Below are 115,343 nucleotides of genomic sequence, written 5' to 3' on the forward strand. Positions count from 1 at the left end.
TCGATGGCGTTCCGCGTGGTCGACGCCAAGCAGGCCTACGAGCGGGCGCTCTCGCTCGGCGCGGAGCCGGCTGATGTTTCGTCTGCTCAGAAGACGCTCGACGTCCCCGCCATCAAGGGCATCGGCGGCAGCCTGCTCTATTTCACCGATCGTTACGGCGCCAAGGGATCGGCCTATGATCTCGAGTTCGAATGGCTAGGCGCGCACGATCCTCGGCCCGCCGGCGCCGGGCTCTATTACATCGATCACCTCACCCACAACGTCCATCGCGGCCGCATGGACGTCTGGACCGGCTTCTACGAAAAACTGTTCAACTTCCGCCAGATTCGCTTCTTCGACATCGAGGGCCGCGCGTCCGGCCTGTTCTCGCGTGCGCTGACCAGCCCGGACGGCAAGATCCGGATCCCGATCAACGAGGATGCCGGCGACTCCGGACAGATCGAGGAATATCTCAACATCTATCGCGGCGAAGGCATCCAGCACATCGCCTGCGGCGCGCGGGACATTTACCGCACCGTCGAGACGCTGCGCGAGGCCGGATTACCGTTCATGCCGTCACCGCCGGATACCTATTTCGAGAAGATCGACACACGCCTGCCGCAGCACGGTGAGGACGTCGGACGCCTGCAGCGCGACGGCATTCTCATCGACGGTGAGGGCGTGGTCGATGGTGGCCACCAAGGTGCTCTTACAGATTTTCTCTGCGAACGCGATCGGACCGATTTTCTTCGAGTTCATCCAGCGCAAGGGCGATGACGGCTTTGGTGAGGGCAACTTCAAGGCGCTGTTCGAGTCGATCGAGGAGGATCAGATCCGGCGAGGCGTGTTGAAGGTGGGGAATGCGGCGTAAGCTATCGTCGTCCCGGCCTTGAGCCGGGACCCATACGCCGTGTCGCTTGTGTTGAGAGCCGCTGTTCGACGGCTCTCGCCCAACAACCAAATCCTGTGGTTATGGGTCCCGCGTGCGCGGGGACGACGAAGGAGAGTTTATCTTCCCGCCTTCCACGCATCAGTCAGTTCAGCGATATCGGCCTTCTCCGCATCCCGGATCGCCGACGGCGTGCGCGAGAAGCGTGGCGCGGGCGCCGGCTGCGTCACGCCGTGACGCTCGACGAAAATCTTTCGCGCCGCCATGTGGGGATGCTTTGGCGCTTCCGCCATGGTCAGGATTGGCGCGAAGCAGATGTCGGTGCCTTCCATAATCTTGCACCAGTCCTCGCGCGTCTTGCTCTTGAAGACCTTGGTGAGCTTTTCCTTCAGTGCCGGCCAGGCCTTGCGGTCCATCTGGGCGTCGAAATCGGCGTCGGTGAGGCCGGCATGCTGGCGCAGCAGCGCGTAGAACTGGGGTTCGATCGAGCCGATCGAAATGAAGTTGCCGCAGGAACATTCATAGATGCCGTAGAAATGCGCGCCGCCGTCGAGAAAATTCTGCTCGCGCCCTTCCACCCAGCGGCCGATCGCGGTCATGTCGAAGAACATCGACATCAGCGACGCCGCGCCGTCGCACATCGCTGCATCCACCACCTGGCCCTTGCCGGACTTCGACGCTTCCAATAGCGCCGCCAGCACGCCGACCACGAGATAGAGCGCGCCGCCGCCGAAATCGCCGACCAGGTTGAGCGGCGGCACCGGCTTCTCTTTGGTGCCGATCGCCGCAAGCGCGCCGGTGACCGAGATGTAGTTGATGTCATGGCCGGCCGCGTGCGCCAGCGGGCCTTCCTGGCCCCAGCCGGTCATCCGGCCGAACACCAGCCGCGGGTTGCGCGCCATCACCACATCGGGTCCGAGGCCCAGCCGCTCCATCACGCCGGGGCGAAAGCCTTCGATCAGCGCGTCGGCATGGCTAAGCAGATCGAGCACCTGCGCGACCGCGGCCTTGTCCTTGAGGTCGAGCTCGACCACTTTCCGGCCGCGCCCCGCCACCGACTTCAAATTTTTCTTCGCGTCGACGCGATCGAGTGTCACGACTTCCGCGCCCATATCAGCCAGCATCATGCAGGCGAACGGGCCCGGGCCGATGCCGGCGAATTCGACGATGCGGAAGCCTGTGAGCGGGCCGGAGGTGCGGGTGGCGGATTGGGTGGCTGGTTGATCGAGCACGTTGTTTTCTCTCCCAAGGGAACGTCGAAGGGAAACTCTTAATTAGTTGATTAATTAGTTGATTAGCTAAATTGTCCCGCCGAAGCGAGGCCCTGGCAAGCTTCTTCTGCCGAGAATCGAGCCAAAATGCGAAAGCGGCGCGCATCGCTGCGCGCCGCTCATGTCAAAGTCGCGTCCAGGCGCTGATCAGCCGGCGGCGGTCACCGCGCGCTGCGCCATCACCTTGATCAGGTTGGCGCGATAGTCCGAGGTGCCGTGAATGTCGTTCATCAGGCCGTCGGCGGAAATCGTGACGTTATCGAGCGCGGCGGCGGACCAGTTGGCCTTCAGCGCGGCCTCGATCGCGGGCACCCGCATCACGCCATCTTGCGATGCGCCGGTGGCCGCGACGCGGACGTCACCTGCCGGGGTCTTGGCGACGAACACGCCGGTCAGGGCGAAGCGCGACGCGGGATGGTTGAACTTGGAATATCCCGCTTTGGCCTGAACCGGGAACGACACCGCGGTGATGATTTCGCCGTCCTCAAGCGCCGTCGTGAACAGGCCCTTGAAGAAATCATCCGCCGATATCGAACGCTTGTTGGTTTTCACGGTGGCGCCGAGCGCCAGCACCGCCGCCGGATAGTCGGCCGCGGGATCGTTGTTGGCGAGCGAGCCGCCGATGGTGCCGCGATGCCGCACCGCCGGGTCGCCGATCAGCGAGGCGAGGTAAGCCAGCGCCGGGATAGCCTTCTGCACCGTTTCGCTCGAGGCCACGTCGTGATGGGTCGTGGCCGCCTTGATCATGATTCCGTCACCGGTTGGCTCGATGCCGACCAGCTCCTTGATCTTGCCGAGATCGATGACGTCGGACGGCGAGGCCAGCCGTTGCTTCATCACCGGAATCAGCGTGTGGCCGCCGGCCAGATATTTCGAGTCCGAGCCCTTGGCGAACAGGCTTGCTGCTTCGTCGACCGAAGAGGGGCGGTGATAGGTTGTCTGGTACATGATGCTTCTCCCTCTCAGCCGTGGATCGCATGCCAGACGCGATCGGGCGTCGCCGGCATTTCGAGTTGGTTGTTGCCGATCGCATCCGTGATGGCGTTGATGACGGCAGCCGAAGCGCCGATCGCGCCCGCCTCGCCGCAGCCCTTGACGCCGAGCGGATTGCCCGGACATAGCGTCGTCGTGTGCGACAGCTTGAAGGAGGGCAGGTCGTCCGCGCGCGGCATGGTGTAATCCATGAACGACGCGGTCACGAGCTGGCCGGATGAGTCGTACACCACGCCCTCCAGCAGCGCCTGGCCGATGCCTTGGGCAAGGCCGCCATGGACTTGGCCTTCGACGATCATCGGATTGATCAGCCGGCCGAAATCATCCGCCGCCACGAAGTTGACGAACGTGCTCTTTCCGGTGCGGGCATCGACTTCCATTTCGCAGATATAGGCGCCGGCCGGGAAGGTGAAGTTGGTCGGGTCGTAGAACGCGCCTTCCTTCAGGCCCGGCTCCATGCCGTCAGGCAAGTTATGCGCGGTGTAGGCCGCGAGCGCGACCATCGGCAGCGCCAGCGACTTGTCGGTGCCGGCGACCTTGAACTCGCCGTTCTCGATGACGATGTCGTTCTCCGATGCTTCGAGCTGATGGGCCGCAATCTTCTTGGCTTTCGCCTCGACCTTTTCCATCGCCTTCAGGATCGCGGTGAGACCGACGGCCGCCGAGCGCGAGCCGTAGGTACCCATGCCGAACTGCACCTTGTCGGTATCGCCATGGACGATCTGGACTTGGCTGATGGGCACGCCGAGCCGCTCGGCAATGAGCTGGCAGAATGTGGTCTCGTGGCCCTGGCCGTGACTGTGCGATCCCGTGAGGATCTCAATGGTCCCCACAGGATTGACGCGCACTTCCGCCGATTCCCATAAGCCGACGCCGGCGCCGAGGCTGCCGACCGCCTTTGACGGCGCTATGCCGCAGGCCTCGATGTAGCAGGAGATGCCGATGCCGCGCAGCTTGCCTTCGGACTTCGCTTTTGCCTTGCGGCCTGCGAAGCCTGCATAGTCGATCGCCTTCATCGCGGCGTCGAGCGAGGCGTGGAAGTCGCCGATGTCATAGGCCATGATCACAGGGGTCTGATGCGGAAACTGCGTGATGAAATTCTTCTTCCGCAACTCCGCCGGATCGACCTTCAACTGCCGCGCGGCCGTCTCCATCAGCCGTTCGACCACAAAACTTGCCTCGGGCCGGCCCGCGCCGCGATAGGCGTCGACCGGAACAGTGTTGGTGTAGACGCTGATCACCTCGGCGAAGATGTTGGGAACGTTGTACTGGCCCGACAGCAGCGTCGCATAGAGGTAGGTCGGCACCGACGAGGAGAACAGCGACATGTAGCCGCCGAGATTGGCGTAAGTCTTCACGCGCAAGCCGGTGACCTTGTTGTCCTTGTCGAACGCCATCTCAGCCTTGGTGAGGTGATCGCGGCCATGCGCGTCGGTCAGGAAGGCCTCGGTGCGGTCGCCGGTCCACTTCACCGGACGGCCGACCTTCTTGGAGGCCCACAGCGCCACCATCTCCTCGGGGTAGATGAAGATTTTTGAGCCGAAACCGCCGCCGACGTCGGGCGCCACTACCCGCAGCTTGTGCTCCTGCGCGACGTTGTAGAACGCCGACAGCACGAGCCGGGCGACATGCGGATTCTGCGAGGTCGTGTAGAGCGTGAAATGCTCTTCGGGCTCGTTATATTCCGCAATCGCCGCGCGCGGCTCCATCGCGTTCGGCACCAGGCGATTGTTGGTGATGTCGAGCGAGACGACGTTGGCTGCCGATTTGAAGGCCGCATCGGTCGCGCCTTCATCGCCGATGGTCCAGTCGTAAATCACGTTGCCCGGCGCTTCCGGGTGCAGTTGCGGCGCGCCCGGCGCGATCGCGGCGCGAATGTCAGGAACGGCAGGCAATTCCTCATAGTTGACGACCACGGCTTCAGCCGCGTCGCGGGCCTGGTTCTTGGTCTCGGCGATCACCACCGCGACCGCCTGGCCGACGAAGCGCACGGTCTCCGGCGCCATCGCCGGCCATGCACCCATCTTCATGCCGGTGCCGTCCTTGGAGGTAATGGCCCAGCCGCAGATCAGATTACCGATCTTGTCGTCGACGATCTGCTGGCCGGTCAGCACGCCAACCACGCCCGGCATCTTCATCGCCTCTGACGTATCGATACTCTTGATCTTGGCATGTGCATGCGGGCTGCGGATGAAGTGTGCGTGGGTCATGCCCACCAGCTTGATATCGTCGACGTAACGGCCCTTGCCTGTGATGAAACGGCGGTCTTCCTTGCGCACGACGCTTGCGCCAATGCCTTCAACGCCCATGTCCTGTCCTCCCGACCGGAATTATTGTTTCCGCGATTTCCAGCGAAACGCGGTGTTGAATTCGGAATTATGGCCTGCGGCGGCTATTCCGCCGCCTGCGCGACCTTCATGCGCCCAGCCGCATCGAGCACCGCCTTGACGATGTTGTGGTAGCCGGTGCAGCGGCAGATATTGCCTTCCAACTCGTGCCGGACGGTTGCCTCGTCGAGATTGCCGCTATGGCGGTGCACAATATCGATCGCCGACATGATCATGCCCGGGGTGCAGTAACCGCACTGCAGGCCGTGGTTGTCGCGGAACGCCGCCTGCATCGGATGCAGTTCGTTGCCCTTGGCGATGCCCTCGATGGTGGTCACGTCGGAGCCTGCGGCCTGGCCGGCCAGCACGGTGCAGGATTTCACCGCCCGGCCGTCGATATGAACGACACAGGCGCCGCACTGGCTGGTGTCGCAGCCGACATGCGTGCCTGTCAGGTTCAAATGGTCGCGAAGGAGATGGACGAGAAGGGTCCGGTCTTCGACCTCGGCCGAGACGGCCTTGCCGTTTACCGTCAGCTTGACTGTAGACACGCGTGGTACCTCCCGATGTTTTATAATTATTCCAATTAGAAACAGCGGCGACAGAACTTGCAACTAGGATTTTGCAGGCATCTGTCATTGCGATGACATTCGCTGGCGTGAGCGCGGAGACTCGCGATGCGAATTCCTTTCTTACCCTCCCCTGGAGGGGGAGGGTCGGCTCACATGGAGCGTAGCGAAATGTGAGACGGGGTGGGGTGATCTCTCCACTCGGGTACTGTTGGGTGTGGAGAGACCGTCACCCCACCCCGCCGCTCATTACATGAGCGTCGACCCTCCCCCTCCAGGCGAGGGTAGGCGACGGCGGCCCCTTGCAGGTTTTGCCCAGGTTTACCCGCCCTTATCCATTCTGCCTTAACTTTGCGCACCGGATCGGGGGCTGGGCCTCCGGTGCCTGTTTTTCAGAACGAAAACGGGGGGTGACGTGCGATTTCTGAAGCGTGGCGGCTCGTCTTTCAAGCTCCCGACCCTGCGGTTCCGTGCCAAGATCATGCTCGGCTTTGCCGTCGTGCTGGCGATTTCGGCCGCCAGCATGGGGTTTGCCTATCTGGGGTTCGAGCGGGTTTCGGCCGGCGTGGAGTCCTACCGGCGCAGCGTGCTGGAGGCCGATCTGTCGCGCGACATCGACCGCGAACTGATTTCCTACCGGTCACTCGCCCGCTATTTCGTGGCGACCGGAAAGGAAGAGGACGGCAAGGCGGCGCTGGCCGCCGAAGCCGGCCTGAAGGACGCAATCATTGCCTCGATGAAGGGGACCACCAATCCGACGCGGCTCGAGCAGGTCGCGAAACTGGAGCGGGAGTTCCGCGCCTTCACCAAGATTTTCGCCGACATCGTCAAGGTCAAGGACGAGAGTGCGCGCATCACGCAGAACCAGCTCACCCGCACCGGCAACTCGCTGCGCTACAAGCTGGACGATCTCCCGAGCAACGCCGACGATGACGAAATGCCGGTGATCACGCCCGGCGCGAAGAAGGTGACCGAGCAGTTTCAGGCGGTCACGGCGCTTGCCAATACGTTCGTGGTCAATTCCGATAAGACGGTCGCTGCCAGCGCAATGGCGCGTCTGAAATTCGTCGAGAACGCGCTCAAGGCGATTTCGTCGAACAACGAAAAGATCCGCGAGGGGATCAAGGAAATCTCCGCCATGCTGGAGGAGTACCAGAAGTCGCTCGCCAAGCTGGTCGACAATTCCAAGGAGATCGACGAGCTGACGCTGGAGATGACGGAATCGGCCGCCGCTATCAACAAGGGCTCGGGCGCCATGAAGTCGGACCTCCTGGCCGATCAGAAGCGGCTCGAAGCCGAGTCGGACGCGACCATCGGCGAGACCGAGCGGCTGATCCTGATCCTTGCCGCCGGCGGCTTTCTGCTCGGCTGTGTCTGGGCCTTCTTCCTCGGCAAAGGTATTTCCCGGCCGATGATTGCGATGTGCAACGCGATGCGCGAACTCGCCGCCGGCAATTTCGAAGTCGTGCTGCCCGGCCTCGGCCGCAAGGACGAACTGGGCGAGATGGCAAGCGCGGTCGAGGAGTTCAAGGTGCAGGCGATTGCCCGCGCCGAGCGCGACGCCGCCACCCTGGAAGCGCAGAACAAGGCGGCGAGTGCCGCGCGCCGCACCGAACTCATTCGCTTCGCCGACGAATTCGAAGCTGCAGTCGGCGCCATCGTTTCCAACGTGTCGTCCTCGGCCGTGCAACTCGAATCCGCTGCCGGCAAGCTGACGCGGACGGCGGAAACCACCCAGAGCCTCTCAAGCCAGGTCGCCGGCGCCTCGGAAGAAGCCTCCACCAACATGCAGTCGGTGGCGTCCGCGACCGAGGAACTGTCGGCTTCCGTCGACGAGATCGGGCGGCGCGTCAAGGAATCCAGCCAGATTGCAGAGGCCGCCGTGCGTCAGGCCGAACAGACCGACGGGCGGATCGGCAAGCTGTCGCGTGCCGCGCAGGAGATCGGCGACGTGGTCAAGCTGATCACGGCGATTGCCGAGCAGACCAACCTTTTGGCGCTGAACGCCACCATCGAGGCCGCCCGCGCGGGCGATGCCGGCCGCGGCTTTGCCGTGGTTGCATCCGAAGTCAAATCGCTCGCCAGCCAGACCGCGAAGGCGACCGACGAGATTTCCAGTCACATCTCGGGCATGCAGGGCGCGACGCAGGAATCGGTTGCCGCGATCAAGGAGATCGGCGGCACCATCGGCAGGATCTCCGACATCGCCGCGACGATCGCCAGCGCGGTCGAGCAGCAGAGCTCGGCAACGCAGGAAATTGCGCGCAGCGTCCAGAACGTCGCGCAAGGCACGCAGGAGGCCGCCGCCAACGTCATGCACGTCAATCGCGGCGCGACCGAAACCGGATCGGCGTCCGAGGAAGTGCTGAATTCGGCCCGCACGCTATCCAGCGAAAGCACGCGCCTTCGCGAAGAACTCGATCGCTTCATGGCGAATATAAGAGCGGCGTAGCTGTCGCCCCTCTCTATCGTCATCGTCGCCCCTGCGAACGCAGGGCCCATAACCACCGCTCGGAGTCGTTGAGCAAGGCCGTCCCCCGCGTGCCCCCTTACGCCGGCCGCGGCGTATGGGTCCTGCGTTCGCAGGGACGACAGATCACTCCCTCCCGAACTGATGCTTCAGCTCCACCTTCGCGCGCTCCAGCCGCGCGCGCTGCGTCTTCGGCAACGTCTTGCCGGCGCGGTTGATGTAGAAGGTCAGCATCGAGAGCGCCGAACGATAGGCGCCTGACTTGCGGCGCGTACTGTGCTCGGCGGAGCGCTTGAGCGATGCCGCGATCTTCTTCGCGCTGGTCTGCTTGAAGACGCCGCGCTTCAGGTCGAGCGCGTCGCTTTCCCGTGTTACGCGTTGCGACCATCGTTTCGGCGATGATTTCTTCGCCGTTGTCGTGCGGCTGCTCTTCCGGGCTGCGGTCTTCCGTGGTGTGGTTTTTCGCCGTTCGGCCATGTTCGACTCCATTGCTGTTTTGCCGAAAACGGCCGCCCGACTGTTCGGTTCCCTTCAGTTGCAATGTACCTGTCATCGTCCGCGAAGGCGCGCCGCTATCACCGCGTCATTGCTGTCGGTGTCGAGCGCAGCGACTTGTCCGCCGTAGCTCGAAGAGCGAAGGCGCAAGCAATCCATTATTGTTGTCACGTCATGCGCGGAAAGATCGCTTCAGTGACATCGACAGCAATGACGTGGAGAGGTCCCGCACGATACGCAGAGCACGGCAACAGCTATGCAATTTCGCCATGCGAAAGTCTCCGGAACCGCATCCTCCGAAAGGCGTTATCTTCGCGGCGGGCATCATGTTTGCCGCAATTGAGCGTGAAAACCCTGGGGCTGGGGCGTTCCGGGGTGTTTTTTCATTGGCTAAATCCGATGGATGAGAAAGCGATACGGCAGGGGGCGGCAGTGGCTGAAAGCGCGTCCATTACGTCGCTGGAGCAGGACAATGCTCGCGTCATCGAGACCAGCATACCCACGCGGCTCGATTGCCTGCGTTGGGGCGGCTTTCATACCCGCGTCGTGGCCGCACTCGGCATCACCTGGATTCTCGACGGGCTGGAAGTCACGCTGGCGGGCGCCTTGTCGGGCGCGCTGAAGGAGAGCCCGACGCTGCAATTTTCGAATTTCGATGTGGGTCTCGCCAACAGCGCCTATCTCGCCGGCGCCGTGCTCGGCGCTCTCGGTTTCGGCTGGCTGACGGACCGGATCGGGCGCAAGAAACTGTTCTTCATCACGCTCGCGGTCTATCTCAGCGCGACCGCCGCCACCGCGCTGTCGTGGAACGTCGCGAGTTACTCGCTGTTTCGCTTCCTGACCGGGGCGGGCATCGGCGGCGAATATACCGCGATCAATTCGACGATTCAGGAGTTGGTGCCGGCGCGTTATCGTGGCTGGACCGACCTCGTGATCAACGGCAGTTTCTGGATCGGGGCTGCGATCGGCGCGGTCGCCGCCATCGTGCTGCTCGATCCCAACGTGCTGGCGCCGGATCTCGGCTGGCGGATGGCCTACTTCATTGGCGCCGCACTCGGCCTGATTGTGTTCGTGATGCGGATGTGGATTCCGGAAAGCCCGCGCTGGCTGATGATCCATGGCCGTCCCGAGGAGGCGCACGCGATTGTTGACGGCATCGAGCGGGCCTCGGTGCGACATGCGGACCATGCGGCCGATGAAGTGTTCCCGAAGATCCGCTTACGGATGCGCAGCCACACGCCGCTCGGTGAGGTCGCGCATACGCTGTTCACGACCTACCGCCAGCGTTCGATGGTCGGGCTGGTGCTGATGGCCTCGCAGGCGTTCTTCTACAATGCCATCTTCTTCACCTTCGCGCTGGTTCTAACCGACTTCTTCGGCATCCCGTCAAATGACGTCGGCTGGTACATCCTGCCCTTTGCGGCGGGCAATTTCCTCGGGCCGTTGTTGCTCGGCCGGCTGTTCGATACGCTCGGTCGCCGCACGATGATCGCGGCGACCTATGGCATTTCCGGCCTGTTGCTCGCGCTGTCGGGCTACCTGTTCTCGATTGGCGCCTTGAGCGCGCAGACCCAGACCATCGCCTGGATGGTGATCTTCTTCTTTGCCTCGCCGGCGGCGAGTGCGGCCTATCTCACCGTCAGCGAGACGTTTCCGCTGGAGGTGCGCGCACTTGCGATTGCGCTGTTCTATGCGATCGGAACGGGCATTGGCGGCGTGGTAGGACCGGCGCTATTCGGCGCCCTGATCGATACCGGATCGCGCAACACCGTTTTCGCCGGCTACCTGTTAGGGTCGGCATTGATGATCGTGGCCGCCGCTGTCGCGTGGCGGTATGCCGTTGCTGCCGAGCGCAAATCGCTCGAATCTGTCGCACGGCCGCTAGCATGTGTGGAGTAGGATGAGATGATGAATGAGGATCTGGCGGAAATGCCATTGGAAGATGATATCGCCCGCGAAGAAGAGGTCGTGGAAGAGACCGTTCCGGTGCCGCGCTCGCTGGTGCCGCACTTGAGCGAAACTGCCGTTCTGCTCGACATCGACGGCACGCTGCTCGATCTGATGCCGACGCCGCGCGAAGTCTGGGTGCCGCCGGGCTTGTCAAAGACGTTGAATCGTCTGCTCCAAAGGACCAACGGCGCGCTGGCGCTGGTCAGCGGCCGCTCGCTCAACGATATCGACCTGATTTTCGCGCCCGATCAATTCCCGGCCGTCGGCGGCCACGGCGCCGAAATGCGGATCGAACCGGACAGCGAGGCGGTGGCCGCCCACGCCCCGCCGATGGACAAGGAGTTGAAGCGCCGGCTGGCGGCGATCGCAAAGCTGAGCCCGGGAATATTGCTGGAGGACAAGGGCTACTCGCTGGCGCTGCACTATCGCCTCGCGCCGCATGCCGAGAAGGCGATTTATGCCGCGGTGTCGCTGATCAGGGCTGATCTGCCCAACGCGCCGATCGAAGTGTTGCCCGGCAAATGTGTCTGCGAGATCAAGCACTCCGGCTTCACCAAGGCGAGCGGGGTGCGCGAATTGATGACGCGCGAGCCGTTCAAGGGGCGCCGTCCGTTCTTCATCGGCGACGACGTTACCGACGAGAGCGTCTTTGCGATCATGCCCGACCTCGATGGCCTCGCCTTCTCCGTCGGCCGCCGTGCCAAAGGCGTGGCCGGGCATTTCGATGCGCCCAGCGACGTCAGGGAATTCCTTACACACCTGCTTGATGACGAAAGGGACGCATCTCTGCCATAATGTTTTTCGTCCCGTCGAGTTTCGAACATAGATTCTCGCGCTTCACGCCGAGGTTCGCGGCAAATTTTATTTTTCGTGAGTTCCGGTGAGTTCCTGCGTGCCGCAGCCCGAATTTGGTTTCAATTCGTTGAAAGGGTGATCAGGAACCATATTGATGAATGGCTGTTAATGCGGGCGTATCAACGGGAGGGGACCTGTGAACCTCGTCGTCGTTTCTAACCGCGTTTCGCGCGGAAAACCCAATGAACCCATGACGGGGGGACTCGCGGCGGCGTTGTTGCCGATTGTCGAGAAGTCGGGCGCTATCTGGGTCGGTTCCAGTGGCCGGGTTCGTGACGGGAACCTGAAGGAACCATTTGCCGAAATCGAAGCGCTTGGCGCCGGCGCACTGGCGATGCTGGACCTGCCGGCCGCGCATTACGGCGGTTATTACGAAGGTTTTGCGAATTCCGCATTGTGGCCGGCGCTGCATTCGCGCGCCGATCTGATCCGCGCCTCGCAGGAGGACTATCTCAGCTATCGCGAGGTGAACGCCTTCATGGCGCGCGCGCTGTTGCGATTCCGAAAGGCGGATTCGGCGTTCTGGATTCAGGACTACCATTTCCTCGCGCTCGGCGCCGAACTGCGCGATCTCCGCGTCACCGAGCCGATCGGTTTCTTCCTCCATACGCCGTGGCCGGCCCGCTCGGTGATATCAGGCGTGCCACACCATCGCGAGCTGGTCGAGGCGATGCTGGCCTATGATTTGATCGGCTTCCAGACCGACGAAGACTGCGAGAACTTCCTGGCTTACGCGCAGTCCGACCTCGGCCTCGTCGTGCATGACGGCGTCATCATTTCGCGCTACGGCCGAACGCGCGCTGCGGTATTTCCGATCGGCATCGATCCACAGCTATTCGCGCAGTTGGCAACGAAGGCGTCGACCCATCCGGATGTCTCGCGGCTGCGGCGCAGCCTGAATGGCGAGAAGCTCGCGATCGGGGTCGACCGGCTGGATTATTCCAAGGGCCTGATCAACCGCATCAAGGCGTTCGACCGGATGTGGACCTTGCACCCGTCGCTGGCGCGCACGGTGTCATTGCTGCAGATCGCAACGCCGTCGCGCGGTGCGATCGAGGCCTACGGCAATCTCCAGAGCGAGGTCGCAAGGTTGGTCAGCGACGTCAACGGCGTTCACGGTGAAGTCGACTGGACGCCGATCCGTTATCTCAACAAGGGCTACGGCCAGGCCGTGCTCGCCGGCCTCTATCGCACCGCGCAGGTCGGCGTGGTCACGCCGCTGCAGGACGGCATGAATCTCGTCGCCAAGGAATATGTCGCCGCGCAAAACCCGGTCGACCCCGGCGTGCTCGTGCTGTCGAAATTCGCCGGCGCCGCCAACGAACTCGACACTGCGCTCCTGGTCAATCCGCACGACATCGACGGCATGGCGCGCACCATTGCGATCGCGCTGTCGATGCCGCTAACCGAACGGCGGATGCGCTGGGAGGCGATGATGGCGAAGCTGCGCGGCCATACCATCCAGCAATGGTTCGCCGACTTCACCGACGCGCTGCGCGAAAGCCAGCTCGACCGCAGCGAACTGGCGCCTGTCCTGGCGGAGCATCCGCTATGGCCGGTTCGTTCCGCCAGCAACAACAACGCGCGATATCATTAGAGTCGTGTAGCAATTCACCAGAGCTGTCCCCTCATCCTGAGGGTTCCCAGACAGGGGGCGCCGACCGCCCGCGCTGCATCTCAATGGCAATACGACACGCCATCCAGCACCGGGCAGCGCGCCTTGTTCGGCGCGCTCGGATTTTCCATCGGCACCATGCCGCCGCCCTTGCCTGAACCGGCGAACACGCCGGGGCCGATGACGACGGACGATTTGTTGCCGATGATGACGCTCGGATGCGGCGAGGCCAGCCTCGATCGCGAGCCGTCGGCCCACACGATGGCGTCGCCCGCGAAGATGCCGCGCCGGCCGTCATCGCAACTTACATCCACGCCCTGACGCGTGCAGGCCTGCGCCATCGCCGGGCCCGCCGCAGCGCCCGCAAACGCCGATAAAAGGATAGCGAACAGAAGCGCCCGCGCGATGATCATGCCGTCCTCCCCCGAGTGCGTTGCCACTGTGGTCGTCGATCATGGCCGGATTCCGGTTCAAGGGCCCGGAAAGCACTGATCATCCGACGCTGAACGTGCCAAATTGCCAAATAAATTCAAGGAATTGGGGAAATTTTGACGGCGGTGCCCGGCGTCCCTTGCAAAATCAGTGCTGCCCCTTCAAGAGAGGGCCTCCGGAGAGATGGCCGAGTGGCTTAAGGCGCACGCTTGGAAAGCGTGTGTGCGGGAAACCGTACCGTGGGTTCGAATCCCACTCTCTCCGCCATGCAAATTTGGGCGCCGTACTTCCCGGTCGCCAAGGGTTCTATGGAGGGCAACTCAGGCCCTCCGCCGAGTTCTCCCGAACAAGACTCGATTGGTCTCACATGAAGAGGCGATACGGATAGGCGTTTCGCGGCAGATCCGGCACGTTCGCAATCGTCCTTGCCAGCTTTTGGGAATAGCGGATGCTTACCGGTACGGGGTCGTAGAGTGCATCGTTGTTCCAATCCATCTTGGTTAGCGCCAACGCCTCATGAGCGCTGAGCTCAAGGGGGCCACTGCCGGCATGGCGGACCAGCTGCAGCGGGCGCGGAATGCTCTTCTTGCCCTGATAATAATCCCCCTTGGTCGAGACCTCAGGAGCATTTCCCGCCACCCATATGAGGCGCGGAGTTGCCTGATCTCACCACCATCGTTCCCCGGGGCACGGGATAGCCTGACGGGCGGGTAGGGGGCTTCTGCTGGCCCGATTTGATCAGCCAGACGCCACGCCAGCAGGACGCCGAACTTATCTCGATGCACTCGATCTCTGGTACGCCGGATAATGCGTCGAACGCCCCCTCGATTTCGCCGTCCTTGAATGCGGTAGTCTTGTGGATGACCATCCGCTTAGGAAGATTGCCACCATTGCGGCATTGATAGAGCTCGAGACTGCGGGCGAGCACCGCTCGCATGTCGTCACGGCTCAGAAACGGATTTCTGCGGGCCTCCGCAACGTCGGCGACGGGGTCGCGCGCCTCGAACGCGACGAACTGCATGCCGCCGCCATCCATGTCGAAAACTTGTGAGCAGCACGTCACATAGTGCGCGTCTCGCTGATCGCCGCGGAGCGCATAAGCGAGCCCGATATAAGCAGTCTCGGTTGGTACACCTTTCAACGGTGCCAACTTCCAGGGCGTGCCAGCTGCCTTTACATACAAGGCAGTCGCCAGGCGCCATGAAAGGGATGCCTTATGAGCGAAGGTGAACGCCCGATCGTTCAGGACCTGGGTAGGGATATTGTATTTCGCGCCAAGGGCCTTGAGGGCGTCATGCGCATCGAAGAACTTGCCGCGCGTAGCTGGATTCCAACTGTCGGGAAAATGGACGAGCACGACGTCAAATTCGCTTCGCACCGTATCGAGCCGTCGGAGCGCGGCCTCCATTGCAAGAAAAAGCCGCGTTTGCGGGTCGCCCTCGCCTGGAAGCAGGTGCAGAGTATCGGGCCATTTGATGTGCGCTTCGCGCGGCGCGGCCTCAAGTGCGACCTGAAAGAGCGCCTCGAAGCCTGGATACTCCGGAACATATTCAGAACGATCGGAAGGGCGGTGGGTTTCACGAAGCGACAGCATGAGCTCGCCGCGGCGCTTGAAAGCACTCTCCGGACCCACCGTCGCGATTCGTACGCGCGACGTGTATCCTCCAAACGATCCTTTCGAATAAGGACCGAAATTTACAAGGCCCCTGAGCGGGTGGACATCAACCTGCACGGGGTCGGAGGGCGAGAATGCCAGAAGAGGTTCGTCCAGAAGCGTGAACGGCGGAAGCTTCGTCACAAAGGCAGGATTGCTCATCACTTCGTCCTATCGAAATAGACGTGGTGATGGCCCGGCCGACTCCAGCCGGTGACCGTTGCGACTTCGAACACCGCGTCGACCCCTGTGCCGTCCTCGAGCCCGAAGGCACGCTTATTCTTGTCGCCGGCGTTGGTAAGAAGCTGCGCCCAGGCATCTATGATGCCTGCCCAGTTTCTGTTGTAGCGCTGCGCCCACCGTTCTCGGCGCCAGTCGCCTACAGGATCGCCCCCGCGATCCGGAGGAGCGCCCATTGGATCTGGGTCGACCGCGCTCGGATCGTCCGGATCGTCGCTTGGGCGAAGATTTTGCCTCGGAACTTGCACGAAAGTGAAAGGTTCGAAACCGCACCACCAGCGCCCGGCGACTTGGTCTAACTTCAGGAAGACGCCTTCCTGGTAGGGAAATCCGAGCTTCGGTACGGTCCCGGTCAATGCACTTCCGTAGGCATCTCGCAGCCTCTTAAGCACCAGCCCGTTTTGGCGTGCGCGCTCTGGATCTTCGCCATCACTTGGCGCCGCAACAACTATTGAATGACCAGAGCGCCTGTACCTGGGAATAAGCGGCCGCCGTCTCACCAGGCCTTTTACGAGCGCGTCGTAGAGAAGTCCCAGTGCCCAGCTATCGGCGTCAGGGTCCAGTGGCACCTCTCCCCCTAACTTCGCGCCGAGCGATGCCAGAGCGTCCAAGATATCTTGATCTCTACCGAAGACAGCTAGCTCGCGGCCGTTCGCCGCGATGGTCCCCTTGCAGTTCTTTTCCTTGAGCAACTCCCTAACCGCGCCAGACGTCGTGGGCGCCGCGAGCGTCATTCGCCTGGCACTGCGCGGCATTGCTTCGATCAGAAGAGCAGAATACCGCAGGACAGGGAAGGAACGTGCTTCGGCAGTCGGTAGCTTCACGGGCATTAGCCGCGGCGTAGCGCGGCCGAGCATCACCCGATCGAACAAGATCGCCGGAAGGTCGACCGTTTTGACTACTTCTGCGGACAACTCATCGAAGGTGGCGCACTCGACGATCGCAACGTCGACGCCTGCAAGCTTCGCCTTTTCAAGGAATTCAGTCGCTCCCGGCAACAGCCGCGACGCCGAGGAGGTGACCCAGTACAAGCCGCTCGGAAACGGCGATTGATCAGCGAGTATAGAGTTCAACGCCTCCATGATCGAGGCATCCCGTCCGCTATAGCCGACAAATACCATACCGAAGCGCTTGCCGGCTTCTACCAGCACGTGTCGCATTCGGATGTCCTGCTGCTCGAGCTCTGATCCCGTATTCTTGATGGCGACCGACTGGTAATCCCCATGAAGCTTTGCGACCAGCGGCCAGTCGGATTCGTTCAGGCAGCGCATCGCACGGTCGGAAGAGTCGATCGCAGCAACGGTTGGACGAATTTGGTCGGTGGCCGGCAAAATGCCATTTGCCGAAAGAGCGGACTCCTCAATTAGCGGGTCAAAATTTGTGGTGAAAACGCAATTGACCTTCCCGTTCGCGATGAGACTTCCGAGAACCTTGTGCCCGAAGCAGGGCGTGCCCTTAGAAATCGCGTCATCGATGTACTGCCGCCGATGCCGAGACTGCGGGTAGACCGCTTCGAAGGCGACTGCGTATTCGGCCGGATGGCCGTTTGGCGGCAGGATCGATGTCCGCTGGAAGAATGAATCGATCCTTTCGATCCACACCGGATCGGCCGTGTCGATTTCTCGTTTCGAGAGGCCGTTTTCGCGACAAAAGATCTGCGCCTTGAAATCGCGGATCATCGCGTAAGCGGTCGGAATTCCCGATGCGGCCGATGCACCGGCGCCGAGAAACCACGCCACCAGGTTTGGCCTGAGAGCGAAAGCAGTCGCGAACTGTGCGGCGGACATGGTCGGGATAGAGCTGATGATGTTATTCCTCGACAAGTATTGAGCAGGCATTTTTTGGGGGTGATTTAGTCCTGTAAAGTCAGTTATCTTGGCCGGCCCAGTCGGGGGCATTCCGGCTCATCCTGTTGTTTTGAAAGAAAAAATGGCGTTAGCAGTCCTCGACTTGGCGTTGCATGGCACAGTAGCGACTCTCCAACACGGGCAAAATAGCAGAAAAAGACCGTGAAGAACTCGCCGCGGTTCAGCACCGACCCGTCGGGAAGCCGGCACGAGCCGCATCACACACAACCTGCCCGGAGAACGAGGCCCCAAACCATTTGCTCGTCAACGAGCCATCGTTGTCGATCCAGGGGATCGGGGGCAATTGCGGCAGGTAGGATGCATACGGCATTACTTTTGCAAGCGTCACCCTGCCCGGAAACTGTGCGAGGAACGCCTTGTTCATTCCGCCGTCAAGCCCGCTGTAAATCGGGGCCGCCGGCACGTTGTCTTCAACCAATTGCGCGTATGCGCGTTCGTCGGCGCGCTGCTTTTGCAGCGCCCGCCGCGCGATTTCCGGATTGACGACGAAGGGCGGGCATTTTTCGCTCGCGTTGAGCACGAGAGGGTGCGGCGAATTCGGGAGAGGTTGCGCATCGAATACGTAGCGGCGGTTGCAGACATCCACCTTGGGTTCGCGTTGCGTCGCCTCGAAGTGATCGTTGCCGACCTTGAGCATTTTCCAGAAGGCCAGGTTGGGACTATTTCGATGCCGCGCCAGATTTTCCGGCGTCAGGCGGAACGGATAGGCCTGGACCTGGAACGACGGCCGGCCGCTGAGTGAGTCGCGCGCCAGCGAATAGATTTCGCTGATCTGTTCGTCGGTCATGGCATAGCAACCGCTCGACCAGCAGTCGCCGTGGATCATGAGGAAGCTGCCGTTGCGCTTGTTCGCCTTGTCGAAGCTGTTGGGGTAGCCGAGGTTGATCGACAGATAGAAGTTGGAGTTGGGATTCATCAACTCAGGTGTAACTGTATAAAATCCCTCTGGAGCCTGCCGGTCGCCCTCGCGCAATTTCGGCCCGAGATCGCCCGACCACCGGCAGATCGGATAGGTCTTGAGGATCTGGAAACGGCCGGCAGTATTCTGTTTCCAGACTTCGAGCTCCGACTCTTCCTTGAAAAGACGCATAACGATCGGCGAATGTTTCGGCATCTTCTTCTGCTCGAGCAGCGAGAGCAGCTCGGGCGGTAGCTCCTGTGTTGCCTTGGCCGGCAACGGCTTGCTGCTTTCGCCAAGGCACGTGACCGGCGTCAAGGCAGCGGCAAAGGCCGCCGCCAGCACAAGTGCACGTCTGGCCATCGCGCGGATCACTGCTGCACCTCCAGCCCTTCCGCCCGCGCGCCGCTAATTCTCGAACCCGACAAACACCGTGGCTTCCTCGACGGACTTCCGCTCCGACACCACCGCGTTCGCCGGAAACGTCTCATCCGGCCAGCCCAGCGCGATGCTTTTCATGATGACCTGATCGTCGGCGATCCCTGCGTGCTCGCGTACCACGGGCGATTGCATGATACCCTGGCTGTTGATCACGGCGCCGAGCCCGCGCGACCAGGCGGCATTGACCAGGGCGGTCGCCACGGCGCCGCAGTCGAACGGCGTATCGTCGCTGCCGTCGAGCACGCGGTCATAGGTGATGATCACGCAGACGGGCGCGTCGAATTGGCGGAAGCCGCGCAGCACCCAGTCCTGGCGCTTGTCCTTGTTGTCGCGCTCGATTCCCATCGCGGAGAATAGTTGCTTGGCGACACCGACCTGCCGGTCGCGGTGCTTGCCTGCAAAAGCCTGCCCCGTGCGGAACTCGCGCGACTGCGGGATGCCCGCCACCATCCGCTCGGTGTTGCCGGCGCGGATCCGGTTCAGCGGTTCGCCTGATATGACGTAGAAATTCCAGGGTTGGGTGTTCATCGACGACGGCGCGCGCATCGCCAAACCGATGATTTCCGCAATCAGCGCCTTGGGTACTGGATCAGGTTTGTAACCGCGGATACTCCGGCGACCGAGAATAACGTCATCAAACTGCATCTGTGCCGAATTCCCCTGACAAGTTCTGAAACAGCCTGGATTTTTGCGGTTTCTGCACCCTCGCGCAAGCGACGGCGGCGCGTCCTCAATGGTCCGGCCACGCGGAACATGACGCACTAATATTGCGCGCACGCAGTCGTTTAGCGGATTCTGGGATGATGAAGTTGTGCCGCTGATTTGCCCGACGTGTCAAATTTTCGGTCCAGGCCGCCGGTTGCGGCGGCCGCCGGCTACTTTGCATGGGGTTGTTTTCGATATTTTTGGTGCGAGCCGCGGCGACTCGGCGCGACGGCACCATCCGGAAGGCGTGTAGGCTTTTCAGGCTGTAGCTCAAATCGTGGGTTTTGGTTTGGAAAGGTCGAAAATACCCGATCTTTCAATGGGGATTGACTGACACTCTCTCCGCCATTTACACGATTTTGTACGCCAAGCTACGATCTTCTACGATCCTGGACAGCGCGGTTGAGCGCCTATCAGGCCGTGTCGGCGATCTCCTGGATCGTTCCCCCGCGATAGGCTTCCTGCGGCTGCTCGCGGGTGCGGTCGGCGACAAGCTTGCTGTCAGATACCCTCGTGAAGGCCGGTCGCCAAGCTTACGCGATCAAACCGCCAGCAACGGCGCGGGAAGGTCCAGTGGGCAGAATCTGAATTCGACAGGAGCTGCATCGGCGAGTGAACCCCGTCATTGCCAACGTCGAAAGATGACGCTGGCGTTGACGCCCCCGAAGCCGAATCCGTTGGAAATCGCATGCTCCATCGTCATGCGCCTGGCATCGCCGGCCACGAGGTCGACGCCTTGCGCAGCTGGATCGCCATTTTCGAGATTGAGAGTGGGCGGTGCGACCTGGTCCCGTAGCGCGAGGATCGTGAAGATCGCTTCCGCTCCTCCGGCCGCGCCGAGCAGATGACCGGTTGCCGATTTGGTGGCGCTCACGGCAATTTTTCCGTTGCGGCCGAACACGGCTTTGATCGCTTCCAGTTCGGAAACGTCGCCAACCGGCGTCGAAGTGGAATGGGCGTTGAGATGCTGGATGTCGTAGGGCTTAAGGCTGGCCTGCCGCAAGGCGCCTTCCATGGCGCGGCGCGCGCCGTCTCCGTCCTCGGGTCCTGACGTGATGTGATAGGCATCAGCAGTCGTGCCATAGCCGGCGATTTCGGCGATCGGCTGGGCGCCGCGGCGGAGCGCGTGCTCCAGTTCTTCAATGACGAGGATACCGGCGCCTTCGCCCATGACAAAGCCATCGCGGTCGCGATCGAAGGGGCGGGACGCACGCGTTGGCGTTTCGTTGAAGCCCGTCGAAAGGGCCCGGGCCGCGGCGAAGCCGCCGAGGCTCACGAGATCGATGCAGGCTTCCGAGCCGCCGCAGATCGCAACGTCGGCTTCTCCGGTTCGGATGAGACGTGCGGCATCACCGATCGCTTGCACGCTCGCGGCGCAGGCGGTGACGGGCGTACCGATGGGACCTTTGAAGCCGTAGCGGATGGAGATATGACCGGCCGCAAGATTTGCGAGGAAGGACGGCACGGTGAACGGCGAGAGGCGCTTGACCCCGCGCTGATCGGTCGTGCGAACCGCCTCGACGATCGCCGGAAATCCTCCGATGCCCGATGCGATCACGGTTGCCGTGCGCTCAAGCGCATGCGCGTCGGAAGGAGTCCATGCCGCTTGTGCGAGGGCCTCGGCGGTAGCGACCAGTGCGAACAGGATGAAGCGATCCATCCTCCGCTGATCCTTGGGAGGCACGACCAGATCCGGATCGAAGCCGCCATTCGGATCGTCGGCCTTTGTCGGCACGATTCCAGCGACCCGCGCGGGCAGGGCAGCCGCCCATTCGGGAAGGGCGGTAAGCCCTGAACGGGCCGCGAGCAGGCGGGACCAAGCCAACTCACTGCCGCAACCCAGCGGTGATACCAGTCCCACCCCCGTAACGACGACACGACGCATAATGAGATTACCTTCTTGAGTTACCCATGAACGTCTCATCGATCGGCTCGGGAGCAACGGTGGGTTGCACACTCCTGTGATTAATCATTGCGCTCATTCTGTCGCCAATATCACGCGAGCCAGCTCCGACGGATTCTCGACAGCCGAGAAGTGGCCGGTATTCTTGAGCGTCACCATCTGCGAGGCAGGAATCAGCGACCGCGTGCGTTCGCGTTCATTTGGCCGAGACCAATCGCTATCGCCATAAATGAGCGTCACAGGCGCCGAGATCTGCCGATAGTAATCGCGTGCCTTGCTCCAGGATCGCCAGCCTGCCAGCACCTTACGTGCGATCCGCTTGTATCCCGGGCGGCGGGCTACTTCGTCGAACTCAGCAAGCAAATCGGCCGGCAGTTTGCGCGGGTCGTGATATCCGCCGCCCATGATCTTGCCGAGAACCATCTTGTTTTCGAGCGATGCATTCATCGCGCCGACTACCGGGATCTGCAAACTTCCGATGATAAAATTCGCGAACCAGTTGCCACGTCGAATACCGTCCCCGTAGCGGGTCTCGTAGTCGTAGGGGTTGATCGCATAGACCCGCTTCACCCGCTGCGGAAGCGCCGCCGCCACTGTAAGGGCCAATGTCCCGCCGATCGACTCGCCAACAACCGTGACGGCCGAGAGGTTTAGCTCCTCGATGAAGCGAATGACAGCCTGCCTGAAGTAGGGTTCGTCGAAGCTCGCGCTTGGATCTATTGGTGAGTGTCCGTGGCCTGGGAGGTCAATGGCGTACACCGTGTGCGATGTCGCGAGGAGGGGCGCCAGACTGCGGAAATATTCGAGCTGCGTCCGGATCGTATGTATGAGCAGTAACGGAGGCCCGCTGCCGATCTTTTGAAAACGTAGGCTAAGCGTATCCGATATTTTGAGCACACTTGGTTTGGCTTTTGTCACGCTAAGCATTCGATCTCTCCTGTGCTCTGAAGCGGGCGATCTTTCAAGCGGCGGCGCGTTCGCGAACCTGTTCGACCGCCGCATCCAGAAAGGCCTGGGCCAGATCAGGGTCGTTGACGACGCGCGATAGCGTCACCGCACCGACCATCGTCGTGAGAATGGCCATGGCCTTGCGCTTGGACTCCTCGCCATCGGTCTCAGCAATGAAGCGGCCGAGGACTTCGAGATGCGCCTTGATCCCCGCTTCGAATGCGGCTTTCACGTCGGCCCCCTGCCTGGCGGCATCTGAGCCGAGCGCCACGATCGGGCAGCCGTCCATCTTTTCTTCGCGATGGTCGGCACTGAGGTAGAACGCGATCACCGCGCCAAGCGGATCATCAGGATTCTCCGCGGCCGCGTCCGACCATCGGCGGGAGGCGCTCTCCAATGCCCGCCTGGACGCCTCTACCGCCAAATCCTCTTTTGACGCGAACTGCTTGTAGAAGGCGCCTTGGGTCAGGCCGGCACCCTTCATCAGATCCTTGAGGCCGATGCCATCAAAGCCGCGCTCCCGAAAAAGGCGACTTGCCACATTGATTACAGTTTCGCGGTTTTCCGCGGCCTGAATGCGACTCACTCGCATTGTCGACCTCCATTTTTTAGATTGCATTCGTAATCTATATCAGATATAGAGTTCGAACGCAATCTAAATGTGATGAGGAGGCGGACATGAAAAAGCGAAGACCTATCATTGTGTTAGGGGGCGTCCTGATCGCAGCGTTAGCGGCAACTGCGTTCGTCACACTTCGCACCCAGGAAGCCTCTGCCGTTGGAGATCCAAGGCAGGAGCCACCGGTCGTCAGACTGGCCACGGCAGCGCGAGTGACCGGATCCGAACGCGCCTTCACGGGCATCATAGGGGCGAGGGTGCAGAGCAGCCTCGGTTTTCGCGTCGCCGGCAAGATCGTGGAACGGCTTGTGAATACCGGTCAGCAGGTCACAGCCGGTCAGCCGCTGATGCGGATCGACGAAACCGACCTTCGCCTTGCGGTCACAGCGAAGCGCAATGCCGTTGCCGCAGCGCGTGCATCTTTCGTTCAGACAGAAGCGGATGAACAGCGATACGCCAAGTTGGTGAGCAACGGATGGGCTTCCCGGCAGCGCTACGAACAAGCGAAGGCCGCGTTGGATACGGCCGAGGCGCAACTCGCCACCGCTGAAGCTGATGCGCGGGTCACCGAGAATGAGGCGACCTACTCGGTCCTAGTCGCGGACGCAGACGGAACGGTGGTGGAAACGCTTGGCGAGCCCGGGCAAGTCGTCTCTGCCGGCCAGACAGTCGTTCGGATCGCAAAGGCCGGCCCCCGCGAAGCGGTGGTCTCGCTTCCCGAAACGATCCGGCCAGCCATCGGCTCCGTGGCGGAGGCCAGCGTGTATGGGGCCGATGGGCGGCGCGATACGGCGCATCTGCGGCAGTTGTCGGACGCCGCCGATGCCCAAACCCGTACCTATGAGGCCCGTTATGTGCTCGACGGCGAGGCCGCGGCAGCGCCGCTTGGCGCGACGGTAACCATTCGGCTGGCAAGCCAGGCGAGTCAGCCGGAAGTTCAGGTGCCGCTCGGAGCCGTGCTCGATGACGGCCGGAAGACCGGTGTTTGGGTCCTGGATACCGCCACCTCGACCGTACGCTTTCGGCCCGTCAAGCTTGTCCGGGTGGGCGGCGAAACTGCCGTGATCTCCGGGTTGAGCTCTGGTGATCCGATTGTTTCCCTCGGCGCTCATCTCCTGCAGGAGGGCGCTCGCGTCAGGACTGCATCTGAAAACAAGGGAAACTAACGAGCTTCAATCTTTCCGCGATCACCGTCGGAGGGCAGCAAATGCTATACAGCTACATTGTCAAGAAAGAAATCCGAAAGACCTTCGACCACGTCAACAACCATCGCTGGGATGACGCGGTGAAAGCGGTCGCGCCGCATGTCCATCACCGCGTTTCCGGCGCCCACGCGCTTGCTGGTGAGCGCCACGACAAAGAAGCTCTGCGCCGCTGGTTTGAGCGTCTCGGCCGCGTCCAGCCCACTCTCCATATCACGGTCAACAACATCTGGGTGAAGGGATGGCCGTGGCAAACCACCGTGTTTGTCGAGTGGGACGGCACCGCAACGCTGCTCAACGGCGACGCGTACGTCAACCGTGGTCTCCACGTGTTCACCCTGCGGTGGGGGAAAGTCTATGCACTCGAGGAATTTCAAGATTCACAGGAAGCGGCCCGTGGGCTTGCCGCCCAAGCGGCAGCTGGCCTCAAGGAAGCTGCCGCCGAACCAATTGTAAGCTCGTAGAAGCGCAATCAGAGGGCCCGCGCTTTTTAGGTAAGCGCGGTTCACTCGGCGCCCATCTGCTGCAGGACGGCGCGAACGTCAGGACGAACGTCGAGGAAATAGGAGTGGCCAAGTGATGAATTTCAATCTTTCCGCGATCGCCGTTCGTGAACGGGCCGTTACCCTGTTCTTCATCATCCTGCTGGCGGCCGCAGGCGCCTACGCCTTTCTCATGCTCGGGCGGGCGGAGGACCCGTCCTTCACCATCAAGACCCTGACGGTCACGACGGTATGGCCAGGCGCGACGGCGCGCGAGATGCAGGATCAGGTCGCCGAACCGCTGGAGAAGCGGATTCAGGAGCTGACCTGGTACGACCGGGTGGAGACGACCACACGGCCAGGTTATGCGTACATGACGGTTACGCTGAAGGACAGCACACCGCCATCCAGTGTGCAGGAGGAGTTCTACCAGGCCCGCAAGAAGCTTGGGGATGAAGCGCGCAAGCTGCCCCCGGTGTGCTCGGCCCGTTCGTCAACGACGAATATTCGGACGTGAGCTTCGCCCTTTATGCCCTCAAGGCGAAGGGCATGCCGATGCGTGAACTCGCCAGGCAAGCCGAGACCATTCGCCAGGACCTCCTGCACGTGCCCGGCGTCAAGAAGATCAACATCCTCGGTGAACGTCCCGAACAGATATTCATCGAGTTCTCCTATGCCAAACTGGCAACGCTTGGCGTGTCGGCACAGGACATCGTTGCCGCCTTGCAGCGGCAGAACACCGTCACACCGGCAGGCTCGATCGACACCAAGGGGCCGCAGGTCTTCATCCGGGTCGACGGCGCCTTTGACAGCGTCCAGGCGATCGCCGACACCCCGATCGCCGCTGCGGGGCGGACGCTAAAGCTCTCCGACATCGCCGAGGTCCGCCGCGGCTACGAGGATCCTCCCACCTACCTCATCCGACACCAGGGTGAGCCCACGATCATGCTCGCGGCGGTTATGCAGGAGGGCTGGGATGGCCTCGCGCTCGGCAAGGCGCTGGAGGAGAGGTCCGCAGCTATCGCCCGGACGCTGCCGCTCGGGATGAGTCTGGCCAAGGTCAGCGACCAGGCCGTCAACATCACCTCGGCGGTCGACGAATTCATGATGAAGTTCGCGATGGCGCTCGGCGTGGTGCTGCTGGTGAGCCTGCTCAGCCTCGGCTGGCGCGTCGGCATCGTCGTGGCGGCTGCCGTGCCTCTGACACTTGCCGTCGTGTTCCTCATCATGCTGGAAACCGGCCGGTTCTTCGACCGCATCACGCTGGGCGCCCTCATCCTGGCGCTTGGTCTTCTCGTGGACGACGCCATTATCGCCATCGAGGTGATGGTGGTGAAAATGGAAGAGGGCATGGACCGCATCAAGGCGGCGGCCTACGCGTGGAGCCACACCGCGGCGCCGATGCTGTCGGGCACGCTCGTGACAGTCGCCGGGTTCCTGCCGGTGGGCTTCGCGCGCTCGACGGCCGGCGAATACGCCGGCAACATCTTCTGGGTCGTGGGGTTCGCCCTCATCGTCTCCTGGATCGTCGCGGTGGTCTTCACGCCCTACCTTGGCGTCAAGATGCTGCCCGCGATCAAGCCGGTCGAAGGTGGTCACCACGCGATTTACGGCACACCGAACTATCGGCGCCTGCGAGGGCTCATCACCTTCGCCGTGCGCCACAAGTTCGTAACCAGCGGCATCGTCGCGATCGCTTTCGCGCTTTCCGTCGTCGGCATGGGCTCCCTCAAGCAGCAGTTCTTCCCGACGTCCGACCGCCCCGAAGTGCTGGTGGAGGTTCGCCTGCCGGAAGGCACCAGCATTGAGACGACGACCGCTACAGTCGAGAAGCTCGAACACTGGCTGGGCCACCAGTCGGAGGCCAAGATCGTCACGAGCTATGTCGGCCAGGGCGCTCCCCGCTTCTTCTTCGCGATGGCGCCGGAGCTGCCTGATCCGGCCTTCGCCAAGATCGTCGTGCTTACGCCGGATGAGCAGGCGCGCGAGGCTTTGAAGCACCGGCTCCGCCAGGCGGTGTCAGATGGGCTTGCACCTGAGGCCAATGTGCGGGTCACTCAGCTAGTGTTCGGACCCTACACGCCGTTCCCGGTCGAGTTTCGGGTGATGGGACCTGATCCCGCGCAATTGTACGCTATCTCTGAAAAAGCGCTCGACATCATGCGTGGCGTTGGCGATGTGCGGCAAGCGAACCGCGATTGGGGCAATCGCACACCCGTGCTCCGCTTCATCCCGGATCAGGATCGACTGAACCTCATCGGCCTCTCGCCAGCGGAGGTGGGCCGGCAACTCCAGTTCCTCCTTACCGGCATCCCCGTTACGCAGGTCCGCGAGGACATCCGCAATGTCCCCATCGTGGCACGCAGCGCCGGCGGCGAGCGGCTGGATCCGGCGCGTCTGGCGGATTTCTCACTGATGAGCCGGGACGGCCGCCCGATTCCGCTCGACCAGATCGGCCATTCGGAAATCCGTCTGGAAGAGCCGATCATGAAGCGCCGCGATCGCACACCCGTCGTCACGATTCGCTCGGATATCAATGAGGCGACCCAGCCTCCAGAGGTTTCCAAGGAGATCAGGACGGCCCTTCAGCCACTGATCGCATCCCTTCCGGCCGGCTATCGCATCGAGTTGGGCGGATCGATCGAGGAGGCAACCAAGGCCAATGACGCGTTGGCGACGGTCTTTCCCGCCATGATCGCCGCCATGCTGATCGTCATCATGCTGCAGGTGCGATCCTTCTCGACGATGGCCATGGTCATGCTGACGGCTCCGCTTGGCCTGGTCGGCGTCGTGCCGGTGTTGCTCGCCTTCAACCAGCCCTTCGGATTTAATGCCATTTTGGGCCTGATCGGACTGGCCGGCATCCTGATGCGCAACACGCTGATCCTGACCGAACAAATCAAGGAGAACCGTGCTGCCGGCCTTGATGATTATCACGCCGTCATCGAGGCCACGGTGCAACGCACGAGGCCCGTGATCCTGACCGCGCTTGCCGCCGTACTGGCCTTCATCCCTCTCACCCATTCCGTCTTCTGGGGATCGATGGCCTACACGCTGATCGGCGGCACGGCGGTCGGCACGGTGCTGATCCTGCTGTTCTTGCCCGCGCTTTATGCCGCGTGGTTCCGGATCAAGCCGACTGCAGATGAGATCCATGAGGATTCGACGGAGGAACCGGAATTGCGAACAGCAATGGCTGCCGAGTAGGGCTCTGTCATATCCATGAATCGTCCGGTCCGAATGGGAGTTGATTCCGACGAGGCGCGGGAGCGCATCCTGAAGGTGGCGGAGGAGCACTTTCGCCGCATCGGTTACCATAAGACGTCGGTGGCCGACATCGCCTCCGAACTCGGCATGAGCCCGGCGAATGTCTACCGCTTCTTTCCCTCCAGGGATGCGATCAACAAGTCGATCTGCGGGCGGGTCTTGAACGAGGTTTCTGACGTCGCCGTTGCGATCGCACGCACGAACGCGCCGGCCATGGAGAAACTCGATCAGCTCCTGACCGCCGTTCACCGCCACAACAAGATGACGCTGGTCAAGGAAGGGCACATGCACGACCTGATTGTCGCCGCCATGCAGGAGAACTGGGCGATCATCAAGGCGCACATCGAACGAATGGTGACGATCTTCGAGGCGATCATACGCGAGGGCATCGAAGCCGGAGAGTTCGAGGTCGAAGATGCCGCGGAAGCCGCGCGGGCCGTCAAATCCGCCTTCACGCCGTTCTTCCATCCGATTCTGATCGAGCACTGCGTTCGACACGGCGAAGATACCGAAGCAGACCTGCGCGACCAGATTCGCTTTATCCTGAAAGCTCTCTGCAGGTCTGGCTAAACAGGATGCTGTATTCAGGCCTGAAGTGTTCGCCCGCCGCTGAGTAAATCCAGTTACGCTGCCCGTCCATAAGAAAACAGGGGCTCTGGCGATGTAGCGGACGCCTGCTACTCTGTCTCACTAATTCTAGCGCCATCCTACACAGAGACTTGAGGCGCAAGCGGGCGCACGGATGAGCCAATTACTGGTAACGACGACCGTAGGTGCCCACGTGCTGAGATGAAAAACAGCTTGTACATCAATGGGGATTGACTGACCTCTCTCCGCCAGCCGGCTTTCCCACAATTGCCCACCATTTCCACAAGCACACGGATTTGCAAAACTTTTGGCGGATAGCCTTATCGGGGCTTCCCACGCGGTCTTGCCTAATCCCGGGTATCCCGGGTCGGTAATACATTCGGCTTCATAAATTCCTCAATGAGTGACAAGGCAGAAGATGGCTACGAAAGTTCAACCGTACGGCTTGATGAAAAAGGTTCGCGACATACTGCCCGGATCAATCGTCGTGCTTCCGACGAGTACGGGCAATGCAGTAGCTCCTGATCAGATCTGGGTCGCGGACATCACCTACGTCCATCTCGCCAAGACCTTCGCCTATCTCGCGGTCATCCTCGACGCCTTCTCGCGCAAGGCGGTTGGCTGGGCCTTCGAGAACACGCTCGATGCCTCACTCGCGATCGCGGCATTGGACAGGGCAATCGAAGCCCGCAAGCCGCAGCGCGGCAGCCTGATCCACCACTCCGATCGCGGCGTGCAATACGCCTCGATCGCCTATCGCCAAATATTGGCGGATCGTGACATCACGATCAGCATGAGCAGGCCGGGCAACCCGTTCGACAACGCCAAGGCTGAGAGCTTCATGAAGACGCTCAAGGCCGAAGAGGTAAACGGCAAGGCGTTCTCCGACATCAGAGACGCGCGCCGCCGGATCGATAGCTTCATCGCGGACGTCTACAACAAGGAACGCCTGCACTCGGCGCTCGGCTATCAATCACCCCTTGAGTTCGAAGCCGCGTTCGCGCAAAACAAGGCACGATAACCCGTCGTGGCAACCGCACTGTCACCGAGATTATCGGGTCTCACTTGAGGGGTGCAGTCCAGCACTGTCACCGTAATTGAGGTCCGGCTGCAGTCGCGGGAATGATTGAACGGAGTGCTCGACCATGTGCGTCCCGAGCCCACTGAAATCCAACGCTGAAGCAATTCGCTAGGTTGGCCTAAGACACGCTTGGCCTCGGACCTCCACGTGACGAAAGCAGCGCGGCTCGTGGTCGTTGATCATGCCGACCGCGTTCATCCAGGCATGGACGGACTTCTTATTGAGAGGGGTGACGAGGTTCGATAACCGATCCGCTTTTTCGCAACGCGTCGCTCGAAAACCTCGGCACCCCCGCTGAGATCATCCTGCGTTGCTTGGCACCGGCGTGTTAAGCAGCTGCTGCTCCCACAGATACGCGATGCCGCTGCCAGCCGCGTGCTGCCCGAGCACTTCCGTCATCTTGCCCGCTGTTTCGATACGGGCCCAGTCGCGCTGCCACTCGGCTGCCAGCGCCAGCCAGGTCATCATGTTCGCGCCGGCCGCGATCATGCGCTGGATGGCTACCTCGTGGGCCTCGACCGACGTGCCGCCCGACGCGTCGGTGATGACCGTGACATCCCAACCTTCGCCGAGGGCCTGGATCACCGGCATCGCGACGCAGATCTCGGTCCACAGGCCGGCAATGATCAGCTGCTTGCGGCCCGTCGCCTTGACCGCGTCCACAACCTTCCGGTCCTCCCAGGTGTTGATGAACGTCCGGTCGATCACTTCCTGGCCGGGAAAGACATCGGTGATCTGCGGGAAGAGGAGGCCGCCCCGCGCCGCGATCACGCTCGTCAGGATGGTGGGGACGCCGAAGGCCTTGGCGGCCTTCGCCAGAGCCGTCGAATTGTTGACCACCATCTGCGGATCGTGGCTGTTCAGGTTCGCGAGTTGGTAAGGCTGGTGGTCAATCAGAACGAGTACCGAGTCTTCGGGACGAAGAAGCGAAGCAAGGCCATTACGAAAGGTCATGAGTACATCCTCTGCTGCCGGTTGTGAGTGAGATTGGTTCGCCGGGAGACATGCGCCAACTACGACGCTGTCCATGAGGAGGTATTGCCGTTCCCATGTGTGATGCGATAGTGCTCTGTTGTGTCAAGCTGTGTCGCAGAAACAGGAACGCTGAATTGGACATTGAAGAGTTGCGGACATTCGTAGAAGTCGCTGATGCTGGGGGAGTCTCGGCCGCAGCGCGCCGGCTCGGCGTCTCCAAGTCAATCGTCAGTCGGCGACTCTTCCGGCTTGAAGCGGAACTTGGCGTCCAGCTCCTTGCACGAACCACCCGCGGCGCCGCTCTCACAGAAGCCGGGATCACGTTTCGAGACCACGCAGCCAGAGTCAGCGCCGAGATCGACTTGGCCAAGGAAACGATGCTACCCGCCGGTGACCTTCGCGGCCGCCTGCGAATTGCTGTGCCGCTTTCTTTCGGCCCGACGCATTTCGCCCCCGTGCTCGCGGAAATGGCGCGACATCACCCGCACCTCCACATCCATACCTCCTACAGCGATCGCTTCGTTGATCTCATCGCCGAGGGTTTTGATTGTGCGATCCGGGTTGGCTATCTTCAGGACTCTAACCTGATCGCGAGACGCATCGGCCCGATCTACGGGAAGCTCGTCGCGGGCCCGGACTACATCAAAGCGCACGGTTCCCCTGAGACGCCGGAGGAACTCGTCGCCCATGAGGCCCTCATGCAGGGAACCGAAGCCTGGCAACTCATGGACGGCGACAAGATCATCACGGTTAACCCGCAGGGGCGCTTCAAGGCTGACAACGGCATAGCTCTCACCGCCGCCGCAGCAGCAGGACTTGGCATTGCTTGGCTCCCCGATTGTCTTACCCATGAGTATGTGGCCTCCGGCGCGCTTGTCCCGGTCATGACACGCTATCCACCTCCTTCGGCAGGTGCATATGTCGTCCGCCCGCCGAGTCAGCATCCCGCGCGGAAGATACGGGTCCTCACCGAATTGCTGATCGAGTATTTCGAACGGACTCCGCACCTTTGGGGTCTCGACCGCTGAAGCACGAACGGCGCGAAGCCCTATGCCGGCCTCGCGCCAGCCGAGGCGGCTGCGGTCGTGGATCGATCCGTAGCCCCCTCCCGCCAGATCAATTCAGCTCTGCATTGGCAGCTATGGGTCGACCGCGTCCAAAGGACAGCGCTCGACTGTCGCTCTACCGCGAGCCACCGGCCTTAGCGACGTTGCCTGCGCGTTCCACTTTCCACGACACAGCTTAGCGCATTGCGGAGCTAGTTGCGGAGACGGCTACTCACTAGATCGGGCAGTCGTCGGGCCGGTAGCGCTCAGCCCGCTAGCGCGGTGCAGACTAATCGAAACCCGGCATTCGCCTTCGCATCGGTGAGGGGCGAAGCCGCCGGAAGCCTAAGAGAGGATGACGCGTATGAGTTGGAACCCAGCAATCGAACCGGGCTGCCCCGATGAGGTGGGCATCGACGCGATCGAAACCCTCATCGTTCCGCGTGCCCGAGACCTTGGCGGCTTCGAGGTTCGGCGCGCCTTGCCCGCGCCGAAGCGGCAGATGGTCGGGCCGTTCATCTTCTTCGACCAGGCCGGGCCAGCCGAGTTCCTGACCGGCGAAGGCATCGATGTCCGGCCGCACCCGCATATCGGTCTCGGCACCGTCACGTACCTCTATCGCGGCGACTTTCATCACCGGGACAGCATCGGGTCCGACCAGATCATCCGTCCCGGCGCGCTGAACTTGATGGTCGCCGGGCGCGGTGTTTCCCATTCGGAGCGCACGTCCGCAGAGGGTCGAAGCGGCCCGCACAGCGTGCTGGGGATTCAGACTTGGTTAGCGCTGCCCGACAGCCACGAGGACATGGCGCCTATGTTCGAGCATCACGGCAAGGATGTACTGCCGGTGATCGAGGACCATGGTGTCTCGGTTCGGCTCATCCTTGGGAACGCCTACGGCAAGAACGCCCCCGCGACGATGTTCTCGGAGACATTCTACGCCGATGTGAAGCTCGAAGCAGGAAGCCGGCTGCCGATGCCGGACGATCACGAGGACAGAGGCATCTACATCGTCGAGGGCTCGATCTCGGTCGCCGGCCAGGATTTTGAGGCGCCTCAGATGATGGTCTTCCGCCCCGGCGACAGAATCACGGTCGCGGCCGGCGGCCAAGGCGCGCGGCTTATGATCCTCGGCGGCGCCACGCTCAGCGGACCACGTTATATCTGGTGGAATTTCGTCGCCTCGTCCCAGGAGCGCATCGAGGTCGCGAAGGCCGAATGGCGCGCGCAGAACTGGGGCAAGGGACGCTTCGATCTCCCGGTCGATGACCGGGATGAGCACATCCCCCTTCCGGATTGACCGGCGCCGGCAAGGGGACGCCAATTTGCCGTTCGCTAGTCGCTCGATAACACTGCGTCGATGACGGCCCGTAGGGCGGGACAGGCCTTCGTCGAAGGCGAAATCCCATTTTCCGGCCGTTGCTCAAGCGGTGGGTTTTGGTCTAGGAAGGTCGAAAATGCTTGATATTTCAATGGGGATTGACTGACACTCTCTCCGCCAGCCGGCCCATCCATTCGGACAGCTTCGCCGCTGCCCGGAAGGCCCATTTTGCCATCGCAAGCGGCTGTCTAGCCTAATCACCAACCGGGGTGGCCGGACGGCTGTTTTAACGGCCCGCGGGTTCATCTTATTGGAGGCTAACGAACTCCAGAGAGCCGCACTGGCTGACAGCACCTTACCGCTGTAGGCTGTTCGTGTGGTGGTCAGCCACTGGGCTCGCCCCCGCACTCTGCCAAAAGGGAGAAAAAGCAAAAGGGAGGGAGACGTCCGATGAAAATGAGTTCGCTTAGAAAAGTCGCTCTGTTCGCAGCAGCCTCCGCCACGTTGGCGTTCGCGGGCACAGCACTCGCCCAACAGCCGCGGGTCCTCAAGATACAATCGGCGGTTCCGCCGTCATCCACTACGCACGATGCTCTCAAGTTTTTTGCCGACCGCGTCGACAAGCTGACCGGCGGCAATCTCAAGATCGAGGCGCTGCCGGGCGGCGCGGTCGTTCCGCCGTTTGAGATCCTGGATGCAACGCACAAGAAGGTGATCGACGGTGCCTATGGCATCTCCTACTGGTGGTACGGCAAGAGCGTCACCGCGACGCTGTTCGCCAATACCCCGGCGGGCATTTTCGGCATGGATGCTGTCGACTTCATTGGATGGGTCTACGAGGGCGGCGGCCTCGATCTGTGGAACGAGTTCTACCAGAAGGAGCTCAAGCTCAATCTGGTGGCATTTCCGAGCATTCCGCCGAGCCCGCAGGCACTCGGCTGGTTCAAGCGTCCGATCAAGGACCTGCCCGACTTCAAGGGAATGAAGTGCCGCCAGACCGGCATTGTCTCCCAGCTCTACGCCAAGATGGGTATGGCGGTTGTCAACATGCCGGGTGGTGAGATCCTGCCCGCCGCAGAGCGCGGCACGATCGATTGTGCCGAGTGGGTCGGCGGAATTGAGGATCAGCGCCTTGGTCTGCATACGGTCTGGAAATACCACTACACACCCGGCATGCATGAGAGTGCCTCTGTCGCTGAGATCGCGATCAACAAGGACGTGTGGGACAGCTTGCCGGATCAGAACAAGGAAGCCATCAAGTCGGCCACATCAGAGACGTTCCTGCGCTGGTGGGCCAGCTTCCAGAGACAAAACGCGGACGCGATCGCAGAGTTTAAGGAGAAGCACGGAGTCAAGCTCCTGACTACACCGCCCGAGGTCAATCAGGCCTTCCTCAAGGCCTGGGATGAGTTTGCCGCGGCGGCGGAGGTCGCGAAGAACCCGTTCTTCAAGAAAGTCTACGAATCTCAGAAGGCCTATGCCGCCAAGGTCGTGCCTGCCAAGCGCTTCATGTTCCCGCCCTACGCTTTGCAGGCGGACCACTATTGGCCCGTTAAAGAATAAGGACATAGTAGGAAGGGCGGCCTCGGCCGCCCTTCCTGGTATGATAAGCAGCCGGTCGCGCTTACCTGACAAGGTTCGGCAACCACAGTGCGATTTGCGGGAACAACAGCAGCAGCGCCAGAACTACGACCTGAATCACCATGTAGTCGGACATGCCCCGGTAAATCGTGCTCAAGCTCCATTGCGGAACGACGTTCCGCAGGTAGTACGCCGACATTGCAACGGGCGGGCTCAAGTACGACGTCTGCATATTGACGGCGGTCAGTGCGCCAAACCAGATCAGCAGGTCGAGCTTGTTCAAGCCGAACTGAAGCTTTTCGACCACCGGCAAAACGATCGGAAGAAAGACCAGGATGATCACGGGCCATTCAAACGGCCAGCCGAGGACGAAAAAGATCACCATGATCAACGCCAGCTTCCACCAGTCGCTCAACGGAAGGGCGAGCAGATAGTTGGTAATCAAGTTCGCCGTACCCAGCTTGGTGAAGACAGCGCCGAACACCGTTGAGGCCACCGCCAGAAACAGCACCATGGCCGAGGTCACCATCGTGCCGATGGCCGCATTGGTGATCGATTGCATGCTGAGCCGGCCGTAAAAGAGTGCAAGGAGGACAGCGCCGAAAGCTCCGCACGAGGCTGCCTCGGTCGGCGTGGCGATTCCACCGACGATGGTTCCCAGGGTAAATCCAATCAGCGCGCTCAAAGGCGCAACGCCGAGCATGACGGCGCGGAAGTAGGCGTTCCGGAAGTAGGGGTAAGCCGTCAGAATCGCTAGCACCGAAGCGACGACCGACAGGCTAAACGGTCCGATCGTAAACGACAGACGCGGCACACGCGCTTGGCTCAACAACAAATCGAGCAGCAAATACGCCAATGCGACCAAGCACGCGAGGCCCAATCCGACCACAGGAGCGCCTACCTTTTCCGTGGTCATCGCGTCATAGGTGGCTGTGCGCTCCTCCATGGTCATGGCTGGACCGAGCTTCGGATTGATCAAGCTGCGGACGAGCGTATAGGCAATATAGGAGCCAGCGAGCAGAAAGCCCGGGCCGAACGCCGCTGAATAAAGAAGATTGACGGGCACGCCCATGACCGGGCCCATGACTACCAGCATTACGCTCGGAGGGACCAGAATGCCGAGCGTACCGCCGGCGGCGATTGCACCCGCTGACAGCCGCGCGTCATAGCCGGTTTTGATCATCATCGATCCGGCCATGATGCCGAGCACGGTCACCGCGGCGCCCACGATGCCGGTCGCCATCGCAAAAATAGTCGCCGTTAGAACTACGGCCAAATACAGCGATCCGCGCACCGGCGCGAGAACGCTGCGCAAAGCCACGAACAGCCGCTCCATGAGTCCGGCCTGTTCGGTCATGTAACCCATGAAGATGAACAGCGGCACGGCGGGAAAGATCTCGTCTTTCATCGTGCCCCAGATCTGCAGGTAGCCGAGATTGAAAGTCTGTTCCCACCCGAGGCCAATGCCACCAAAAACAAGGGCGAGAAACAGCAGCGTGAAGGAAATCGGGAAACCGATGAAAATGACGAAGACCATACCGACGAGCATGGCAAGTCCGAGAGCTTCGGCGGCGGTCATGGTTGTTCAGACCTCGATCTTCTCGTGTTTGGCCAAGAATGCGCCGGTTCGCCAAGCCCAGAGGCTCTTCATCAACTCCGAGATGCCTTGCAAGAACAGCATGAAGGCCGTCAGCGGAATAACCCCGCGCAGCGGCCACAGGACCGGCGTCCACGCGCCGGAGCTTCCGCGTTCGTTGATCGAGAGCGAGTACAGGAAATCGTCTATCGAGAGGAAGAACAGCACGACCATTGTCGGCAAGAAGAACAGCAGGAACGCCAGGCTGTCGATCATGCCTTTCGTGCGATCCGAGAATGTTTCCCACAGTACATCAGTGCGGATGTGAGCGCCCTTCAGGAGCGCCAACGCCGAGCCCAGCATGAACAAGGTCGCGTAGGACATCGTCGTCACATCGAGGGCCCAGATCGTCGGATCCCCCAGGACGTAGCGGGCAAAAACCTCGACCACATTGGCGCAAATCAGGGGAATGATCGAGAGGACGAAGAGATACCCGGTCAATTCCGTGAACTTGTCGATGCTACGGATGATGGCCAAATAGCTGCGGGGTGGCATGGGCATTGGCGGAGCAGAAATGTTGGCCATTGCTGTATGCCCAGACGGCGCCCGGCATTGGACTTTCCCATAAGAGTAGACCGTCCAATGCGACCCACCGCTCCTCTCAAATGATCCCGATGTTAGCTTAGCGGCCGTCTGCGTACCAGCGGATGAATGGCCGCGGCGATCCGGTCAGGATTGCGATGCACAATCCGAAGGCGACATACAGATAAACAGAAGTCCCTGCTGGTTAGGCGCCCGCAGGGGCCGCGCCATAGCTGCGAGGCAGCGATGGCGGGCGGGGACCGACTCTCGCTGATCTACGCCACCTGTTGAACAGCCATGTCGTACGCCTCGATCGTCGCCTTGGCGCGTGTGGCCACTTCTGCCGCCGTCATGCCGGGCTTGTAGAGGCTGCTGCCGAGGCCGAATGCCAGAATGCCGGCCCGCGTGTAATCCGCGAAGTTCTTGTCGGAGACGCCACCCACGGCGGCGATCATCAGGTTTGGGGGAAGCACGGCGCGGATGGCGGTGATGCCTGCCGCGCCAAGCACGCTCGCGGGAAAGAATTTGAGGCTTGAGGCGCCAGCCTTGGCGGCAAGCAGCGCCTCCGTTGGACTAAAGACGCCGGGCATCGTGACCATGCCGCGTGCCCGGGCGCCGGCAATGATTTCGGGATCGACGTTGGGAGTTACGAGAAGCCGGCCGCCAACATCGTGGAGCCGCTCGACAGCTTCCAGCGTCAAGACCGTGCCAGCCCCAACCAGGATTTCGGCGGGCGCCTTCCTGACGGCGATCTCGATGGAGCGGAATGGCTCCGGCGAGTTGAGCGGGATCTCGATCGCCGTCATGCCGCCGTCGATCAGCACGCTGACGATATCCTGCGCCTCCTCGGGCCTCACGCCGCGCAGGATCGCGACCAGCGGACGCTTCATCGGGGGAAATGGGACAACGCTCATTCGTCTGATCCTTCATACGTTCCAAATCGAGTGAGCGGCCATCGCAAGACCGCGACGGACCGCATCCTCGGCACCGATTGATCGGACAGGTACGGAAGCCGTGTCAAACGCCAACTGGTAAAGCATCTGGAGCCTCCCCGACGCCACCAGCGTGATGCCTGCCTTGGGAGCTTCGGCGAGCCCCGCCGCCAATTCAAGACCAATGAGCGTGCCCGATATTTTTTCGCGGGCCGAGGATGGCGTGCCGCCGTAGAGGAGCTGACCCGATCTCACCTGGAACAATAGATTGGCAGCGAACGCTGGCGCCTCAATGGCGGCAACGACCGCTGACTTGAATGCGTCGACATCTTCGGCTTCATCGGCGCCGGCCACCGCGTGAGACAGGATCGTTTCGCGCGACACGGCGTCGAACAGCTCGCCCGTCATGAACGTGGCGAAGCGCACGACGGCGCCGCCACTCGCCCTGACCCATTTCGAATGGGTACCCGGCATACAGACAAGCGCGTCGTCGGCCGCGTCGACGCCCAAGGCGCCGAGCAACTGTGTCTCCTCGCCCCGCATGACATCCGGCGCCTTGGGGTCTCGTTGCGCTATTCCCGGGAGGATGCGGATGTCACGGTCCTGTCCCGGCACCGCCACGGCCTGCTTCAGGATCGATGCAAGCGGCGCCGGCGTCTCGACATATCCGGCCTCGACCCAACCCTGCCGGGCGCCGGCCATGCCGCAGATGACAACGGGCAGCCCATCCGCGGCGCCGACGGCTTCCAGATGCGATCGCAGCACGGTTGCGAAGCCGAGCTTGCCTGCCACCATCATGCCCTCGTGGCTGCGCCGCTCCCCCAGCACGTTGCCGGTCCGGTCGACCAGCCAAAGCCGGAAACTGCTCGTGCCCCAATCGACCGCAACATATGCAGCCTCGCTCATTTCAAAATCCGTCCCGATGCTATCTGCGCCCCGAAGACATGGTATCACGCCGATCTGCCGGCGAGCTACGTTCGCTTTCCATTTGATTTGCGGAAGCGCAATCAGCATGATCCGAGGTCATGCGAAGCCGGGCCGGTCAGCGGGTGGCTTTGCCAAGGAGCACACGTCCGCGATAACGCGGCATGACAACAAGAACAAGAATTCGGGAGAACGCCGTCGTGATCAATTTTCGCTTCAGACGCGCAATTGCGGGGCTTGGCCTGCTGATTGCGGCGCTCGCGCCGCAGGCGCACGCGCAATCCTCCGCCAAGACGGTAACGCTGGTGGTGCCCTTTGCGGCCGGCGGCGGCACCGACACTGTCGCGCGTCTGATCGGTGAGCGGATGTCGCGCACGCTCGGCCAGACCGTCATTATCGAGAACGTGGTCGGAGGCGGCAGCACGCTGGCCAATGATCGCGTGGCCCGATCGGCGCCTGACGGCACCACGATCCTCATCAATCACGTCGCGCTGCTTGCGGCGCCCAGCCTGTTCACCAACCTTCGCTACGATACCAAAACGGCGTTCGAGGCGGTCGGCCTCGTCAACAACGCGCCAATGGTTCTGATTGGCCGCAAGTCGATCCCCGGCGCGGGACCGAAGGACTTTGTGGACTGGATCAAGGCGCAACGCGACAAGGCGAACTTCGCGCATGGCGGCCTCGGGACCAACAGCCATTTGTGCGCCGTGATGATGGGCAATGTGCTCGGCTTCAAGCCCACAGTCGCGGCCTATCGCGGATCGGCGCCGGCGATCTCCGATCTGCTGGCAGGGCAGATCGATCTTTTGTGGGATCAGGTGACCAACGCGCTGCCGCAGATCCAGGCCGGAACGTTGCACGGCATCGCCATTACCTCGCCGGAACGACTTGAACAGTTGAAGGACGTGCCGACCACCGCCGAGCTTGGCATGCCCGAGGTCAGCTACTCGATGTGGCATGGACTCTACGTCGCGAAGGGCACGCCCAGGGAAACCATTGGCGCGCTGAATTCAGCGCTTCGTGCAGCACTGGCCGACCCGACGCTGCTGGAGAAGCTGAAACAGCTCGGAACCCTGCCGTTTCCCGAAAGCGAGCTGACGCCGGAGGCGCACGCGCGCCTGTTCGCCAGCGATCTGACGCGGGTGGCCAAGCTCGTTGAAAGCTCGGGAATCAAAGCGAGCGAAGCGAAGTAGGGCGTGCGGCGTGGAACGGCTGCGCTGGAATCCGGCGCAGCTCCGTCACACGATCAGATCGTGCGGCGCTTGGGTAGTGACAGCGATACCCGGTTGGTTCCAACTGAAACCGTCGGACCATTGTGCAGACAGTTCGATCGTTTGGGCTGTCTCTGTTGTCGCCGGCGCTCCACTGGTTGCTGAAGCGTTTTCGTTGGAGCTGATCGATGCCGGGATGTCGTCTGCGACGACATCCGAAGCTCTGAGGTCGGACATACTTTCCTTGAAATGGAACGTGTCGTCGGCGCCGTTGATGGTGATTGTTACCACCTGCGCGGTGCCGTCGATGGCGGTCACTGTGAAGGTATCGGTCAACTTGTCGCAGTCGTCGAGCGCCTGCACTTCGCAATTGGCGTTGTCAAGCTCGTAGGTCCAGACGCCATCCGCCGTCATTGTGAAGGTGCCATAGCCGGCATCGCTCGCCATCGGAGAGCACACTGCCGTGAAGGTGTTAGGCGTGTTGTCGACGTCGGTATCGGTGAGCGTGCCGGTGGCGAACGGCGTACCGTATGTGCAAGCGCCAGCTTCGGTTACTGAGCCGGTCGTGGCGCCACAAATGACGGCGGCGTCGTTGGCGCCGTTGATGGTGATCGTCACCACCTGCGGGGTGCCGTCGATGGTGGTCACTGTAAAGCAGTCGGTTAGCGTGTCGCAATCGTTGAGCGCTTGCACTTCGCAATTGGTGTTATCGAGCGTGTAGGTCCAGACGCCATCCGTCGTCATGGTGAAGGTGCCATAACCGCCATCGCTCGGCTTCGGCGAATCGATCGCCGTAAAGGTGTTGGGAGCGTTGTCGACGTCGGTGTTGGTGAGCGTGCCGGTCGCGGTTGGTTTGCAAGATACCGAATTGGCCACGCCGCCAGCCTCGATGACCGAGCCTTGCTTGGTTCCGCAAATGATGGCGGCGTCGTTGGTTCCGTTTATGGTAATCGTCACCAGTTGCTCGGTGCCGTCCAGGGCGGTCACCTTGAAAGTGTCGGTCAACGTGTCTCCGACATTAAGTGCCTGCACCGCGCAATTGCTGTCGTCGAGCATGTAGGTCCACACGCCGTCCGGCGTTATCGTGAAGGTGCCATAGCCGGCGTCGCTGGCCGTCGGGCAATTGACCGCCGTAAAACCGGACGCGTTGTCGACGTCGGTAGCGGTGAGCGTGCCGGTCGCGGTCGGCAGATCGCAGTTGGTGCCGCCGTCCTCGGTCACGGAGCCGGTCGTGGTGCCGGAAATGACTGCTGCGTCGTTGGTGCCGTTGATGGTGACTGTCACGACCTGGGGGGTGCCGTCGATCGTGGTCACCGTGAAGGAGTCGGTCAATTTATCGCCGACATTGAGTGCCTGCACCGCGCCGTTGGAGTCGTTGACCGTGTAAGTCCATACGCCGGCCGCCGTCATCGTGAAGGTGCCAAAGCCCTGCGCGCTCGTGGTCGGAGTGTCAACCGTCGTAAAAGTATTGGGCGCGTCATCGACGTCGGCGCTGGTGAGCGTCCCGGTGGCGCTCAGCGTGGCGAGCGCGACGTTGGCGACGCCGCCGGCCTCGATAGCCGTGCCATCGGTGGCGCCGGAGATGATGGCCGCGTCGTTGCTGCCGTTGATGGCGATCGTAAAGGGTTGATTGGCCGAGAGCGTGCCGTCGGACACGGTGACCATGAAGTCCGTGGTGGTGGGCTCGGTCAGCGCATTGATCGCGTTATTGTCCGGAACGAACGTATAGGCGCCGGTCGTGCTGTCGACGTAAAGCGTGCCGTAGGGACCAGCGTTCGATACATCGTACGTCACCCCGTCGATTACGGTGCTGCCGGGGGTTCCCCCGCTGATGCCGAAGGTCAGCGTCGCGTCGCCGTTGGGGCTGCTGGCAAGGAAAGTGCCGCTTGTCGCGGTGAACACGTCAAAGACCGTGGTGTCGATTTCGGTCGGCCCGACCACCGCATTCAGCGTCGGTGGCGTCGGCTGCGGAGGCGGCAGTTGTCCGATAATCATCTCCGGGGCCGATGCGAGGATCACCGCGGGCAAAGCAGGCAAATCCTGCGGCGGGGAAGAATCATCAATCTGAATGAAATTGATCGGTTGCACCGGTAGCCGCTCAAGGGAAGGAGGCGTGCTCGATCCCGTCGACCCCAGTCCCTTCTCGTAGATGGCGAGCGCCTCCTGCTGGGCCGCCTGCAGTTCAGCCATTCGCGCAGCGGAGTTTGTGCTCTGACTGACGCTGATCGTGGACCCTTGCGAACGCAGGATGATGGTCTGTCCGGGATCCTCAACGAGGATATGTCGAGGGATCACATCCTTGGTGACCAGTTCGAATGAGCCGTGCTCGAGGTCCTTGTATGTGATGTTGCCGTCGTCCAGGAGCGTGACGTTCGGATCGGCGGCCCGGGCCTCCTTCACAAGCGAGAAGGTCAGTGCCGTGAGCCACAGCATGCCGAACCTGCCGGCATGAGCCCGACTTTGCGGATCGCTGACCGCCACTCGAGCGGCGGTGCGGGTCACATGGCTGACGGGGCCGGAAACGGCCGCGGTCTGAACTTTGCCGGCCGCAGCGGTCTTACCTTCGCCCCCAGTCTCGGCGTGAGACCCAACGAGCATGGCTCCAACCCCCGTTTGCCACTTGCCTCATGCGATTTCGTGGGGTCTGGCTATGTCCAGCCCAAGGTCAAAAATATCTTGCTGCGGCCAGCCCCCGGGGCTGGCCGCCGAAATGTCGTGACTGAGGTTAGCCCAATCCAGGGGCGCTAGGCTTTAGGCTCAAAAGGAGTAATCCTTTTGAGCGGGCGCGGCAGATGATGCCTTCCCCCCACATCCGGTTTAATGTTGCCTCGGCCGCCGGTTCACACAGCCCGCGCGCGGTCTTCCAGACAAGATCTTCTCAGGAAAGGGGGGATCATGTGCACGCATGCGATTGCCGCATTGATGACAGGCTTCGTGCTGGCGACAGCCGGGCTGTTTGTCGCGCCGGCTCACGCGCAAGTAAGGCCCGCCGTTCAGGATCTCGCGTCAAAACCGATTGGAAAAGTTGTTGTCGCCACGGGCTCGGTCACGATTGAACGCGCGGGTGCGGTGGTTGTTCAGGTGAGCACCTCAGGCCAAGCCGCTCAGGCGAAAGTCGGTGATCTCGTCTATCAGGGCGATGCAGTTGCAACCGGCGCCGACGGCCGGGTCGGTATCAACTTCACCGATGGCACTTCCTTCAATCTGTCGAACAACGCGCGCATGGTTTTGAACGAGTTCGTATACGATCCAAATAGTACGTCCAACGCGTCCTTATTCAATCTAACCAAGGGAACCTTCACCTTTGTCGCAGGCAAAGTCGCGAAGACCGGCGATATGAAAGTCGACACCCCGGTCGCGACCATGGGCGTTCGAGGCACCACGCCGCGCGTCGAAATTTCGGATGACGGGACAGTCAGATTTTCCACCCTCATTGAAGAAGGCAAAAGCAGGGTCACGCGAAAGCCGGGCGCACCAGCGGCACAGCAACCGGACCAAAAACCCTATCCAAAATCAAACCTGAACATCTGTCGGGGATGCTAGGCCCATTCGCGTTGTGAGAGACCTGTCATCGAACGAGGTCTCGGGAGTTGGTCGCCTAAGCGCGAGTGCCAGGATCGGAGAGCCTGATATGAAATGCAGTGCGAGCGGGCGCGTCATTCGGGGCCTTGCGCCTGCTTTTGCCTTGCTGCTGCTCGGTTCGCCGGCTGCCGCGCAGAATCCCAAGACGGGCGACTATCTGCAGAACATTGCGTTGTGCAACGGGTCGGATCGCACGTCGTTTGCAGTCCGAATCAATGGCTGCACGGCATTCATCGACTCCGGTCAGGGTACGACGAGGGCGCGTGCGATTGCCTATAACAATCGTGGCAATGCCCATACGGCAGCGGGAGACATTGACCGCGCTCTGCCGGATTTCGATCAATCGATCAAGCTTGATCCGACTTATGCAAAACCCTTCAACAACCGCGGCGCAGCTTACTTGAGGAAGGGCGAATACGACCTCGCCCTCAAATCTCTTGACGAAGCGATCAAGCTCAACCCGAATTACGCCGGAGCTTTGGTCAACCGGGCCGGGGTGTTGCTGAAAAAGCATGAGTACGATCGCGCGGCGCGAGATTACGACGAGGCAATTCGTCTTGAGCCCAATCTGGAAGCCGCGTGGAGCGGGCGCTGCTGGACCCGGGCCATCATCGGCTCGTTGCAGGCGGCGCTTGAGGACTGCAACAAGGTGCTTCAGTCATGGCCGAACGACGCCGCCACATATGACTCGCGCGGACTGATTCACTTGAAGATGGGGGAAGCTGCCGCGGCGATCAATGATTTCAGTGCAGCGCTACGCTTCGATTCCAAGCTGGCGAGCGCGTTCTATGGGCGCGGGCTTGCCAGGCTCAAGAGCGGCGATAAGGCTGGCGGCGACGCCGATATTTCCGCAGCAAAGTCGCTGCGGGCCGGAATCGATGACGACTTCATGCGCTATGGCGTGCGCGGCGGCAGCTAGAGCGTTTTCCAGCTCCAGCCGGCGAGCCCCGGCGCGGCGAACTCGTCATGAAACGATGCCGCGCCCAGGCTGCCGGGCTAATCCAGCTTCACGTTCGCTTCGGTCGCGACCTTGCGCCAGCGCTCGACTTCCGACGACACCATTTTCGCGAACGCAGGACCGGCGACATCAGGGACGTCGGAGCCGTTGCGCTCCCAGGCTTCCTTGATGGTCGACGTCTGCATGGCCTTCTGCAACTCCTTGGCCATCTGCTCGACGATCGCCGGCGGCGTGTTCTTTGGTGCGAACAGGCCGTACCAGGTCGATACTTCATAGCCGGGAAGGCCTGCTTCGGCAGCGGTCGGAAGATCCGGGAATGCGGGCACGCGTTTTGGCGCCGCGACGGCCAGTGCCCGCAACTGTCCGGCCCTGATGGGGGCGGCCGACGAGCCGAGCCCGTCGAAGACAACAGGCACGTGGCCGGCGATGAGATCCTGCATCGCGGGGCCGGCCCCGCGATAGGGGACGTGCTGAAGGTTGGTCTTGGTCAGGATCTTGAACAGTTCGCCCGCGAGATGATGCGTGGTGCCGGCGCCTGCGGAGCCATAGTTCAATTTGCCCGGATTGGCTTTGGCGTAAGCGATGAACTCGGCCAGCGTTTTGGCGGCAACCTTGTCCGGATTGACGACCACCACCTGCGGCGGCCGCGCGATCAGCGCCACCGCGATAAAATCCTTCTCGATGTTGTAGTCGAGGTTGGGATAGAGCGAAGGGGCAATGGCGTGATGCGCCGCGCCCATGAAGAAGGTGTAGCCGTCGGGAGCTGCCTTCGACGCCGCGGAAGCGCCGACGGTGCCGCCGGCGCCGGCGCGGTTTTCGATCAGCACGCGCTTGCCCAATTGGGCATCGAGCTGGGCCGCGAGCGGGCGGGCAAAGGCGTCGGTACCGCCGCCGGCCGCGAACGGCACGATGAAGGTGATCGGCTTCTCCGGCCATGACTGGGCTTGGGCCTGACCGGTCACGGCGGATACCGCCGCCAGAACTGTAAACAGGGCGTACCGGACAACTCTTGACTTCACGGCATTCTCCTCCGGGTATTGCAAATTGGCATCCGCCCTCGGCGGCGCGATTGTCTTTTTACGTCCCTGATTCCGGCTTTTTCCGGAAACGGCCAGGGCAACGAGCCCGCACCGTATGCAAGATGCCAGGCGCGATCCATCAAAATGAGCGGCCGGCGGGGGGAAAATGGTCGTAGTCCCTGGGGCGTATGGTCGTTCCCATGGGGCGCCGGCACCGCTCGTTCCCGTATGGCCGCGCCGAAGGGTACCAAAAAAGCCCGGACTGCCGCTATCGCGCCGGCGCCGCGGCGGTCGAAACCCCCGGGACGAAGCAGAAGCACCATCAGCAGCACGGGAAAAAGCGGGACGATCCGCTCCCTGAGAGGAAATTTTGGTCCTGCGCCAGTCCAAATGGACACTGGTTGCAAAGCAAAATATGCTCGCCCTGGGAATGTGGGGGAATGCGCTTATGGCCTGCCGTGCTGCTGCGGTTGCAGCTTTGTTGTGGTCGATTTTTGCCAATTCGAACGCAGAGGCGCGTGGGCCCTACGGCTCGATCAGCGTCGGCAACTGGAAGGGCGGAGCCTACACCCACGATCAAACCGGATCGTTCTCGCATTGTGCAGCAGGCGCCCAATACGCCAGCGGCGTCTATTTTGTCGTGATGATCGACGGCAATGGCGGATGGAGCCTCGGCTTCATGTACGAACAATGGAGACTGAGGACCGGGGAAGCCTTTCCGCTGACCCTGACATTCGATGGTCAGCAACCGTTCAACGTCCATGGCGTCCCGATTGCCGACAAGCTGGTGCGCGTGCCGATGCCGAACAACTCCGCGCTGATCAGCCAGTTCCGGCGGGCCAAGGCCATGACCGCCTACACGCAGGGACAGCTCTTCCAGTTCAACCTCGACCAGACCGGCCAGCTATTGCCGGTATTGGCGAATTGCGTTGCCAAGATCAGGCAATCGGGATTGGCCAGTGCCGGCGATTTCTCGGTCCTGCCCGCCGCCAAGCCGGTCGCCGCAGCGGCGGCGCCGGATTCCGGGCCGGCCAAGCCCGACCGACTGTTCGACCAGACCGGCACCGGCTTCCTCGTGAGCACGAACGGACATCTCGTGACCAATGCGCATGTCGTGCACGGATGCGTCGGCGACATCTCGGGCAATCTGTCCGGCGAGGCGCCCGCCAAATTGCGCCTGGTGTCGAGCGACGAGACCAATGATCTGGCGCTGCTGCAGGTGACGGGCTCGTTCAAGGACGTCGCCAAAATCAGGGACAAGGCGATCCAGTCCGGCGACAGCGTGGTGGCGATCGGCTATCCCTTTCATGGATTGCTGACGTCGGATTTCACGGTGACGACCGGGATCGTGAGCTCGCTCAGCGGCATCCTGAACGACACGCGCTTCCTGCAGATCAGTGCTGCCGTTCAACCCGGCAATAGCGGCGGGCCGCTATTGGCCGCAAGCGGCGACGTGGTCGGCGTGGTCGCGGCGAAACTGAATGCCATCAAGTTCGCGAGGGCCACGGGCAACATTCCCGAGAACATCAATTTCGCCATCAAGACGGGAGCCTTGCGGGATTTTCTCGATAACAGCGTGGTCCCGTATCAGATCTCGGACGCCAAGTCCGAGTTGAAGACGGCCGAAATCGCCCGCAATGCGCGGGGGTTTACGTTTCTGATTTCGTGCAAGGCCAAGGCAAAGGAGAAAGAGACGGCAAAGAATTAGAAATTGCGCCGCCGTTTTTGCCTACCAGTCGTCAGGACATTGCGATCGGACGCCTGACAGCGCTTGGCCGCGAGCCGAGCGCATATGTGTGCTAGCCGATATGCGATCCGGGCGGATCGAGAGCCAAGCCCAGGATTCGCCGGAAAACGCGGGCCGCCCACTCCCTTCAACGCCTACCGCGAATTGCTGCCGCTGTCTGGGCGTTCCAGGCGCTCCAGCTCACGCTGGCGAGGCTTCGCTGGTCGGTTGCCAGCGGCCGCCGGGTCTGCCGCTCATAGGCGGCGATGATGTGCTGCGACTGCCGGATTTTCTGCTCGAGCTCGGCAATGGTCTTCTGGGTATTGCCGGTTCTGCTCGATTGTGCCGACTCGCCGACCGTGAACCTGGCGGTCTCGATGCCCTTCAATGTCTCGCGAAGCTTCTTGAGCTGGGCGCGGTGCCACGCAATGGCGCTGTCACTATCTACCGGCATGCAAACCCTCCTGATTCGTGGCCGAATCTAGCACGCATGGGGCAAGTTGGGCCAAGGGGGGGCCCGGGCGGGGCATCGGGCCCACCGGTTTCGCATGGCGGGAGGCGGTCGCTTCCCGATTTCGACCTCTTTTTGCCATCGAAGCGACCGCGGGCGAGCCTTCTAACAACAAACTTGCATGGCGATCTGTGGTCAGCGCGGTCCCTCTCTTACCGTCCTGGCGGCTGAATGCCGGCCCGGCGCAATGGAGCGTGCGATGAGCGAAGTTGAATTCGATCGAATTGTAGATGCCGTGCGGAAGGAAATCGCGCTGGCACCGGCGGCGAATTCGTTGACTGGCTTGCGGGCCACCGAGGGACGGGCGAAGGCTATGGACGACAAGCCAGCGTCCCGGCGCCACGCTTCCTTCGCCAGGATTCGTCGCGTCGGCGAGGGGCGGAAGCGATACAGGTGACGCGTACAGGAGGCCTCATGGAGCGATCAGTGTTCGAAGTCGTGAAGGCACCGCTGGGCTGGTCGGTGTTTGCCGACAACGTCAAGATTGGCGGTGTCTACGATTCGCGGGGCGCCGCCCTCGAGGCCGCCGTGCTGGCCGCCTCCTATACCGTCAGCGACGGCGGCGGCGTTCAGATCAACGTGCCCGGCGCGGAGGAAGAAAAGCCGAGATGGGCGATCGCGTTTGATATCGCAGCCGCCATTCTGCCGACGCGCAGCGGGCGCGAGCGAAGCAGGTCACGGTAAAGCCCGCGCGTCGCGAGCCATGCGTGGATCGACACTGGCCGCCATCGGATTGCCGCCGGTGGCCTTTCATTTTACATCGTCAAACGGCGACACCGCGGGACGGCCAACGCGCGTCCGCTTGATACGGCGCACTGCCATCGGCGCGCCGTCGGACTGATACTGCAGCTCGTATGTCTTGCCGTTCTTGTCGCTCGCGGTGCAGGAAATGCTGGAGACTTCGAGCGTCACGAAGTTTCCGATCTGCTTGCAGAGGCCGGCCGTCAATTCAACTGATGGTATCGGTAGCCCGTCGGCCTTCGGTCTGTCCTTGGATTTCAGCAGCATCCGGTCAATCGGCAGTTCGTACAGGTTGGCCTCCGGCCTTCGCCCGTTGTCACCGGAGAACGTGATGGTGTGACTGCCGTCGCTGGGATCGTCGAGAGCCACGGTAAAATTGGCGCGCCCTTCCTCGGTCTGGAAGAACGCCACGGCCCGGCAGGCAAAGTCCCGTCCGGCAACCTTCAGCGTGCTGCACTTGCCGGACATCAGTGCGAAGATGATGGTATCGGGCTCGTCCGAGGCGAGCGCCGGCGTTGTCGTGAGAAGGATGGCAAGGGCGAAAGCCCGACGGCCAGGGCGCGTGGTCATGTTCGGTTGATACGACATCGAGCGCCGTGTTGGCCAGACCGGCGGAGTCTGGACATCGGAAGAGGATAGCGCCGGTTTTGTGATACCTCAGGCCATCAGAAGTCGAGCGGCGCGTTGTCGACTACTTCCTTAATGACGAAGAAGGTCCGGGTCTGGCGAACGCCCGGCAGCGCGATCAACTGTTCGCCGTGGATGCGGTTGAAATCCTCCATGTCGCCGACGCGGATCTTGAGGAAATAGTCGAAATCGCCCGCCACCAGATGGCAATCGAGCACGAATTTGAGTTGCGCGATCGCCCGCTCGAAGGCGGCAAAGCTTTCCGGCGTGGAGCGGTCGAGCACGACGCCGACCATGACGAGCGCGCCCTTGCCGACCTTGCGCGGCGCCACCATCGCCCTGACCCCTGCTATGAACCCCTCGTCGAACAGGCGCTGGGTGCGGCGGTGACAGGTTGCGGCGCTGACACCGGCCGTTTCGGCCAGCTCGGCATTGGTCAGCCGGCCGCTATTTTGCAGCAATCGCAATATCTTAAGATCGATACGGTCCAGTCTGCCTGGCATGGAAGAATATTCCGCGCTTACACTGAATGATGGTCGATAATGCATCGTAATCCAAAAATAATGCAATAATAGCGCTAGCAGCGTATCTATTTTGAAAGCACTTATCTGGACCGTGGTGATAGAGACATCCCCCGACATCAGACCATCAACGGGGATGACCATGTTGGAGAAATTCGAACGCTATCCGCTCACCTTCGGGCCTACCCACATCGAAAAGCTGGAGCGGCTATCGCAGCATCTCGGCGGCCAGGTCGAGCTCTATGCCAAGCGCGAGGACTGCAATTCGGGGCTGGCCTTCGGCGGCAATAAGCTGCGCAAACTCGAATACATCGTGCCCGACGCGATCGCTTCCAACGCGGACACGCTGGTCTCGATCGGCGGCGTGCAGTCCAACCACACCCGCATGGTTGCGGCGGTAGCGGCCAAGATCGGCATGAAGTGCCGCCTGGTGCAGGAAAGCTGGGTGCCGCATGAGGACGCGGTCTACGACCGGGTCGGCAACATCCTGCTCAGCCGCGTGATGGGCGCGGACGTGCGGCTGGTGGATGAAGGTTTCGACATCGGCATCCGCCAGAGCTGGGAAGAGGCGATCGCGGATGTGAAGGCCAAAGGCGGCAAACCCTATGCGATTCCGGCCGGCGCCTCCGTGCACAAATATGGCGGGCTAGGCTATGTCGGTTTTGCCGAAGAAGTCCGCGCGCAGGAGAAAGAGCTAGGCTTCAGCTTCGATTACATCGTGGTCTGCACGGTCACCGGCTCGACCCATGCCGGCATGCTGGTAGGATTTGCCAAGGACGGCCGCGCGCGCAAGGTGACTGGTATCGACGCATCCTTCACCCCGGCCCAGACCAAGGCCCAGGTGCTCGACATCGCGCGCAATACCGCAAGTCTCGTCGAGTTGGGTAAGGAGCTCGTCGAGGACGATGTCGTCCTGATCGAGGACTACGCCTATCCGGCTTACGGCGTTCCGTCGGAAGAGACCAAGGAGGCCATCCGGCTTTGCGCGCGCCTCGAAGGCATGATCACCGATCCCGTCTACGAGGGAAAATCCATGCAAGGCATGATCGACCTCGTGAACAAGGGCTATTTCCCAAAGGGATCGAAGGTGCTCTACGCCCATCTTGGCGGCGCGCCCGCGATCAACGGATACGCTTACACCTTCCGTAACGGGTGAGGTCGAGACTTACGCGTCGGCTGCCCGCACCACCGCGAGCAATTCGTCGCCGTAATGTTCGAGCTTCTTGTCGCCGATGCCGGGAATATCGCGAAGCGCGTTCAGCGTCGTCGGCCGCGCGGCGGCGATGCCGTCGAGCGTGGAATCATGCAGCACGACATAGGCCGGCACGTTTCGCTGGCGCGCGATCTCCGAGCGCCATGCGCGAAGCGCGGCCTGAAGAGGGGCGTCGGCGGGCTTGGCCTCGGCGCGTGGCGCGAGATCGCCACGCCTTGATTTGGCGCGGCTGGTGCGAATGCGCGTGCCCGGCGCCGCCTCGCGCAGCATGATTTCGGTCTCGCCCTTCAGGACGCCGCGCGCGCTCTCGGTCAGCTTCAGCGCGTTGAAGGCCTCGCTGTCGGCTCGCAGATGGCCCATGGCGACCAACTGGCGGATCACGGCACGCCATTGCTTCTCGTTGAGCTCACGGCCGATGCCGAACACGGACAACTTGTCATGCCCGAATTGCGTGACGCGCTCGGTGAGCCGACCCACCAGCACGTCGATCAGGTGCATGGCGCCGAAACGTTGTCCGGTGCGGTAGGCGCAGGACAACAGTTTTTGCGCGGCGACTTTGCCGTCGCGAAGCTGCGGCGGCGACAGGCAGTTGTCGCAATTGCCGCAATTGCTGGAGGTCGCTTCCTCGCCGAAATAGCCGAGCAGGCGGCTGCGCCGGCAGCCCGCTGTTTCCGCCAGCGCAACCAGCGCGTCGAGCTTGCCGATCGAGACGCGCTTGAACGTATCGGAGCCGGTGGATTCATCGATCATGCGGCGCTGCTGCACGATGTCGGTCAGGCCATAGGCCATCCAGGCGCTGGACGGCTTGCCGTCGCGCCCGGCGCGGCCGGTTTCCTGATAGTAGGCCTCGATGCTTTTCGGCAGATCGAGATGCGCCACGAAACGCACGTCGGGCTTGTCGATCCCCATGCCGAACGCGATGGTGGCGACGATCACGACGCCATCCTCGTTGATGAAACGATCCTGGTTGCGGGCACGAACGCTGGCGTCGAGACCGGCGTGATAGGGCAGGGCCGGAATGCCGGCCTTGCTCAGCGCTTCGGCGGTATCCTCGACCTTGGCGCGCGACAGGCAGTACACGATGCCGGCGTCACCCGCGTGCCGCTCGCTGATGAAGGCCTTGAGCTGGGCCGGGGCGTTCTGCTTCTCGACGATCTCGTAGCGGATGTTCGGGCGATCGAAACTCGAGATGAAGCTCGGTGCGCCTGATAGCCCCAGCCGGGTCACGATCTCCTTGCGCGTCATCTCATCGGCGGTTGCCGTCAGCGCAATGCGCGGCACGTCGGGAAAGCGCTCCGCGATCGCGGACAGGCCGATATATTCGGGACGGAAATCGTGCCCCCATTGCGACACGCAATGCGCCTCGTCGATCGCAAACAGCGCGATGTTGGCTTGGCCGAGCAGGGAAAGGCAGCGCGGCGTCAAGAGCCGTTCCGGCGCGACATAGAGCAGGTCGAGGTCGCCGGCCAATAGCCGCCGCTCGACCTCCGACGCCTCGTCGAATGACAGCGTCGAGTTCAGCACGGCCGCGTTGACGCCGGCCTCCAGAAGTCCTGCGACCTGGTCGCGCATCAGCGCGATCAGCGGTGACACCACGATGCCGCAGCCCTCGCGCAGCAGCGACGGCAACTGATAGCACAGCGACTTGCCGCCGCCGGTCGGCATCAGCACCAGGCAATTGCCGCCCTCGGTCACGTGCCGGACGATTTCTTCCTGCGCGCCGCGAAAGGCGGGCAGGCCGAACACGGAATTCAGGACGGACAGCGCGTCAGGCGCATTGCCGGATTCAGAGCGCCGGGCTGCAGGGGCAGGCATGGGAGTGAGGTCGTCCGGTTGAAGGCGTATGGCGCCAGCCTTTGGGGCAGGCGCCGCGGAATGAAGGATCAATAGGCCAAAAACATCGTGGCAAGTCTATGCCTGATTTCGATGTTCCCGCGGCGTGTTTCGGCAACGGCAGCAAGGGGTCAACTGCCGGTGATCGGCGCGTCCGGGGACGAACGACACGGGGAGATTTGCGTTAGAAGGCAACCCGAGCAACAAAAACCCGAGGCGAGAGCATGCGGGCATCGACGCGAATCATCGCGGGCATCGTTGCCGCCGTGCTGATCGCTGCCGCGGTCGCAGCCTTTGCCATTGCATGGCGCCCGGCAATCGCGGCAATCGATCCTCCAGACCCGCAATCCTTCGATGCCGCCCTGGTCAAGCGAGGCCGCGACCTGGCGGCGATCGGCAATTGCAGCGATTGCCATACGCCGCGTGGGGCTAAGAACTTTGCAGGCGGTCTGCCGGTGCCGACCCCGTTCGGCACAATCTTTTCCACCAACATCACGCCGGATCCGGAGACGAGGAATCGGCCGATGGTCGGAAGCAGCATTCCGCCGCGCGATGCGATCCGGCGTCAACCGTGAAGGTCAGCACCTTTATCCGACGTTTCCATACGACCACTTCACCAACGTCAGCGATGAGGACGACCGGGCGCTCTATGCCTTCCTGATGACGCGGCAGCCGGTTCGCGCAGCGGCACGCGAAAACCAGCTTTCTTTCCCGTTCGACCAGCGGCTCGCCATCGCGGGATGGAAATTGCTTTTCCTTCGCCACGATACCTATCAGCCTGATCCCAGGCAGAGCGCCGAGTGGAACCGCGGCGCCTATCTGGTCGAAGGGCTCGCCCATTGCGGCGCCTGCCATACGCCGCGAAATGCGCTGGGCGCGGAGCGCGTCAGCGCACGGTTTGCCGGCGGCGATGTCGACGATTGGCACGCCTATGCGATCAACGACCAGTCCCGCTCACCCGTGCCCTGGACCGCCGATGCATTGTTCAGCTATTTGCGCGAAGGCTGGCATCCCGATCACGGCACCGCGCGCGGGCCGATGGCGAAGGTGGTCAGCAACCTGTCCTCGGTGCCGGCAAGCGATGTCCGCGCCATCGCGGTCTATATGGCCGGCGTATCCGGTGCGCCAACGTCTGGCCGCACGGGATCAAGCGAGGATGCCTTGGCGCGCGCCAGGGCGGCTTCGCAGGCAAACTCCGCTGGCGCGTCGATCTACACTGCCGCTTGCGCATCATGCCACGAGGGCGGCAGGCCGCTTCCTTATGGCGGGGTCGATCTCGGTCTCAGCACCGCGATCTCAAGCCCCGATCCGCGCAATCTCGCCAACGTCGTCCTTTCAGGCATTGACGCGGTGGAAGGCGAGCGCAGCCCGATCATGCCGGGCTTTGCCGCCAGCATGAATGACGAACAGGCTTCGGCCTTGCTGAACTACTTGCGGGCACGGTTCAGCGACCAGTCGGCATGGACCGATCTCAAGAAGACCATCGCAGAAGCGCGACGCACACAAACCGTATTTCTCCAGACCTCGCCCGCGCCGCGCAACGCGCCTGCCGACCCTCAGCAGCGAGAAAAGCCATGATGACATTGAAGGTCAACGGCCGCGAGCATCAGGTCGACGCGGAGGCGAATACGCCGCTGCTCTACGTGCTGCGTGACGACCTCAAGCTCAACGCCGCCAAGTACGGCTGCGGGTTGGGACAATGCGGCTCGTGCACGGTAATCGTGGACGGCAAGGCGGTGCTGTCCTGCGTCGTGCCGATGGTGCTGCTCGAAGGCAAGCAGGTAACGACGCTGGAGGGGCTCGGCACGATCGCCGAGCCCGCGCCGATCCAGCGGGCGTTCATGGAAGAGCAGGCGGCGCAATGCGGCTATTGCATTCCGGGAATGATGATGCGGGCGCAGGCCTTGCTGCAGAAGAATTCGAAACCGACCGACGAACAAATTCGCGCCGAGCTCGAACCGCATCTGTGCCGCTGCGGCACCCACATGCGGATTCTGCGTGCGGTGCATCGCGCTGCGCGGCTGATGGACACTGCGGATGCGTCACCGGCAGCAAACGGGAGCGCCCGATGAACGCCGCCCTCATTATCGATCGCCGTCGCGTGCTGGCAGGCGGCGGCGCGCTGATCGTCAGCTTCTCGCTCGGCAGTGCCTTGGCACAGCAACAAGACGCGCCCGCGGCTGCCGCGCCGAGCCCGCCCGGCAGCTTGAAATCATCGCCCTATCTCGACGCGTGGATCCGCATCGATGCCAATGGCGTCGAGGTGTTGACCGGCAAGGCCGAACTCGGCCAGGGCTTCAAGACGGCGTTTCAGCAGATCGCGGCCGAGGAGCTCGATATCGCCTTTGATTCTCTCAAGGTGACGACGGCAGACACGCGCCTGACCGCGAACGAAGGCTATACCGCCGGCAGCAACTCCATGAAGGACAGCGGCACCGCGATCCAGAACGCGGCGGCACAGGTCCGTGCGCTGCTGATCGCGGAAGCGGCGCGGCGGTTTGGTCTGTCGGCCGAGAGCCTGCGCACGGCAGACGGCGCGGTGATCGCGCCGGATGGCAAGCGCCTGCCGTATGGTGAGCTCGTCGCAGGGGAAATGTTGCATGTTCAGGCGCAGCCGAACTCCAAACTGAAGGACCCCGCGACGTTCAAGGTGATCGGCCGGCCTGTGCCGCGCGTCGACATCCCCGCAAAAGTGACCGGCGGAGAGGCCTATGTTCAAGACATGCGGCTGCCCGGGATGCTGCATGCCCGCGTCGTGCGGCCGCCGAGCTACGGCGCGGAACTGACCGAATGCGATACCGCTGCCGTCGAGAAGCTGCCGGGCGTCGTCAACGTCGTGCGTGACGGCAAGTTCCTGGCCGTGGTCGCCGAAAAGGAATTCCAGTCGATCAAGGCGATGAACGCGCTTGCCGCTGCCGCCAAATGGAAGGAAACCGCACGCCTGCCGAAACAGGATGATCTGCTTAACGTGTTGACCAGCCTGGCCTCGCAGAACACGACGATCCTTGAGCGCAGCAATGCCGCCGTCGCGGCCCACAAGACTATCGAGGCGACTTACACGAGGCCCTATCAGGCGCACGGATCGATTGGGCCGTCCTGCGCGGTGGCACAATTCGTCGACGGCGTGATGACGGTGTGGACGCACACGCAAGGCGTCTATCCCGATCGCCAGGGGATCGCCGAAATGCTCCGTATGCCGCCAGCCAGCGTTCGCCTGATCCACGTCGAAGGCTCGGGCTGCTATGGCCATAACGGCGCCGACGATGCCGCGGCCGACGCCGCGTTGATCGCCCGTGCGTTACCCGGCCGACCCGTTCGCGTGCACTGGACGCGCGAACAGGAGCATGCCTGGGAGCCCTATGGCCCGGCGATGGTGACGAAACTCAAGGCCTCGCTCGACGGCAATGGCAGGATTGCCGACTGGAATTTCGACGTCTGGAGCAATACGCATTCGATGCGGCCGGGCGGCGCCGGGTCGATGCTGGCGGCGCAGCACATGGCGCAACCCTTTGCCGTGCCGGCTCCCAGGCCGTTGCCGCTGCCGGAAGGTGGCGGCGACCGCAACGCAATCCCGTTCTACAATTTCCCCAATGCGCGTGTGGTGCATCACTTCATTTCCGCGATGCCTTTGCGGATTTCAGCGATGCGAGCGCTCGGCGCCTACCACAATGTGTTCTCGATCGAGAGCTTCATCGATGAGCTCGCCATTCTCGCCGGCGCCGATCCGGTCGAGTTCAGATTGAAACATCTCGACGATCAGCGCGGCCGCGACGTGATCGAAAGGGCCGCGCAAGCCTTCGGATGGAAACCTGATCAGAAGCCGCCGCCAGATCGCGGTTACGGCTTTGCCTTTGCGCGCTACAAGAATCTGGCCGCCTATTGCGCCATCGCTTCCGAAGTGGAGGTGAACCGCGAAACCGGTCGCCCGCGCCTGGTCCGCGCGGCGGCGGCGGTCGATAGCGGCCAGGTGGTCAATCCGGACGGATTGATCAACCAGATCGAAGGCGCCATCGTGCAGTCCATGAGCTGGACGCTGTATGAAAGCGTAACGTTTGACGACACCAGGATCACCAGCATCGATTGGCAGACCTATCCGATCCTGCGTTTCAATTCAGTGCCCGAAAGCATCGAGGTTCACATCATCGACCGGCCGGGGCAGCCGTTCCTCGGCAGCGGCGAAACCGGGCAGGGCCCGGCGGCGGCCTCGATTGCCAACGCCATCGCCAACGCCACGGGAAAGCGACTGCGGAACTTGCCGCTGACGCGCAAGCGCATCAAGGAAGCGATCGATGCGTGAAGGCGGCTACTGATAGCTCGCCACGATGTCCGACACCGCGCGTTCAAGCTGCTTGGCGGTCGCGCATTGGCGGACCACCGTGCAAAAGGTCGAATAGCGCGGCATTTCGGAATCGCCCCAGCCCCAGGCCATGCGGCCCTCGGGATTGAGCCACACCAGCCGTTTCGAGCGCTCGGCAATTCGACGAAGGATATCCGCGCGCGGATCGAGGTTGTTGCTGCGGGCATCGCCGAGCACGATCACGGTGGTTTGCGGCGTGATCGCGCTCATCCACTCATCCTCAAAGTCAGCAAGCGAACTGCCGTAGTCAGAGGAGCCGAAACCTACCTTGGACATGATCTCGGCCATCGCTTCTTCCGGCGATTTGGATTCCAGGATGTCGCTGACTTCGATGAGGTGTCCTGAAAATGCGAACGAGCGGACGTCGTCCACCACCTCGTGCAGGCTATGGATCAGCAGCAGGAAGAAATCCGAAACCCGCGCCACTGAGCCAGAGACGTCGCACAACGCCACGATCTTCGGCTTGTCGCGATGCCGCCGCTTCCACGCGGTGAGGAAGGGCACGCCGCCCCAGGCAGCGTTGCGGCGGATGGTGCGGCGGACGTCGAGATGGCCGCGGCGCTGGCGCTTGCGCGGCTTGGAATAGCGCTCGCGCAGGCGGCGCGCGATCTGGCGGATCAGATGCCGCATCTGTTCGACCTGCCGCAGTTCGATCCGCGACAGCGGGGCGTTGCGCAGGATCTCGTTGCGCAGGTTTTCCGCTTCCTCGCGGCCGTACAGCATCAGCGCCTGCGAGACCGTGTCGCGCACCGTGCCGCGCAGGCCGTCCAGCGCAGTGGTCAGCCGCTCCGCCAGTGCCGGGTTAGTGGCGGCGAGATTATCAAGGTCGTCGCGCAGGCGCTGGATGCCCATCTGATCGAGAATGCGGCCGGAGAAGATGCCGCGCTGGGTGAAATATCGGATGTCGGACAGCGAGGCCGCGCTCGCCGCGTTGGCAATCGCAGCCGAAAGCTGGTTGCGATCCTGCGCCAGCAGCATTTGCGCGAGTTGGCCGAGACCCTCGGTCTGCTCGTCGCCGCCGCTTGTCTCGCCCGGTGAATCGGATGCCGCGTTGGATGCGTCCGCATCCCGCTCGTTCGGCTTGCCGTCTTCGGGCGGCGATTGCGGCTCGGGCTGATCGAAGAACAGATCGAAGCAATCGCCGAGCGCCTTCTTCTCATCCTGCGTCTTGGCGAGCGTCAGCAGAAACGTGTCGCGCAGGATGGTGCGGTCGGTAAAGCCGACCTTGGAGACGGCCCGCATTGCATCGATGCTTTCCGCCGGCGAGAGCCTGACGCCTGCGCCCCGCGCCGCACGAAAGAAGCGATGCAGGTTCTCGCGCATTAGTCCGTCACCCGAAGACGCCTTGACGCGAGGCCTTGGCGATGAAGGTAGAGACCTGCGGCACGGTGGCCTCGATATCCGCCTCGTATTTCAGGAGAACGTTGAGCGTGTCCTTGACCATCTCCTGGCCGAGCTCGGGCGCCTGCAGCAGTACCAGCACGCGCGCCCAGTCGATGGTTTCGCTCACAGACGGCAGTTTCTTCAGGTCGAGCGTGCGGACCTCGTGGATGAAACTCACCATTTGCTTGCGCAGCGTCTGCGAAATGCCGGGCACCCGGCTCTCGACGATCCGCTCCTCCAGCTTCTGCTCGGGAAAGCCGATGTGCAGATGCAGACAGCGCCGCTTCAGCGCGTCGCCGAGGTCGCGCTCGCTGTTCGAGGTCAGGATCACGGTCGGCGGCGCGACCGCGACCACCGTCCCGAGTTCCGGATCGTGACCTGGAAATCGCTGAGGATTTCCAGCAGCAGCGATTCGAATTCGGCGTCGGATTTGTCGATTTCGTCGATCAGCAATACGCAGCCCGCGGGCTGCTCCAGCGCCTGCAACAACGGCCGCGGTTCGACGAACTCCTTGGAGAAGAACACGTCGCCGAAATCATGAAGCTGGTTCAGCGCCGCTTCCAGCGTCGGCGCGCCGCCGAGCACCTCGCCGAGCTTGTCCTTCAGGATCTGCGTGTACAGAAGCTGCTTGGCGTATTTCCACTCGTAGAGCGCTTTCGCCTCGTCGAGCCCCTCATAGCATTGCAGGCGGATCATCTTCATGCCGCGCCAGGCGGCGATCGCCTTTGCGAGCTCGGTCTTGCCGACGCCGGCCGGGCCTTCGACCAGAATGGGCTTTTCGATCTGCTGCGCCAGATAGACCGCGGTCGCGATCTGGCGGCTCGCAATATAGCCTTGCGCTGCAAGACCGCTTTCCACTGCCTCGATCGAGGCCGAAGGCCTGATATCAGCCACCGGGTGTCAACTCCGAATTCGATGATTTCGGAATGTTCTGCCTGCGTTCACGGCAAAGGACAAGCGCCGTTTCGTCATAACGAGCGCGCAGTTCCGCTATTTTCCGCCTAGCGCAATGCCAGCCCGGTCGCCGCTTCCAGCTCGTCAATCGCCTGCGCCGCACTGACCACCTTGATCGTGGTCATCCCCATCTCGCGCGCCGGCTTCAGATTGACGCCGAGGTCGTCGAGATAGACGCAGTCCTTGGGATCGACCTTGAGCGTCTCCACCATCATCCGGTAGATGCGCGGGTCGGGTTTTCGAAGGCCGATTTTCGCGGATTCGATGACATGGTCGAACAGCGCCATCACTTCGGCGACATAGAGTGTGCGGCCGCTGTGGCTGCCGATAGCGTTGGCGGGCAGGTTGTTGGTGATGCAGCCGGTCTTGAACTTTGCCTTCACGCGCTTCAGCGCCTCGACCATTTCGGGCCGCAGGTCGCCGGACAGTAGCGGCAGCACGTCCTTGCCGCGAACCGCCGCGCCCAGCGCCAGCGATTCGGCCGCAAACAATTCGTCGAAGGCTTCGATATCGACCTCGGCGCGCTCGAATTTTGCCCAGGCATTTTCCAAATGATTGGCGGCGTTGGTGCGCCGGATGATATCGGCCGGCAGCCCGCGCTCGGTCTCGAACCGCGTGAACGCCTCGAATGGCGAGGTGGTGAGCACCCCGCCGAAATCCCAGATCACTGCCTCGATCATCATGTCCTGCCTGAAGTAACGCTCCGGGGAGCGGCTAACACGGATTGATTGCCCGAACCAGCCCGATCGCCGCGCTTGGCGATGCGCGCCGCACAAGCTATTGCTGCGCCGATGAAGATCCAGTCTCGAATGATTGCCGGCCTGGTGCTGCTGCTCTCTGCTCCTGCCCATGCCATTGTCGGCGGTGGTGCGCCGTCCACCGAAGGTGTGGCCCGCTCCATCATCACCATCGTCGGATCGCGCGGTAATTTCTGCACCGGGGCCTTGATTGCGCCAAGGCTGGTGTTGACGGCGGCGCACTGCGTGCAGCCCGGCGCGGAATACAAGATCGTCGAATATGGTGCGGACAGGCAACCCTCGCTGCAGGACGTGAAGAGCATCGCCATTCATCCTGGCTTCAATATGCAGGCGATATCAGGACATCGTGCGACAGCCGACGTCGCGTTGCTGCAACTGGCGGCGCCGCCCAAGGGAAAGACGACGGCCGCGCTCGGATTGCCGAATATCCCGATCAACGTCGGCAGCCGTTTTACGATCGCGGGCATCGGCGTAACCGTCCGCGGCGACGGCAAGAGCGGCGGCACCATCCGCCTCGCCAGCCTGGTCGCGACCGGCAGGCCGGGAACGTTGCAGATCAGGCTGGTCGATCCGGCGGGACAGGGCACGCGTGACGGGCTCGGCGCTTGCACGGGAGATTCCGGCGCGCCGGTGTTCGAGGACAAGCCAAGCGGTCCCGTCATTATCGGCGTGGTGAGCTGGTCGACCGGGCCGAACGGCAGCGCAGGCTGCGGCGGCATGACCGGCGTCACGCCGCTGACGCTGTATCGGGACTGGATTTTGCAGTCCACGCAGAAGTGGGGCGCGGGGTTGTAATTGTTTATGTCGTCCCTGCGAACGCAGGGACCCATACGCTGCGGCCCATCGGCAAGACGACGGAAGCTAGTTGTCTTCGTAACAATTGACGACGGTGGCTATGGGTCCCTGCGTTCGCAGGGACGACAATGAGCCCGCCGCCTAATGCTTCGCTGCCTTATTCGCGGCGGCGTTGTTGAGCACGATCAGGCCATCCACGGCGACGCCGACCTTGCTGTTGATCAAAAACGGATTGACGTCGATCGAGGCGATGCGGTTGCCGGCATCCGCCATCAGGTTCGACAGGCCGACCAGCGCCTTCACGGCGGAAGGCTCGTGCAGCGCCGGCTTGCCGCGATAGCCCTTCATCTTGATGCCGGCCTTGGTCTTGGCGATCAACTGTTTTGCTTCGGCCTCATCCAAGGGTGCACCGGCCAACGCGACGTCTTTCATCAGTTCGATATCAACGCCGCCGGTGCCGAACAGCACCACGGGACCCATCTCGGCGTCGAGCGAGGCGCCGACCACGAGTTCGAGATCGGCCTTGACCTGCTGCGCGATCAGAATGCCCTCGAGCTTCGGCTTGCTCTTGATCTTCTTCACCCGCGCGGTGATGTCGTTGAACGCCTTCTTCACTTCGGCCGCGCTGTTGAGGTTCAGCACCACGCCGCCGATGTCGGACTTATGCAGGATGTCGGCGCTGACCACCTTAGCCACCACGGGGAAGCCGATCTTCTTGGCGATCTTGACAGCTTCCGCCGCGTTCTGCGCAATCTCTTCCTTCGAAACCGGGATGCCGTAGGCCTTTAGCAGTTTCTTCGACGCGACCTCGTCCAGCGCGGCGGCGCCATTGGCGGCCTTGAGCGTCTTCTCCAGCATTGCGCGCGCGGAAGCTTTCGAGCTCGAGACGATATCGGGCACCTCCTTGCGTAAGGACGCATATTCGATCAGCGACTTGATCGCGCCGACCGCACGGTCGAGGCCCTGCATCACAGCGACGTTCGGCAGCGACTTGCGCAGGGCCTTGGTGAACTCGGTGAAGCCGATCGACATCGCGCTGATATAGACCACGGGCTTGTTGGCGGCGCCCGCCATCTCGTTGACGAGGCGCAGGTTGCGCTCGCGCAATTCATGCGGCGCCTTCGGCAGTTCGGCATCGATGATGACGATGTCGGTGTCGGGATCGTCGATCATGATCTTGATCGACTTGATGTAGACGGAGGGGTCGACCACGGCGGCAAAGCCGGCATCGAGCGGATTGCCGACGATGCTGCCGGGCCCGAGCATTTGCGCCAGTTGCTCTGTTGCATTCGCGCTGAGCGGGGCGAAATTCATGCCTGCCGAATAGAACGCGTCGATCAACAGGCCGCGCTTGCCGCCGGAGAGCGATACCGCGGCGAGCCGGTTGCCCTTGGGCGGATCGGCATGGACGAAACATTCGGTGGTCTCGATCAGCTCGTCCAATCCGCGGACGCGGATCACGCCTTCGCGGGTCGAGATCGCATCGAAAGTTTCGATCGAGCCGGCGAGCGCGCCGGTATGCGCCATCGCGGCGGCGCGGCCGCCTTCGGAGGCGCCAAGCTTGAGCGCGATGACCGGCTTGCCGGCAGCCCGCGCGGCCTTGCAGGCTTCGCGGAACACTTTTGTGTTCCGGACACCTTCGAGATAGACGACGATGACGCGGATCGAGGGATCGGCGGCAAAATAGGCCATCAGGTCCGGCGTCTCGAGCCCGGTCTCGTTGCCGGTCGTCACCATATAGCCGACGCCGACGCCGCGATCTTCGAGCGTCTGGCGAATGGCCATCACGATCGCGCCGGATTGGCCGACAATCGCTACCGGTCCAGCCTCCATCGTGACGATACGATCGTCGATATTGGTGAACAGTTTTTCGCCTGCGCTCAGATTGCCGAGGCAGTTCGGCCCGGTGACCGCAAGGCCGGTTTCGCGCACGGCCTCTTTCAATTCAACCGCCAACCGCTGGCTTTCCTCGTCCTGCAACTCGCTGAAGCCTGATGTAACGATGGTGGCGGAGCGGGCGCCGGCGGCCGCGGCATCGCGGATCACCTGCACCGCGAAGCGCGCCGGCACCAGCACCAGCACGTGATCGGGCTTTTCGGGCAGGCTTGCAAAATCCTTATAGCAGGGCACGCCCCAGATCGTTTCGCGCTTGGCGTTGACTGGAAACAGTCCGCCTTCGTAACCGTACTTGATCAGATTGTTCCAGATGCGCTCGGCATAGTTGCCGGGCTTGTCGGTAGCGCCGACAAGCACGATGTTGCGCGGGTGCAGCATCGCATGGATACCCTTGACGATGTCGCTGGCGTCAGGCGATGGCGACCATTTTTCGACCGTGTGCGATGCGGTGCTTGCCTGAGCGTCCATGGATATCCCTAACTCTGTTGTTCTTGGTTGTTTCTTGGCCGCGGCGATCGGGAACGATCGTTTTGCCATGATTTTCTTTTGATTAGGACCTTTTTATTGAGCCCTAGCGAGGGTGGCAACACGCGTTGCGCGATGAGCGCCATTCGCGCCGCGCAAGATTTCCCGGCTCACAGAATTCAGTGCGTATCTGATACGGGTCCGATCATCGTGGCGTGCACAAGATAGCGCTCTGGCCCCTGTGTCAGCGCGTCCAACGGCCAGCAGGTGGACAATATCAGTTTATGCCCGCCCGCGAGCGGATCAATGCCGGAGGCATCGAAGCGCGCGACCGAGGTCGTATCCACCCGATAGCGGAACGTCCGGCCGTCACGTCTTGTGACGTCGATTTCGTCACCGACAATGACGTTCTTCAGGAAGGAAAAATGCGTATCGCGATGCGCCGAATAGACGGCGACGCCACGTTCGCCTGCGTCGGGTGTCTGTTCGACGTGACCCGGGCCGAAGGCGAGCGCCTGACCGCTGCTGCCTGCGAGCACGATGGCGCGGGCACCGAGCCGCTTCACCTCGATACGCGCAACCGGCCAGGTGTCGGCCCACGACCATGGCTTCGTCTCGCGCCCGGTTGTGATGGTTTCCTCGAAGGCGCGCTCCAGCAGGACCTGTGCGAGCAGCGCCTTGGCGTGGATGTACGCGCCCTGGCCGAACAGGATCAGGCCGATGAGTGCGAGAAGCAGAGGGAGAACGAAGCGGAGCATTTTGGTTCTGCCGTCATTGCGAGGAGAGAAGCGACGAAGCAATCCATAGCGCCACACGATGAAAGACTGGATTGCTTCGCTGCGCTCGCAATGACGGTCTTGGCTGTTTGAGAAACAAAGCGGCGCGCGCGGCTCTGGGGGGACGGGTGGAAGCCGCGCGCGCTCTGGAAAGAGGAGGTCGGGGGTCCCTCCTCCTTTCAGCCGACGTCAACGCAGTGACATCTGACGTCGATTGAACACCAAGACGATCAGGCTGAACGTGAGCAGGATCACGCCCGCAATCATCTTCAGCTCGGCGTCGGTCGCCGTCCTCGGCAGCGTGACCGTGCTGGGCGCTTGGGTGGCGACGGGCTGGGCCCGCTTCAGCGCCGCGATCTGGACCCGCGCCTCCTCCGTATCCGCGCGCCGTTCCATCGGCATTGCGGGGGCGCGTGGGCGCTCGCCGAACACTTTTTCAAAATCCCAACCCTCCGGCAGGTTGATCGGCAGCTCCGAGACCTTGAGCGGCTCGCCTTGCGGACGGCTCGGCGTCTTGTCGACTGCGACCAGGCTGGTCAGCCGTGTGACGAGTTGATGCTCGAGCGCCAGCGCCAGAATCGTCTTATCCGCATCTTCCGGGGTCGCCTGCCGCGTGGTGCGTGCGACTTCGGCGTCCGCGATCTTGCGGCGTGCCCAGAGTTTCGAGAGCCCCTTGCCTTCAGCCGCATCCGCCAGCGGGAGGGTGACGATCCAGGGGCGGTCGCCGATACGCCCCTTGATCTCGATGGAGCCGGCGAGCTTGTCGAGCTTTGCCGCGAGCACCAGTGGCTCGTCGCGGTAGACGTCGGGAATCGCGGCCGGCGTCATGTCGGCACTGGTTTCGGAGAATTTTGCGACCAGATTGGTCACCGCGGGATTCTCCAGCTTGGCGAACAGCCCGCGCATGCGCTCTTCGACCTGCTCGACCGAGCCGATATGGGTGAAGGTGCCACGGCCGAGTTCGGCGGCGCGCGTCATCAGGTAGGTGTTCGGCGCCGAGCCGATGCCGACCATGAAGACACGCGAGCGGCCACGCAGCGCGCTGATGGTTTCGAACAATTGCTGCTCGTTGCCGATGGCGCCGTCGGTGAGGAATACGACCTGACGGACGTAGTTGGCATCGCCGGCCTTGTCGGACAGCGCCGCGCGCATCGCGGGCACCATTTCGGTGCCGCCATTGGCTTGCAGTGCGCCGACGAAAGAGGTGGCCCGGCCGATATGCTCGCTGTCGGCCGGCGCGGCTGACGGAAACAACAGATCCATGGTGTGGTCGAAGCGGATCACGTTGAAGCGGTCGTTCGGCTGCAGGCGGCCGAGCGCGTAGATGAGGCTCGCTTTGGCCTGGATGATCGAGACGCCGCCCATCGAACCGGAATTGTCGATCACGAAGATGACCTCGCGCGGCAGCGGCTTCTGCTGCTGTTCGACCGACGGCGGCGTGACGAAGGCGAGCAGGTAATCGCTGTCGCCGACACGCTCGCGGAACAATCCAACCGAGGGCGCCGTCTCGGCCACGGGCTTCCAGGTCAGTTCGAAATCGCGATCCGCCGGCACCGGGCCTTCGGCCAATCGAAGAATGCTCGTATTCGCGTCCGGCTTCTCGGTCTTGATCGCGTGATGGTGGCTCTTGATCTCACCGAGCGGGAAGCCGGCCTGCAGCCGCACGGTGATACGGGTCGGGTTGACCGGCGCGTTGGTCGCGGGGTCGAGCACTTCGGGCGAGATGCGGTCGCGATCCGGAACCGGATCGGACTTGGTCGCCCCCCAGCCGCCGCCGTCCGGCTTGAAATCGACGCTTTGCACGACGGGCGCTGGATTGTAGCGCGGGGCCACCACCATCGGCACGCGCAGCGAGAACGCGTCGCCGGATTGTTGCACCGGCTCCTGATACTCGATCTGCACCAGCACGGTTTCGCCGGGGCCGATATTGGCGACCGAGTTGGTGAAGATGTTCGGGCGCTCCTGTTCGGTCAGCGCCGCTTTCTGCCCGTTCTGCTTCGCCTGTTCGTAGATGGTCTTCGCCTGCTGCCGCTCCTTGATGTCGCCGACCACCACGCGGTCGCCGATCACCATCTTCAGCGAATCGACCGCGCCGCCGGCCGGCAGCGGGTAGACATAGATCGCCTCGACCCAGTCTTTCGAAGTGTTGCGGAAAACCTGGGTGATGCGGGCGCGGACGGTGGGGCCCGACACGGTGAGATCGACATCGATGCCGAGCCGCGCAGCGTCGGCATATCCCTCGTCGATCTTGAGAAGCAGCGAGCCGGCGCGCGCATCGCCCGGCTTGAGGAAATTGGATTGCAGGCGCTCTGCCGACCAGACCGGCCCAAAACTCAAAAATAATGCCGCAAACCCGACCAGGATTACGGCAACGCCCTGCATCACAAAGAATAGCACCAGCCTGACCAGGCTGGGCTGTTCGCTCCGTTTGTCAGCCTCAATTTCATCGCATGTCGTCATGTCGCTCTCTCCCGAACGGCGATTTTGCCGCGTGAGAGGGTGTGGAATTCAGCGATTTGGCGCGAGCGGAACGATCGGCAATGTTTGGCCATTGGCCGGCGCGGCACGCCACGGTCGGGGCGGCTTTGTGCGGGTTTGTGATGGATTGTGCGTCTGGTACACTGAGCATGATCCCGACCCGAAGGGCCGCGTTGGAGCAAAGTGGGTACCGGTTTTCGGAAAAAGATCATGCCAAAGGAGGCAAGCAGGGGTGACGATGCCAGCGCCGGACAAGCAGCTTTCCGCCGAACAAAGCCGGCAGATTGCCGACACGATTCGTGAGGAGATCGCCCGCCGCCGCATCTCCCGGCAGTCTCTGGCAGAGCTTGCAAAACTCAGCCTTTCGACGCTGGAAAAAGTGCTGGGTGGCCGCCGCCCGTTCACCCTCGCCACCACCGTCCGGCTCGAGCAGGCGCTCGGCGTTTCCCTGCGCAAGACGCCGGAGGCGCCAGTGCCTGTGGTAGCCATCAACGGCGAGGTCGCGCCCGATGGCTTGGGTGCCTATTCGCGCCGTGCGGTCGCCTGGATCGAGGGAACCTATGTCACGGTGCGTCCTTCGTTCGGCGACAAGGACGCGATCTTTGCCTACCGCACCGAAATTACATGGGACGATGCGGCGTCTTCCCTGGTGTTTCATGAGAGCGAACGGCAGGACGCGGCGTTCACTCAGTTCGGCGAAGTGGCGGTGCCGAACCAGTCCGGCCACATCTACCTGGTCACCAACCGGCACGGCCAGCATCGCCTGATCACGGTGGCGCGGTTGGCGATTTCGGGCGAGATGTACGGCATCATCACGACGCTGCTCGCCGGCCGCGGCTCATTGTTGACGCCCATCGCGGCCCCAATCGCCTATCTGCCGATCAAGATGGTCGCGAACCCGACCTTTGGCCGCGTGTCTGCCGATGACCCCAGTTACGCGCAATACCGCCAGCATCTGCGGCGAACGACGGAAGAACCCTTCGCGATGTTCCTGCCGGGGTAACCCTCTCCATTTGTTCCGCCGTCATCGTCCGCCTTCGCAATTGCGCACTGGGGCGGACGATCCAGTACGCCGCGGCTTCACGGCTCGATCACTACGGCTCAATCACTGCAGCCAGTGTTTACTGGATGCCCCGCCGGAGCCTGTCATCCGGCCGGCCGAAGGCCGGACCGGGTGCGACTTGCTACTTTGCATGGGCTTGTTTTCCATATTTCGCGGGGCATGACGATGTGGGCGCGGCAAAGTCACGAAGCCAGCTTGTCGGTCGCTTTCGGCGCGTTGAACTGCTGTCGCAGCGTCGGCTTGTGATCTTGCCCGTCGCGTTGCGAGGCAGCGCATCGACGAACTCGATCAACCTGGGACATTTGAACCGCGCCAGATTGGCCGCGCAATGGGCGTGAATTTCGGCGGGCGTCAGCGTATGGCCCGGCTTGACCGCCACGATCGCCATGCCGACCTCGCCCCACTGCTCATTGGGAATGCCGATGACGGCAGCTTCGGCAATGCCTGCGAGCTGATGCAGCACGCTCTCGACTTCGGCCGGATAGACGTTCTCGCCGCCGGAAATGTACATGTCCTTCCAGCGGTCGACGATGTAGTAAAAGCCTTCCTCGTCGACGCGCGTGGCGTCACCGGTGTGCAGCCAGCCGTCGGTGAAGGATGATTGATTGGCGTCCGGCCGGTTCCAGTAGCCGGGCGTGACGTTCGGCCCCCTGACCCAGAGCTCGCCGAGCTCGCCGACATCCGCATCCGTCCCGTCGGGACGGACGATCCGTACTTCCGTATGCAGCACCGGCTTGCCGGACGAGCCGGCCTTGCGCGCGGCGTCTTCGCGGTCGAGCGCCAGCACGGCCGGCGACGTCTCGGTCATGCCATAGCCCTGCTGCAGGGCGACGCCGCGCTCTTCCCACACTTTCAGGAGCGACACCGGCATCGGCGCGCCACCGACGCCGCCGATCACCAGGCGGCTGAAATCGGCCGTCGCGAACGAAGGATGCTGCGCCATGAACTGATAGATCGCCGGCACGCCGAAGAAGTGCGTAATACCGTATGATGGGTCGCTGATCAGTTGCAGCGCCTGGCCTGGATCGAACGCGCGCATGATCAGCACGGTGCCGCCGGCATGCAGCACCGGATTGGTATAGCAATTGAGCCCACCCGTATGGAACAGCGGCAGCACGGTGAGCAGAACGGTCGACGGCGAGACATAGGCGGGGCCGCCGAGATTGACGCAATTCCAGAACGTCATGCCATGGGTGATGATCGCGCCCTTGGGCAGGCCCGTCGTGCCCGAGGTGTACATGATGGTCGAGATGTCGTCGTGCGTGACGCTTTCGAACCGGTCGAGCGGTTTGGATGCCGCGATCGCCGCTTCATAGGAGCCGCCGGGGCCAAGCAGCAGCGCCGATGAAACGTTGCAGAGCTTCGCGACCGTCAGCGCGACTTCCGCAAGATCCGTGTCATGGACCATCACCTTCGGCGAAGAATCGCCGACGATGAACTGCAATTCGGGAACCGTAAGCCGCGTATTCAAGGGCAGGAAGACCGCGCCTAACCGGCCGCAGGCGAACTGCACTTCGAGCGTATCGGTGGTGTTCAGTGCCAGCACGGCGACGCGGTCGCCGCGCTTGACGCCGAGCGCATCGCGCAGATGCGTGGCAAGACGCGAAATGCGGACATCGAACTCTGCGTAGGAGAGGCGGCGGTCACTGGCGAGGTCGATGGCTACGATCTTATCCGGCGTGCGGCGGCCGAAATGGGCGATCCAGTCGTAATAACGAACCGAGGGCATACTTCCTCCAGGGCAGGGCGGCCTTGCGCCGTTCGATACCGGCGATCTTATCTCGTTTTATCTGATGAAGCCGGCATATCGGTGTAATGTCTTGCGTTGTGTGGCTGGCCGCATCGCCAGGTAGGCCGCAGCCGCTCAACGCAAGTTTGCGCAGGCCAAATCGGGGCATCGTAATCCTTGCGGAGGAAAGCATGCTGGAGCGCACGAGGGTGCAAAGCCCGTTCTATACGGCGGATCACGAGGCGTTCCGCGACGTGATGCGCCGCTTCGTGGCGCGAGAGATCGAGCCCTATGCCCATGAATGGGACGAAGCCGGCGAATTTCCGCGCGAGCTCTATCGCAAGGCGTCCGAAATCGGGCTGCTTGGGCTCGGCTTTCCGGAAGAATATGGCGGCGTGGCCGCAGACCAGTTCATGAAGATCGTGGCGTCGCAGGAGTTGGCGCGCGCCGGTGCGGGCGGGGTCAGCTCCAGCCTGATGAGCCACACCATCGGCTCGCCGCCGATTGCGCGCGCCGCGCAGCCCGAGGTCAAGGCGAGGGTGTTGCCGCAGGTGCTGTCGGGCGAGAAGATTTCGGCGCTCGCGATCACCGAGCCGAGCGGCGGCTCCGACGTCGCCAATCTGCGCACCAAGGCGCGGCGCGACGGCGACCATTATCTCGTCAGCGGGGAGAAGACCTTTATTACGTCGGGCATGCGGGCCGACTATTTGACGGTCGCCGTGCGCACCGGCGGCGAGGGACCGAGCGGCGTCAGCCTGCTGTTGATCGAAGGTGATACGCCCGGCCTGTCGCGGACGAAACTGAAGAAGATGGGCTGGTGGGCGTCGGATACGGCAACCCTGCATTTCGACGAGTGCCGCGTTCCGGCCGAGAACCTGATCGGCGAGGAGGGGCAGGGCTTCAAGCTCATCATGCAGAATTTCAACAGCGAGCGCATGGGCATGGCGGCGAGCTGCACGGCCTATGCCGGTGTCTGCGTCGAGGAGGCGATCGCGTATGCCAAGGAGCGCAAGACCTTCGGCAAGCCGATTGCGCAGCACCAGGTGATCCGTCACAAGATCGTCGACATGGCGCAGAAGGTCGCGGCCTCGCAGGCGATGCTGGAAATGTTGGCGTGGCGGCTCGGACAGGGCGAGAGCCCGGTCGCCGAAATCTGCATGATGAAGAACCAGGCGACCCAAACCATGGCGTTCTGCGCCTCCGAGGCTGTCCAGATTTTCGGCGGTGCCGGCTTCATGCGCGGCGTCAAGGTCGAGCGCATCTATCGCGAGGTCAAGGTCAACGCCATCGGCGGCGGCACCGAGGAGATCATGAAGGATCTCGCCTCAAGGCAGATGGGGTTGTGACGCGCCGTCATTCCGGGCGCGCGTGAGCGCGAACCCGGAATCCAGAAGTTGATGAACCGATCGAGATTCTCAGGTGCGCAATTGCGCACCATAGTTCGATGCTGCGCATCGCCCCGGAATGACAAGGGATAAAAAATGCTCTTCACCGCCGACCACGACGAACCCCGCCGTATCCTGCAAAAATTCATCGCCGCAGAAATCAATCCCTTTGTTGACGAATGGGAGAAGAACGACATTTTCCCGGCGCATGAATTGTTCAAGAAGCTCGGCGACCTCGGCTTTCTCGGCCTCAACAAGCCCGCCGAGTTCGGCGGCCAGGGACTCGATTATTCCTACGCGCTGATGATGGCCGAAGAGCTCGGTGCCATCACCTGCGGCGGCGTGCCGATGGCGATCGGGGTGCAGACCGATATGGCGACGCCGGCGCTGGCGCGGTTCGGTTCTGATGAGGTGCGCCGTGAGTTTCTAGCGCCGGCGATTGCCGGCGATGCGGTGGCCTGCGTCGGCGTCTCGGAGCCGGGCGCCGGTTCTGACGTCGCCTCGATCAAGACGAGTGCGCGCTCCGACGGCGACGATTACGTCATCAACGGCGGCAAGATGTGGATCACCAACGGCGTGCAGGCCGACTGGATCTGCCTGCTCGCCAACACCAGCGACGGCCAGGTCCATCGCAACAAGTCACTGATCTGCGTGCCGATGAAGACCAAGGGCGTGCAGGTGGCGCGCAAGCTCGACAAGATGGGCATGCGCTCGTCCGACACCGCCCAAATCTTCTTCGACAACGTCCGGGTGCCCAAGCGCAACCGGATCGGCGAAGAGGGCAAGGGCTTTACCTACCAGATGGTGCAGTTTCAGGAGGAGCGGCTGTGGGGCGCCGCGGCCTGCCTGAAGGCGCATGAATTCATCATATCAGAGACGATCGAATACACCCGCAACCGCAAGGCGTTCGGAAAGTCGATCCTCGACAACCAAACCGTCCATTTCAAGCTGGCGGAGATGCAGACCGAGGTCGAACTGTTGCGCGCGCTGGTCTACCGCGCCGCCGAGGCGTTGATCGCGGGCGAGGACGTGACGCGGCTTGCCACCATGGCCAAGCTCAAGGCAGGGCGGCTGGGGCGCGAACTCACTGATGCCTGCCTGCAATTCTGGGGCGGCATGGGGTTCATGAACGAGACGCCCGTCAGCCGGGCCTATCGCGACAGCCGCCTGACATCGATCGGCGGCGGCGCCGACGAGGTGATGCTGACGGTGTTATGCAAGATGATGGGCACGCTGCCCGGCATGAAACAGAAATAGCGGCGAAACGCGATTGGCCATTCAGGCACACGGCGGTGGCGGCACCAGCAATGACTTCGGCCTGGTCGCGGCCTACACCACCGCGCGTTTACTGCGCCTGCGTTCGGGTGTGCCATCGCGCTTCAGTAATCCGCGCCCAAGCTGCGACAGGGCAACCAGCGCTTAGACGCAAGACCCGGAACGTGGTCCTCCTACACTTTATCCAACGCCTGCGCAAAGCAGCCGAGATTCAACATAGTCTGGGAGGAAGGCATGACCTCGCTCAACCGTCGTACGCTACTTGCTGGTTCGGCGGCGGCAGGTGCTGTGGCGCTTGCGGGCCCTTCTCGTGCCGAAGACACTCCCGGCGTTACCGCTACCGAGATCAAGATCGGTTGCACCACTTCGCTGAGTGGTCCGGTGTCGGCGTTGGGAACGATCGCGAAATGCTCGGACGCTTATTTCCGCATGATAAACGATCAGGGCGGCATCGCCGGCCGCAAGATCAACTTCATCTACTATGACGATGCATTCAATCCGGCGAAAACCGTCGAGCAAACCAGAAAGCTGATCGAAAGCGACGATGTCGCCTTTCTGTTTTCGATGCTCGGCACGGCGCCGAACTCCGCCGTGGTCAAGTACGTCAACTCGAAGAAGGTGCCGCATCTGTTCCTGTCGGTGAACGGCGACAAATGGGGCGATTACCGGAACTATCCCTGGACCATGGGCTTTGCGCCGAGTTCACGAACCGAGGCGCAGATTTTTGCTAAATACGCGCTGAGCCAGAAGCCCGATGCGAAGTTTGCCTTGCTCTACCAGAACGACGACCTCGGCAAGGATTTCGTCAACGGCCTGCGCGACGTGCTGGGGCCGCGCTACGATTCCATGGTGAAGGCGGTGTCCTACGAAGTCACCGATCCGACGATCGATTCCCAAGTCGTCGCACTACGCGCCTGCAACGCCGATGTTCTGATCTCGGGCGTCACGGCGAAGTTTGCGGCACAGTCGATCCGGAAGGTCTTCGAACTCGACTGGAAACCAATGCATTTTGTTACCAGCGGCGCTGCCTCGGTGGCCTCGACCATCATGCCGGTCGGGCCCGAGCGCGCGGTCGGAGTTATCACCTCGGTGTACATCAAGGATCCGTCCGATCCGGCGTGGGCGGAAGATTCCGCGATCAAGGACTACTTGAAGTTCATGGCGAAGTATTACAGCGAAGGGAATCCGAAGGAGTTCCTCAACGCGTATGGGTATACGGTCACATCAGTGCTGCGCGTATTGCTGGAGCAGTGCAAGGGGAATTTCAGCCGCGACAGCATCATGCGCGAGGCGAACAGCCTCAGGAACGTCGAGGTCCCGACCCTGTTGCCGGGCGTGCGTGTTAACACCAGCGCTACCAACCACCATCCGTTGCGTCAGATGCAGTTGCAGCGCTGGGACGGAAAAGGCTATGTCCGGTTTGGCAATATCATCGAGGGAGCAGATCTCTGATGCGGCACGCGCCGAACGCATAAGAATGTCGTTGCGGACGGCCTGCCGGCGTTCCAGACTGCCAATCAAGAAAAGAGGGAACGCCTGATGATCACGCTCTATCACTGCGACGGCGCGCGCTCGTTCCGCCCGCTCTGGATGCTGGAAGAGATGGGCTTGCCCTACGAGTTGAAGATGCTGCCGTTCCCGCCGCGCGTGCTCGCCAAGGAATATCTCGCGATCAATCCGCTCGGGACCATTCCGTTCATGATCGACGGCGAGACCAAGATGACGGAGTCGTCCGGCATCTGTTACTATCTCGGCACCAAATACGGACCGACGCCGCTGGTGGTAGGGCAGGATGACCCGGCCTATGGCGCCTTCCTGAACTGGATGTATTTCAGCGACGCCACGCTGACCTTTCCGCAAACGCTGGTGCTGAGATACAGCCAACTCGAGCCGGAGGAACGGCGGAACCCGCAAGTTGCCGGCGATTACGCCAAATGGTTCCTGGGCCGGCTGCGCGCGGTCGAGGCAGCGACCGCCAATGCCGAAAACCTGTGCGCCGGCCGCTTCACCGCGGCCGATATCGTTAACGGCTATGCGTTGCGGCTGGCCGGCAATATCGGCCTGGACAAGGATTTCGGGCCGAATGTCAGGGCCTATTGGGCCCGGTTGCAGGAGCGCGAGGGTTATCAGCGCGCGGTTGCGGCGGAGCGCAAGGCGGGCATCGAGCAAAACGTCGCGCCGCGCGTTCGGGCTTGATGGGGTGTGTGTCATTCCGGGGCGCGCAGCGAACCCGGAATCTCGAAATTCTCAGGGGCGCAAGGGGCACCCCGTAGTTCGATGCTTCGCATCGCCCCGGACTGACGGCCCCTTCTCTCGGTGACAGCCCACGAATTTCCGCTATGGTTGACCCCATCGCAGCGGCCAGAGAGCCGCGCGAGGAGGACGAGCCATGGACGATACCGGCCACAAATCCGGCCATCTGATGCTGATCACCCCGGAACGCGTGTTCTACGCCGGCCTGCTCGGTCGGCCCCGGCAACGCTGCTCGGGCGCCTTCAACATCTATGTCGCGATCGAGGGCGGTCTCTGGCTCACCACGGCCGATGGCCACGAAACGCGTAGCGACATGCTCGCTCTGTTGCCGAACGTCAGGCATACCATCGCGAGCGATCATCGCTCGGTGCTCAGCGTCGTCATCGAACCGGAGAGCGTTCGTCCCGGCGTGCTCGACGATCTCGTGATGCGCCTCGCGGGGCCTGAGGGCGCGGCTTTCGCCAGCCGCATTCGGGCCGCCTATCGTGAACTGCGCGAGCATCACGCGCGCAATGAGTTTTCCAGCGCCGAACTCGATCGCCTGTGCCTTGGTGAAGTCTTGCCGCAACGTGAGCTCGATCCACGCGTGGCACACGCGATCGTGCACATCGGAAAATTCTCCGGCGAGCCGGTGACGGCGGCAAGCTGCGCCGCGGAGGCGGGATTATCGCCGTCGCGCTTTCTGCATCTCTTCAAAGAGCAGACCGGGATATCCTTCCGCTCGTTCCGCGCCTGGAAGCGCGCGCGGCATTTGCTGCATTTCGCCAACCAGGACATCAACCTTGCGCATCTCGCGCAGGATATCGGCTATCCCGATTCCACACATTTCAGCCATTCGATCCGCCGCTTCTACGGGCTGAAGCCGCGCGCAATCTTTTCCGGCTCGCGCGATCTCGCGATCTACAGCCACCGCCACGCGAGCGCCGGATAGCGGGTGGACGCAAGAAGCCGGCTGATGCGGCACGCATGATCGCGCTGGATGTTCGCGATCTCTCGCGTCCCGTTTTCGAAGGTTGATCCATGGGCGACAAGGCCGTCATTACCTGCGCGCTGAACGGCGTGTTGACCGATCCGAAGCAGCACAACGTGCCTGTGACGCCGGAGCAGATGGCGCGTGAGGCCAAGGCCGCCTTCAACGCCGGCGCCAGCATCATGCACATCCATCTGCGCCGGCAGGAGCCGAACAAGGGCCATCTGCCGTCCTGGGATGTCAGCGTCTCCAAGGAGATCCAGCAGGCGATCCGCGAGGCCTGCCCCGGCGTCATCATCAATCACACGACAGGCACGTCGGGTCCGAAATATCAGGGTGCGCTCGACTGCGTGCGCGAGACCCGACCCGAGATCGCGGCCTGCAACGCGGGTTCGCTGAACTATCTCAAGGTGAAGTCCGACAACACCTGGGCCTGGCCGCCGATGATGTTCGATAATGCGGTCGAGAAGGTGCAGGATTATCTCGACGTGATGAGGGAAGCGGGCACGATTCCGGAGTTCGAATGTTTCGACGTCGGCATTGTGCGCTGTGTCGGCATGTACGTGCAGACCGGCATGTATTCCGGCCCACTCGAATATAATTTCGTGATGGGCGTGGCGTCAGGCATGCCGGCGGATCCGGAGTTGCTGCCGATCCTGCTCAAGCTGAAACTGCCGGCAGCACATTGGCAGGTCACCGCGATCGGCCGCGACGAAATTTGGCCGTTGCATCAGCGCTGCGCCGATCTCGGCGGGCATTTGCGCACCGGGCTGGAGGATACATTTTACCTCGCCGACGGCACCAAGGTGACCTCGAACGGGCAATTGATCGAAGCCGCCGCCGCCTGCGCACGGCGTGCGGGCCGCGAGATCGCGAGCCCCGCCGAAGCGCGGCAGATACTCGGGACGAGGCATTAGTGCCGTCATTGCGAGCGAAGCGAAGCAATTCATCGCGCCATCCGGCAAAGTATGGATTGCTCTGTCGCGGAGTTTATCATCGGGCCGGCCGAAGGCCGGATCCGCTGGCTCCTTGCGCAAACGCTTCGCGTTTGTCGCAGGCAATGACGGATGGAGAGTTTATGGCTGTAATTGAATCCACCATCTCCCCCTCCAGCGCCGCCTACAAGGCCAATTGCGACGGCATGCTGGCGCTGATCGGGCGCATGCGCTCGCTGGAAGATCGCACGCGCGCAGCATCGGCCGCAGCCAAAGACCGCTTCCACAAGCGCGGGCAATTGCTGCCGCGCGAGCGTGTGGCGCTGGTGCTCGACCCGGGCTCGTCGTTCATCGAACTGTCGACGCTCGCCGGCTACATGTTCGATGTGCCGGATGCGGAGAAGAGCGTTCCCGGCGGCGGCGTGATCGCGGGTATCGGCTTCGTCTCCGGCATCCGCTGCATGGTCAGCGCCAATGATTCCGGCATCGACGCCGGCGCGCTGCAGCCGTTCGGCCTCGACAAGACGCTGCGGCTGCAGGAACTGGCGCTGGAAAACAAGCTGCCTTACGTGCAACTGGTTGAAAGCGCCGGCGCCAATCTGCTGCGTTACCGCGTCGAGGATTTTATCCGCGGCGGCAACATCTTTCGCAATCTCGCGCGGCTGTCGGCCGGGGGCTGCCCGTTGTAACGGTGACGCATGGATCGTCAACGGCCGGCGGCGCCTACCAGACCGGGCTATCCGATTACATCGTCATGGTCCGCGGCCGCACCCGCGCATTCCTGGCCGGGCCGCCGCTCTTGAAGGCGGCGACGGGTGAGATCGCAACCGAGGAGGAACTCGGCGGCGCCGAGATGCATACCTCCATTTCAGGCCTCGGCGATTATCTGGCCGAGGATGACCGCGACGCGCTGCGCATCGCGCGCGACATCATGGCCAACCTGGAATGGGATCGGCCGAAGCCTGCGGCATTGTCCTTTAAGCCGCCACGCTATGACGCCGAGGAACTGCTCGGCATCATGCCGATGGACCACAAGCGTCCCGTCGATATGCGCCAGGCCATCGCGCGCTTTGTCGACGATTCCGATTTCACCGAGTTCGGCGCGAATTACGGCCCGGCGACGGTCTGTGGCCACGCCCGCATCGAAGGACAGGCGATCGGGATCATCACCAACAACGGCCCGCTCGATGTGCCCGGCGCCAACAAGGCGACGCATTTCATCCAGGCCTGCTGCCAGTCGCGCACGCCGCTGCTCTACATGAACAACACCACCGGCTATATGGTCGGCAAGGCCTACGAAGAGGCCGGCATGATCAAGCACGGCTCCAAGATGATCCAGGCGGTGACGTCGGCGACCGTGCCGCAGATCACGATCTATTGTGGGGCGTCGTTCGGAGCCGGCAATTACGGCATGTGCGGGCGCGGTTTCCACCCGCGCTTCTGCTTCTCGTGGCCGAATGCCAAGACCGCCGTGATGGGCGGCGAGCAGGCCGCCGAAACCATGGCGATCGTGACCGAGGCTGCGGCGGCGCGGCGAGGCAAGCCGATCGAGAAGGAAAAGCTGGAGGCGATGAAGGCGCAGATCACGGGCGTGTTCGATGGCCAGATGGACGTGTTCTCGACCAGCGCGCGGGTGCTGGACGACGGCGTGATTGATCCCCGCGATACCCGCAGCGTGCTTGCGGAAGTGCTGGCGATCTGCCGTGAGGCCGAAGCCCGCACGCCGCAGCGCATGCAATTCTCGGTCGCCCGGCCATGAGCAGGATCGAGATGAAGCGAACGCCATTCTTCAAGGTTCTCGTCGCCAACCGCGGCGAGATCGCGCTGCGGGTCATGCGCACCGCGCGCCGCCTCGGCTATGGCGTCGTGGCCGTTTACTCCGACGCCGACCGCGACGCGCTGCATGTCCGTGAGGCGGACCAGGCGGTGCGGATCGGGGAGGCGCTGCCGGCGCAGTCTTATCTGCGGATCGACGCGATCATCGCCGCAGCCAAAGCCAGCGGGGCCGGCGCCGTGCATCCGGGCTACGGGTTCCTCGCCGAGAACGAGGATTTTGCGCAGGCCTGCCGCGATGCCGGGCTGGTCTTCATCGGGCCGTCGCCGGAGGCGATCCGGGCGATGGGCAACAAGGCTGGCGCCAAAGACATCATGGCAAAGGCAGGCGTTCCTGTCGTGCCTGGCTATCAGGGCGCAGACCAGAGCGACGCAGTGATGCTGGCGAAGGCCAGGAAGATCGGCTTCCCCGTGATGATCAAGGCGGTTGCTGGCGGTGGCGGGCGCGGCATGCGGCTGGTCGAAGACGCCGCGGCATTTCCGGATGCGCTGCGCAGCGCAAGGTCGGAGGCGCAGGGCGCGTTCGGTGATCCCACGGTGATCCTGGAGCGCGCGATCGTCGATCCCCGCCACATCGAGATTCAAGTATTCGGCGATCGCTACGGCAATGCCATTCATCTCGGAGAGCGCGATTGCTCGGTGCAGCGCCGGCACCAAAAGCTGATCGAGGAGGCGCCGTCGCCGAAAGTGACGCCGGAATTGCGGGCGCGCATGGGCGCCGTCGCGGTCGCTGCCGTCAAATCGATCGGCTATGAGGGCGCGGGTACGCTGGAATTCCTGCTCGATCCGTCCGGCGAGTTTTATTTCATGGAAATGAACACGCGCCTGCAGGTCGAGCATCCCGTCACCGAAGCGATTACCGGGCTCGATCTGGTCGAACTGCAATTGCGCATTGCGGCCGGCCAGCCGCTCGGGCTCAAGCAGGAAGACGTCAAATTCTCCGGCCACGCCATCGAAGTGCGGTTGTGCTCGGAGGACGCGGACCATGACTTCATGCCGCAATCGGGGCGAATGGAGCTATGGCAGATGCCCGACGGCATCCGCGTCGAGCACGCGCTGCAATCGGGCTCTGAGATTCCGCCATTCTACGACTCGATGATCGCCAAGATCATCAGCCATGGCGCCGACCGCAACGAGGCCCGCGGGCGGCTGATTTGCGGGCTTGAACAGACTGCCGCATTCGGCATCACCACCAATCAGGGATTCCTGATTTCCTGCCTGCGCCATCCTGCCTTTGCGAAGGGCGATGCGACCACGGCCTTCATTGGCAATCACCGCGACGAATTGCTGGCGCCGTGTGTGAAGGGTAAGGCGGAAGCTGCGCTGGCGGCGTTACTGCTTTACGTCACCAATCCGCATGCGCCGCCCTGGCGCAGCGGACGCAGTCTGGCGGCGACGTTCCCGCTGACGATGCGGATCGACCTTGGCCACGGTGCGTTCGAGGTTGATATCGTTCGGAACCGCGACGGAAGTTATGTCGCCGGCCTCGATGGCGACGAGCGCCGTTTCGAGATCGATGAACTTGGCCCCGATACGATCCGCTTTCGTGCCGACGGCATAATGGAATCAGCGAGATTCCTGCGCGACGACGGTCGTCTGTACATCCTGCATCGCGGAGCCTCGATTGTCGCCCGCGATCTGACGCTGGCTGCACCGGCCTCCGCTGCGGCGGCGGACGGCGACGGCAAGGTGCGCGCGACGATGAACGGCCGCGTCGTGGCGGTGCTGGTCAAGCCCGGCGAGCAGGTTGCCGTCGGCCAGCCGGTGATGACGCTGGAAGCGATGAAGATGGAGCACGTGCACATGGCCGGTGTCGCGGGTACGGTTTCGTCGATCGATGTCACCGAGGGCGAGCAGGTGACGACGGGGCGGATCGTCGTGGAGATTGCGGCGGCGTGACAAAAATCTCTGTCGTCCCGGGCTTGACCCGGGACCTATAACCACGAATGTTCGATTTGTGCGAAGTTGGGGCGATAACTTTCGTTCATAAGTAGCAGCGGTGGTTATGGGTCCCTGCGTTCGCAGGGACGACGATAGACTTACTCCGGTCGCCCCGTGCCGTCGTTCAGCCAGCACGCTACCTGATGTCCTTCGCCAGCTTCCACCAGCGCCGGCCGCTCCACCTTGCAGCGGTCCATGACGTAGCGGCAACGGGTGTGGAAGGCGCAGCCTGAAGGTGGATTGATCGGGCTCGGGACGTCGCCGTCGACCATGGGCGCAAGGCGCTTCGCCTTGGGATCAGCGACCGGGACTGACGCCAGCAGCGCCTGCGTATATGGATGCCGCGGGTTCGCGAACAATTCCGACTTGTCCGCAATCTCGACAATGCGTCCGAGATACATCACGGCGACGCGATGGCTGATATGGGCGACGACGGCGAGATCATGCGCTATGAACAGGTAGGAAAAATCGTTATTGCGCTGCAGTTCGATCAACAGGTTGATCACCTGCGCCTGGATCGAGACGTCGAGCGCCGAGACCGGCTCGTCGCACACGATCAGGCTCGGCCCGAGCGACAGTGCCCGCGCGATGCAGATGCGTTGCCGCTGGCCGCCGGAGAATTGGTGCGGGTAGTTCTTCATCTGATCGGGCCGCAATCCCACCTGCGCGAACAGTTCCGCGACGCGTTCCTGCTGCGCGCGACCGGTTGCCAGCCCATGCACGGCGAGCGGCTCGCCGACGATATCGCCCGCGGTCATGCGCGGATTGAGCGAGGCGAACGGATCCTGGAATACGATCTGCATGGAGCGACGGTGCGGCCGCATCTCGGCCTTGCTGAGCCCGGTGATGTCGGTGCCGTTCAGCTTGATGGCGCCGCTGGACGGCTCCACCAGCCGCAGCACGGCGCGGGCGACCGTCGATTTTCCGCAGCCGGATTCGCCGACCAGCCCGAGCGTCTCGCCCTTGCCGACCGAGAAGCTGACGCCGTCGACCGCATGCACGGTGCCGACGCGCCGGCGCAGGACGCCGCCGCGCACCGCGTAATGCTTGACGAGGTCAGTGACTTCAAGGAGGGGGCGTTGGTCGCTCATGGCGCGCCTACCAATTCGGTTGCGCGCCAGCACGCCGCCAGATGATTGGCATCGACTTCCTGCAGCGGTGGATATTCGGCGCGGCATCGGTCCACGGCAAGGCGGCAGCGCGGCGCAAAGGCGCAGCCCGGCGGCAGGTTGGTCAGCGACGGCACCATGCCGGGAATCTCGTTCAGCCGCGCATCGGTCTTGGCACCGAACGAAATCACCGCCGGCATCGAGGCCATCAGCCCGCGCGTGTAGGGATGCTTTGGATTTTCGAACAGGTCCTCTACGGTCGCTTCCTCGACCTTCTTGCCGGCATACATCACGATGACGCGTTGCGCGGTCTGCGCGACGACGCCGAGATCGTGCGTGATCAAGATCAAGCCGGTGCCGAGCCTCTTTTGCAGGTCGACGATCAGCGCCAGGATCTGCGCCTGGATCGTCACGTCGAGCGCGGTGGTCGGCTCGTCCGCGATCAACAGCGCCGGCCGGCACGCCAGGGCCATCGCGATCATCGCGCGCTGCCGCATGCCGCCGGACAATTGATGCGGATATTCGTGCGCGCGCCGGTCCGGTTCGGGAATGCGGACCAGGCGGAGCATCTCGACCGCCTTGGCCCAAGCCTCCTTCGCGGTCATCTCCTGGTGCAGGCGGAGCACCTCGGTGATCTGGTCGCCGATCCGCATCACCGGATTGAGCGAGGTCATCGGCTCCTGAAAGATCATCGAGATCCGGTTGCCGCGGATGTCGCGCATCTCGGCCTCGTCGAGGCTGAGCAGATCGGTGCCTTCCAGCGTCACCGAGCCGCCGACCACGCGGCCCGGCGGGTCCGGCACCAGCCGCATTACCGAAAGCGCGGTCACGCTTTTGCCGCAGCCGGATTCGCCGACGATCGCGAGCGTCTCGCCGCGGCGCACGGTGAACGAGACGTCGTCGACCGCGCGGAACAGCCCGGAATTGGTGAAGAACACCGTCTTCAGGTTCTTCACATCGAGAATAGTGTCGTCCTTGCGCGCCCCGCTCATCAGCCGCGTTGCCTCGGATCGAGGATGTCGCGGAGCGCGTCGCCGAACAGATTGGTACCGAATACCGCAAGTGAGATGGCGACGCCCGGGAAAATCACCAGCCACGGCGCAGTGCGAACATATTCAGCAGCCGATTCCGACAGCATGCGGCCCCACGACGGATAGGGCTCGGGAATGCCGAGTCCAAGGAACGACAGCGAAGCCTCGGTGAGGATGGTGGAGCCGAGTTGCGCGGTCGCCAGCACGATCAAGGGCGCGAGCGTGTTCGGCAGCACGTGGCGGAGCGCAATGCGGGTCTCGCTCATGCCGATCGATTTTGCGGCCTCGACGAAGGGCTGCTCGCGCAGCGCCAGCGTATTGGCGCGGATCACACGGGCGACGGTGGGGATCAACGGGATAGCAATCGCGATGATCACGTTCGGCAGCGAGGGACCGAGCGCCGCCGTCATCACCAGCGCCAGCACCAGCAAGGGCAGGGCCTGCAGGATGTCGGTGACGCGCTGGAACAGCAGATCGACCCAGCCGGACAGATAGCCGGATACGAGGCCGACAATGACGCCGATCGACGATCCGAGCGCGGTGGCGCCGATACCGACGGCGAGCGAAATGCGCGCGCCGTGAATGATCCGGCTCCAGACGTCACGGCCGAATGAATCGGTTCCCATCCAGTGCGCCGCGCTGGGTGCCGCCAGCCGCTGCGCCGAATCGACGCTGAGCGGGTCATAGCGGGCGATCAGGTCGGCCGAGATCGCCATCCAGACGAACATCAGCATGATGACAAGGCCGATCGTGCCGAGCAGATAACGCTGCGCCAGGAACACCAGCCGGCGCCAGCCATGCGTCGAATGGGCGCCGGCCCGCCTCAACTCGCTTTCGAAGTTAATCGTGGTCACGCGGCTAGTCCCCATACCGGATGCGCGGGTCGATCGCGGCGTAAAGCATGTCGACGGTGAAGTTCGCGACCACCACGACCACGGCGATCAGCATCACGAGATTCTGCACGATCGGGTAATCGCGCCAGCGCAACGCCTCGACCAGGAAGCGGGCCACGCCTGGAATATTGAACACAGTTTCGGTGACGATCAGCCCGCCGATCAGGAACGCCGCCTCGATGCCGATCACGGTGATAACAGGGAGAATCGCGTTCTTCAGCGCGTGACGATAATTGACCGAAGCCTCGGACGCGCCCTTGGCTCGCGCGGTGCGGATGTAATCCTGCCGCAGAATTTCGAGCATCGAGGAGCGCGTGATGCGCATGGTCAGCGCGGCGCTGCGAAACCCGACCGCCATCGCCGGCACGGCATAGATCGCGAACGCCTCCGTCCAGGTTGCCGGGTTCGGATTGTAGATCGGCATGTGGCCGAACAGCGAAACCGAGGCCATCAGGATCAACAGCCCGAGCCAGAACGAAGGCAGCGAGAGGCCGCTCAGGCTGACGACACGGAGGGTATAATCCAGCCGCGAGCCTTGGTGGACTGCGCTGAGAACGCCCAAGGGAATGCCGATCGAGGCCGAGAACAACAGCGCCAGCGCCGCCAGCCGGGCGGTGATCGGAATGCGCGGCAGGATCTCCTGCAGCGCCGGCTTTTCCGAGACGTAGGAATAGCCGAGATCGCCGTGCAGCAGCCCGCCGATCCAGTTCAGATATTGCTGGTAGATCGGCAGATTGAGGCCGAGTTCCTTTTCCAGGTTGGCCTTGTCGGTGGGATCGACGAAGCCGGCGGCGTCGAACAGGATGTCGACGATGTTGCCGGGGACGACCCGCAGCAACACGAAGATGATGATCGATATCCCGATCAGGGTCACGAGCATCAAGGCGAGGCGTCGCACGATATAAGCAAACACCCGGCTACTCTCCCTGACCCATCGGCTTCGCTCGGCCCGACGTTACTTGTCCATCCAGACGTCTTCGTAACGGTAGCCGTTGTAGGAGCTGTTCACCATGATGGTGATGCCCTTGACATAAGGCTGCCAGCACGAGCCTTGGCGGGCGTGCAAGATGATCGGCCGCGCCACGTCTTCCTGCAGCTTCTTGTCGATCTCCCAGACCAACTTCTTGCGCTTGGCGACATCCTTCTCCACCGACTGCTCGTCGAACAGCTTCTCGATTTCCCTGTTGCAGTAGTTGGTGTAGTTGCGCTCCGAGCCGCAAGAATAGTTTTCGTAGAATGACTGGTCGGGATCGTCGACCGCATTGCCGGTCAGGTTGAGGCCGAGCGAGTAATCCTTGCGGGCGACCTTCGGGAACCATTGTGCGGTATCGACGACGTCGAGATCGCCGTCGATATAGATGCTCTTCATCTGGTCGATCAGGATGACGGCGGGATCGCGGTAGATCGGGATGTTGCGCGTGGCGACCTTGACGGCGAGGCGCTTGTCCGGTCCATAGCCCGCCTTCTGCATCAGCTTGCGCGCCTCTTCCCGATTGGCGTTGACGTCGGGACCGTAACCCGGAATCGATTCCAGCATTTCCTTCGGCATCGCCCACAAGCCGCCCGGTGCGGGGAGCATGGTGCCGCCGATGTCGGCCTGTCCCTCGTACAGTATCGAGACGAAGGCCTTGCGGTCGAGCACCAGTGCCAGCGCGCGGCGAATGTCGATATTGTCGAACGGCGGGGCGGACGAGTTGACGATGATGTTGGTCGAGACGTTGACCGGCTCGACCACGCACACTGCGTTCGGTGCCTGCGACTTGACCTCCTTCAAGAGCGGGATTGACACTTCGGTCGGGAAAGTCATGTCGAATTTCCCGGAGACAAATCCGAGAATGGCCGTCGAACGGTTTGTGATGATGGTGAACTCGATGCCGTCGAGGTGCGGCAGGCCCTTCTTGAAGTAATCGGGATTCTTCGTGAGCTTGATCGATTCGTTGGCCTTGAACTCGACGAATTTGAACGGGCCGGTGCCGACCGGCTTGGTACGCATGTCGGCCGGGGAAACGTGGCAGGGGTAAACCGGGGTGTAGCCGGAGGCGAGTAACGACAACAATGCCGGCTGCGGCCTCTTCAGGCTGAACGATGCCTCGAAATCGCCGTTTGTCGTCACGTCCTCGACCTGGTTGTACCAGGACTTTCGCGGGTTCTGGCGAAACTTCTGTTGCGACTTGCCCATCAGCATGTCGAAGGTGCACTTGACGTCGGCTGAGGTGAACGGCTTGCCGTCATGCCACTTGACGCCCTGCCTCAATTTGAAAGTGAGTTTCTTGCCGTCGTTGCTCCAGGCCCAGCTCTCCGCCAGATCCGGGACGATGGAATCTGCGCTGTTCTGCGCGACGTCCTGCTTGAACATGACGAGGTTGTTGAAGACCGGCATGAAGGGAACGTTGATCGAGAACGTCGCGCCTTCATGGATCGAGGCGCTGCCCGGGCTGTCGCGATGATAGACCCTGAGGATGCCGCCCTGTTTGGGCTCGCCGGCCGATGCAACATCATAAGCTGGCAGCAACAACAACGCTGCGGCGGCAAGCGCATGAACGCTCCGCATGGTCCCCTCCCACATTTGTTCGGTCTCGAAACGGCCGATTACACCAGACGATAGCATGACCGGGCGTCCGGGCAACCGGCCAAGACGATGCACAGATCGGCAATTCGAACTAATCGAAATCCGCGCGGCGGAACACGCGCCAACACGGCTGTTCGCTGCGGCAGATTCGCTGCGGCTCGCGCTGGAATGTCTCGCCGGATGATGCACCGCACCACCAGGTGTCGCGACGTCTGTGTTCGGGTTCGCCGTCTCACATCGTCGCATGCTCACACGATCCGCGAGGCCTTGTTGCCCCAATAGCGATCGCGCAACAGGCGCTTGTAGAGCTTGCCGGTCGGCAGCCGCGGCAGTTCGGCCTCGAAATCGATCGAGCGCGGTACTTTCTGGCGCGACAGCGACTGGCTGCAGAAGGCGATCAGTTCGTCGGCCAGTTCCTGTCCCGGCGAGACGCCCGGCATCGGCTGCACCACGGCCTTTACTTCCTCGCCGAGATCGGGATTCGGCACCCCGAACACCGCCGCATCGGCGATCTTGGGGTGGGTGATCAAGAGGTTCTCGCATTCCTGCGGGTAGATGTTGACGCCGCCGGAAATGATCATGAACGTCGCGCGATCGGTCAGATAGAGATAACCGTCCTCATCGACATAGCCGACGTCGCCGACCGTGCTCATACTGCCGTCAGGCGAGCGCGCCTCCTGGGTCTTGGCCGGGTCGTTGAAATATTCAAACGGGGTTGCGGTCTTGAACCACACCGTGCCCGGGGTGCCCACCGGGCAGGGTTGCATGTTCTCGTCGAGAATATGGAGGTCGCCGAGCAGCACTCGGCCGACGGTGCCGCGGTGGGCCAGCCATTCCTCGCTGTTGCAGGCGGTGAAGCCGAGCCCTTCGGTGGCGCCGTAATATTCATGGATGATCGGTCCCCACCATTTGATGATGTCGTCCTTCACCGCGGCCGGGCAGGGCGCGGCGGCGTGGATCGCGATCTCAAGCGATGAGAGGTCATAGCGCTTGCGGACATCCTCCGGCAGCTTCAGCATGCGCGAGAACATCGTCGGCACAAGCTGGGTGTGGGTGACGCCCCATCTTTGAACCAGCTCCAGATATCTTTCCGGATCAAAGCTTTCCATGATGATGACGGTGCCGCCGGCGCGGATCGTCAAATTGACCGCCGCCTGCGGCGCCGAATGGTACAGCGGCGCGGGCGAAAGGTAGATCATGCCTTCGCGGTAGTGCCAGACGCCGTGCAGGAAATCGAAGATCGCCAGGTTCTGAAGCGGAGGCTGTTCGGGCAGCGGCCGCAGGATGCCCTTCGGCCGGCCCGTGGTGCCCGACGAATAGAGCATGGCGGTCCCGATGCATTCGTCTGATATCGGCGTCTTCGGCAGGCCGGACGTCGCCTGCTCAAGCCCGACGATACGGTCGCTCTCGCCGTCGCCGTCTGCGACAATGCATAATTCGACCTTGGGGCATTCCTTCAGCGCCTCGCGGGCGACGTCGAGCTTTGCCTTCGAGGTGATGAGGATGCGCGACTGGCTGTTGGTGAGGATGTAGGCAAGCTCGCCCGCGGTCAGGTAGGAGTTCACGCAGGTATAATAAAGCCCGCTCCGTTCGCCGGCGCCGCAGGCCTCGAGGTAGCGGCTGTTGTTCTCCATGAAGATCGAATAGTGATCGAGGCGCTTGAGTCCGCGATTGCGAAACAAGTGCGTCAGCCGGTTCGTGCGCGCCTCCAGTTCACGATAGGTCACGGCCTCTCCGGTGGAAGCCATGATGAAGGCGGGCTGCAGCGGACGAAGGTGAGCATGTGTGCCGGTGTACATATTGGCTTCGGTCTCCTTACGCGGTCATGTCCAGAATCTCGCGCACCTGCGCCGGTCCCTCGATCTTGCGCGGATTGCGCGGCACCCACGGCGTTGCCATCGCTTGTTGCGCGATGCGGTCGAAATGCTCAGGCCCAACCTTGACCTCGCGCAGGCTGCGCGGCATGCCGAGATTGCGAATGAATCGGTCGAGCACGTCGCCGGCGTCCTCGTTTGGATGGCCCATGGCGGCTGCGACCAGCGCCTGACGTTCGGCATTCGCTGACTTGTTCCAACCCATCACCGACGGCAGCATCACGCAGGAGGTGTAGCCGTGCGGGACTCGAATTCGGCGCCGAGCACGTAGCCGATGCCATGGCTGGCGCCCATCGGCACGCCGGAAGCGAGAGGCCCGGTCGAAAGCCAGGTCCCGATCTGGCAATCCATCCGCGCGTCTAGGTCGCCGGCCGCGGCCTTCACCCGCGGCAGCGCCTGCGCCAGCATCGATAGGCCCTTCAGCGCCTGCGCGTCGCCATATGGGTGAGCTTCGCGCGAGCAGATGCCTTCGACGCAATGGTCGACGGCGCGGATACCGGTCGACAGCCACAGCCATTCCGGCGTGTGCTGGGCAAGCCAGGGGTCGAGAATCACGGCGCGCGGCATGAGCAGCGGGTGGCGCAGCGCTTCCTTGACCTTCGTCTTCTCGTTGGTGACGCCGGCCGTGGAGGAGAATTCGCCGCCGGCGATCGTCGTCGGCACGCTGATCTGGCGCACCGTTGGCGCGGTGAGCTGCCGTGAGCCGCCGCGACCGGCCTTGATCCGATCGATGTCATCCGCGCTGCGGATGTCGTTGGCGAGGCAGAGCTGCACGGCCTTGGCGCCGTCGGTGATCGAGCCGCCGCCGATCGTGACGATGAGATCGGCATCCGCTGCGCGGGCCTGTTCGCTGGCGGCGATCACGGCTGAGCGCGGCGTGTGCGGCGGCATCGCGTCGAACGTGCCGACGCAGCGCGGTCCCAGCGCGCGGCGGATGGTATCGATCACATCGGTTTCGCGGTTGAGCGTGCCGCTGACCATCAGGAAGGCGCGCCTCGTGCCGAGCCGATCCAACTGCGCGACAAGCGCCTCGGACGCCGGCCGTCCGAACACGACCTCGTCCATGGCGCCGAATACGACACGCCCTCTGTGCACGCTTGTCCTCCCCGGACATTCTCTGGCCCTTGTGGCGGGCCTTGCGGCGAGGTTAGCCGAGGAAATCGGCGACGTCATGCTTGAAGGCGGCAATATGAGCGGACCATCTCGACGATCGGGCAGTCGCTCGCTTCCCCCTTGGGGGCTCCACGAGACGTCTTCGCACGATGTCACGTTTTCGTCATCAGGCGGCGATTAGCTGACCATTCGTCGCAACGGGTTCCGCTTTCATCGCAGTGCGAAAACGCGAAATCGCGCGTTGCGACGAGCGTTGACTACGCTGATGCATAACGATTGTGCTTGATCCCGGCCGGTTCTTGACGAGACTGGGAACCGATCACATCTGTGGCCTCCGCAACTAAGTTCCACGGCAAGCTTTTCCATCGATCAGGATGTTGAGAATGCAGGGGGAGATGGGATTGAGCACGACTGAGTCATTGAAGCGTCCGGCTGCGGCAAGCCGTGATGGTCACTCGCTTCGCGGTCTCAAATGGTTGCCCCCATTGCTTGCGCTTGCGCTGTCCGCCTGTGGCGACAAGCCGCCGCAACAGCCAGCCGCCGCAGCGCCGTCGGTCACGGTCTCGCAGCCGGTGAAACGTACCGTCACCGATTGGGACGAATTCACCGGCCGCTTCGAGGCCATCCAGGAGGTCCAGGTTCGCGCCCGCGTCGGCGGTTTCGTGAAGAGCGTCGAATTCCGCGACGGCGCGATCGTGCGCACGGGCGACCTGCTTTACGTGATTGACGCCCGTCCGTTCGAGGCGGTCGCCGAGCAGGCCGATGGCCAGTTGTCGGACGCACGCGCGAGGGCCGAACTCGCCAGGCGCGAACTCGACCGTGCGCTGACGTTGAACCAGACCCAGGCCGTATCCGACTCTATCGTCGACCAGCGCCGCCAGACCCTGCAGGCGGCGCGCGCCGCGGAGATGCAGGCCGAAGGCGCGCTCAAGGCCGCCAAGCTCAACATCGAATTCACCCATGTGATGGCGCCGATCACCGGCCGCGTCAGCCGCCATCTCGTGACGCCTGGCAATCTCGTGCAGGGCTCCGAGGGCGGTGCCACGCTGCTCACCTCGATCGTCTCGCTCGACCCGATCTACATCTATTTCGATGTCGACGAGGCGACTTACTTGCGAAACAGCCGGCTCTGGTTCGAAGGCAGGCGGCCGAGCTCGCGCGACACGCCGAACCCGGTCCAGGTGACGCTGACTGGCGAAACCAAGCCCTCGCATGAGGGCAAGATGGATTTCCTCGACAACCGGCTGGACGTCTCGACGGGTACGCTGCGCAGCCGCGCCGTGATCCCGAATAAGGATCTCTCGATCCTGCCCGGACAGTTCGGCCGCGTCCGGATCATCGGCAGCGCACCGTATGAGGCGCTGCTGCTGCCTGATACGGCTGTCGCGACCGACCAGTCGCGCAAAATCGTTTTCGTGGTCAAGGACGACAATACGGTCGAGGCGAGGCCGGTGACGCTCGGGCCGCTCGATGAAGGCCTGCGCGTGATCCGTGAGGGCCTGAAGCCGGAAGACCGCGTCGTCATCGACGGGCTGCAGCGGGCCCGCGTCGGAGCGAAAGTCAGCCCGCAGACGGGTGAGATCAAGCCGGCCGGTGCCAAGACATGAATCTCGGCCGTCTCTCCATCAACCAGCCCATCCTGGCGATGGTGTTGTCGATCGTGCTTCTGATCGTCGGCGCGATCGCCTACACCACGCTGCCGGTCTCCGAATATCCGCAGGTGGTGCCGCCGACGGTGACGGTCACCACGCAATATCCCGGCGCCTCCGCGCAAACCGTGTCCGACACCGTCGCCGCTCCGATCGAGCAGGAGATCAACGGCGTCGAGGACATGCTGTATCTCTACAGCCAGGCCACCTCGAATGGGCAGTTGACGATCACGGTCACCTTCAAGCTCGGCACCGATCTCGACAAGGCCCAGGTGCTGGTGCAGAACCGCGTCGCGATCGCGCAGCCGCGGTTGCCCGAAGAGGTGCAGCGCAACGGCGTCATCACCCGCAAGAACAGCCCCGACATCCTGATGGTCGTGTTCATGCTGTCGCCGGACGACACGTTCGACCAGCTCTACATCTCCAACTACGCGCTGCTGCAGGTCCGCGACGAGTTGCTGCGGCTCGACGGCGTCGGCGACATTCAAATCTTCGGCGCGCGCGACTATTCGATGCGGCTGTGGCTCGACCCCGACAAGATCTCCACGCTCGGCCTGACCGCGGGCGAAGTGGTGGCGGCGATCCGCTCGCAAAACGTGCAGATCGCAGGCGGCCAGATCGCGGAGCCGCCGATCGGCGACCGCGCCTTTTCGCCGAATCTCACCTTTACCGGCCGTCTGAAAGACCCGAAACAATTCGAGGAGATCGTGGTCAAGGCCGGCGCCGACGGGCGCACGGTCAAGCTGCGCGATGTCGCGCGGATCGAACTCGGTGCTTTGGCCTATTCGACCAACAGTTTTCTGCTGCGCAAATCCGCGGTCGCCATGCTGGTGACGCAGCGGCCGGGCTCGAATGCGCTGGCGACCGCCGAGAATATTTCCAAGACGATGGAGAAACTGAAGGCGAGCTTCCCGAAGGGGCTCGACTACAACATCGGCTACAACCCCACCGAATTCATCGCGCAGTCCGTCAGCGAGCTGATCAAGACGATCTACGAGGCGATGGCGCTGGTCGTGATCGTGGTGCTGGTATTTTTGCAAGGCTGGCGGCCGGCGATCATCCCGATTATCGCGATTCCGGTCTCGCTGGTCGGCACCTTTGCCGTGATGGCGGCGCTCGGGTTCTCGATCAACAATCTGACGCTGTTCGGCCTTGTGCTGGCGGTCGGCATCGTGGTCGACGACGCGATCGTGGTGGTCGAAAACGTCGAGCGCCATCTCGAACATGGCATGAGCAGGCGCGACGCCGCGCTCCGCACCATGCAGGAGGTCGGCAGCGCGCTGGTGTCGATCGCGCTGGTTCTGTGCGCGGTGTTCGTGCCGACCGCGTTCCTTGGCGGCATCTCCGGGCAGTTCTTCCAGCAGTTCGCCGTCACCATTGCGGTGGCGACCGCGATTTCCTGCTTCTGTTCGCTGACGCTGTCGCCGGCGCTGGCCTCGTTGATCCTGCAACCGCACGAAGACAAGAGGCCGCCGGCACGCTGGAATTTCATCGCCCGCGGCTGGGGCGCCTTTACCGGCGTGTTCAATCGCGGCTTCGACCGGCTGGCACATGGCTATGCGAGCACCGCCGATTTCGTGATCCGGCATTCGGTGGTTATGCTGCTGGTGTACGTGGCGCTGATCGGCGGCGCCGGATGGCTGTTGATCACGACGCCGCAAGGCTTCATCCCGGCGCAGGACCGTGGCTACGTGATTGTGTCCGTGCAATTGCCGGGTGCGGCCTCGCTGGCGCGAACGACCGAAGTGGTCAGGGAGATCGAAAAGATTGCGCTTGATACGCCGGGCGTCGTTCGGGCGCCCGCCTTCGCCGGCTTCTCGGGTGCGACCCGGACGCAGGCGAGCAACGCCGCGGCACTGTTTCCAGTGTTTGACGATCCGGCGGCCAGGGCGAAGAAGGGACTTACGTCCACTTCAATCGCGAACGAACTGCGCAAGCGGCTGGCGAATATCCAGGGAGCGTTCATCATCGTGATTCCGCCGCCCGCGGTGCCCGGCATCGGCACCGGCGGCGGCTTCACCATGCGCATCCAGGACCGTCAGGGCCGCGGCTCCGAAATGCTGGCGGCCGCGACCGATGAATTGATCGGTGCCGCGCGCAAGGCGCCCGGACTGACCCAGGTGTTCTCGACCTTTGCCGCCAACACGCCGCAACTGTTCGTCGACATCGACCGCATCAAGGCACAGAAGCTCGGCGTGCCGATTGCGAACATCAACGATACGATCCAGACCTATTTCGGCTCGTCCTATGTCAACGACTTCAACCTGTTTGGCCGCACCTACCGCGTCACGGCGCAGGCCGATCTGCCGTTCCGGAAGGAGACGTCCGATCTCGCACGCCTGCGCACCCGCAATGCCGCCGGCGACATGGTGATGCTCGGCAGCGTCGTGAGTTTCAGCGACATCTCCGGCCCCGATCGGGTCGCGCGCTATAATCTCTATCCCGCGTCCGAGTTGCAGGGTGACACGCTGCCGGGGACCAGTTCAGCGACCGCCATTGACACCATGAAGAAGCTCGTCGAGGAGACGCTGCCGAGCGGCTTCTCGTTCGAATGGACGGATTTGTCCTATCAGCAGGTCACCGGCGGCCAAGCCGGCCTGCTCGTGTTCCCGATCTGCGTGCTGTTCGTGTATCTCGTGCTGGCGGCGCAATATGGCTCGTGGAGCTTGCCATTTGCGGTCATCCTGATCGTGCCGATGTGTCTGCTGGCTGCGACCATCGGCGTGCGGATCATGGGACAGGACGTCAACATCCTGACCCAGATCGGCTTCGTGGTGCTGGTTGGGCTGGCGGCCAAGAACGCCATTCTCATCGTCGAGTTCGCGCGCGACATCGAGCTCGAGGGCAAGGCGCGGCTGGAGGCGGTGATCGAAGCCTGCCGGTTGCGGCTGCGGCCGATCCTGATGACGTCATTCGCCTTCATCCTCGGCGTGCTGCCGCTGGTGATCTCGTCGGGCTCGGGCTCGGAGATGCGGCAGGCGGTGGGCGTCGCCGTGTTCTTCGGCATGATCGGCGTCACGCTATTCGGCCTGGTGTTCACGCCGATCTTCTACGTCATCGTGCGCAACCTCGCCGAAGGCAAGGGCAAGAAGCGGGCGGCGGTGTAAATTCGCACGCGTCATTCCGGGCTCGCGACTTCGTCGCGCCCCGGAATGACGGCGCAGTTTTGATCAAAGTTCCCCAATACTTTTGGCTGATCTGAAATGGATGGGCACTCGCGGGGTTATTGAATAAAGTCGCGAGGTTCCTCTGACAAAAAATTCCTGGAGAAAAGAATGAAGTCGGGATTGTTGGCCGCCGTTGCGGCAGTTGGTCTTTTGCTCGCCGCGCCGGCATCGGCGCAGGGCGTCAAGATCGGCATTCTGAACGACCAATCCGGGGTCTACGCCGATTACGGCGGCAAGTGGTCGTTCGAAGCGGCCAAGATGGCAGTCGAAGATTTCGGTGGCGAAGTGCTCGGCCACAAGATCGAGGTCATTTCCGCCGATCACCAGAACAAGCCGGATCTCGGCGTTGCCATCGCGCGGCGCTGGTATGAGGTCGAAGGCGTCGATATGATCACGGAGCTGACGACGTCCTCCGTCGCGCTCGCGATTCACGAGCTTTCTAGGGAGAAGAAGAAGATCGACATCGTCGTGGGTGCTGCGACCTCGCGCCTCACCGGCGACGCCTGCCAGCCTTACGGCTTCCACTGGGCCTACGACACCCACGCGCTCGCCTACGGCACCGGCGGTGCGCTGGTGGAATCCGGCGGCGATACTTGGTTCTTCATGACCGCCGACTACGCCTTCGGCCACGCGCTGGAAAAAGACACCGGCGATTTCGTCAGGGCGAAGGGCGGCAAGGTGCTCGGCGCAGTCCGCATTCCCCTGAACTCGTCGGACTTCTCTTCCTTCCTGCTGCAGGCGCAAAGTTCGAAAGCCAAGATCATCGGTCTCGCCAATGCCGGCCTCGACACCACCAACTCGATCAAGCAGGCGGCGGAATTCGGCATCGTCAAGAGCGGCCAGAAGCTCGCCGGCCTATTGCTGACGCTTGCGGAAGTGCACGGCCTCGGCCTCGCCGCCGCCCAGGGCCTGGTGCTGACCGAAGGCTACTACTGGGACCGCGACGCCAGGAGCCGCAATCTCGCCGAACGCTTCTTCAAGCGCACCGGCCGCATGCCGAACATGATCCAGGCCGGTACCTATTCGGCGACGCTGCAATACCTCAAGGCAGTGAAGGCCGCGGGCACCAAGGATACCGAGGCGGTGGCGAAGAAGTTGAAGGAGCTCCCGGTCGACGACGATTTTGCGCAAGGCGGCAAGGTTCTGGAAAACGGCCGCATGGTCCACGACCTCTATCTGTTCGAGGTCAAGAAACCATCTGAATCGAAGAAGCCGTGGGATTACTACAAGCAGCTCGCCGTGGTGCCGGGCGACAAGGCGTTCCCTGCGGCGAAGGATTCCGGCTGCCCGCTGGTGAAGTAGTCTCCGTCCCTACGAAAGCAGGGACCCATAACCACAGGCGGTTGTTGTTAAAGCGGGCGTCTGATGGCCTGCTCCATTGATAAGCCGCGGCGTATGGGTCCCTGCTTTCGCAGGGACGACGAGGGGATGGGGTTGGCGCTCCATCACCCCTGCACCAACCGCCACACGATGGCGCCGAATGCGCCGATCCACAGCGCGATCGTTGCCAACGCCTGAGTCGCAAAGCCGAGGCCGCGCTGTGGGACCGACTTCGCGTAGCCAAATATATAGAGAATGCGGCCTATCACCCATACCAACCCCAGCGCAGCGGCGATGCCGTCGCTGATATAAATCGCGAACAGCCATAGCGCCGGCAAAAAGATCGGCAGCCATTCCAGCGTGTTCATCTGCGCGCGAAACACGCGCTCGAAATCGGGGTTGCCCGAAATCGCCGGCAGCTTGACGCCGAATTTACCGCGCGCCTGTGACACACGAACGGACGAGTAGAAGTAGACCAGGATCGCCAGCAAGCTGACGAGCGCGGTGAGATGATACATCGCTGAAATTCCCCTTTTCGAGCGCGCTTAATAACCTGTCATTTCCAGATAGCCCACACCCGCGTGGCTGCCTGCGAAGCGAATCGGGCCTTCCCAATAGGGGAAACTCGTGCCCATCCAGCTTCGGGGATTGAGCGGCGTGCACTCGATCTTGAGCGCCTTGCTTCGAACCTCGATGCGCCATGTGGTCGGAATTTTTCGCGTCCCAATCTCGGTGAACGCGAGCGGCGTCATGGCGATATCCGCGGAGGCGAGTTGCTCGGCCGTGCCGTCGGGCGCGATCCATTTGCCCGAGCCATAATGCTGGCCGTCGGTCTGGCGCATCCGGTACAGCATCAATTTGTCGCCGGCGTTGAAATGCAGCGAGAGCCAGTCCCATCCGCTTTGATCCGCGGCCAGCGGCTGGCTGCTCCACTCGCGATCGAGCCAGGCCATGCCGGTGACGTCGACGGGCCTGTCGTCAATGGTGAGGATGCCCGTCGCCGCATAGTGCGGCTGGCTGTAATAATAGGAGGCCTGTTCGCGCAGCGATTTGCGGCTGTAGCCGCCTTCGCCCTGCAGCACCAGCGGCCGATCCTCGTCCAGGCGCAGCGTGTAGCTGAAGTCGGCGCCCGATGCTTTCAGTTCCAGCGGTGCGATATTGTCGTCATTCACGGAATCGAGGGCGCGCATCTCCCAGGCATCGATCCAGGCGTGAAACGGGTTGGCCTCGACGCCGGCCTGGCCGACACCGCCGCGCGCGAACGTCTGGCTGAAGCGATGGGTATCTTCGCGCGTGACGGCGGCATGGCCCATCCATATCTGCTGGTTGGCCCAGCCCTCTCGCGGCCCGCCTGGCGCGATCGCCTGGCGAAACAGCGTCCATTGGGCGCCGTAGGCTGCTCCGCTGACATCGGTGAGATTGGCGGTCACATACCACCACTCGATGCGGAATTCCGGATGTGGCCCGTGGTCGGCAGGAAAAGCAAATGTCCTGCCCGGCACGACCGGCGCAAATCCATCCGCGCTATCGCCAAGCCCGGCAAAGCCCTGCGCGAGTGTCTCGCCGCCAAATCCGGCCAAGAGTGTACCGCCAATGAAGCAGCGGCGGGTAATGAAGCCGCTACCGTTCATTGGCAAAGATCCTGATCAGGCTGGTCGGCTGCATGCGCGCCAGCCTGATGACGGGGAGCGCGGAAGCCGCAACCGCTGCCGCCATCGCGACGCCGGTGAGCCAGAGCAATTGCAGCGGAAAGACATGAAACGGCAACCGCCAGCCGAACGCCTTGACGTTGACGATCGCGAGCAGGCACCACGCGACCAGCAAACCCAGCGGAAGCGCAAAGATGGTGGTGATCAACGCCACCGAGGTCGTCTTCAACAGCTCGATGGCCGCGAGCCGCCGCCGCGTGACGCCGATCGCCCATAGCGGCGCCAGTTGCGGCAGGCGGGAATTGGCAAGCGTCAAGAGGCTCGTCAGCAGCGCCACGCCGGCGACGCCGAGCGTAAAGGCGTTCAGCGCCGCCGTGACCGAGAAAGTGCGGTTGAAGATCCGCGTCGATTCCGCCTTCATCGTCGCCTGGTCGACGACATTGCGATTGTCGAGGCCGAACTTTTCCTGCAGTGCCGAGATCAACGCCGGGATCTTTGGCGGGGCGACCCGCAGTCCCATGCGCGTCAGCGGGATTTCCGGAAAGCGACGCGTCAGCGCGGCGAAGTTCACCGCGATCTGGCTCTTGGGGTTGCCGTAATCGGCATAGATGCCGACCACGTGGAGCGCCCAGTTTCCGCCTGACGCGGGCACTTCGATGCGGTCGCCAAGGGAGAGCTGCAGCCGTCGCGCCAGTTGTTCGCTTACAAGGGCCGCATCGCCGGGGCGAAGCTTGACCCAGACATCCTCAGTCGATTGCAGCAGCGGCCAGTTGTCGCGATAGGTGGCGTGATCGGGCAGGCCCAGCACCTCAAGCGGCGCGCCCGCCAATTGCGTATCGGCACGGCCGCCGGGCAGGATCGCCTCGACCTCGGGGCGTTCGCGAAGCCACGCCTTGATCTCGCGTGCCTGCGCGTCATTGGCGGCGTTGACATAAACTTCTGCTGCCAGCCGCCCGTCCAGCCAGACCAGAAACGTGCGGGAAAAACTCTCGACCATGGTGGAGACGCCGACATTCACCGCCAATGCGAGCAACAGCGCCATCAAAGCGAGCGATAATCCCGACAGTTGCTGGCGGCTGTCGGCCCAGAACCAGATTCCGAGCGGGGCTCGTGCGTAGCGCTGGCCAAGCGACAGCACGATTTCCAGAAACATCGGCAGGATCAGCGCTGCGCCGAGCATCAATGCAGCGAGCACGGCAAAGCCCGAAATCAGGGAATCGCCAAACCACAAAAAGCCGCCAGCGGCTGCGAACGCCACGAGCGCCAGCGCGCTCTGGTAAAGGAGCCAGCGCCGCTGCGCCTGTTGCCAGGCGAAGGGCTGGGCGGTGGCGAGCAACGGCAGCCGCAGCGCCTTGGTGAGGCTGGCAGCGGCCGCTGCGAGCGCGCCCAAAATGCTGATGGCGATGCCCGCGATCCACCATTGCGGCTTGAGCGTGAGATGTCCCGGAATCTGCGCGCCATAGAGCCCGCGCAGCGATGCGGCGACGTCAGGCAGCAGCGCGCCGGCGATGAAGTAACCGCACACGAGTCCGATCAGCCCCGCGACCAGTGCCAGCGACACCAGCTCAAGCACCAGCACGGCGTTCAGCATCCGCGCCGAGACGCCGCAGGCGCGCAAGGTGCGTAAGGTCGGTAGCCGCTGCTCGAAGGCCAGCCCGATCGCCGAATTGACGATGAACAGGCCGACAAAGAATGACAGCAACCCGAACGCGGTCAGGTTCAGGTGAAAGCTGTCGGTGAGGCGTTCGAGGTCGGTCTCCGCATCGGCTTCGATCAGCCGAAGCTTGTCGCCGGCAACGCTTTCGAGCGGCGCGTGCCTCGCTGTCGCCTTGCCAATCAGGAGCCGCGAAAGCTGGTCCGGCATCTTCAGGAGGTTCTGCGCAATGCCGATGTCGACGACCAGCACGCCGGGCACCAGGTTTGGCTGCACGCGAAGCGGCGGCAGCGGTGCGCCGCCATCGCCTTGCGGACGCGCGCCCTCCGCGAGCTTGAGGTCGGAAAGCGTTTCCGGCGCCACCAGGATCTCGCCCGGCGGCGTCATGAAGGATTGCAAGCTGGCTTTGCCGATCGTCGGCGCGTTGCCGACTTCGGCGGGCAGCGTAACGGGGTCGATGCCGAGCAGCCGCAACGATCGTCCCTCGATCTGGATGCGGCCTTCCAGCATCGGTGAAACCGGCCAGCCGGCGCGGCGCAACTCGACAAAAAGTTCTTGCGGGAAAGTTACGCCGTTGCGGGCGACCAGCATGGCGGTGCGCGTGCCGCCAAACGTAGCGGCGGCGCGATCATAGGATGTGCGCGCCTGCTGATTGAGCGCCTGCACGCCGCTCCACAGCGCGGTCGCCGAGATCAACCCGATCAGCAGGGTCGCCAACTGCATCGGGTGCCGCCGCCAGTGGCTCAGCAGCACGGCCAGCGTCCACAGGGCGCGTTTCACGCGATCACCCCGGCATGGAGGTTGACCTGGCGGTCGAGCGTTGCTGCGAGCCGCGCGCTGTGCGTCACCAACAGAAAGCCGCAGCCGCTGCGCGTCACCAGGTCGCGCGCCAGCGCCAGCACTTCGTCCGCCGTGTCCTCGTCGAGATTGCCGGTTGGCTCGTCTGCGAGCAGCAAGAGCGGCTTGACCGCCAATGCCCGGCCGATTGCGACGCGTTGTTGCTGACCGCCGGACAATTGCTCGGGATAGCGCTTCAGGAAGCGGCCGAGCCCGAGCCGCTGCACCAGTTCGTGGTGCCAGGCCGCATCGTGACGGCCGGCGATGCGCGACTGGAAAACGAGGTTGTCCTCCACGGTGAGGCTCGGGACCAGGTTGAATTGCTGAAACACCAGGCCGAGCCGGTCGCGGCGCATTTCCGCCCGCTCGGCATCACTGAGTTCGGCGACTGAGGCATCCGCCAACCTGATCTCGCCGCCATCGGCTGCATCGAGCCCGGCGATCAGGTGCAAGAGCGTGCTCTTGCCGCTGCCGGATTCGCCGGTGAGTGCGACGCTCTCACCGGCAGCGACCGTCAGGTTCACGCCGCGCAGCACCGCGACTTCTTCGCCGGCGGTGCGGTAGCTCTTGATCAGGCCGGTCACGTGCAGCACGGGGCCGGTCGCACTCGGATTGTATTTGGTCATGCGAGACGATGGACCGATCTGACCATGAAAATCCCCTGACGTGATGGCATGCAACATATCAGGGCACGCGTCCCCGATCACGGCCTCAATCGCGCCGCGACGCGATCGTGATTCGGTTGTGGCGTGCGCCTGTCGCGCAAGCCGGCAGTTGCACGGCGGGCATTTGCGAAAATCGCGGTTGCCTTGCCCGCAAGCCGCCTTGTAGCATCGAAACCGGCCGATCCGACAGAGCCAGCAAAGATACACGGGGAAAGCAGCCATGACCGCGCAAGCGACGCCCAAGGGGACGTCAAAGGGGACGCCCGAGGGCGCCTGGAAAATCACCTTCCTGCTGTTTCTGTTCATGCTGGTGAACTTTGCCGACAAGATCGTCGTCGGGCTCGCCGGCGCCCCGATCATGGATGAGCTGAAGCTCTCGCCGGAACAGTTCGGTTTTCTCGGCTCCTCGTTCTTTTTCCTGTTTTCCATCTCTGCCATCGTCGTCGGCTTCGTCGTCAACCGCGTCGATACGCGTTGGGTGCTGCTCGCGATGGCGGTGATCTGGTCGGTGGCGCAGTTTCCGATGGTCGGCACCGTCGGTTTCACGACGCTCGTGATCTGCCGCATCATCCTTGGTGCAGGGGAGGGACCCGCGTTCGCGGTAGCGGCGCACGCGGTCTACAAGTGGTTTCCTGACGAAAAGCGGACGCTACCCACCGCGATCCTTTCGCAGGGCTCGGCGTTCGGGGTGATCCTCGCGGTGCCCGCGCTGAACTGGATCATCGTCAATCATAGCTGGCACTATGCGTTCGGCGCGCTCGGCATCGTCGGCCTGATGTGGGCAGCGGCGTGGCTGGTCATGGGAAAGGAAGGACCGCTGGTTCAGACCGTCACAACGGCTGCGACCGATCCGCGCGTTCCCTATCTCCAGCTTCTGACTTCGCGAACCTTTATCGGCTGCTGCGCCGCGACCTTCGGCGCCTATTGGGCGCTGTCGCTCGGCCTCACCTGGTTCACGCCGTTCATCGTCAAGGGGCTGGGCTTCTCGCAACAAGATGCAGGCTGGATTTCGGTTCTGCCCTGGGTGTTTGGCGCGGCCGTCGTGCTGCTGACGGGCTGGGTTTCGCAGGTGATGCTGACGCGCGGCTATACCACGCGCGGTGCGCGCGGTGTGCTCGGCTCGGTGCCGCTGATCGTCGGCGGGGCGATCCTTGCTGTGCTGCCCTATGTCAACGGCGCGGGATGGCAGATTGCGTTCCTTGTGTTCGGGTCCGGGCTGTGCGGCTCGATCTATGTGGTCTGCCCGCCGATGCTCGGCGAATTCACCCCAGTGCAGCAGCGCGGCGCCGTGATCGCAATCTATGGCGCGATCTATACGCTGGCGGGAATGATCGCGCCGTTCGTGATGGGCGCCGTGATTCAGAATGCGGTGGTGCCGCTCGACGGCTACATGACCGGCTTCACCATCAACGCCGTGATCATGGCGGCGTCAGGGTTGCTCGGACTGTTGCTGCTGTGGCCGAATATGGAACGCAAGCGGTTGATGGCCCAGGCGGTCGCTCAGCCGAAATTCGCGTGAGGCATATCCGTCGTCCCTGCGAACGCAGGGACCCATATGTGGACGGCCCCCGTGGCACAAGAGCTTTTTGAGTGAGATCGGATCGCTTGCATCCATATGTCCGGCCTGTGAGTGCGGTTGTGTTGACCGCTGGCCAAGATGGGTTGCGCGATGCGAGTTCCAAACAACCTAGCGGCCTGTTGGCGGCCAATGGGTCCCACGGATTGTCTCGCATCGTTGCTCGATCGATCGCTCCATCTGCTCTTGCAGCTTCCGGGTCGGTCGGCGGACGAGCCGCCGGCCGGCCAACCTGTTTGACCTGTTTAAGCGGCGACTGCCGCCGTGGCATTGATCCGCGCCGCGTCGTACGCCTCCCCCGTGACCATCAGCTTCCAGGCGATGCGGGCCACCTTGTTGGCGAGCGCTACGGCCGCAAGCTTCGGCGGCTTGCGCTGGATCAATGCCAGCAGCCAGCGCGAGTGATGGCCGCGGCCACGCCTGGCCTGCTGGATCACCGCGGTCGCCCCGATCACCAGCAGGCGACGAAGGTCCTCATCGCCGGCCCGGGTGATCTTGCCGAGCCTGGTCTTGCCGGCGGTGGAATGGTCCTTGGGCGTGAGGCCGAGCCAGGCCGCAAAGTGACGACCGGAGCGGAACGCGCGCGGATCTGGTGTCTTCATCACCAGCGCCGTCGCCACGATCGGGCCGACCGAAGGGATCTTTGCCAGCCGGCGGCCCATGGCATCGCCACGGTGCCAGGCCATCAGCTTGGCCTCGATCGCCTCCAGCTCGCCCTCGAGCCTGGTGCATTCGCGGCCCAGCACCGTAAACAGCTCGCGCGCCATCGCGGGAAGCGTCTCGTCCTGGGCAATCTGCGCCAACAACGGCTCGATCTTGTCCAACCCCTTGGGCGCAATCAGGCCATACTCCGCCGCATGGCCGCGGATCGTATTGGTCAACTGGGTGCGCCGGGCGATCAATCCATCGCGGATTCCTGTCAGCATTAATGCAGCCTGCTGCTCGGCGCTCTTTACCGGCACAAACCGCATGCTCGGCCGGCTCATCGCCTCACACAGGCCCTCCGCATCCCGCCAGTCATTCTTGTTCCGCGTCACATAGGGCTTCACCAATTGCGGAGCCATCAGCTTCACCTCATGGCCAAGCTTGCGAAGCTCCCGCGCCCAATATTGCGAAGCCCCGCAGGCCTCCATCCCGATCACGGTCGGCGGCAATTTGGCAAAGAACTCCAGCACCTGCTTGCGCGAAAGTTTCTTGCGCAACACCACCTGCTCCGCCGCATCAACTCCATGCAGCACAAAAATATACTTCGACGTATCCATTCCAATGCGGCTAATCTGCTTCACGGACGGCTCCCTTGTCTGAGATTTGCAACAACCTCATTCTGGCACACTGATGCCGTAGGGGGCCGTCCACACCATCAACCACGAATGCTGATTGCCTAAGCGAGGTGCCTGCCACATCGCCATGAACGATGAGCCGCGGCGTATGGATCCCTGCGTTCGCAGGGAAACACCGAGTGTGGGCGACGCCGCCGTCTTAACTCGCCGCCGCGTCGAACTGCGGCTTGCTTCCCTGCGTGCCGCGCACCAGTTTGCCCGGGCGCGCGCCGGTGGCTGTGCCGGCGCGCTGCGTCACCACGCCAGAGACGATGGTGGCGTCATAGCCGTCGACCTGCTGCATCAGGCGGCGGCCGCCGACCGGCAGGTCGTAATGTACTTTTGGCGGATGCAGATGCAGACGGTCGTAGTCGATCACGTTGACGTCGGCCTTGAAGCCGGGCGCAATCACGCCGCGGTCGTAGAGGCCGGCCGAGAGCGCGGTCTTGCGCGATTGCGCGGCGACGACGAACGGGATCGACAGTTTTTCGCCGCGGGTGCGGTCGCGGGTCCAGTGCGTCAAGAGATAGGTCGGAAAGCTGGCGTCGCAGATGATGCCGCAGTGGGCGCCGCCGTCTGATAGCCCCGGCACGGCATTGGGATCGCGCAGCATCTCCCTGACAGCATCGAGATTGCCGTCGGCATAATTGAGGAACGGCACGTAGAGCATGCCGCGGCCGTTATCCGTCAGCATCGCATCATAGGCGAGTTCTTCCGGTTGCTTGCCCTCGCGGCGGGCCTGCGCGCCCAGCGTGTTTTCCGGCGGCTGCTCGTAGTCCGGCGGGTTTCCGAGCAGGTACATTTTGTCGTAGTTCGGCCGGAAGAACAGCGGATCGTCGGTCGCGGTGGCGTGCTCGCTCAGGATCGCCTTGCGCACTTCGGGCTGGCGCAGGCGGGCGAGCCGCTCGGCGAGCGGCAGATGCGCGATCGCTTGGTAGCTCGGATGGGTCTGGAACGGGTTGCGCGATAGTTCGAGTCCGAGCATCAGTCCGACCGGGCGGGCGGCGATCTGCGCCGTAATCGACAGGCCCTGCACCGAGGCCTCTCTGATGGTGTCGAGCGTCTGGCGCCAGCGCTGCGGCGCTCTATCGTTCTGCGTGATCGAGAACGACACCGGGATTTTGGTGTTCTCGGCGACCCGCAGCATCATCGGCAGGTCTTCGTCGATTGTGGAGAGATCGAGCACGAATTGCAGGACGCTGCGGCCCTGCGCATGCATCGCCGCCGCGATCGCGGTCAGTTCGTCCTCGCCGGCCTTCAGCGTCGGCGTAAAATCGCCGGTCGAGGTGCGGTGGTTGAGCGTGCGCGAGGTCGAGAAGCCGAGTGCGCCGGCCCGCACGGCATCGGCAGCCAGTGCCGCCATCGCCTTGTTGTCGTCTGATGTCGAGGGATCGCGGCGCGCGCCGCGCTCACCCATCACATAGACGCAAAGCCGCATGCGGCAGTTGCGCGCCGATGTCCATGTCAAAACTTCTTTTCGACAGCCACTCCATGTAATCCGGAAAGCTCTCCCAGGCCCATGGGATGCCGGCGCTCAGCACCGGCTCGGGGATGTCCTCGACGCCTTCCATCAATTGAATTAGTCGGACATGGTCGGCCGGACGGCACGGCGCGAAACCGACGCCGCAATTTCCCATGATCGCCGTCGTTACGCCGTTCTGCGAGGAGGGCGTGATATCCTGGCTCCAGGTGACCTGGCCGTCATAATGGGTGTGGACGTCGACGAAGCCCGGCGTGACCAGTCTGCCCCTGGCGTCGATTTCTTCCTTGCCCTTTGCCGCGACCTTGCCGACTTCGGTGATGCGGTTGCCTGCAATCGCCACGTCGGCTTCGAACAAGTCGCCACCCTTGCCATCGGCAACGGTGCCGCCGCGGATCACGAGGTCGGGGGTCGAGGTCATGGCTTCCATCCCGGTTCTGGTTCTTGTTGACGCATCATCTGACGTCATCCGAGCCTGTCAACCAACGGGGATGACGCTCAGGAATGCATTACAACGGCTTCGGCGCCGCCGGCTTGCGGTCGGTCACCAGCGCCAGCAGGACCGTCAGCACCATGAAGGCGACGGAGGCGCCGAACACCCAATGCGGCAGGTTCTGGTCCATGATCCAGCCGAACAATAACGGGGAGAGTATGCCGCTGAAATTGAAGCCGGTGGAGACGATACCGAAGGCGCGGCCCGCGGCGCCCGCAGGAGCCGCGTTGCGCACCAGCATGTCGCGCGAGGGGGCGATGACGCCGCCGAGGAATCCAGCCAGCCCCATCGCGGCGGTCAGCACCACCGACGGCAAATTGATCGTCGCAATGATTGTTATGATGACGGCGTTGATGGCAAAGCACGCAGCGGCAACATTGCCATGCCGCTTGGTGCGGTCGGCGAGATAGCCGCCGGCGAGCACGCCGGCCGCGCTGGCGCCGAGATAGGCGGTCAGCGCGATGTTGGCGGCCGAGAACGTCACGCCATAGCCGCTCATCAGCGCAACCACGCCGAAATTGCTGATGCCGGCGCTGGACAGGCCGAGCAGCATGAAGAAGATCGTCAGCACGATGATCGCAGGCGTCACGATGCTCTGCTGCGGCGCTGCAGGGCCATCGGCCTTGCGATCGGCCGAACTGGCATCGGGAATCCTGACCGCGATCAACAGCAGCGCTGCCGCAGGGCCGACCGCGCCGGCCACGATCAGCGCGCCGAGCCCGCCGACGGCTGTCACCAGCATGAGCATGATCGTGGGCGCCACCGCACCGCCGAGGAAACCCGCAAAGGTATGGACCGAAAACGCCCGGCCCATCCGCGCTTCATCCATATGCGCCGACAGGATCGCATAATCGCAGGGGTGATAAACGCTGTTGGCAAGGCCGAGTAGCGCGGCCGAGATGATCAGCGAGACGTAGCTCAGGTGCAGGCCGAGCATGATCAGCGCGAGGCCGCCGACGGTGAGGCCGATCAGCAGCACTTTTCGCGCGCCAATGTGGTCGGCGAGATAGCCGATCGGGGCCTGCGTCAGGCCAGAGACGACGCCGAACACGGTGAGCGCGAAGCCGAGCTCGATATAGCCGACGCCGAGTTGCTCCTTCAGGAACGGAAACAGCATCGGCAACACAAACAGATGGAAATGGCTGACCCAATGGGCGACCGAAATCGCCGCGAGCGTGCGCAGCGAAGTGTCCGCTTTGGCTTGTTGCGGTGCGGCCAGAATGTCGACCATGTCAGCTCAAAATCCTGTGTAACTTGCGGCCCGGCGGGGCGGGCTGAAAATATAGGCAGGCCGTTATTTGTCCATGAATGCCGCTGCATGGCTGCCCCGGCGCAGGGCAGGGCGCGCGAAATGCCGCCACTAAATGGGAAGACAAAGGCGGGTCCACGCGGCAATGATGCGGCATGCCTGATCCCGCAAAACCGCTCCGGGTACTGGTCTCCGAAGGTTCCTCGACCTCGGCCCGGGAGGCCATTACGATTCTCGGTCTTTCAGGCCATCACGTCGAGGTCTGCGATCCTTCACCCTGGTGCCTGTCGCGGTTCTCGCGCTTCGTCCGCAAATTTCACCGCTGCCCTGGACTGCGGGACGATCCCGCCGGCTACCTGGCCTTCGTCGAGCGGCGACTGGCCGGCGGAAAATTCGACGTGCTGCTGCCGACGCATGAGCAGGGATTTTTGTTTGCGCGGGTCGCGCAACGCATCGAAGGTCGCGCCGGGATTGCGCTGCCGGCTTTCGAGAGCTATCGCGAGGCGCATAGCAAGGCCGGCTTCAGCCGGCTGCTCGATCGGTTGGGATTGCCGCAGCCGCCGACGCGCATCGTGCAATCCGCGCAAGGGGTGCGCGAGGCGGTTCGCTTTCCGGCCGTCGTGAAGACTTCAGTTGGCACCGCCAGCCGCGGCATCTGGTTCGTGCGCAGCGCGGACGATCTGATGCGCGCGCTGCACGATCTCGGCGGCGGCGATGCATTCGCCGGTGAGGTGCTGGTGCAAGACCTCGTCGCAGGCACCACCGAGAAGGCGCAATCGGTATTCTGCCGTGGCCGGATGCTCGGCTTTCATGCCTATCGGCAGATCGCCGCCGGCATTGGCGGCGGCGAGGCGATCAAGCAGAGCGTAAGCCGGCCGGTCGTTCGCGCTTATCTCGAACAGATCGGCCGGGCGCTCGATTGGCAGGGTGCGCTGTCGGTCGATTACATCATGCCGGACGTCGATACCGCGCCATTGCTGATCGATTGCAATCCGCGGCTGGTCGAGCCGATGAATGCCTATCGCTCCGGCGTCGATCTCGTCGGACTTTTGCTTCTGATCTCGCTGGGCGAGACGCCGGCGCCATTGCTCGCAAGCCGCGAGGGCGTGCTCACGCACCTGGCGATGCAGGCGCTGCTCGGATGTGCGGCGCGCGGCGGAACGCGGCCCGACATTCTCAGGGAATGTTTGCATCTCGCTGCGGCGCGCGGGCCTTATGCCGGCAGCAGCGAAGAACTCACACCGGTGCAATCGGACTGGATCAGCGCCGTGCCGCTGGCGATGACGGCACCCGTGCTGCTGGCTTCGCCGAAGCTGGCGATCAAACTAGCGCTCGGTGGCTTTGGCGCGCATCTGCTCGATGCAGCGAGTATTCGGGTGATTGAAAGCGAAGGATTCTACCAACACAACTCGTCATCGCCCGGCTTGACCGGGCGATGACAGCTTTTATGAGGCTACAACGGCTCATCGTCGGGGCCATAACGGTCCCGCTTCGGCGTAGCGATGTCGCCGTCCTCGTGGTCCTCCTCCTCCTCAACCGGCGGGCGCGGTGGCTTCTTCGGTTTGGCATCGCCCTGTTTCGGAGGCTCGTTCGGAGGCTCGCTGTTCTTCCTGCCTGTTCCGCCCATGTGATTTCACCAAAGTGATGCTTCTCGCCGGATCAATCGGCGTTTGCGCTGCATGCCGACTCAGGGTAACGGCATGACCTCAATCTAATCGCGCCCGGAAGGTATCCTAGCGCCGGTCAAACGATTCTTCCCGCCCTTTTTGCGGCTTCAGCTCGAAGGGCATCACATGGAGCCAGTATGAAGAAGCCCCGCATTGCGCTCGATGAACCGCAACAGCGCAAGATCCTCCGCGCCGACAAGGCTCCGACCGCCGGTTATTCGCTGGTCGTGGATGGCCACTTCAAGTCGCATCACGATACGGTGGAGGCGGCTGAGGAAGCGGGCATGGCGTTGAAGAACCGCTTCCAGATGCTTCAGGTGCAGGTTTACGATGCCGAGAACAAGACGCGATCGATGATCGATTGGCCGGGGCCGGCGTAACGCCGGATCTTCGAGTTCGATCGGCCGATCTCAGGTTCGCCGTCCGCCGTTCTGCTGGCTCGCCAGCCACTCGGACAGGGCCACCGGCTTTTCGTCGGGCCGCTTTGTGCTGCTGCGCGCCTTCTTTGCGGCCTTTGCGGCGGGCGCACGTTGCGGCTCGGCTGCTTCGCGCGCGAGCCGCAACGCCTTCAGCTTCGCCATATTGTCGAGCACGGCTTTCGCCGCTGCATCGCGTTCGGCCTTGCCGGACTTTGCGTCCTGAACTGCCTTGGCGGCCTTGTCGAAGCGCGCCTGGGCGCGATCGCGATCCTCTTTCGTCATTTCAGGTCAGCCTCTTTTCGCAATCCTGGCTTTGGTCTTGCCCTTGACCTTCGATTCCGGCGGATTTGCACGGTCGGCCGCTTCCTTTGCCAGGCGCAGCGCGCGCAGCTTCTCGGTTCGCTGGCGGATCGCAACATCGGCAGCCGCGATCTCGGCCATCGCCTTGATGCCGTCGACTTCCTGGGCGCGCTTGCGGTTGAGCCTCATTTCTTTCAGCTCGGCGGCGCTCTTCGGCTCATCATCCATGTCATACCTCTGACATCACGACTGATATCGTCGAGCGGTCTGTGGCCCATTTACCACGGATCGGCGCGCAGAGGATGTTATTTTCGGTCGAAAATGGCGCAGTTTCTGACAGAATCTGCCTTGATATGAAGGTTGCGGGAACTCGGCAGGTCGAGCCGGTCCGGCAGCAAACCGAACCGGCTATATCGGTCAGAACGTCGCGCCGGCCTTTACCATGAAGGTGCGGCCGGGCAGCGGATAGGCCGAGAAACGGCCCGGCGTGAACGAGCTCGCGATCGCGTAGTCGTAGTACAGCGCATTGAACAGATTGTTCACGCCCACCGACCAGAAGAAGCGATCGTAGGCGCCGCTTAGCTTCAAATCGACGGTGGCGTCCGCCGGAATACGTCGCTGGGTGTTGGCCTGGTCGTTGTCCATGAAGCGCTCGCTCCAGGCCCGCACGGTGGCGTCGAACACCAAATAGTTCTGCCAGATGTTCCAGGTCACGCCGCCGCTCGCGGTGTAGCGTGACACCAGCGGGACGTCGTTACCGGCGAACGGCCCTTCGCGAAACACGGCGCGGGTGTACGCCACGCCGCCCCGCAGCAGCACGGTGTCGCTGACGCGCAACGAAGCGCTGGTCTCGGAGCCATAGCGGCGGGTCGGATCGAGGTTAACGTTGAAGAACAGCGCCGGGATGAAATGGATCTCGTTCTCGAGGTCCATGTTGTAGATGCTCGATTGCATCTGGAAGCCGCCGGACTTGATGCGGAATCCGCCCTCGATGTCGTGCGAGGTCTGGGTTTTCAACTGAAAGGTCCCCGGAACGAAGAAAGGTCCGCTGGAGACCCGTTCATCGACAGTCGGAGTACGGAACGCGCGCGCAGCACGGCCAAACAACGAGAATGTGTTGTTGAGCCGGTGCTCGAGCCCAACATGCAAGGCGTATTGCGTCTCGTCGCTGTCGAGCGGAAGCGCCTCGGTACCGAACGCAAATGGAGCCGTTCCATCGAAGCGGTCCCGCGCGCCCAGGCGGGTGTTCTGCACGCGGGCGCCATAGGAGAAATCCGTCGTCGGCAACAGGCCTAATGTTTGCTGCCAATAGCCAGCCAGTGTCTGCTGCGCCAGATCGTAGGTGTGGATTGGTGCAACGCCTTTGAACGCCCCGCGTTCCTGATTGAACGTCGCATCGTAATAGTCGATGCCTGTAAGGATCTGTGAGGGCATCCCGAAGATCGCGTTCTTGACGCTCAATCTCGGCGTGATCGACCAGGTCAGCAACGATGCGTCGTTGTAGGTGGAGGAGAAGCTCGGAAATGGCGACGCAAATGGTACCGCACCGAAGAACCCGCTTTGCGTATCCTTCTTCCGTACTCCACCGTCGACGATGAGCTCGGCGCCGTTCCAAAGGGTTTTGGTGAAACCGGCGGTGGCGCTGGCGCCCTGCTGGTTGCCGTAATCGAACGGCGTAGCGGCGCCCCGTCGGTTCGTGACCAGTTCGTTGACGCCGATCGAGGGATCGACCAAGCGACCGCCGGGGAATCCGAGCTTTTGGTCGTCGCCGGTCACCGTCAGGAACGCCTTGAGGTCGGGCGTGGTGTAGTTGAGATTGCCGACCCCGTTGCGCTGATCGAGCGCGTTGTTTTCGCGATAGCCGTCGGACTTGATGGCGTTGCCATAGAATGACGTCGACCACGGCCCGTAATTGGTCGTGGCCGAGAGATCCGCAAGTCGTTGATTGAACGAACCGACGCCGGCTTCGCTGCGAATCGCGACTGGTGGGCCGCCGACGCCGTTCTTCAGTACGATGTTGATGACACCGCCGACCGCGTTGTCGCCATACAGTACCGCGCCGCTATTGCCGCGGGTGATTTCAATGCGCTCGATCGAATCGCGCGGGATGGTCGAAAAATCGACGCCGGCCATGTCGATGTCGTTGAGCCTTCGGCCGTTGATGAGCACCAGGGTATTTGAAGTCGCGAACGCGCCGAAGCCGCGGAGGTCGACGGAGGTCTTGGCGCCGTTGACGCCACCAAACAAGCTGGTGAGCTGGACGCCGGGCGTTTGCGCGATGATTTCCTGCAGCGTTTGCGCCGGCGAATGCGCGATCTCTTCGGCAGTAATAACGGTCGACGCAGTGCCGACGATGCCGGAGAACTGCCGGCCGCCGCCTGCGCCCGCGCCTTGCGGGGCGCTTTGCGATGAGACATCCGAGCCTATCCCGGATGCGGGCCGCCTGCCGGTCGACGGTGCAGCCGCCGGTACGACGCGGCGCGACGTCGATCCTTCATCGTAGGTCGGTTTTGCGCGGGTCCGGTTCGGGTCGGTGGGTGAAGTAATCTCAATCGGCGGCAATGGCTCGGACGGCGCCTGCTGCGCTTCTGCGCCGGAAATACCGAACGATGCGATGGGTATCAGGAAGCTGCTGGCGAGCCAAAGGCGGCGCCGCCGCGTGGCTGTGTTGGTGAAAGACATGACTTGGACCTCGGTATGACGTCAGTGGCACGTCACAGCGAACCAAGTCTCACCATGTGCTTTCAGCAGCTCAGGTGAAGCTAATGTCTGTACTCCCCGACCGACATCTTCGCGTGTGACCACGGCTGACGGCAGGTCTCCTGGCTCGCGGGTCGCTACCCATCGTCGCCTTCCCAGGACCGAGATGCCCAGTGGCTCATGACGAAGGATTCGCCGCTTACAGTTGCGGGGGCAGCCGCGGAATTGGGGATTTCCCCGCACCGCATTCCCTTTTGATCCCCAAAACGGGAACCGTCGGGAACTATGGTAGAAGTTTGTCAAAGTCCGAGTCAATGCGCCCCGGGGCGTCCGGCGATCCTCACTGGACGAGTGCGCTATTTTTGCCGCATGAGCAGGCCTGCCCGCCGCCTGTACCGGGGCGGGTAAACCTGCTTTAGGACGATCGATGAGTGTTGAGGCCGTAACCCTGACCAACGAGGAAGCCGCGCGCCGGCGGATCGGCGCGACGGCAGCGCTTGCCGCCCTCGTTGTGCTCTTGATGCTGATCTCGCTCGGCATCGGTCCGGTGCGGTTGTCGCCGCTTGCGGTGGCGGAAGCGCTGTTCGGTGGCGGCAGCGAAGTGTCGCAGGTGATCGTGCGGGAAATCCGCCTGCCGCGCACGCTGCTGGCGCTGGCGATCGGCGCCATTCTCGGGCTATCGGGCGCGTCGCTGCAGGGTTTGCTCCGCAATCCGCTGGCCTCGCCCTCGCTGTTCGGCGCGCCGCAATCGGCCGCGTTCGGCGCGGTGCTGGTGATTGCGCTCGGGCTGGCCGACGTGCGCTCCTATGCGCTCCCGGTAGCGGCGATCGTCGCGGCGTTCGCTTCGGTGTTCGTGCTTCTTGCGATCGCCGGCCGCAACGCCGGGCTGTTGATCCTGATCCTGTCCGGTCTTGCTATATCGAGCTTTGCAGGCGCCGCCACCGCGCTGGTGATGAACCTCTCCAGAAATCCCTTCCTGGTGCTGGAGATCGCGTTCTGGCTGCTCGGCTCGCTGGAGGACCGCAGCTTTCAGCATGTCATGCTGGCGTTTCCGTTCATCATTGCCGGTGCGATCATGCTGTTCAGCCAGCGCCATGCCTTTCGCGCGCTGAGCCTGGGCGAGGAAACCGCGCAGAGCCTTGGCGTCGATGTGGGCCGCCTGCGGCTGTTCGTGATTTCAGGCGTCGCGCTCGGTGTCGGCGGCGCGGTCGCCGTCACCGGCACCATCGGTTTCATCGGCCTGGTCGCGCCGCATCTGATGCGGCCCCTGATCGGCCACGACCCCGGGCGGCTGCTGGTGCCGAGCGCACTCGCGGGCTCGGCGCTGCTGCTGGCGGCGGACATCGCGGTGCGCATCATTCCCTCGACGTCGGACATCAAGGTCGGTGTGCTGACCTCGATCATCGGCGTGCCGTTCTTCCTCTATCTCATCATGCGCGAACGCCGCGCGCTCGGCGGAGGGGTCGCATGAGCAAAACGGCGCTGCTGACCGCAAGGGGGATAGGCGTGCGGCTCGCCGGCCGCGTCGTGCTGAAGGACGTTTCGCTGGCGCTGTCGGCGGGACACCTGGTGGCGCTGGTCGGCCCGAACGGCGCCGGCAAGACGACGTTGTTGCGAGCGCTGGCCGGGCTAATCCCCTCCGAAGGCGAGATCACTGTCGGCGGCGATGCGCTGGCCTCGCTGCCGCTTCGCGAGCGCGCCAAACGCTTCGGTTATCTGCCGCAGGGGCATCTCGTGCATTGGCCGCTGCCGGCGCGCGATATCGTGGCGCTCGGCCGCTACCCGCATGGCGCAACCGATCCGGCGCGGCTGTCGCCGAAGGACGCCGAGGCCGTGCTGCGCGCGATGCAGGCGGTCGACGTGATGGAGTTCAGCGATCGCCGCGTCACCGAGTTGTCCGGCGGCGAGCGCAGCCGCGTGGCGTTGGCGCGCGCGCTGGCGGTGGAGGCACCGATCATTCTGGCCGACGAGCCGACCGCCTCGCTCGATCCGCGGCACCAGATCGACGTCATGAAGAATTTGCGCGCGACCGCGGACAAGGGCGTGCTGGTCATCGTGGTGACGCACGATCTCGGGCTTGCTGCGCGGTTTGCCGACCATGTGCTGGTGCTGAAGGAAGGCAATCTAGTGTCGTGGGGCACGCCGAGCGAGGGGCTATCGGAGCGGGTGATGGCGGACGTGTTTCGGATCAGCGCCTACCGCGCGGAATATCAGCGCGAGGCGGTCATCGTGCCCTGGGCGGATATCTGATGCGACGGTCCGGCTTTCTTGTCGCGATCGCCGCGTTGGCGATGTCAGGCGGCGCAGTATTCGCGGCCAGCCCACCGCGTATGGTGTCGATGAATGTCTGCAGCGATCAGTTGCTGCTGACGTTGGCCGACCCCGAGCAGATTTTGGGCCTCAGCCGCTTCGCGCGCGACGGCTGGCAATCACCGGCGGGCGACATCAGCCGCTATCCGGTATTGTCAGGCGCGGCCGAGGACGTGCTCTTGCTCAAGCCGGATCTGGTCATGGCCAGCGCGTTTGACAAGCGCTCGACGCGGGAGCTGTTGAAGGCGAAGGGTCTTCATCTTGCCGAGCTCGCCGTGCCGCGAAACCTCGACGAAGCCCGCGCGCAGATCCGCGAGGTCGGCGACATGACCGGGCACCCCGATCGCGCGGCCGCCCAAATCGCGCGGCTCGACGCCGCGCTGGCGCGCGCCCGCCGTGCCGCCGCCGAGCGGCATTATCGCGTGCTGCCGCTGTCGCGGCGCGGCTGGGTGGCGGGTAGCGACAGCTTTCTCGGTTCGCTGCTGGGCGAAGTCGGGCTGCGCAGCGCCGCCGGCGATCTCGGCTTTAGCTTCGGCGGATTCGCCTCGCTGGAGGCGATCGTGTCCTTGAGGCCCGACTTCATCGTGGTTTCGCAAGCCGGCGATTATGCGCGAGACGACGGCCAGGCGTTTCTGGTCCATCCGGCGCTGGAGCGCTTCTACCCGCCGGAGCGGCGCATCGTGATTCCGGAGCGGCTGACGGAATGCGGCGGCGTGATGCTGGCCGACGCGCTGGATGCGCTGACGGCGGAGTTGAAGCGGGTGGGAGAGTGAATCCGCAAATACTGCGTCGTCCCTACGAACGCAGGGACCCATAACCACAGGACGTTGCAATTCAAGCAAGGCGTCAGCCGCCGCCTTCATCATTGGCGCCGCGGCGTATGGGTCCCTGCGTTCGCAGGGACGACGGCACGCATAAAGGTTATCCCTGAACCACCGGCCCACCTACCTTCTTCCACGCGTCCAGCCCGCCTTCGATATGGGCGGTGTTGGCCAGCCCCGCATTCTTGGCCGCGGCCACCGCCATCGCCGAACGTTCGCCGAAGGCGCAGAAGAACACGACCCGGCGGCCGGTGGCGGCGGCGACTTCGCGCAGCATGCCGCCAGGCTTGAGGCTCTCGGCGATGCCGGGGTAGGGCGCATGCAGCGCGCCCGAGATCGTGCCATGCTTGGCGCGCTCGCTGGTCTCGCGCAAATCCACCAGCAGGATGTCGGGCCGGCCAAGGCTCGCAATCGCGTCGCGCGCGCAGAGCGCGAGTCCCTGCTTGGCAAGCTCCTCCTGATGCAGGCCGACATGCATGTTGGCGGGCACCGCGACGTCCATCATCTTGGGGTTCGGCAGCTTCAGGTTCGCCATCAGCTCAATGTATTCGTCGACGTTGCGTACCTGCAGCCGTGGATTATAGCGGCGCTCCTCGCCGATGGTGGAAACCGTGTCGCCCTTGTAGTCATGGGCGGGGAATACCAGCGTCTCGTCCGGCAGTTTCAGAAGCCGGTTGAAGATCGATTCATATTGCGCCCGGGAAGAGCCGTTCTGGAAATCGGTGCGGCCGGTGCCGCGGATCAACAGCGTGTCGCCGGTGAAGACGCGGTCGCCCATCAAATAGCTATAGGAATCGTCGGTGTGGCCGGGCGTGTACATGACATCCAGGCACAACCCCTCGATCGTCACCTTATCGCCTTCGGACACCCGCATCGAGACCACGTCGGCCTTGCTCTGCTCGCCCATGATGGTGATGCACTGGGTGCGGTCGCGCAATTCGCCGAGGCCGGTGACGTGGTCGGCGTGCAGATGGGTGTCGACCGCCTTCACCAGCCGCAGATCGAGCTCGCGCAGAAGCTGGCAGTAGCGATCGGCCTTTTCCAGCACGGGATCGAGGATCAACGCCTCGCCGCCGGCGCGGCTCGCCAGCAGATAACTGTAGGTGCCGGACACGCTGTCGAAGAGTTGACGAAAGATCATGGCTACACGTCCGCGTTAACTCAGGTTGGATCAGGGCCGGATGTAGCTCCAGCCCGCTCCTGCAGTTCCATCAACTCTACCACGCCTGAGGGCGCGATGAAATTACGGCTCGCTCGCAATGAATTCACGGCCGCACTAACGTATACCCGTTCTCCGTCAGAAACAGGATCTGCGCGACGCCGACCTGCACCGGCGTGGCCGCGGCGATGAATTCCGGCCGTTTGCCGTGCTCGCGTTCGAGCGTATCGACGGTGTTGAGACAGACGTCGAAGCGCGCGCCTTGCGCGACCAGGCTCTCGACCATCTTGCGGTTGGGGTTTTCCGGGCGCAGCAGGTCGATGCCGGGGCCGAACGCGACGACCTCGATCGCCACCTTGTCAGGGTCGTAATGCTTCATCAGGTTGCTGGCGACGCTGAGCACGAGGCCCTGCTTGCGCGGATCGTTGTCGGAGAGTTGCAGCACGATTTTGTG

General features: G+C 62.8%; 87 protein-coding genes, 1 tRNA gene, 7 pseudogenes and 1 riboswitch (2 of these 96 running past the window's edge). Of the genes and pseudogenes, 43 read left to right on the forward strand and 52 right to left on the reverse strand.

Translation table 11 applies throughout. The annotated features are described in order from the left end of the window. Positions 1–850, forward strand: a pseudogene (gene hppD / locus ACFXS9_RS35770) (4-hydroxyphenylpyruvate dioxygenase); it begins 267 nt to the left of the window's first position. Between the two features lie 137 nt (positions 851–987). Here the strand turns inward: hppD and ACFXS9_RS35775 are convergent. The 4 genes from ACFXS9_RS35775 to ACFXS9_RS35790 form a co-directional block, all read right to left on the reverse strand. Next, positions 988–2,100 carry a CaiB/BaiF CoA transferase family protein gene (locus tag ACFXS9_RS35775; protein WP_392697561.1) on the reverse strand — a complete coding sequence of 371 codons (1,113 nt, stop codon included), beginning with the start codon at positions 2,098–2,100 and terminating at the stop codon, positions 988–990. A 186-nt stretch (positions 2,101–2,286) separates the two neighbouring features. After that, positions 2,287–3,087 carry an FAD binding domain-containing protein gene (locus tag ACFXS9_RS35780; RefSeq protein ID WP_392697564.1) on the reverse strand — a complete coding sequence of 267 codons (801 nt, stop codon included), beginning with the start codon at positions 3,085–3,087 and terminating at the stop codon, positions 2,287–2,289. A 14-nt stretch (positions 3,088–3,101) separates the two neighbouring features. Beyond that, entirely contained in the window at positions 3,102–5,441 is a 2,340-nt protein-coding gene (locus tag ACFXS9_RS35785; protein WP_392697567.1) for a xanthine dehydrogenase family protein molybdopterin-binding subunit, read from the reverse strand. A gap of 83 nt (positions 5,442–5,524) precedes the next feature. Next, positions 5,525–6,010 (reverse strand): (2Fe-2S)-binding protein, encoded by a 486-nt coding sequence (locus tag ACFXS9_RS35790; RefSeq protein WP_392697570.1) that lies wholly within the window; start codon positions 6,008–6,010, stop codon positions 5,525–5,527. A 499-nt stretch (positions 6,011–6,509) separates the two neighbouring features. Here ACFXS9_RS35790 and ACFXS9_RS35795 point away from each other — a divergent pair, with 499 nt between their 5' ends. Then, positions 6,510–8,480, forward strand: a complete 1,971-nt coding sequence (locus tag ACFXS9_RS35795; RefSeq protein ID WP_392700184.1) for a methyl-accepting chemotaxis protein — start codon at positions 6,510–6,512, stop codon at positions 8,478–8,480. A gap of 144 nt (positions 8,481–8,624) precedes the next feature. On the opposite strand, the gene ACFXS9_RS35800 is transcribed toward ACFXS9_RS35795, so the two are convergent. After that, the gene (locus tag ACFXS9_RS35800; protein ID WP_392697573.1) at positions 8,625–8,975 is read right to left on the reverse strand and encodes a DUF3175 domain-containing protein; all 351 of its coding nucleotides are present in this window, start codon (positions 8,973–8,975) and stop codon (positions 8,625–8,627) included. Positions 8,976–9,392: 417 nt separating this feature from the next. Here ACFXS9_RS35800 and ACFXS9_RS35805 point away from each other — a divergent pair, with 417 nt between their 5' ends. The 3 genes from ACFXS9_RS35805 to ACFXS9_RS35815 all read left to right on the forward strand — a co-directional run bounded on the left by ACFXS9_RS35805 (position 9,393) and on the right by ACFXS9_RS35815 (position 13,395). Further along, entirely contained in the window at positions 9,393–10,892 is a 1,500-nt protein-coding gene (locus ACFXS9_RS35805) for an MFS transporter (RefSeq protein WP_392697575.1), read from the forward strand. Positions 10,893–10,901: 9 nt separating this feature from the next. Beyond that, positions 10,902–11,738 carry a trehalose-phosphatase gene (gene otsB / locus ACFXS9_RS35810; RefSeq protein WP_392700186.1) on the forward strand — a complete coding sequence of 279 codons (837 nt, stop codon included), beginning with the start codon at positions 10,902–10,904 and terminating at the stop codon, positions 11,736–11,738. Positions 11,739–11,934: 196 nt separating this feature from the next. Continuing rightward, the gene (locus ACFXS9_RS35815) at positions 11,935–13,395 is read left to right on the forward strand and encodes a trehalose-6-phosphate synthase (protein ID WP_392697578.1); all 1,461 of its coding nucleotides are present in this window, start codon (positions 11,935–11,937) and stop codon (positions 13,393–13,395) included. A gap of 80 nt (positions 13,396–13,475) precedes the next feature. Here ACFXS9_RS35815 and ACFXS9_RS35820 read toward each other — a convergent pair whose 3' ends face one another. Further along, a complete protein-coding gene (locus tag ACFXS9_RS35820) occupies positions 13,476–13,826 on the reverse strand; it encodes a hypothetical protein (RefSeq protein ID WP_392697581.1) in 351 nt (116 codons plus the stop codon). A 196-nt stretch (positions 13,827–14,022) separates the two neighbouring features. Between ACFXS9_RS35820 and ACFXS9_RS35825 the strand changes: the two genes are divergently transcribed. Further along, positions 14,023–14,112, forward strand: a tRNA-Ser gene (locus ACFXS9_RS35825). A 96-nt stretch (positions 14,113–14,208) separates the two neighbouring features. On the opposite strand, the gene ACFXS9_RS35830 is transcribed toward ACFXS9_RS35825, so the two are convergent. The 8 genes from ACFXS9_RS35830 to ACFXS9_RS35865 all read right to left on the reverse strand — a co-directional run bounded on the left by ACFXS9_RS35830 (position 14,209) and on the right by ACFXS9_RS35865 (position 23,094). After that, positions 14,209–14,484 carry a hypothetical protein gene (locus ACFXS9_RS35830; RefSeq protein ID WP_392697583.1) on the reverse strand — a complete coding sequence of 92 codons (276 nt, stop codon included), beginning with the start codon at positions 14,482–14,484 and terminating at the stop codon, positions 14,209–14,211. Continuing rightward, complete coding sequence (locus tag ACFXS9_RS35835; RefSeq protein WP_392697586.1) at positions 14,465–15,661, reverse strand: nuclease PIN; 1,197 nt, start codon at positions 15,659–15,661, stop codon at positions 14,465–14,467. The genes ACFXS9_RS35830 and ACFXS9_RS35835 overlap by 20 nt, the downstream gene beginning before the upstream one ends. Then, positions 15,661–17,637, reverse strand: coding sequence for an SIR2 family protein (locus ACFXS9_RS35840; protein ID WP_392697589.1), 1,977 nt, complete (start codon positions 17,635–17,637; stop codon positions 15,661–15,663). Before ACFXS9_RS35840 ends, ACFXS9_RS35835 begins: the two co-directional genes overlap by 1 nt. Before the next feature lie 130 nt (positions 17,638–17,767). Continuing rightward, positions 17,768–18,868: a L,D-transpeptidase family protein gene (locus ACFXS9_RS35845; RefSeq protein WP_392697591.1), complete on the reverse strand. Its 1,101-nt coding sequence runs from the start codon at positions 18,866–18,868 to the stop codon at positions 17,768–17,770. A gap of 45 nt (positions 18,869–18,913) precedes the next feature. Next, positions 18,914–19,591, reverse strand: a complete 678-nt coding sequence (locus ACFXS9_RS35850) for a nitroreductase (RefSeq protein ID WP_392697593.1) — start codon at positions 19,589–19,591, stop codon at positions 18,914–18,916. A 682-nt stretch (positions 19,592–20,273) separates the two neighbouring features. Further along, a complete protein-coding gene (fabF, locus tag ACFXS9_RS35855) occupies positions 20,274–21,536 on the reverse strand; it encodes a beta-ketoacyl-ACP synthase II (RefSeq protein WP_392697596.1) in 1,263 nt (420 codons plus the stop codon). A gap of 93 nt (positions 21,537–21,629) precedes the next feature. After that, positions 21,630–22,481, reverse strand: a complete 852-nt coding sequence (locus tag ACFXS9_RS35860) for an alpha/beta fold hydrolase (protein ID WP_392697599.1) — start codon at positions 22,479–22,481, stop codon at positions 21,630–21,632. A gap of 34 nt (positions 22,482–22,515) precedes the next feature. Further along, positions 22,516–23,094 carry a TetR/AcrR family transcriptional regulator gene (locus tag ACFXS9_RS35865; protein WP_392697602.1) on the reverse strand — a complete coding sequence of 193 codons (579 nt, stop codon included), beginning with the start codon at positions 23,092–23,094 and terminating at the stop codon, positions 22,516–22,518. An 86-nt stretch (positions 23,095–23,180) separates the two neighbouring features. Between ACFXS9_RS35865 and ACFXS9_RS35870 the strand changes: the two genes are divergently transcribed. The 5 genes and pseudogenes from ACFXS9_RS35870 (at position 23,181) to ACFXS9_RS35890 (ending at position 29,681) form a co-directional block, all read left to right on the forward strand. Continuing rightward, positions 23,181–24,287, forward strand: a complete 1,107-nt coding sequence (locus ACFXS9_RS35870) for an efflux RND transporter periplasmic adaptor subunit (protein WP_392697605.1) — start codon at positions 23,181–23,183, stop codon at positions 24,285–24,287. 41 nt (positions 24,288–24,328) lie between these two features. Next, positions 24,329–24,787, forward strand: coding sequence for a nuclear transport factor 2 family protein (locus tag ACFXS9_RS35875; protein WP_392697608.1), 459 nt, complete (start codon positions 24,329–24,331; stop codon positions 24,785–24,787). A 115-nt stretch (positions 24,788–24,902) separates the two neighbouring features. Continuing rightward, positions 24,903–28,012, forward strand: a pseudogene (locus ACFXS9_RS35880) (efflux RND transporter permease subunit). 15 nt (positions 28,013–28,027) lie between these two features. Beyond that, a complete protein-coding gene (locus ACFXS9_RS35885) occupies positions 28,028–28,642 on the forward strand; it encodes a TetR/AcrR family transcriptional regulator (protein ID WP_392697611.1) in 615 nt (204 codons plus the stop codon). A gap of 436 nt (positions 28,643–29,078) precedes the next feature. After that, positions 29,079–29,681 carry an IS3 family transposase gene (locus ACFXS9_RS35890; RefSeq protein WP_392697613.1) on the forward strand — a complete coding sequence of 201 codons (603 nt, stop codon included), beginning with the start codon at positions 29,079–29,081 and terminating at the stop codon, positions 29,679–29,681. 360 nt (positions 29,682–30,041) lie between these two features. Here the strand turns inward: ACFXS9_RS35890 and ACFXS9_RS35895 are convergent, their stop codons facing one another. Next, the gene (locus tag ACFXS9_RS35895; RefSeq protein WP_392697616.1) at positions 30,042–30,695 is read right to left on the reverse strand and encodes a hydrolase; all 654 of its coding nucleotides are present in this window, start codon (positions 30,693–30,695) and stop codon (positions 30,042–30,044) included. A gap of 155 nt (positions 30,696–30,850) precedes the next feature. Here ACFXS9_RS35895 and ACFXS9_RS35900 point away from each other — a divergent pair, with 155 nt between their 5' ends. The 3 genes from ACFXS9_RS35900 (at position 30,851) to ACFXS9_RS35910 (ending at position 34,646) form a co-directional block, all read left to right on the forward strand. Beyond that, the gene (locus ACFXS9_RS35900) at positions 30,851–31,744 is read left to right on the forward strand and encodes a LysR family transcriptional regulator (protein ID WP_392697619.1); all 894 of its coding nucleotides are present in this window, start codon (positions 30,851–30,853) and stop codon (positions 31,742–31,744) included. A 382-nt stretch (positions 31,745–32,126) separates the two neighbouring features. Beyond that, positions 32,127–33,062: a pirin family protein gene (locus tag ACFXS9_RS35905; RefSeq protein WP_392697622.1), complete on the forward strand. Its 936-nt coding sequence runs from the start codon at positions 32,127–32,129 to the stop codon at positions 33,060–33,062. Positions 33,063–33,533: 471 nt separating this feature from the next. After that, the gene (locus ACFXS9_RS35910) at positions 33,534–34,646 is read left to right on the forward strand and encodes a TRAP transporter substrate-binding protein (RefSeq protein WP_392697624.1); all 1,113 of its coding nucleotides are present in this window, start codon (positions 33,534–33,536) and stop codon (positions 34,644–34,646) included. Between the two features lie 61 nt (positions 34,647–34,707). Here the strand turns inward: ACFXS9_RS35910 and ACFXS9_RS35915 are convergent, their stop codons facing one another. From ACFXS9_RS35915 to ACFXS9_RS35930, 4 genes are all read right to left on the reverse strand, one after another. After that, the gene (locus tag ACFXS9_RS35915) at positions 34,708–36,243 is read right to left on the reverse strand and encodes a TRAP transporter large permease subunit (protein WP_392697627.1); all 1,536 of its coding nucleotides are present in this window, start codon (positions 36,241–36,243) and stop codon (positions 34,708–34,710) included. Between the two features lie 6 nt (positions 36,244–36,249). Next, positions 36,250–36,801 (reverse strand): TRAP transporter small permease subunit, encoded by a 552-nt coding sequence (locus ACFXS9_RS35920; RefSeq protein ID WP_392697630.1) that lies wholly within the window; start codon positions 36,799–36,801, stop codon positions 36,250–36,252. 296 nt (positions 36,802–37,097) lie between these two features. Next, on the reverse strand, positions 37,098–37,736 hold the full coding sequence (locus ACFXS9_RS35925; RefSeq protein WP_392697633.1) for a 2-dehydro-3-deoxy-6-phosphogalactonate aldolase: 639 nt from the start codon (positions 37,734–37,736) through the stop codon (positions 37,098–37,100). A 12-nt stretch (positions 37,737–37,748) separates the two neighbouring features. Then, positions 37,749–38,660, reverse strand: a complete 912-nt coding sequence (locus tag ACFXS9_RS35930) for a 2-dehydro-3-deoxygalactonokinase (protein WP_392697636.1) — start codon at positions 38,658–38,660, stop codon at positions 37,749–37,751. Between the two features lie 218 nt (positions 38,661–38,878). On the opposite strand from ACFXS9_RS35930, the gene ACFXS9_RS35935 reads away from it, so the two are divergent. Continuing rightward, complete coding sequence (locus ACFXS9_RS35935) at positions 38,879–39,871, forward strand: Bug family tripartite tricarboxylate transporter substrate binding protein (protein WP_392697638.1); 993 nt, start codon at positions 38,879–38,881, stop codon at positions 39,869–39,871. A 45-nt stretch (positions 39,872–39,916) separates the two neighbouring features. Here ACFXS9_RS35935 and ACFXS9_RS35940 read toward each other — a convergent pair whose 3' ends face one another. Continuing rightward, the gene (locus ACFXS9_RS35940) at positions 39,917–42,322 is read right to left on the reverse strand and encodes a VCBS domain-containing protein (protein WP_392697641.1); all 2,406 of its coding nucleotides are present in this window, start codon (positions 42,320–42,322) and stop codon (positions 39,917–39,919) included. 462 nt (positions 42,323–42,784) lie between these two features. On the opposite strand from ACFXS9_RS35940, the gene ACFXS9_RS35945 reads away from it, so the two are divergent. Beyond that, on the forward strand, positions 42,785–43,432 hold the full coding sequence (locus ACFXS9_RS35945) for a FecR domain-containing protein (protein WP_392697644.1): 648 nt from the start codon (positions 42,785–42,787) through the stop codon (positions 43,430–43,432). Positions 43,433–43,520: 88 nt separating this feature from the next. Next, positions 43,521–44,390 carry a tetratricopeptide repeat protein gene (locus ACFXS9_RS35950; protein ID WP_392697647.1) on the forward strand — a complete coding sequence of 290 codons (870 nt, stop codon included), beginning with the start codon at positions 43,521–43,523 and terminating at the stop codon, positions 44,388–44,390. Positions 44,391–44,467: 77 nt separating this feature from the next. On the opposite strand, the gene ACFXS9_RS35955 is transcribed toward ACFXS9_RS35950, so the two are convergent. Continuing rightward, positions 44,468–45,448 carry a Bug family tripartite tricarboxylate transporter substrate binding protein gene (locus ACFXS9_RS35955; protein ID WP_392697650.1) on the reverse strand — a complete coding sequence of 327 codons (981 nt, stop codon included), beginning with the start codon at positions 45,446–45,448 and terminating at the stop codon, positions 44,468–44,470. A 448-nt stretch (positions 45,449–45,896) separates the two neighbouring features. Between ACFXS9_RS35955 and ACFXS9_RS35960 the strand changes: the two genes are divergently transcribed. Then, entirely contained in the window at positions 45,897–47,156 is a 1,260-nt protein-coding gene (locus ACFXS9_RS35960; protein ID WP_392697653.1) for a S1C family serine protease, read from the forward strand. A 166-nt stretch (positions 47,157–47,322) separates the two neighbouring features. Here the strand turns inward: ACFXS9_RS35960 and ACFXS9_RS35965 are convergent, their stop codons facing one another. Further along, the gene (locus tag ACFXS9_RS35965; protein ID WP_392697656.1) at positions 47,323–47,628 is read right to left on the reverse strand and encodes a hypothetical protein; all 306 of its coding nucleotides are present in this window, start codon (positions 47,626–47,628) and stop codon (positions 47,323–47,325) included. Between the two features lie 471 nt (positions 47,629–48,099). Between ACFXS9_RS35965 and ACFXS9_RS35970 the strand changes: the two genes are divergently transcribed. Beyond that, positions 48,100–48,369 (forward strand): hypothetical protein, encoded by a 270-nt coding sequence (locus ACFXS9_RS35970; RefSeq protein ID WP_156433437.1) that lies wholly within the window; start codon positions 48,100–48,102, stop codon positions 48,367–48,369. 66 nt (positions 48,370–48,435) lie between these two features. Here the strand turns inward: ACFXS9_RS35970 and ACFXS9_RS35975 are convergent, their stop codons facing one another. Together ACFXS9_RS35975 and ACFXS9_RS35980 are read right to left on the reverse strand one after the other, a co-directional pair. Beyond that, complete coding sequence (locus ACFXS9_RS35975; protein WP_392697659.1) at positions 48,436–48,996, reverse strand: hypothetical protein; 561 nt, start codon at positions 48,994–48,996, stop codon at positions 48,436–48,438. A gap of 95 nt (positions 48,997–49,091) precedes the next feature. Beyond that, a complete protein-coding gene (locus ACFXS9_RS35980) occupies positions 49,092–49,556 on the reverse strand; it encodes an Lrp/AsnC family transcriptional regulator (RefSeq protein ID WP_392700188.1) in 465 nt (154 codons plus the stop codon). Positions 49,557–49,716: 160 nt separating this feature from the next. Between ACFXS9_RS35980 and ACFXS9_RS35985 the strand changes: the two genes are divergently transcribed. Beyond that, the gene (locus ACFXS9_RS35985) at positions 49,717–50,730 is read left to right on the forward strand and encodes a 1-aminocyclopropane-1-carboxylate deaminase (RefSeq protein WP_392697662.1); all 1,014 of its coding nucleotides are present in this window, start codon (positions 49,717–49,719) and stop codon (positions 50,728–50,730) included. A 9-nt stretch (positions 50,731–50,739) separates the two neighbouring features. Here ACFXS9_RS35985 and recQ read toward each other — a convergent pair whose 3' ends face one another. Beyond that, positions 50,740–52,602, reverse strand: a complete 1,863-nt coding sequence (gene recQ, locus ACFXS9_RS35990; protein ID WP_392697665.1) for a DNA helicase RecQ — start codon at positions 52,600–52,602, stop codon at positions 50,740–50,742. A 242-nt stretch (positions 52,603–52,844) separates the two neighbouring features. On the opposite strand from recQ, the gene ACFXS9_RS35995 reads away from it, so the two are divergent. Genes ACFXS9_RS35995 through ACFXS9_RS36010 form a run of 4 tightly spaced genes read left to right on the forward strand, consistent with a single transcriptional unit; the run spans position 52,845 to position 56,917 of the window. Next, positions 52,845–53,195: a hypothetical protein gene (locus tag ACFXS9_RS35995; protein WP_392697668.1), complete on the forward strand. Its 351-nt coding sequence runs from the start codon at positions 52,845–52,847 to the stop codon at positions 53,193–53,195. Beyond that, on the forward strand, positions 53,173–54,198 hold the full coding sequence (locus ACFXS9_RS36000) for a c-type cytochrome (RefSeq protein WP_392697671.1): 1,026 nt from the start codon (positions 53,173–53,175) through the stop codon (positions 54,196–54,198). The genes ACFXS9_RS35995 and ACFXS9_RS36000 overlap by 23 nt, the downstream gene beginning before the upstream one ends. Beyond that, a complete protein-coding gene (locus ACFXS9_RS36005; protein WP_392697674.1) occupies positions 54,195–54,692 on the forward strand; it encodes a (2Fe-2S)-binding protein in 498 nt (165 codons plus the stop codon). The genes ACFXS9_RS36000 and ACFXS9_RS36005 overlap by 4 nt, the downstream gene beginning before the upstream one ends. Beyond that, the gene (locus tag ACFXS9_RS36010) at positions 54,689–56,917 is read left to right on the forward strand and encodes a molybdopterin cofactor-binding domain-containing protein (protein ID WP_392697677.1); all 2,229 of its coding nucleotides are present in this window, start codon (positions 54,689–54,691) and stop codon (positions 56,915–56,917) included. The genes ACFXS9_RS36005 and ACFXS9_RS36010 overlap by 4 nt, the downstream gene beginning before the upstream one ends. Positions 56,918–56,923: 6 nt before the next feature. Here the strand turns inward: ACFXS9_RS36010 and ACFXS9_RS36015 are convergent, their stop codons facing one another. The 3 genes and pseudogenes from ACFXS9_RS36015 to ACFXS9_RS36025 all read right to left on the reverse strand — a co-directional run bounded on the left by ACFXS9_RS36015 (position 56,924) and on the right by ACFXS9_RS36025 (position 59,997). Next, positions 56,924–58,300, reverse strand: a complete 1,377-nt coding sequence (locus ACFXS9_RS36015) for a VWA domain-containing protein (protein WP_392697680.1) — start codon at positions 58,298–58,300, stop codon at positions 56,924–56,926. Between the two features lie 7 nt (positions 58,301–58,307). Then, positions 58,308–59,254: pseudogene (locus tag ACFXS9_RS36020) on the reverse strand (AAA family ATPase). 107 nt (positions 59,255–59,361) lie between these two features. Next, positions 59,362–59,997 (reverse strand): HAD-IA family hydrolase, encoded by a 636-nt coding sequence (locus ACFXS9_RS36025; RefSeq protein ID WP_392697683.1) that lies wholly within the window; start codon positions 59,995–59,997, stop codon positions 59,362–59,364. Between the two features lie 108 nt (positions 59,998–60,105). On the opposite strand from ACFXS9_RS36025, the gene ACFXS9_RS36030 reads away from it, so the two are divergent. Next, positions 60,106–60,867 carry a S1 family peptidase gene (locus tag ACFXS9_RS36030; RefSeq protein ID WP_392697686.1) on the forward strand — a complete coding sequence of 254 codons (762 nt, stop codon included), beginning with the start codon at positions 60,106–60,108 and terminating at the stop codon, positions 60,865–60,867. Between the two features lie 141 nt (positions 60,868–61,008). Here the strand turns inward: ACFXS9_RS36030 and ACFXS9_RS36035 are convergent, their stop codons facing one another. From ACFXS9_RS36035 to ACFXS9_RS36045, 3 genes are all read right to left on the reverse strand, one after another. Next, positions 61,009–63,231: an acetate--CoA ligase family protein gene (locus tag ACFXS9_RS36035; protein WP_392697688.1), complete on the reverse strand. Its 2,223-nt coding sequence runs from the start codon at positions 63,229–63,231 to the stop codon at positions 61,009–61,011. A gap of 176 nt (positions 63,232–63,407) precedes the next feature. Continuing rightward, on the reverse strand, positions 63,408–63,986 hold the full coding sequence (locus tag ACFXS9_RS36040) for a class GN sortase (RefSeq protein ID WP_392697691.1): 579 nt from the start codon (positions 63,984–63,986) through the stop codon (positions 63,408–63,410). A 207-nt stretch (positions 63,987–64,193) separates the two neighbouring features. Then, positions 64,194–66,464: a marine proteobacterial sortase target protein gene (locus ACFXS9_RS36045; protein WP_392697694.1), complete on the reverse strand. Its 2,271-nt coding sequence runs from the start codon at positions 66,462–66,464 to the stop codon at positions 64,194–64,196. A 256-nt stretch (positions 66,465–66,720) separates the two neighbouring features. Between ACFXS9_RS36045 and ACFXS9_RS36050 the strand changes: the two genes are divergently transcribed. After that, positions 66,721–67,485, forward strand: a complete 765-nt coding sequence (locus ACFXS9_RS36050; RefSeq protein WP_392697697.1) for a multiprotein-bridging factor 1 family protein — start codon at positions 66,721–66,723, stop codon at positions 67,483–67,485. A gap of 242 nt (positions 67,486–67,727) precedes the next feature. On the opposite strand, the pseudogene ACFXS9_RS36055 reads toward ACFXS9_RS36050, so the two are convergent. After that, a pseudogene (locus ACFXS9_RS36055) lies at positions 67,728–69,274 on the reverse strand (long-chain fatty acid--CoA ligase). Positions 69,275–69,465: 191 nt separating this feature from the next. Between ACFXS9_RS36055 and ACFXS9_RS36060 the strand changes: the two are divergent. The 8 genes and pseudogenes from ACFXS9_RS36060 (at position 69,466) to ACFXS9_RS36095 (ending at position 79,824) form a co-directional block, all read left to right on the forward strand. Then, complete coding sequence (locus ACFXS9_RS36060; RefSeq protein WP_392697699.1) at positions 69,466–70,620, forward strand: acyl-CoA dehydrogenase family protein; 1,155 nt, start codon at positions 69,466–69,468, stop codon at positions 70,618–70,620. 135 nt (positions 70,621–70,755) lie between these two features. After that, positions 70,756–71,916 carry an acyl-CoA dehydrogenase family protein gene (locus tag ACFXS9_RS36065; protein WP_392697702.1) on the forward strand — a complete coding sequence of 387 codons (1,161 nt, stop codon included), beginning with the start codon at positions 70,756–70,758 and terminating at the stop codon, positions 71,914–71,916. A 252-nt stretch (positions 71,917–72,168) separates the two neighbouring features. After that, a complete protein-coding gene (locus ACFXS9_RS36070) occupies positions 72,169–73,386 on the forward strand; it encodes an ABC transporter substrate-binding protein (RefSeq protein WP_392697705.1) in 1,218 nt (405 codons plus the stop codon). 87 nt (positions 73,387–73,473) lie between these two features. After that, positions 73,474–74,130, forward strand: a complete 657-nt coding sequence (locus ACFXS9_RS36075; RefSeq protein ID WP_334372190.1) for a glutathione S-transferase family protein — start codon at positions 73,474–73,476, stop codon at positions 74,128–74,130. A 193-nt stretch (positions 74,131–74,323) separates the two neighbouring features. Further along, a complete protein-coding gene (locus ACFXS9_RS36080; protein ID WP_392697708.1) occupies positions 74,324–75,118 on the forward strand; it encodes a helix-turn-helix domain-containing protein in 795 nt (264 codons plus the stop codon). Positions 75,119–75,207: 89 nt separating this feature from the next. Further along, positions 75,208–76,074 (forward strand): 3-keto-5-aminohexanoate cleavage protein, encoded by an 867-nt coding sequence (locus ACFXS9_RS36085; protein WP_392697710.1) that lies wholly within the window; start codon positions 75,208–75,210, stop codon positions 76,072–76,074. A gap of 161 nt (positions 76,075–76,235) precedes the next feature. Further along, a pseudogene (locus ACFXS9_RS36090) lies at positions 76,236–77,851 on the forward strand (acyl-CoA carboxylase subunit beta). 11 nt (positions 77,852–77,862) lie between these two features. Then, a complete protein-coding gene (locus tag ACFXS9_RS36095; RefSeq protein WP_392697713.1) occupies positions 77,863–79,824 on the forward strand; it encodes an acetyl-CoA carboxylase biotin carboxylase subunit in 1,962 nt (653 codons plus the stop codon). 140 nt (positions 79,825–79,964) lie between these two features. Here the strand turns inward: ACFXS9_RS36095 and ACFXS9_RS36100 are convergent, their stop codons facing one another. From ACFXS9_RS36100 to ACFXS9_RS36130, 7 genes and pseudogenes are all read right to left on the reverse strand, one after another. Next, positions 79,965–80,957 carry an ABC transporter ATP-binding protein gene (locus tag ACFXS9_RS36100; protein WP_392697715.1) on the reverse strand — a complete coding sequence of 331 codons (993 nt, stop codon included), beginning with the start codon at positions 80,955–80,957 and terminating at the stop codon, positions 79,965–79,967. Continuing rightward, the gene (locus ACFXS9_RS36105) at positions 80,954–81,967 is read right to left on the reverse strand and encodes an ABC transporter ATP-binding protein (protein WP_392697718.1); all 1,014 of its coding nucleotides are present in this window, start codon (positions 81,965–81,967) and stop codon (positions 80,954–80,956) included. The genes ACFXS9_RS36100 and ACFXS9_RS36105 overlap by 4 nt, the downstream gene beginning before the upstream one ends. Further along, positions 81,967–82,860 carry an ABC transporter permease gene (locus tag ACFXS9_RS36110; RefSeq protein WP_392697721.1) on the reverse strand — a complete coding sequence of 298 codons (894 nt, stop codon included), beginning with the start codon at positions 82,858–82,860 and terminating at the stop codon, positions 81,967–81,969. The genes ACFXS9_RS36105 and ACFXS9_RS36110 overlap by 1 nt, the downstream gene beginning before the upstream one ends. Before the next feature lie 4 nt (positions 82,861–82,864). Further along, a complete protein-coding gene (locus tag ACFXS9_RS36115; RefSeq protein WP_057841301.1) occupies positions 82,865–83,812 on the reverse strand; it encodes an ABC transporter permease in 948 nt (315 codons plus the stop codon). A gap of 42 nt (positions 83,813–83,854) precedes the next feature. Beyond that, a complete protein-coding gene (locus ACFXS9_RS36120) occupies positions 83,855–85,450 on the reverse strand; it encodes an ABC transporter substrate-binding protein (protein ID WP_392697723.1) in 1,596 nt (531 codons plus the stop codon). Between the two features lie 266 nt (positions 85,451–85,716). Continuing rightward, positions 85,717–87,267: an AMP-binding protein gene (locus ACFXS9_RS36125; protein WP_392697726.1), complete on the reverse strand. Its 1,551-nt coding sequence runs from the start codon at positions 87,265–87,267 to the stop codon at positions 85,717–85,719. Between the two features lie 16 nt (positions 87,268–87,283). Then, positions 87,284–88,437 (reverse strand): annotated as a pseudogene (locus ACFXS9_RS36130) (iron-containing alcohol dehydrogenase). A 494-nt stretch (positions 88,438–88,931) separates the two neighbouring features. Between ACFXS9_RS36130 and ACFXS9_RS36135 the strand changes: the two are divergent. The 3 genes from ACFXS9_RS36135 to ACFXS9_RS36145 all read left to right on the forward strand — a co-directional run bounded on the left by ACFXS9_RS36135 (position 88,932) and on the right by ACFXS9_RS36145 (position 94,573). Further along, positions 88,932–90,062 carry an efflux RND transporter periplasmic adaptor subunit gene (locus ACFXS9_RS36135; RefSeq protein WP_392700189.1) on the forward strand — a complete coding sequence of 377 codons (1,131 nt, stop codon included), beginning with the start codon at positions 88,932–88,934 and terminating at the stop codon, positions 90,060–90,062. Then, on the forward strand, positions 90,059–93,211 hold the full coding sequence (locus ACFXS9_RS36140) for an efflux RND transporter permease subunit (RefSeq protein ID WP_392697728.1): 3,153 nt from the start codon (positions 90,059–90,061) through the stop codon (positions 93,209–93,211). The genes ACFXS9_RS36135 and ACFXS9_RS36140 overlap by 4 nt, the downstream gene beginning before the upstream one ends. A gap of 168 nt (positions 93,212–93,379) precedes the next feature. Next, positions 93,380–94,573 carry an ABC transporter substrate-binding protein gene (locus ACFXS9_RS36145; RefSeq protein ID WP_392697730.1) on the forward strand — a complete coding sequence of 398 codons (1,194 nt, stop codon included), beginning with the start codon at positions 93,380–93,382 and terminating at the stop codon, positions 94,571–94,573. 143 nt (positions 94,574–94,716) lie between these two features. Here the strand turns inward: ACFXS9_RS36145 and ACFXS9_RS36150 are convergent, their stop codons facing one another. The 4 genes from ACFXS9_RS36150 to ACFXS9_RS36165 are packed head-to-tail and all read right to left on the reverse strand — an operon-like array spanning position 94,717 to position 99,357. After that, positions 94,717–95,109, reverse strand: coding sequence for an MAPEG family protein (locus tag ACFXS9_RS36150; RefSeq protein WP_392697732.1), 393 nt, complete (start codon positions 95,107–95,109; stop codon positions 94,717–94,719). A gap of 27 nt (positions 95,110–95,136) precedes the next feature. Then, complete coding sequence (locus ACFXS9_RS36155) at positions 95,137–96,222, reverse strand: lipocalin-like domain-containing protein (RefSeq protein ID WP_392697735.1); 1,086 nt, start codon at positions 96,220–96,222, stop codon at positions 95,137–95,139. Further along, complete coding sequence (locus ACFXS9_RS36160) at positions 96,212–98,674, reverse strand: FtsX-like permease family protein (RefSeq protein ID WP_392697738.1); 2,463 nt, start codon at positions 98,672–98,674, stop codon at positions 96,212–96,214. Before ACFXS9_RS36160 ends, ACFXS9_RS36155 begins: the two co-directional genes overlap by 11 nt. Beyond that, on the reverse strand, positions 98,671–99,357 hold the full coding sequence (locus ACFXS9_RS36165) for an ABC transporter ATP-binding protein (RefSeq protein ID WP_392697740.1): 687 nt from the start codon (positions 99,355–99,357) through the stop codon (positions 98,671–98,673). The genes ACFXS9_RS36160 and ACFXS9_RS36165 overlap by 4 nt, the downstream gene beginning before the upstream one ends. A 259-nt stretch (positions 99,358–99,616) precedes the next feature. Between ACFXS9_RS36165 and ACFXS9_RS36170 the strand changes: the two genes are divergently transcribed. Further along, a complete protein-coding gene (locus ACFXS9_RS36170; RefSeq protein ID WP_392697743.1) occupies positions 99,617–100,915 on the forward strand; it encodes an MFS transporter in 1,299 nt (432 codons plus the stop codon). 302 nt (positions 100,916–101,217) lie between these two features. Here ACFXS9_RS36170 and ACFXS9_RS36175 read toward each other — a convergent pair whose 3' ends face one another. From ACFXS9_RS36175 to ACFXS9_RS36185, 3 genes and pseudogenes are all read right to left on the reverse strand, one after another. Next, positions 101,218–102,258 carry an IS110 family transposase gene (locus ACFXS9_RS36175; RefSeq protein WP_392689985.1) on the reverse strand — a complete coding sequence of 347 codons (1,041 nt, stop codon included), beginning with the start codon at positions 102,256–102,258 and terminating at the stop codon, positions 101,218–101,220. 193 nt (positions 102,259–102,451) lie between these two features. Further along, a pseudogene (locus ACFXS9_RS36180) lies at positions 102,452–104,192 on the reverse strand (amidohydrolase family protein). Between the two features lie 88 nt (positions 104,193–104,280). Next, positions 104,281–105,495, reverse strand: a complete 1,215-nt coding sequence (locus ACFXS9_RS36185) for an MFS transporter (RefSeq protein ID WP_392697746.1) — start codon at positions 105,493–105,495, stop codon at positions 104,281–104,283. Between the two features lie 173 nt (positions 105,496–105,668). Between ACFXS9_RS36185 and ACFXS9_RS36190 the strand changes: the two genes are divergently transcribed. After that, positions 105,669–106,952, forward strand: coding sequence for a hypothetical protein (locus ACFXS9_RS36190; RefSeq protein ID WP_392697749.1), 1,284 nt, complete (start codon positions 105,669–105,671; stop codon positions 106,950–106,952). Between the two features lie 14 nt (positions 106,953–106,966). Here ACFXS9_RS36190 and ACFXS9_RS36195 read toward each other — a convergent pair whose 3' ends face one another. Beyond that, entirely contained in the window at positions 106,967–107,140 is a 174-nt protein-coding gene (locus ACFXS9_RS36195) for a hypothetical protein (protein ID WP_392697752.1), read from the reverse strand. Positions 107,141–107,317: 177 nt separating this feature from the next. Between ACFXS9_RS36195 and ACFXS9_RS36200 the strand changes: the two genes are divergently transcribed. Continuing rightward, positions 107,318–107,560: a hypothetical protein gene (locus tag ACFXS9_RS36200; RefSeq protein ID WP_057841290.1), complete on the forward strand. Its 243-nt coding sequence runs from the start codon at positions 107,318–107,320 to the stop codon at positions 107,558–107,560. 30 nt (positions 107,561–107,590) lie between these two features. Here the strand turns inward: ACFXS9_RS36200 and ACFXS9_RS36205 are convergent, their stop codons facing one another. The 3 genes from ACFXS9_RS36205 to ACFXS9_RS36215 all read right to left on the reverse strand — a co-directional run bounded on the left by ACFXS9_RS36205 (position 107,591) and on the right by ACFXS9_RS36215 (position 110,581). Continuing rightward, positions 107,591–107,881, reverse strand: a complete 291-nt coding sequence (locus ACFXS9_RS36205) for a hypothetical protein (protein ID WP_065747706.1) — start codon at positions 107,879–107,881, stop codon at positions 107,591–107,593. 6 nt (positions 107,882–107,887) lie between these two features. Then, positions 107,888–108,127 (reverse strand): transcriptional regulator, encoded by a 240-nt coding sequence (locus tag ACFXS9_RS36210; protein ID WP_392697754.1) that lies wholly within the window; start codon positions 108,125–108,127, stop codon positions 107,888–107,890. Between the two features lie 189 nt (positions 108,128–108,316). After that, complete coding sequence (locus ACFXS9_RS36215; protein WP_392697757.1) at positions 108,317–110,581, reverse strand: TonB-dependent receptor; 2,265 nt, start codon at positions 110,579–110,581, stop codon at positions 108,317–108,319. A gap of 112 nt (positions 110,582–110,693) precedes the next feature. Beyond that, positions 110,694–110,892: riboswitch (cobalamin riboswitch) on the reverse strand. A gap of 134 nt (positions 110,893–111,026) precedes the next feature. Between ACFXS9_RS36215 and ACFXS9_RS36220 the strand changes: the two genes are divergently transcribed. The 3 genes from ACFXS9_RS36220 to ACFXS9_RS36230 are packed head-to-tail and all read left to right on the forward strand — an operon-like array spanning position 111,027 to position 113,682. Then, on the forward strand, positions 111,027–112,070 hold the full coding sequence (locus tag ACFXS9_RS36220) for a FecCD family ABC transporter permease (protein WP_392697760.1): 1,044 nt from the start codon (positions 111,027–111,029) through the stop codon (positions 112,068–112,070). Then, entirely contained in the window at positions 112,067–112,849 is a 783-nt protein-coding gene (locus tag ACFXS9_RS36225; RefSeq protein WP_392697761.1) for an ABC transporter ATP-binding protein, read from the forward strand. The genes ACFXS9_RS36220 and ACFXS9_RS36225 overlap by 4 nt, the downstream gene beginning before the upstream one ends. After that, the gene (locus tag ACFXS9_RS36230; protein WP_392697764.1) at positions 112,849–113,682 is read left to right on the forward strand and encodes an ABC transporter substrate-binding protein; all 834 of its coding nucleotides are present in this window, start codon (positions 112,849–112,851) and stop codon (positions 113,680–113,682) included. The genes ACFXS9_RS36225 and ACFXS9_RS36230 overlap by 1 nt, the downstream gene beginning before the upstream one ends. A gap of 148 nt (positions 113,683–113,830) precedes the next feature. On the opposite strand, the gene ACFXS9_RS36235 is transcribed toward ACFXS9_RS36230, so the two are convergent. Together ACFXS9_RS36235 and ACFXS9_RS36240 are read right to left on the reverse strand one after the other, a co-directional pair. Beyond that, the gene (locus tag ACFXS9_RS36235; protein ID WP_392697767.1) at positions 113,831–114,871 is read right to left on the reverse strand and encodes an MBL fold metallo-hydrolase; all 1,041 of its coding nucleotides are present in this window, start codon (positions 114,869–114,871) and stop codon (positions 113,831–113,833) included. A 124-nt stretch (positions 114,872–114,995) separates the two neighbouring features. Further along, on the reverse strand, positions 114,996–115,343 hold the 3' portion of the coding sequence (locus ACFXS9_RS36240) for a hypothetical protein (RefSeq protein WP_392697770.1). The gene runs 114 nt beyond the window's last position; 348 of the gene's 462 nt are visible here — the last part of the coding sequence; its start codon lies beyond the right edge, outside the window; it ends in the stop codon at positions 114,996–114,998.

Origin of the sequence: Bradyrhizobium sp. RDI18, assembly GCF_043203335.1 — a bacterium.
In the GTDB taxonomy this organism is placed as follows: Bacteria; Pseudomonadota; Alphaproteobacteria; order Rhizobiales; family Xanthobacteraceae; genus Bradyrhizobium; species Bradyrhizobium retamae.

Coding starts and splice junctions, on each gene's coding strand:
- ACFXS9_RS35780 (WP_392697564.1), bottom strand. CDS start 3,087: ATGTACCAGACAACCTATCACCGCCCCTCTTCGGTCGACGAAGCAGCA.
- ACFXS9_RS35785 (WP_392697567.1), bottom strand. CDS start 5,441: ATGGGCGTTGAAGGCATTGGCGCAAGCGTCGTGCGCAAGGAAGACCGC.
- ACFXS9_RS35795 (WP_392700184.1), top strand. CDS start 6,510: ATGCTCGGCTTTGCCGTCGTGCTGGCGATTTCGGCCGCCAGCATGGGG.
- ACFXS9_RS35800 (WP_392697573.1), bottom strand. CDS start 8,975: ATGGCCGAACGGCGAAAAACCACACCACGGAAGACCGCAGCCCGGAAG.
- ACFXS9_RS35805 (WP_392697575.1), top strand. CDS start 9,393: ATGGATGAGAAAGCGATACGGCAGGGGGCGGCAGTGGCTGAAAGCGCG.
- otsB (WP_392700186.1), top strand. CDS start 10,902: ATGAATGAGGATCTGGCGGAAATGCCATTGGAAGATGATATCGCCCGC.
- ACFXS9_RS35820 (WP_392697581.1), bottom strand. CDS start 13,826: ATGATCATCGCGCGGGCGCTTCTGTTCGCTATCCTTTTATCGGCGTTT.
- ACFXS9_RS35835 (WP_392697586.1), bottom strand. CDS start 15,661: ATGAGCAATCCTGCCTTTGTGACGAAGCTTCCGCCGTTCACGCTTCTG.
- ACFXS9_RS35840 (WP_392697589.1), bottom strand. CDS start 17,637: ATGCCCCCGACTGGGCCGGCCAAGATAACTGACTTTACAGGACTAAAT.
- ACFXS9_RS35845 (WP_392697591.1), bottom strand. CDS start 18,868: ATGGCCAGACGTGCACTTGTGCTGGCGGCGGCCTTTGCCGCTGCCTTG.
- ACFXS9_RS35850 (WP_392697593.1), bottom strand. CDS start 19,591: ATGCAGTTTGATGACGTTATTCTCGGTCGCCGGAGTATCCGCGGTTAC.
- fabF (WP_392697596.1), bottom strand. CDS start 21,536: ATGCGTCGTGTCGTCGTTACGGGGGTGGGACTGGTATCACCGCTGGGT.
- ACFXS9_RS35860 (WP_392697599.1), bottom strand. CDS start 22,481: ATGCTTAGCGTGACAAAAGCCAAACCAAGTGTGCTCAAAATATCGGAT.
- ACFXS9_RS35865 (WP_392697602.1), bottom strand. CDS start 23,094: ATGCGAGTGAGTCGCATTCAGGCCGCGGAAAACCGCGAAACTGTAATC.
- ACFXS9_RS35870 (WP_392697605.1), top strand. CDS start 23,181: ATGAAAAAGCGAAGACCTATCATTGTGTTAGGGGGCGTCCTGATCGCA.
- ACFXS9_RS35875 (WP_392697608.1), top strand. CDS start 24,329: ATGCTATACAGCTACATTGTCAAGAAAGAAATCCGAAAGACCTTCGAC.
- ACFXS9_RS35885 (WP_392697611.1), top strand. CDS start 28,028: ATGAATCGTCCGGTCCGAATGGGAGTTGATTCCGACGAGGCGCGGGAG.
- ACFXS9_RS35890 (WP_392697613.1), top strand. CDS start 29,079: ATGGCTACGAAAGTTCAACCGTACGGCTTGATGAAAAAGGTTCGCGAC.
- ACFXS9_RS35895 (WP_392697616.1), bottom strand. CDS start 30,695: ATGACCTTTCGTAATGGCCTTGCTTCGCTTCTTCGTCCCGAAGACTCG.
- ACFXS9_RS35905 (WP_392697622.1), top strand. CDS start 32,127: ATGAGTTGGAACCCAGCAATCGAACCGGGCTGCCCCGATGAGGTGGGC.
- ACFXS9_RS35910 (WP_392697624.1), top strand. CDS start 33,534: ATGAAAATGAGTTCGCTTAGAAAAGTCGCTCTGTTCGCAGCAGCCTCC.
- ACFXS9_RS35915 (WP_392697627.1), bottom strand. CDS start 36,243: ATGACCGCCGCCGAAGCTCTCGGACTTGCCATGCTCGTCGGTATGGTC.
- ACFXS9_RS35920 (WP_392697630.1), bottom strand. CDS start 36,801: ATGCCCATGCCACCCCGCAGCTATTTGGCCATCATCCGTAGCATCGAC.
- ACFXS9_RS35925 (WP_392697633.1), bottom strand. CDS start 37,736: ATGAGCGTTGTCCCATTTCCCCCGATGAAGCGTCCGCTGGTCGCGATC.
- ACFXS9_RS35930 (WP_392697636.1), bottom strand. CDS start 38,660: ATGAGCGAGGCTGCATATGTTGCGGTCGATTGGGGCACGAGCAGTTTC.
- ACFXS9_RS35940 (WP_392697641.1), bottom strand. CDS start 42,322: ATGCTGTGGCTCACGGCACTGACCTTCTCGCTTGTGAAGGAGGCCCGG.
- ACFXS9_RS35945 (WP_392697644.1), top strand. CDS start 42,785: ATGTGCACGCATGCGATTGCCGCATTGATGACAGGCTTCGTGCTGGCG.
- ACFXS9_RS35950 (WP_392697647.1), top strand. CDS start 43,521: ATGAAATGCAGTGCGAGCGGGCGCGTCATTCGGGGCCTTGCGCCTGCT.
- ACFXS9_RS35960 (WP_392697653.1), top strand. CDS start 45,897: ATGGCCTGCCGTGCTGCTGCGGTTGCAGCTTTGTTGTGGTCGATTTTT.
- ACFXS9_RS35965 (WP_392697656.1), bottom strand. CDS start 47,628: ATGCCGGTAGATAGTGACAGCGCCATTGCGTGGCACCGCGCCCAGCTC.
- ACFXS9_RS35970 (WP_156433437.1), top strand. CDS start 48,100: ATGGAGCGATCAGTGTTCGAAGTCGTGAAGGCACCGCTGGGCTGGTCG.
- ACFXS9_RS35975 (WP_392697659.1), bottom strand. CDS start 48,996: ATGACCACGCGCCCTGGCCGTCGGGCTTTCGCCCTTGCCATCCTTCTC.
- ACFXS9_RS35980 (WP_392700188.1), bottom strand. CDS start 49,556: ATGCCAGGCAGACTGGACCGTATCGATCTTAAGATATTGCGATTGCTG.
- ACFXS9_RS35985 (WP_392697662.1), top strand. CDS start 49,717: ATGTTGGAGAAATTCGAACGCTATCCGCTCACCTTCGGGCCTACCCAC.
- recQ (WP_392697665.1), bottom strand. CDS start 52,602: ATGCCTGCCCCTGCAGCCCGGCGCTCTGAATCCGGCAATGCGCCTGAC.
- ACFXS9_RS35995 (WP_392697668.1), top strand. CDS start 52,845: ATGCGGGCATCGACGCGAATCATCGCGGGCATCGTTGCCGCCGTGCTG.
- ACFXS9_RS36000 (WP_392697671.1), top strand. CDS start 53,173: ATGCGATCCGGCGTCAACCGTGAAGGTCAGCACCTTTATCCGACGTTT.
- ACFXS9_RS36005 (WP_392697674.1), top strand. CDS start 54,195: ATGATGACATTGAAGGTCAACGGCCGCGAGCATCAGGTCGACGCGGAG.
- ACFXS9_RS36010 (WP_392697677.1), top strand. CDS start 54,689: ATGAACGCCGCCCTCATTATCGATCGCCGTCGCGTGCTGGCAGGCGGC.
- ACFXS9_RS36015 (WP_392697680.1), bottom strand. CDS start 58,300: ATGCGCGAGAACCTGCATCGCTTCTTTCGTGCGGCGCGGGGCGCAGGC.
- ACFXS9_RS36025 (WP_392697683.1), bottom strand. CDS start 59,997: ATGATGATCGAGGCAGTGATCTGGGATTTCGGCGGGGTGCTCACCACC.
- ACFXS9_RS36030 (WP_392697686.1), top strand. CDS start 60,106: ATGAAGATCCAGTCTCGAATGATTGCCGGCCTGGTGCTGCTGCTCTCT.
- ACFXS9_RS36035 (WP_392697688.1), bottom strand. CDS start 63,231: ATGGACGCTCAGGCAAGCACCGCATCGCACACGGTCGAAAAATGGTCG.
- ACFXS9_RS36040 (WP_392697691.1), bottom strand. CDS start 63,986: ATGCTCCGCTTCGTTCTCCCTCTGCTTCTCGCACTCATCGGCCTGATC.
- ACFXS9_RS36045 (WP_392697694.1), bottom strand. CDS start 66,464: ATGACGACATGCGATGAAATTGAGGCTGACAAACGGAGCGAACAGCCC.
- ACFXS9_RS36050 (WP_392697697.1), top strand. CDS start 66,721: ATGCCAGCGCCGGACAAGCAGCTTTCCGCCGAACAAAGCCGGCAGATT.
- ACFXS9_RS36060 (WP_392697699.1), top strand. CDS start 69,466: ATGCTGGAGCGCACGAGGGTGCAAAGCCCGTTCTATACGGCGGATCAC.
- ACFXS9_RS36065 (WP_392697702.1), top strand. CDS start 70,756: ATGCTCTTCACCGCCGACCACGACGAACCCCGCCGTATCCTGCAAAAA.
- ACFXS9_RS36070 (WP_392697705.1), top strand. CDS start 72,169: ATGACCTCGCTCAACCGTCGTACGCTACTTGCTGGTTCGGCGGCGGCA.
- ACFXS9_RS36075 (WP_334372190.1), top strand. CDS start 73,474: ATGATCACGCTCTATCACTGCGACGGCGCGCGCTCGTTCCGCCCGCTC.
- ACFXS9_RS36080 (WP_392697708.1), top strand. CDS start 74,324: ATGGACGATACCGGCCACAAATCCGGCCATCTGATGCTGATCACCCCG.
- ACFXS9_RS36085 (WP_392697710.1), top strand. CDS start 75,208: ATGGGCGACAAGGCCGTCATTACCTGCGCGCTGAACGGCGTGTTGACC.
- ACFXS9_RS36095 (WP_392697713.1), top strand. CDS start 77,863: ATGAAGCGAACGCCATTCTTCAAGGTTCTCGTCGCCAACCGCGGCGAG.
- ACFXS9_RS36100 (WP_392697715.1), bottom strand. CDS start 80,957: ATGAGCGACCAACGCCCCCTCCTTGAAGTCACTGACCTCGTCAAGCAT.
- ACFXS9_RS36105 (WP_392697718.1), bottom strand. CDS start 81,967: ATGAGCGGGGCGCGCAAGGACGACACTATTCTCGATGTGAAGAACCTG.
- ACFXS9_RS36120 (WP_392697723.1), bottom strand. CDS start 85,450: ATGCGGAGCGTTCATGCGCTTGCCGCCGCAGCGTTGTTGTTGCTGCCA.
- ACFXS9_RS36125 (WP_392697726.1), bottom strand. CDS start 87,267: ATGTACACCGGCACACATGCTCACCTTCGTCCGCTGCAGCCCGCCTTC.
- ACFXS9_RS36140 (WP_392697728.1), top strand. CDS start 90,059: ATGAATCTCGGCCGTCTCTCCATCAACCAGCCCATCCTGGCGATGGTG.
- ACFXS9_RS36145 (WP_392697730.1), top strand. CDS start 93,380: ATGAAGTCGGGATTGTTGGCCGCCGTTGCGGCAGTTGGTCTTTTGCTC.
- ACFXS9_RS36150 (WP_392697732.1), bottom strand. CDS start 95,109: ATGTATCATCTCACCGCGCTCGTCAGCTTGCTGGCGATCCTGGTCTAC.
- ACFXS9_RS36155 (WP_392697735.1), bottom strand. CDS start 96,222: ATGAACGGTAGCGGCTTCATTACCCGCCGCTGCTTCATTGGCGGTACA.
- ACFXS9_RS36165 (WP_392697740.1), bottom strand. CDS start 99,357: ATGACCAAATACAATCCGAGTGCGACCGGCCCCGTGCTGCACGTGACC.
- ACFXS9_RS36170 (WP_392697743.1), top strand. CDS start 99,617: ATGACCGCGCAAGCGACGCCCAAGGGGACGTCAAAGGGGACGCCCGAG.
- ACFXS9_RS36185 (WP_392697746.1), bottom strand. CDS start 105,495: ATGGTCGACATTCTGGCCGCACCGCAACAAGCCAAAGCGGACACTTCG.
- ACFXS9_RS36190 (WP_392697749.1), top strand. CDS start 105,669: ATGCCTGATCCCGCAAAACCGCTCCGGGTACTGGTCTCCGAAGGTTCC.
- ACFXS9_RS36195 (WP_392697752.1), bottom strand. CDS start 107,140: ATGGGCGGAACAGGCAGGAAGAACAGCGAGCCTCCGAACGAGCCTCCG.
- ACFXS9_RS36200 (WP_057841290.1), top strand. CDS start 107,318: ATGAAGAAGCCCCGCATTGCGCTCGATGAACCGCAACAGCGCAAGATC.
- ACFXS9_RS36205 (WP_065747706.1), bottom strand. CDS start 107,881: ATGACGAAAGAGGATCGCGATCGCGCCCAGGCGCGCTTCGACAAGGCC.
- ACFXS9_RS36210 (WP_392697754.1), bottom strand. CDS start 108,127: ATGGATGATGAGCCGAAGAGCGCCGCCGAGCTGAAAGAAATGAGGCTC.
- ACFXS9_RS36215 (WP_392697757.1), bottom strand. CDS start 110,581: ATGTCTTTCACCAACACAGCCACGCGGCGGCGCCGCCTTTGGCTCGCC.
- ACFXS9_RS36220 (WP_392697760.1), top strand. CDS start 111,027: ATGAGTGTTGAGGCCGTAACCCTGACCAACGAGGAAGCCGCGCGCCGG.
- ACFXS9_RS36225 (WP_392697761.1), top strand. CDS start 112,067: ATGAGCAAAACGGCGCTGCTGACCGCAAGGGGGATAGGCGTGCGGCTC.
- ACFXS9_RS36230 (WP_392697764.1), top strand. CDS start 112,849: ATGCGACGGTCCGGCTTTCTTGTCGCGATCGCCGCGTTGGCGATGTCA.
- ACFXS9_RS36235 (WP_392697767.1), bottom strand. CDS start 114,871: ATGATCTTTCGTCAACTCTTCGACAGCGTGTCCGGCACCTACAGTTAT.